The 111553-nt window shown below is 58.6% G+C and carries 111 protein-coding genes, 3 tRNA genes and 1 CRISPR repeat array (2 of these 115 running past the window's edge); of the genes, 53 read left to right on the top strand and 61 right to left on the bottom strand.

What is annotated here, in order from left to right; all coding sequences use genetic code 11:
* Positions 1 to 912, bottom strand: partial view of an SPFH domain-containing protein gene (locus CUJ86_RS06340; protein WP_130646713.1) — the 5' portion only. Its footprint begins 162 nt before the window's first position; only the first 912 of its 1074 coding nucleotides appear in the window; it begins with the start codon at positions 910 to 912; its stop codon lies off the left edge, out of view.
* Positions 913 to 1368: an NfeD family protein gene (locus CUJ86_RS06345; RefSeq protein ID WP_130646714.1), complete on the bottom strand. Its 456-nt coding sequence runs from the start codon at positions 1366 to 1368 to the stop codon at positions 913 to 915.
* A gap of 461 nt (positions 1369 to 1829) precedes the next feature.
* Between CUJ86_RS06345 and CUJ86_RS06350 the strand changes: the two genes are divergently transcribed.
* On the top strand, positions 1830 to 2537 hold the full coding sequence (locus tag CUJ86_RS06350; protein WP_130646715.1) for a tetratricopeptide repeat protein: 708 nt from the start codon (positions 1830 to 1832) through the stop codon (positions 2535 to 2537).
* Here CUJ86_RS06350 and CUJ86_RS06355 read toward each other — a convergent pair.
* The 6 genes from CUJ86_RS06355 to CUJ86_RS06380 all read right to left on the bottom strand — a co-directional run bounded on the left by CUJ86_RS06355 (position 2527) and on the right by CUJ86_RS06380 (position 6093).
* Positions 2527 to 3384 carry a damage-control phosphatase ARMT1 family protein gene (locus CUJ86_RS06355; RefSeq protein WP_130646716.1) on the bottom strand — a complete coding sequence of 286 codons (858 nt, stop codon included), beginning with the start codon at positions 3382 to 3384 and terminating at the stop codon, positions 2527 to 2529. The two genes, CUJ86_RS06350 and CUJ86_RS06355, sit on opposite strands and share 11 nt — an antisense overlap.
* 22 nt (positions 3385 to 3406) lie before the next feature.
* A tRNA-Pro gene (locus CUJ86_RS06360) sits at positions 3407 to 3481 on the bottom strand.
* 139 nt (positions 3482 to 3620) lie between these two features.
* Positions 3621 to 3755 (bottom strand): hypothetical protein, encoded by a 135-nt coding sequence (locus CUJ86_RS12265; protein ID WP_268878238.1) that lies wholly within the window; start codon positions 3753 to 3755, stop codon positions 3621 to 3623.
* A gap of 72 nt (positions 3756 to 3827) precedes the next feature.
* Entirely contained in the window at positions 3828 to 4613 is a 786-nt protein-coding gene (minD, locus tag CUJ86_RS06370; RefSeq protein WP_130646718.1) for a cell division ATPase MinD, read from the bottom strand.
* Between the two features lie 46 nt (positions 4614 to 4659).
* A complete protein-coding gene (locus CUJ86_RS06375; protein WP_130646719.1) occupies positions 4660 to 5253 on the bottom strand; it encodes a hypothetical protein in 594 nt (197 codons plus the stop codon).
* Between the two features lie 15 nt (positions 5254 to 5268).
* Positions 5269 to 6093, bottom strand: coding sequence for a hypothetical protein (locus tag CUJ86_RS06380; RefSeq protein WP_130646720.1), 825 nt, complete (start codon positions 6091 to 6093; stop codon positions 5269 to 5271).
* 549 nt (positions 6094 to 6642) lie between these two features.
* Here CUJ86_RS06380 and CUJ86_RS06385 point away from each other — a divergent pair.
* On the top strand, positions 6643 to 7017 hold the full coding sequence (locus tag CUJ86_RS06385) for a roadblock/LC7 domain-containing protein (protein ID WP_130646721.1): 375 nt from the start codon (positions 6643 to 6645) through the stop codon (positions 7015 to 7017).
* A gap of 1 nt (position 7018) precedes the next feature.
* Complete coding sequence (locus CUJ86_RS06390; protein WP_130646722.1) at positions 7019 to 7648, top strand: response regulator; 630 nt, start codon at positions 7019 to 7021, stop codon at positions 7646 to 7648.
* 28 nt (positions 7649 to 7676) lie between these two features.
* Here CUJ86_RS06390 and CUJ86_RS06395 read toward each other — a convergent pair whose 3' ends face one another.
* Positions 7677 to 8102 (bottom strand): phosphate-starvation-inducible PsiE family protein, encoded by a 426-nt coding sequence (locus CUJ86_RS06395; protein WP_130646723.1) that lies wholly within the window; start codon positions 8100 to 8102, stop codon positions 7677 to 7679.
* Between the two features lie 136 nt (positions 8103 to 8238).
* Between CUJ86_RS06395 and CUJ86_RS06400 the strand changes: the two genes are divergently transcribed.
* From CUJ86_RS06400 to CUJ86_RS06445, 10 genes are all read left to right on the top strand, one after another.
* A tRNA-Lys gene (locus tag CUJ86_RS06400) sits at positions 8239 to 8312 on the top strand.
* A 75-nt stretch (positions 8313 to 8387) separates the two neighbouring features.
* A complete protein-coding gene (locus CUJ86_RS06405; RefSeq protein WP_130646724.1) occupies positions 8388 to 8639 on the top strand; it encodes a DNA-directed RNA polymerase subunit H in 252 nt (83 codons plus the stop codon).
* Between the two features lie 8 nt (positions 8640 to 8647).
* Complete coding sequence (locus tag CUJ86_RS06410; RefSeq protein ID WP_130646725.1) at positions 8648 to 10219, top strand: DNA-directed RNA polymerase subunit B''; 1572 nt, start codon at positions 8648 to 8650, stop codon at positions 10217 to 10219.
* Entirely contained in the window at positions 10216 to 12030 is a 1815-nt protein-coding gene (rpoB, locus tag CUJ86_RS06415; protein ID WP_130646726.1) for a DNA-directed RNA polymerase subunit B, read from the top strand. The genes CUJ86_RS06410 and rpoB overlap by 4 nt, the downstream gene beginning before the upstream one ends.
* A 14-nt stretch (positions 12031 to 12044) precedes the next feature.
* Positions 12045 to 14684 carry a DNA-directed RNA polymerase subunit A' gene (locus tag CUJ86_RS06420; protein WP_130646727.1) on the top strand — a complete coding sequence of 880 codons (2640 nt, stop codon included), beginning with the start codon at positions 12045 to 12047 and terminating at the stop codon, positions 14682 to 14684.
* Positions 14685 to 14695: 11 nt separating this feature from the next.
* Positions 14696 to 15853 carry a DNA-directed RNA polymerase subunit A'' gene (gene rpoA2 / locus CUJ86_RS06425; RefSeq protein WP_449405506.1) on the top strand — a complete coding sequence of 386 codons (1158 nt, stop codon included), beginning with the start codon at positions 14696 to 14698 and terminating at the stop codon, positions 15851 to 15853.
* Position 15854: 1 nt separating this feature from the next.
* On the top strand, positions 15855 to 16145 hold the full coding sequence (locus CUJ86_RS06430) for a 50S ribosomal protein L30e (protein WP_130646729.1): 291 nt from the start codon (positions 15855 to 15857) through the stop codon (positions 16143 to 16145).
* A complete protein-coding gene (locus CUJ86_RS06435; RefSeq protein ID WP_130646730.1) occupies positions 16146 to 16598 on the top strand; it encodes a NusA-like transcription termination signal-binding factor in 453 nt (150 codons plus the stop codon).
* 189 nt (positions 16599 to 16787) lie between these two features.
* A complete protein-coding gene (locus tag CUJ86_RS06440) occupies positions 16788 to 16958 on the top strand; it encodes a hypothetical protein (RefSeq protein ID WP_207231386.1) in 171 nt (56 codons plus the stop codon).
* Positions 16959 to 17003: 45 nt separating this feature from the next.
* Positions 17004 to 17513: a DUF6141 family protein gene (locus tag CUJ86_RS06445; RefSeq protein WP_130646731.1), complete on the top strand. Its 510-nt coding sequence runs from the start codon at positions 17004 to 17006 to the stop codon at positions 17511 to 17513.
* Between the two features lie 17 nt (positions 17514 to 17530).
* On the opposite strand, the gene CUJ86_RS06450 is transcribed toward CUJ86_RS06445, so the two are convergent.
* Genes CUJ86_RS06450 through CUJ86_RS06460 form a run of 3 tightly spaced genes read right to left on the bottom strand, consistent with a single transcriptional unit; the run spans position 17531 to position 19288 of the window.
* The gene (locus tag CUJ86_RS06450; RefSeq protein ID WP_130646732.1) at positions 17531 to 18466 is read right to left on the bottom strand and encodes a DUF475 domain-containing protein; all 936 of its coding nucleotides are present in this window, start codon (positions 18464 to 18466) and stop codon (positions 17531 to 17533) included.
* Positions 18467 to 18520: 54 nt separating this feature from the next.
* Positions 18521 to 18790, bottom strand: coding sequence for a hypothetical protein (locus tag CUJ86_RS06455; protein WP_130646733.1), 270 nt, complete (start codon positions 18788 to 18790; stop codon positions 18521 to 18523).
* Between the two features lie 39 nt (positions 18791 to 18829).
* A complete protein-coding gene (locus CUJ86_RS06460; RefSeq protein WP_130646734.1) occupies positions 18830 to 19288 on the bottom strand; it encodes a pyridoxamine 5'-phosphate oxidase family protein in 459 nt (152 codons plus the stop codon).
* Between the two features lie 175 nt (positions 19289 to 19463).
* Between CUJ86_RS06460 and CUJ86_RS06465 the strand changes: the two genes are divergently transcribed.
* Positions 19464 to 19883: an HNH endonuclease gene (locus CUJ86_RS06465; protein WP_130646735.1), complete on the top strand. Its 420-nt coding sequence runs from the start codon at positions 19464 to 19466 to the stop codon at positions 19881 to 19883.
* Here CUJ86_RS06465 and CUJ86_RS06470 read toward each other — a convergent pair.
* From CUJ86_RS06470 to CUJ86_RS06480, 3 genes are all read right to left on the bottom strand, one after another.
* The gene (locus CUJ86_RS06470; RefSeq protein ID WP_130646736.1) at positions 19868 to 20725 is read right to left on the bottom strand and encodes an ATP-binding protein; all 858 of its coding nucleotides are present in this window, start codon (positions 20723 to 20725) and stop codon (positions 19868 to 19870) included. The genes CUJ86_RS06465 and CUJ86_RS06470 overlap by 16 nt on opposite strands.
* A gap of 1 nt (position 20726) precedes the next feature.
* Positions 20727 to 22682 carry an anaerobic carbon-monoxide dehydrogenase catalytic subunit gene (gene cooS, locus CUJ86_RS06475; RefSeq protein WP_130646737.1) on the bottom strand — a complete coding sequence of 652 codons (1956 nt, stop codon included), beginning with the start codon at positions 22680 to 22682 and terminating at the stop codon, positions 20727 to 20729.
* Positions 22683 to 22761: 79 nt separating this feature from the next.
* Positions 22762 to 23940 (bottom strand): aminotransferase-like domain-containing protein, encoded by a 1179-nt coding sequence (locus CUJ86_RS06480; RefSeq protein WP_130646852.1) that lies wholly within the window; start codon positions 23938 to 23940, stop codon positions 22762 to 22764.
* Positions 23941 to 24026: 86 nt separating this feature from the next.
* Between CUJ86_RS06480 and CUJ86_RS06485 the strand changes: the two genes are divergently transcribed.
* From CUJ86_RS06485 to CUJ86_RS06510, 6 genes are all read left to right on the top strand, one after another.
* Positions 24027 to 24383: a protease inhibitor I42 family protein gene (locus CUJ86_RS06485; protein ID WP_130646738.1), complete on the top strand. Its 357-nt coding sequence runs from the start codon at positions 24027 to 24029 to the stop codon at positions 24381 to 24383.
* Positions 24384 to 24455: 72 nt separating this feature from the next.
* Positions 24456 to 24674, top strand: a complete 219-nt coding sequence (locus CUJ86_RS06490; RefSeq protein WP_130646739.1) for a hypothetical protein — start codon at positions 24456 to 24458, stop codon at positions 24672 to 24674.
* Between the two features lie 95 nt (positions 24675 to 24769).
* Positions 24770 to 25801 (top strand): phosphatase PAP2 family protein, encoded by a 1032-nt coding sequence (locus CUJ86_RS06495; RefSeq protein WP_130646740.1) that lies wholly within the window; start codon positions 24770 to 24772, stop codon positions 25799 to 25801.
* 81 nt (positions 25802 to 25882) lie between these two features.
* Positions 25883 to 26650, top strand: a complete 768-nt coding sequence (locus tag CUJ86_RS06500) for a hypothetical protein (protein WP_130646741.1) — start codon at positions 25883 to 25885, stop codon at positions 26648 to 26650.
* A complete protein-coding gene (locus tag CUJ86_RS06505) occupies positions 26647 to 29820 on the top strand; it encodes a tubulin-like doman-containing protein (protein ID WP_130646742.1) in 3174 nt (1057 codons plus the stop codon). Before CUJ86_RS06500 ends, CUJ86_RS06505 begins: the two co-directional genes overlap by 4 nt.
* The gene (locus CUJ86_RS06510; RefSeq protein ID WP_130646743.1) at positions 29817 to 31235 is read left to right on the top strand and encodes a hypothetical protein; all 1419 of its coding nucleotides are present in this window, start codon (positions 29817 to 29819) and stop codon (positions 31233 to 31235) included. The genes CUJ86_RS06505 and CUJ86_RS06510 overlap by 4 nt, the downstream gene beginning before the upstream one ends.
* Before the next feature lie 106 nt (positions 31236 to 31341).
* On the opposite strand, the gene CUJ86_RS06515 is transcribed toward CUJ86_RS06510, so the two are convergent.
* The 4 genes from CUJ86_RS06515 to CUJ86_RS06530 all read right to left on the bottom strand — a co-directional run bounded on the left by CUJ86_RS06515 (position 31342) and on the right by CUJ86_RS06530 (position 37128).
* Positions 31342 to 32124, bottom strand: a complete 783-nt coding sequence (locus CUJ86_RS06515; protein WP_130646744.1) for an ATP-binding response regulator — start codon at positions 32122 to 32124, stop codon at positions 31342 to 31344.
* 101 nt (positions 32125 to 32225) lie between these two features.
* Positions 32226 to 33251, bottom strand: a complete 1026-nt coding sequence (locus CUJ86_RS06520) for a DUF1786 domain-containing protein (protein ID WP_130646745.1) — start codon at positions 33249 to 33251, stop codon at positions 32226 to 32228.
* The gene (gene nrdD / locus CUJ86_RS06525) at positions 33248 to 36805 is read right to left on the bottom strand and encodes an anaerobic ribonucleoside-triphosphate reductase (protein WP_235855605.1); all 3558 of its coding nucleotides are present in this window, start codon (positions 36803 to 36805) and stop codon (positions 33248 to 33250) included. Before nrdD ends, CUJ86_RS06520 begins: the two co-directional genes overlap by 4 nt.
* A 53-nt stretch (positions 36806 to 36858) precedes the next feature.
* Positions 36859 to 37128: a glutaredoxin family protein gene (locus CUJ86_RS06530; protein WP_130646747.1), complete on the bottom strand. Its 270-nt coding sequence runs from the start codon at positions 37126 to 37128 to the stop codon at positions 36859 to 36861.
* A gap of 168 nt (positions 37129 to 37296) precedes the next feature.
* On the opposite strand from CUJ86_RS06530, the gene thpR reads away from it, so the two are divergent.
* From thpR to CUJ86_RS06550, 4 genes are all read left to right on the top strand, one after another.
* A complete protein-coding gene (gene thpR, locus CUJ86_RS06535) occupies positions 37297 to 37845 on the top strand; it encodes an RNA 2',3'-cyclic phosphodiesterase (protein WP_130646748.1) in 549 nt (182 codons plus the stop codon).
* Entirely contained in the window at positions 37835 to 39205 is a 1371-nt protein-coding gene (gene cca / locus CUJ86_RS06540) for a CCA tRNA nucleotidyltransferase (RefSeq protein WP_130646749.1), read from the top strand. Before thpR ends, cca begins: the two co-directional genes overlap by 11 nt.
* Positions 39206 to 39753: 548 nt before the next feature.
* Entirely contained in the window at positions 39754 to 42465 is a 2712-nt protein-coding gene (locus CUJ86_RS06545) for a PAS domain S-box protein (protein WP_130646750.1), read from the top strand.
* Entirely contained in the window at positions 42419 to 42856 is a 438-nt protein-coding gene (locus CUJ86_RS06550) for a response regulator (RefSeq protein WP_235855596.1), read from the top strand. Before CUJ86_RS06545 ends, CUJ86_RS06550 begins: the two co-directional genes overlap by 47 nt.
* A 109-nt stretch (positions 42857 to 42965) precedes the next feature.
* Here the strand turns inward: CUJ86_RS06550 and CUJ86_RS06555 are convergent, their stop codons facing one another.
* The 7 genes from CUJ86_RS06555 to CUJ86_RS06585 all read right to left on the bottom strand — a co-directional run bounded on the left by CUJ86_RS06555 (position 42966) and on the right by CUJ86_RS06585 (position 50195).
* A complete protein-coding gene (locus CUJ86_RS06555; protein WP_165394801.1) occupies positions 42966 to 43652 on the bottom strand; it encodes a type 1 glutamine amidotransferase in 687 nt (228 codons plus the stop codon).
* A gap of 265 nt (positions 43653 to 43917) precedes the next feature.
* Positions 43918 to 44256, bottom strand: a complete 339-nt coding sequence (locus CUJ86_RS06560; RefSeq protein WP_130646753.1) for a P-II family nitrogen regulator — start codon at positions 44254 to 44256, stop codon at positions 43918 to 43920.
* Positions 44257 to 45615: an ammonium transporter gene (locus tag CUJ86_RS06565; protein ID WP_130646754.1), complete on the bottom strand. Its 1359-nt coding sequence runs from the start codon at positions 45613 to 45615 to the stop codon at positions 44257 to 44259. It abuts the gene before it with no gap.
* 252 nt (positions 45616 to 45867) lie between these two features.
* Positions 45868 to 46887, bottom strand: a complete 1020-nt coding sequence (locus CUJ86_RS06570) for a Coenzyme F420 hydrogenase/dehydrogenase, beta subunit C-terminal domain (protein WP_130646755.1) — start codon at positions 46885 to 46887, stop codon at positions 45868 to 45870.
* Between the two features lie 6 nt (positions 46888 to 46893).
* Complete coding sequence (locus tag CUJ86_RS06575) at positions 46894 to 47631, bottom strand: GltB/FmdC/FwdC-like GXGXG domain-containing protein (RefSeq protein WP_130646756.1); 738 nt, start codon at positions 47629 to 47631, stop codon at positions 46894 to 46896.
* Between the two features lie 2 nt (positions 47632 to 47633).
* Complete coding sequence (locus CUJ86_RS06580) at positions 47634 to 49145, bottom strand: glutamate synthase-related protein (RefSeq protein WP_130646757.1); 1512 nt, start codon at positions 49143 to 49145, stop codon at positions 47634 to 47636.
* Positions 49146 to 50195, bottom strand: a complete 1050-nt coding sequence (locus CUJ86_RS06585) for a class II glutamine amidotransferase (protein WP_130646758.1) — start codon at positions 50193 to 50195, stop codon at positions 49146 to 49148.
* Positions 50196 to 50297: 102 nt separating this feature from the next.
* Between CUJ86_RS06585 and CUJ86_RS06590 the strand changes: the two genes are divergently transcribed.
* The 5 genes from CUJ86_RS06590 to CUJ86_RS06610 all read left to right on the top strand — a co-directional run bounded on the left by CUJ86_RS06590 (position 50298) and on the right by CUJ86_RS06610 (position 54848).
* A complete protein-coding gene (locus CUJ86_RS06590) occupies positions 50298 to 51626 on the top strand; it encodes a glutamine synthetase family protein (protein ID WP_130646759.1) in 1329 nt (442 codons plus the stop codon).
* 123 nt (positions 51627 to 51749) lie between these two features.
* Complete coding sequence (locus tag CUJ86_RS06595; RefSeq protein ID WP_130646760.1) at positions 51750 to 52946, top strand: ammonium transporter; 1197 nt, start codon at positions 51750 to 51752, stop codon at positions 52944 to 52946.
* A 56-nt stretch (positions 52947 to 53002) separates the two neighbouring features.
* On the top strand, positions 53003 to 53305 hold the full coding sequence (locus CUJ86_RS06600) for a hypothetical protein (RefSeq protein ID WP_165394802.1): 303 nt from the start codon (positions 53003 to 53005) through the stop codon (positions 53303 to 53305).
* A gap of 2 nt (positions 53306 to 53307) precedes the next feature.
* Positions 53308 to 54504 carry an ammonium transporter gene (locus tag CUJ86_RS06605; protein WP_130646762.1) on the top strand — a complete coding sequence of 399 codons (1197 nt, stop codon included), beginning with the start codon at positions 53308 to 53310 and terminating at the stop codon, positions 54502 to 54504.
* Positions 54505 to 54518: 14 nt separating this feature from the next.
* Complete coding sequence (locus tag CUJ86_RS06610) at positions 54519 to 54848, top strand: P-II family nitrogen regulator (protein WP_235855597.1); 330 nt, start codon at positions 54519 to 54521, stop codon at positions 54846 to 54848.
* Positions 54849 to 54999: 151 nt separating this feature from the next.
* Here CUJ86_RS06610 and CUJ86_RS06615 read toward each other — a convergent pair whose 3' ends face one another.
* From CUJ86_RS06615 to CUJ86_RS06630, 4 genes are all read right to left on the bottom strand, one after another.
* Positions 55000 to 55743 carry a hypothetical protein gene (locus CUJ86_RS06615; RefSeq protein WP_130646764.1) on the bottom strand — a complete coding sequence of 248 codons (744 nt, stop codon included), beginning with the start codon at positions 55741 to 55743 and terminating at the stop codon, positions 55000 to 55002.
* A 98-nt stretch (positions 55744 to 55841) separates the two neighbouring features.
* Positions 55842 to 57431: an FMN-binding glutamate synthase family protein gene (locus tag CUJ86_RS06620; protein ID WP_130646765.1), complete on the bottom strand. Its 1590-nt coding sequence runs from the start codon at positions 57429 to 57431 to the stop codon at positions 55842 to 55844.
* Positions 57432 to 57614: 183 nt separating this feature from the next.
* Entirely contained in the window at positions 57615 to 57932 is a 318-nt protein-coding gene (locus CUJ86_RS06625; RefSeq protein ID WP_130646766.1) for a hypothetical protein, read from the bottom strand.
* Positions 57933 to 58811 carry an Mrp/NBP35 family ATP-binding protein gene (locus CUJ86_RS06630; protein ID WP_130646767.1) on the bottom strand — a complete coding sequence of 293 codons (879 nt, stop codon included), beginning with the start codon at positions 58809 to 58811 and terminating at the stop codon, positions 57933 to 57935.
* A gap of 170 nt (positions 58812 to 58981) precedes the next feature.
* Between CUJ86_RS06630 and CUJ86_RS06635 the strand changes: the two genes are divergently transcribed.
* On the top strand, positions 58982 to 60808 hold the full coding sequence (locus CUJ86_RS06635) for an aldehyde ferredoxin oxidoreductase family protein (protein WP_130646768.1): 1827 nt from the start codon (positions 58982 to 58984) through the stop codon (positions 60806 to 60808).
* 16 nt (positions 60809 to 60824) lie between these two features.
* On the opposite strand, the gene tsaA is transcribed toward CUJ86_RS06635, so the two are convergent.
* Genes tsaA through CUJ86_RS06655 form a run of 4 tightly spaced genes read right to left on the bottom strand, consistent with a single transcriptional unit; the run spans position 60825 to position 62498 of the window.
* Positions 60825 to 61277, bottom strand: coding sequence for a tRNA (N6-threonylcarbamoyladenosine(37)-N6)-methyltransferase TrmO (gene tsaA / locus CUJ86_RS06640; RefSeq protein WP_130646769.1), 453 nt, complete (start codon positions 61275 to 61277; stop codon positions 60825 to 60827).
* Positions 61277 to 61822, bottom strand: coding sequence for a CRISPR-associated protein Cas4 (gene cas4, locus CUJ86_RS06645; protein WP_165394803.1), 546 nt, complete (start codon positions 61820 to 61822; stop codon positions 61277 to 61279). Before cas4 (CUJ86_RS06645) ends, tsaA begins: the two co-directional genes overlap by 1 nt.
* A complete protein-coding gene (locus CUJ86_RS06650) occupies positions 61819 to 62079 on the bottom strand; it encodes a hypothetical protein (protein ID WP_130646771.1) in 261 nt (86 codons plus the stop codon). The genes cas4 (CUJ86_RS06645) and CUJ86_RS06650 overlap by 4 nt, the downstream gene beginning before the upstream one ends.
* Complete coding sequence (locus CUJ86_RS06655) at positions 62076 to 62498, bottom strand: ribonuclease HI family protein (RefSeq protein WP_130646772.1); 423 nt, start codon at positions 62496 to 62498, stop codon at positions 62076 to 62078. Before CUJ86_RS06655 ends, CUJ86_RS06650 begins: the two co-directional genes overlap by 4 nt.
* A gap of 85 nt (positions 62499 to 62583) precedes the next feature.
* Between CUJ86_RS06655 and CUJ86_RS06660 the strand changes: the two genes are divergently transcribed.
* Positions 62584 to 63072, top strand: coding sequence for a YbhB/YbcL family Raf kinase inhibitor-like protein (locus tag CUJ86_RS06660; protein WP_130646773.1), 489 nt, complete (start codon positions 62584 to 62586; stop codon positions 63070 to 63072).
* A gap of 13 nt (positions 63073 to 63085) precedes the next feature.
* On the opposite strand, the gene CUJ86_RS06665 is transcribed toward CUJ86_RS06660, so the two are convergent.
* A complete protein-coding gene (locus tag CUJ86_RS06665; protein WP_130646774.1) occupies positions 63086 to 63508 on the bottom strand; it encodes a CBS domain-containing protein in 423 nt (140 codons plus the stop codon).
* Between the two features lie 70 nt (positions 63509 to 63578).
* On the opposite strand from CUJ86_RS06665, the gene CUJ86_RS06670 reads away from it, so the two are divergent.
* The 3 genes from CUJ86_RS06670 to CUJ86_RS06680 all read left to right on the top strand — a co-directional run bounded on the left by CUJ86_RS06670 (position 63579) and on the right by CUJ86_RS06680 (position 66385).
* Positions 63579 to 64436 carry a Clp1/GlmU family protein gene (locus CUJ86_RS06670; RefSeq protein ID WP_130646775.1) on the top strand — a complete coding sequence of 286 codons (858 nt, stop codon included), beginning with the start codon at positions 63579 to 63581 and terminating at the stop codon, positions 64434 to 64436.
* Between the two features lie 6 nt (positions 64437 to 64442).
* Positions 64443 to 64799 (top strand): STAS domain-containing protein, encoded by a 357-nt coding sequence (locus CUJ86_RS06675; RefSeq protein ID WP_130646776.1) that lies wholly within the window; start codon positions 64443 to 64445, stop codon positions 64797 to 64799.
* 83 nt (positions 64800 to 64882) lie between these two features.
* Complete coding sequence (locus CUJ86_RS06680; RefSeq protein ID WP_130646777.1) at positions 64883 to 66385, top strand: MFS transporter; 1503 nt, start codon at positions 64883 to 64885, stop codon at positions 66383 to 66385.
* 112 nt (positions 66386 to 66497) lie between these two features.
* Here CUJ86_RS06680 and CUJ86_RS06685 read toward each other — a convergent pair whose 3' ends face one another.
* From CUJ86_RS06685 to CUJ86_RS06695, 3 genes are all read right to left on the bottom strand, one after another.
* On the bottom strand, positions 66498 to 67946 hold the full coding sequence (locus CUJ86_RS06685; RefSeq protein ID WP_165394804.1) for a GAF domain-containing sensor histidine kinase: 1449 nt from the start codon (positions 67944 to 67946) through the stop codon (positions 66498 to 66500).
* A 144-nt stretch (positions 67947 to 68090) separates the two neighbouring features.
* Positions 68091 to 69332 (bottom strand): DNA methyltransferase, encoded by a 1242-nt coding sequence (locus CUJ86_RS06690; RefSeq protein WP_235855599.1) that lies wholly within the window; start codon positions 69330 to 69332, stop codon positions 68091 to 68093.
* An 18-nt stretch (positions 69333 to 69350) separates the two neighbouring features.
* Positions 69351 to 70466: a TIGR04084 family radical SAM/SPASM domain-containing protein gene (locus CUJ86_RS06695; RefSeq protein ID WP_130646779.1), complete on the bottom strand. Its 1116-nt coding sequence runs from the start codon at positions 70464 to 70466 to the stop codon at positions 69351 to 69353.
* A 234-nt stretch (positions 70467 to 70700) separates the two neighbouring features.
* Here CUJ86_RS06695 and kamA point away from each other — a divergent pair, with 234 nt between their 5' ends.
* Genes kamA through CUJ86_RS06715 form a run of 4 tightly spaced genes read left to right on the top strand, consistent with a single transcriptional unit; the run spans position 70701 to position 73808 of the window.
* Positions 70701 to 72014: a lysine 2,3-aminomutase gene (gene kamA, locus CUJ86_RS06700; protein ID WP_130646780.1), complete on the top strand. Its 1314-nt coding sequence runs from the start codon at positions 70701 to 70703 to the stop codon at positions 72012 to 72014.
* Positions 72007 to 72831, top strand: coding sequence for a putative beta-lysine N-acetyltransferase (gene ablB, locus CUJ86_RS06705; protein ID WP_130646781.1), 825 nt, complete (start codon positions 72007 to 72009; stop codon positions 72829 to 72831). The genes kamA and ablB overlap by 8 nt, the downstream gene beginning before the upstream one ends.
* Positions 72832 to 72873: 42 nt before the next feature.
* Positions 72874 to 73035, top strand: coding sequence for a rubredoxin (locus CUJ86_RS06710; protein WP_130646782.1), 162 nt, complete (start codon positions 72874 to 72876; stop codon positions 73033 to 73035).
* Complete coding sequence (locus tag CUJ86_RS06715; protein WP_130646783.1) at positions 73032 to 73808, top strand: hypothetical protein; 777 nt, start codon at positions 73032 to 73034, stop codon at positions 73806 to 73808. Before CUJ86_RS06710 ends, CUJ86_RS06715 begins: the two co-directional genes overlap by 4 nt.
* On the opposite strand, the gene CUJ86_RS06720 is transcribed toward CUJ86_RS06715, so the two are convergent.
* Together CUJ86_RS06720 and CUJ86_RS06725 are read right to left on the bottom strand one after the other, a co-directional pair.
* Positions 73775 to 74332 carry a flavodoxin family protein gene (locus tag CUJ86_RS06720; protein WP_165394805.1) on the bottom strand — a complete coding sequence of 186 codons (558 nt, stop codon included), beginning with the start codon at positions 74330 to 74332 and terminating at the stop codon, positions 73775 to 73777. The two genes, CUJ86_RS06715 and CUJ86_RS06720, sit on opposite strands and share 34 nt — an antisense overlap.
* Positions 74333 to 74392: 60 nt before the next feature.
* Positions 74393 to 74998 (bottom strand): protease inhibitor I42 family protein, encoded by a 606-nt coding sequence (locus tag CUJ86_RS06725; protein ID WP_235855600.1) that lies wholly within the window; start codon positions 74996 to 74998, stop codon positions 74393 to 74395.
* Between the two features lie 222 nt (positions 74999 to 75220).
* Here CUJ86_RS06725 and CUJ86_RS06730 point away from each other — a divergent pair, with 222 nt between their 5' ends.
* The gene (locus tag CUJ86_RS06730; RefSeq protein ID WP_130646786.1) at positions 75221 to 75682 is read left to right on the top strand and encodes a response regulator; all 462 of its coding nucleotides are present in this window, start codon (positions 75221 to 75223) and stop codon (positions 75680 to 75682) included.
* 13 nt (positions 75683 to 75695) lie between these two features.
* Here the strand turns inward: CUJ86_RS06730 and CUJ86_RS06735 are convergent, their stop codons facing one another.
* Positions 75696 to 76358 carry a phosphoribosyltransferase gene (locus tag CUJ86_RS06735; RefSeq protein ID WP_130646787.1) on the bottom strand — a complete coding sequence of 221 codons (663 nt, stop codon included), beginning with the start codon at positions 76356 to 76358 and terminating at the stop codon, positions 75696 to 75698.
* On the opposite strand from CUJ86_RS06735, the gene CUJ86_RS11825 reads away from it, so the two are divergent.
* Positions 76339 to 76500, top strand: a complete 162-nt coding sequence (locus CUJ86_RS11825) for a hypothetical protein (protein ID WP_165394806.1) — start codon at positions 76339 to 76341, stop codon at positions 76498 to 76500. The genes CUJ86_RS06735 and CUJ86_RS11825 overlap by 20 nt on opposite strands.
* A 138-nt stretch (positions 76501 to 76638) precedes the next feature.
* On the opposite strand, the gene CUJ86_RS06740 is transcribed toward CUJ86_RS11825, so the two are convergent.
* From CUJ86_RS06740 to CUJ86_RS06750, 3 genes are all read right to left on the bottom strand, one after another.
* A complete protein-coding gene (locus CUJ86_RS06740; RefSeq protein ID WP_130646788.1) occupies positions 76639 to 77196 on the bottom strand; it encodes a HEAT repeat domain-containing protein in 558 nt (185 codons plus the stop codon).
* Positions 77197 to 77294: 98 nt separating this feature from the next.
* Positions 77295 to 78848 carry a PAS domain-containing protein gene (locus CUJ86_RS06745; protein ID WP_130646789.1) on the bottom strand — a complete coding sequence of 518 codons (1554 nt, stop codon included), beginning with the start codon at positions 78846 to 78848 and terminating at the stop codon, positions 77295 to 77297.
* Positions 78849 to 78959: 111 nt separating this feature from the next.
* The gene (locus CUJ86_RS06750; RefSeq protein ID WP_130646790.1) at positions 78960 to 80516 is read right to left on the bottom strand and encodes a PAS domain-containing protein; all 1557 of its coding nucleotides are present in this window, start codon (positions 80514 to 80516) and stop codon (positions 78960 to 78962) included.
* A gap of 237 nt (positions 80517 to 80753) precedes the next feature.
* On the opposite strand from CUJ86_RS06750, the gene CUJ86_RS06755 reads away from it, so the two are divergent.
* Together CUJ86_RS06755 and CUJ86_RS06760 are read left to right on the top strand one after the other, a co-directional pair.
* A complete protein-coding gene (locus tag CUJ86_RS06755; RefSeq protein ID WP_130646791.1) occupies positions 80754 to 82196 on the top strand; it encodes a DHA2 family efflux MFS transporter permease subunit in 1443 nt (480 codons plus the stop codon).
* A gap of 106 nt (positions 82197 to 82302) precedes the next feature.
* Positions 82303 to 83265 (top strand): ion transporter, encoded by a 963-nt coding sequence (locus CUJ86_RS06760; RefSeq protein WP_130646792.1) that lies wholly within the window; start codon positions 82303 to 82305, stop codon positions 83263 to 83265.
* A 153-nt stretch (positions 83266 to 83418) separates the two neighbouring features.
* On the opposite strand, the gene CUJ86_RS06765 is transcribed toward CUJ86_RS06760, so the two are convergent.
* Positions 83419 to 83490 (bottom strand) — tRNA-Thr (locus CUJ86_RS06765).
* Between the two features lie 48 nt (positions 83491 to 83538).
* The gene (locus tag CUJ86_RS06770) at positions 83539 to 83832 is read right to left on the bottom strand and encodes a DUF3467 domain-containing protein (RefSeq protein ID WP_130646793.1); all 294 of its coding nucleotides are present in this window, start codon (positions 83830 to 83832) and stop codon (positions 83539 to 83541) included.
* Positions 83833 to 83872: 40 nt separating this feature from the next.
* Between CUJ86_RS06770 and CUJ86_RS06775 the strand changes: the two genes are divergently transcribed.
* Positions 83873 to 84547: a CRISPR-associated protein Cas4 gene (locus CUJ86_RS06775; protein ID WP_130646794.1), complete on the top strand. Its 675-nt coding sequence runs from the start codon at positions 83873 to 83875 to the stop codon at positions 84545 to 84547.
* On the opposite strand, the gene CUJ86_RS06780 is transcribed toward CUJ86_RS06775, so the two are convergent.
* From CUJ86_RS06780 to CUJ86_RS06790, 3 genes are read right to left on the bottom strand one after another with little or no spacing between them, the layout of a single operon-like run.
* Positions 84533 to 85465 (bottom strand): DNA polymerase subunit beta, encoded by a 933-nt coding sequence (locus tag CUJ86_RS06780; RefSeq protein ID WP_130646795.1) that lies wholly within the window; start codon positions 85463 to 85465, stop codon positions 84533 to 84535. The genes CUJ86_RS06775 and CUJ86_RS06780 overlap by 15 nt on opposite strands.
* Before the next feature lie 2 nt (positions 85466 to 85467).
* Positions 85468 to 86043 (bottom strand): L-threonylcarbamoyladenylate synthase, encoded by a 576-nt coding sequence (locus CUJ86_RS06785; RefSeq protein WP_130646796.1) that lies wholly within the window; start codon positions 86041 to 86043, stop codon positions 85468 to 85470.
* A complete protein-coding gene (locus CUJ86_RS06790) occupies positions 86043 to 86744 on the bottom strand; it encodes a DUF5612 domain-containing protein (protein WP_130646797.1) in 702 nt (233 codons plus the stop codon). The genes CUJ86_RS06785 and CUJ86_RS06790 overlap by 1 nt, the downstream gene beginning before the upstream one ends.
* Before the next feature lie 175 nt (positions 86745 to 86919).
* Here CUJ86_RS06790 and CUJ86_RS06795 point away from each other — a divergent pair, with 175 nt between their 5' ends.
* The gene (locus CUJ86_RS06795) at positions 86920 to 87120 is read left to right on the top strand and encodes a hypothetical protein (protein WP_130646798.1); all 201 of its coding nucleotides are present in this window, start codon (positions 86920 to 86922) and stop codon (positions 87118 to 87120) included.
* A gap of 34 nt (positions 87121 to 87154) precedes the next feature.
* Here the strand turns inward: CUJ86_RS06795 and CUJ86_RS06800 are convergent, their stop codons facing one another.
* The 4 genes from CUJ86_RS06800 to CUJ86_RS06815 all read right to left on the bottom strand — a co-directional run bounded on the left by CUJ86_RS06800 (position 87155) and on the right by CUJ86_RS06815 (position 91453).
* Complete coding sequence (locus CUJ86_RS06800; protein ID WP_130646799.1) at positions 87155 to 88672, bottom strand: PEGA domain-containing protein; 1518 nt, start codon at positions 88670 to 88672, stop codon at positions 87155 to 87157.
* 102 nt (positions 88673 to 88774) lie between these two features.
* Positions 88775 to 89590 (bottom strand): pyrroline-5-carboxylate reductase family protein, encoded by an 816-nt coding sequence (locus CUJ86_RS06805; RefSeq protein ID WP_165394807.1) that lies wholly within the window; start codon positions 89588 to 89590, stop codon positions 88775 to 88777.
* Positions 89591 to 89612: 22 nt separating this feature from the next.
* Positions 89613 to 90257 (bottom strand): TetR/AcrR family transcriptional regulator, encoded by a 645-nt coding sequence (locus CUJ86_RS06810; RefSeq protein ID WP_130646801.1) that lies wholly within the window; start codon positions 90255 to 90257, stop codon positions 89613 to 89615.
* Positions 90254 to 91453: an aldo/keto reductase gene (locus CUJ86_RS06815; protein WP_130646802.1), complete on the bottom strand. Its 1200-nt coding sequence runs from the start codon at positions 91451 to 91453 to the stop codon at positions 90254 to 90256. Before CUJ86_RS06815 ends, CUJ86_RS06810 begins: the two co-directional genes overlap by 4 nt.
* Before the next feature lie 1091 nt (positions 91454 to 92544).
* On the opposite strand from CUJ86_RS06815, the gene CUJ86_RS06820 reads away from it, so the two are divergent.
* Both CUJ86_RS06820 and CUJ86_RS11830 read left to right on the top strand, forming a co-directional pair.
* Positions 92545 to 93729, top strand: coding sequence for a tyrosine-type recombinase/integrase (locus CUJ86_RS06820; protein WP_165394808.1), 1185 nt, complete (start codon positions 92545 to 92547; stop codon positions 93727 to 93729).
* A 91-nt stretch (positions 93730 to 93820) separates the two neighbouring features.
* Positions 93821 to 93973, top strand: coding sequence for a hypothetical protein (locus CUJ86_RS11830; protein WP_165394809.1), 153 nt, complete (start codon positions 93821 to 93823; stop codon positions 93971 to 93973).
* Between the two features lie 310 nt (positions 93974 to 94283).
* Here the strand turns inward: CUJ86_RS11830 and CUJ86_RS06825 are convergent, their stop codons facing one another.
* Positions 94284 to 95123: an HFX_2341 family transcriptional regulator domain-containing protein gene (locus CUJ86_RS06825; protein ID WP_130646804.1), complete on the bottom strand. Its 840-nt coding sequence runs from the start codon at positions 95121 to 95123 to the stop codon at positions 94284 to 94286.
* A 299-nt stretch (positions 95124 to 95422) separates the two neighbouring features.
* Here CUJ86_RS06825 and CUJ86_RS06830 point away from each other — a divergent pair, with 299 nt between their 5' ends.
* From CUJ86_RS06830 to CUJ86_RS06860, 7 genes are all read left to right on the top strand, one after another.
* Positions 95423 to 95668, top strand: coding sequence for a hypothetical protein (locus tag CUJ86_RS06830; protein ID WP_165394810.1), 246 nt, complete (start codon positions 95423 to 95425; stop codon positions 95666 to 95668).
* A complete protein-coding gene (locus CUJ86_RS06835; protein WP_130646806.1) occupies positions 95669 to 96376 on the top strand; it encodes a hypothetical protein in 708 nt (235 codons plus the stop codon).
* Positions 96377 to 96439: 63 nt separating this feature from the next.
* Complete coding sequence (gene yaaA, locus CUJ86_RS06840) at positions 96440 to 97147, top strand: peroxide stress protein YaaA (protein ID WP_165394811.1); 708 nt, start codon at positions 96440 to 96442, stop codon at positions 97145 to 97147.
* A 337-nt stretch (positions 97148 to 97484) separates the two neighbouring features.
* Positions 97485 to 97796: a hypothetical protein gene (locus CUJ86_RS06845; RefSeq protein ID WP_130646808.1), complete on the top strand. Its 312-nt coding sequence runs from the start codon at positions 97485 to 97487 to the stop codon at positions 97794 to 97796.
* Entirely contained in the window at positions 97793 to 98137 is a 345-nt protein-coding gene (locus CUJ86_RS06850; protein ID WP_130646809.1) for a hypothetical protein, read from the top strand. Before CUJ86_RS06845 ends, CUJ86_RS06850 begins: the two co-directional genes overlap by 4 nt.
* Positions 98134 to 100917 (top strand): hypothetical protein, encoded by a 2784-nt coding sequence (locus CUJ86_RS06855; RefSeq protein ID WP_130646810.1) that lies wholly within the window; start codon positions 98134 to 98136, stop codon positions 100915 to 100917. The genes CUJ86_RS06850 and CUJ86_RS06855 overlap by 4 nt, the downstream gene beginning before the upstream one ends.
* Positions 100914 to 101156 carry a hypothetical protein gene (locus CUJ86_RS06860; RefSeq protein WP_130646811.1) on the top strand — a complete coding sequence of 81 codons (243 nt, stop codon included), beginning with the start codon at positions 100914 to 100916 and terminating at the stop codon, positions 101154 to 101156. Before CUJ86_RS06855 ends, CUJ86_RS06860 begins: the two co-directional genes overlap by 4 nt.
* A gap of 387 nt (positions 101157 to 101543) precedes the next feature.
* Positions 101544 to 104223: direct repeats of the CRISPR family, unit length 30 nt; unit sequence GTTTGAATTCCTCATAGGCAATCTCTGAAC.
* A gap of 344 nt (positions 104224 to 104567) precedes the next feature.
* Here the strand turns inward: CUJ86_RS06860 and cas2 are convergent.
* The 7 genes in view from cas2 to CUJ86_RS06895 are tightly spaced (at most 17 nt apart) and all read right to left on the bottom strand, a layout consistent with a single transcriptional unit that may run on beyond the window.
* Positions 104568 to 104831: a CRISPR-associated endonuclease Cas2 gene (gene cas2, locus CUJ86_RS06865; RefSeq protein ID WP_130646812.1), complete on the bottom strand. Its 264-nt coding sequence runs from the start codon at positions 104829 to 104831 to the stop codon at positions 104568 to 104570.
* Positions 104832 to 104848: 17 nt separating this feature from the next.
* Positions 104849 to 105835, bottom strand: coding sequence for a type I-B CRISPR-associated endonuclease Cas1b (gene cas1b / locus CUJ86_RS06870; RefSeq protein WP_130646813.1), 987 nt, complete (start codon positions 105833 to 105835; stop codon positions 104849 to 104851).
* Positions 105832 to 106341 carry a CRISPR-associated protein Cas4 gene (cas4, locus tag CUJ86_RS06875; RefSeq protein WP_130646814.1) on the bottom strand — a complete coding sequence of 170 codons (510 nt, stop codon included), beginning with the start codon at positions 106339 to 106341 and terminating at the stop codon, positions 105832 to 105834. The genes cas1b and cas4 (CUJ86_RS06875) overlap by 4 nt, the downstream gene beginning before the upstream one ends.
* The gene (gene cas3, locus CUJ86_RS06880; protein ID WP_165394812.1) at positions 106335 to 108533 is read right to left on the bottom strand and encodes a CRISPR-associated helicase Cas3'; all 2199 of its coding nucleotides are present in this window, start codon (positions 108531 to 108533) and stop codon (positions 106335 to 106337) included. The genes cas4 (CUJ86_RS06875) and cas3 overlap by 7 nt, the downstream gene beginning before the upstream one ends.
* Entirely contained in the window at positions 108496 to 109176 is a 681-nt protein-coding gene (gene cas5b, locus CUJ86_RS06885) for a type I-B CRISPR-associated protein Cas5b (RefSeq protein ID WP_130646816.1), read from the bottom strand. The genes cas3 and cas5b overlap by 38 nt, the downstream gene beginning before the upstream one ends.
* A 3-nt stretch (positions 109177 to 109179) precedes the next feature.
* Entirely contained in the window at positions 109180 to 110160 is a 981-nt protein-coding gene (gene cas7b, locus CUJ86_RS06890; protein WP_130646817.1) for a type I-B CRISPR-associated protein Cas7/Csh2, read from the bottom strand.
* Positions 110123 to 111553, bottom strand: the 3' portion of a protein-coding gene (locus tag CUJ86_RS06895; protein ID WP_130646818.1) for a TIGR02556 family CRISPR-associated protein. 270 nt of this gene lie beyond the right edge of the window; the window shows 1431 of its 1701 coding nt (coding positions 271–1701); the start codon falls outside the window, past its right edge; the stop codon is at positions 110123 to 110125. Before CUJ86_RS06895 ends, cas7b begins: the two co-directional genes overlap by 38 nt.

Below are 111553 nucleotides of genomic sequence, written 5' to 3' on the forward strand. Positions count from 1 at the left end.
GGCCATCTCTTCTGTCATCCCCAGGAAACGGGCGCTCTGTTTCACCAGGCTGGTGATCTCGAACGGGAAGATGATCTTTGTCGCCTGTCCGTCGGCCATCGCCCGCAACGCATCCAGGGAGAGGACCGTGATCGCCTTTTTGTCGAGCGGCTGTGATCCAAGAGAGAGGATCCGCAGCCCCTGCGCCTCGCCCTGCGCCTGCAAAATCCGGGAAAGCCGTTCGCCCTCGGCGCGGAGAACCTTGCTCTGCCGTTCACCTTCCGCTTCGAGGATGATACTCTGCCGGTTCCCCTCGGCGCGAAGGATTGCCGAACGCTTGTCGCCCTCGGCACGGAGGATCGCCGCACGCCGCTCACGTTCGGCCGCCGTCTGTTCGGTCATCGCCTGTTTGACCGCCCCGACCGGATCGACCTCCTTGATCTCCACCCGCTCGACCTTCACACCCCACTGATCGGTCTCACGGTCCAGGATATCCCGCAGGCGGGTGTTGATCAACTCCCGGTTGTAGAGCACCTCGTCGAGCTCCATGTCGCCGATGATCCCTCGGAGACTTGTCTGGGCGAGGGCGACCGTCGCCATCCGGTAATTCGAGACCTCAAAAAACGCCTTCTCCGGATCGACCACGCGCGTATAGACAATGGCATCAACATTGGTCGGCGAATTGTCCTTCGTGATCACCTCCTGCGAGGGCACATCCATCACCGTCGTCCTGAGATCGAGCTTTTCGACGATCGTGATCAGGGGAATGACCCAGCGAAAACCGGGGTTCAATCGTCCAACATATTTTCCCAGACGGATCTGAAGCCCCTGCTCATAGGGCTGAACGATCACGACCCCTCTCGACATGATATAGATGATGACCAGGATCAGAAAGATCGTGATCAGGTTGTTGAGGATTTCTGCCAGAACCATTTATTTCACCTCACGGACGACCACATGCACCCCTTCCGAGTGCACAACCGAGACCTTCGAACCTGCCGGGATAGCCTCCCCCTCTGAACGGGCGGACCATTCAACACCATCGATCAGCACCTTGCCGCTGATGCTCTCGGCATCGACATCTCGTATCACCCTCCCCTCTCGACCCGCCACCGAATCACGACTGATGGTCGTTGGTTTCTCATCAGGGGTGATGCGGGAGTAGAGCCAGACGGTGACGGCCGCCGCTGCAAGGGCCGCTCCGACACCGGCAACGACCCCGAGGGCCGATCCGAAGACATCAAATCCCATCACAAAGAGGACACCCAGGATGATCATCACCGTTCCAGGAACGGCGATAAAAAAACCGGGGTTTGTTGCCTCGATCAGGAGAAAGACCGCACCAAGGACGATCAGAATCCAGCCGATGGAAATGCCCAGCAACTCCATGAGTGATGATGCGGCAGGTGGGCATATAAAATTGTCTCGTACGTCTGATGAAGAGAGAAGAGCAGATTTGCAAACAATTTTCCGATTGCCATGATGGAGAGGATCAGGATGACCATGCACCCAGCGCCAGGGAGTGCCGGCATGGGGGTGACAGCAGCACCAAACTCAGCGACACCTCTGGCAGCATTCCTTTCCGTTGGTCTTTTCTGGAATACTAAAATCATGTAACAGTCTGGATTCAACGGTGAAAACGTGCGGGTAAAACAGCAGCAGGGATGATCCCTCATCTACTCCCCGAACAGCCAACCGATGAGAATATTGGCATATGTTGCTCAACTCCAAAATTTAGAGAGAAATCCACATCAAAATCTATATATGTCGCATAACAAATAATCGAAACATACAAAAATATTAAATATAAAATACAACATTAGTTGTTATTATCAGACTATCGTGATCCAATGTTCGATGTCCCCCGTCAGAAGAGGTATGCACTTGGCTGGTACAATGAAGGGATCACCCACCTGTCCATGCAGGAATATGAAGAAGCGCTCTCATTCTTCGACCGTGCACTTCGTGCAGTCCCTGATCACCCCGACTTTCTCATCGGAAAAGGCGAGGTGCTGCTGGCGGTGGGGAAGTATCAGGAGGCATACCCACTGTTCCTCCATGCGGCGACAATCGAACCGGATAACCTTCGGGCGCTGATACTGCTCGGCAACGCCCTTGTCAAACTTGAGATGTTCGAACCGGCAGACGAAGCCTTTCTGGCGGCACTCACCATCAACCGGTATGACGGAGAGGCCTGGCTTGGACATGGCATCGCCAGTTTTCACCTGCACCGGACCGATGAAGCCAGAGAGGCATTTGAAAAAGCGCTGAAAATGAAGCCCGGTCAGCCCGAGCTGCTCTATTATTGCGCACGAACCGCCCGAACGGACAACGCGGCCATCGAATACCTGATCCGCGGCTGCCGCCTTGACCCGAACAATATCGATCTCCTCACCGAGATGTCGGAGCGACTTATCAAACTCGGCAGATATCGGGAGGCCGCTCTTTTCTGTTCTCGGGCCGAACAGCAATCGCCCGGGAATCCCCGTATCGAAGCGATCATCAGCCGGTGCATGGAGGCGATGATGACACAGGAAGGAGAGGCGGTCACTCCCTGAGAAGGGCAACAGCCGATCCCTTCGGGACACCGGTCATCTCTGCGATTGTCTCACACTTCACCGCCATCAGATGGACGACCGGCAGAATATCATTGTAATCGGTGAGTGATTCATAGTTCGCCATCCCCTTGGCGATGACCAGTGTGCACCGTTCGAGCGCATCGGCCAGGTCTTCGGGGATCAGGTCCAGATTCACCCCCAGTTCCCGCTCACCCCGGGTGGTCGTAGTCAGGCGATCGGCCACCGCATCAAGACCGAGGGCGAGGGCATCCGCGATCGTGGCGTCATTCAGTATCGGTGCGCCACGCACCACAAACGTCACGTCACTCCCCATAGACTTCAGATAGCGGATCAGGAGACGGTCGAACACGATCTCCCCGCAGTTATCGGCAATATAGACCACCCGCCTGCAGAGAGGGAGGACACGGTCGGTATCGTCGATCGCAAGCCCCTGCCTCCGTCCGGCAGAGAAAAACGAGAGGTAATCGCGCGTGACATGATGGGAGGCAACACCATAGTCAAAGGTGTTCCCCAGCACCGCCGCCAGAACATGATCATGAAAAGTCAGGAGCTCCGGGCCGATCGCATCCGCCGCCACCAGTGCCTCGGCGTTGTCCCGCTCCTTGAGGCGCAGGTATGGGTCATCGCATCCGATCAGGTCATAGGCACAGCGGTGAACGGCGCTCGCCAGCACCGGTGCCGGCACCCGCTGCTGCTGCCCGCCCTCAAGAACAGATTCAGCGGCCTTTCGGATCTCCATGATCCGGACCGGGTCATCCAGAATAAGACCCGCTTCATATTCCACCCGTGAGAGGAGGCACTCCCTGCACCGAGGCTGAAATTGCATAAAAAACACCTTTGAAAAAGAATGGGGTCACCGCGATTCGAACGCGGGTCAGAAGACCCCCAGTCTCCTAGGATGGTCCAGGCTACCCTATGACCCCATGCGACTCTATACATTTCGACGTCGCCATATATGTACCCTTCCGTCGGGAGGAGCGTTATCCGACCAAATGAGGGGACAGAAAACAGGTGCGTTCATGGGGGCGCAGAACGCCCCCGATGGAAAATGGAGAGGTGTGATCAGATCCTGAGCTGCTTGAACTTCTCTACATTCTTGGTCAGCGCTTCCAGTTCACTGTCGGTGATGCGCATCCTGCTTCCCAGAACGTCCACTTCCTTGAGGAGCTGCTGGATTCGCACATACATGATGTACATGATGAAGAGCTGCAGGACTATAACAATTCCAAGAATTATGAGGAGAATTCCTCCCATGCCAAATGCTTCCATTTACCGTTTCCCCCTGAAGAGAGTTTTGGCCAGGCGTTCGATGAAGCCTTCACGTTCTGAGGCGGCGTCTTCCTGATAGTCACACCCGGCGATCTCAGCCGCAATTTTTTTGATCGCACGCGAGGCACCCGATGTGGGGTGTTTAATCACAACCGGTGTTTTATACGCAGCTGATTCACGAACAAAAGTGTCCTCAGGGATGGTGCCAAGGCAGGCAACACCCAGAGAACGCTCAATTTTCTGTTCGACGAAGTCAAGATTGTCCTTTCCGGTACGGTTGATGATTGCATACTGGACGTGTCCCCCCACCAGTTCCGTCAGGATTTTTGTTTTCAGCGCATCGACGATGGAGGAAAGTTCCGGGTTCACGACCAGTATCACCTCATCGGCCACCGCGAGGGGCACCACACCGTCCCTGCTGATCCCTGCCGGCGCATCAATCAGCAGATAATCACACCGATCGACCAGTTCGTGCATCACCTCCCGCAGGCGGTCAGGGTTTGCATCCTGGAACCCCTGCAGGGAGATGCCGCTCGGCACCACCTTCAGTCCGGCCGGACCGTCATAGATGGCCTCATCGATGGAGGCCTTTCCGGCAAGCACCTCATGGAGGGTCACCGGGGCGTTCTCCAGCCCGAGGAGGATCCCGATATTTGCCATTCCTACATCTGCATCCAGGATAAACGTCTCCTTCCCGAGCTGCGCAAGGGCGGTGCCGAGATTAACCGTAACGGTCGTTTTCCCGGTGCCGCCTTTTCCAGATGCAATTGTATATGCTCTGATCATCTCATACCTCGCCAGTTGGTTCTCATTTCCACTCCTCTATCTGCCGTTACAACCACTGCTTCAGAATGGATACGACATCGTCCTCCATCCCCTGAACCCAGTTTTCAGGGATATTGTGTTTTGTTCTGATGATCCCGACCATATCGGAACCCTTATGCCGGATGCCAAAGAGCATCACCTGAGGGTCATCGGGGAGATTCCCGCTGGCGAACACATGGCTGTAGCGCGCGGCGTCGTCGGTTGCATCTTCCTCCGATGAAGCGACCAGGAGACCGTCATCGGTCGCAACCGTGAAGGCATCAAGGTAATACTTCTCACACAGGGCATTCATGCTCTCCAGGATGTTGGAGCGCCCCGTGATCAGTTCGATCTTCTTCGGGGGCTTATCCAGCTCCACCTGCCGTGTCCGTTCGATATGTTTGAACAGCCTGAACATATCCACCGGCGCCTGTGCAGGACCACCGATCATCGACCGCAGCTGGGCGGCCTGTTGTCGTTCCTGACCTTCTTTCCGGATTGCATCGAGCTGCTCCCTGATCCTGATCAGGTACAGCATGCATCCGGCGACACCCACACCTATCAGCGCAAGGATGACCACACCGATCTCACCGAGCGCTACGAGCATTGCTCCATCTTCCATCGTCTGATCACACTCCTACTCTTTCTCCTCATCGACAAGATGACCAAGTTCGAGGCGGTCCAGGATTGAGATATAACCGGCCTTCAGATCTCTGGCCATCTCGAGTGCATCGATTGAATCGAGGGCGGCGAGGTGTTTTAGAGTCGGATCGATTCCTTCACTCCGAACCCCCACCCTCTCCTGTATTCTCTCAATTTCTGGCTTTGGCGCCGGTTTTGGTCGGAATGTCGCCGATCGTGTGAGGGAATGCCGCGCCATACCGGCATTCTCCCTGACCGCCGTACCGGACCGAACCGGAGGTTCGGGCACCGTCCCCCTGACCGAACCCCCCTTTATCGGACCTTCGATCAGGAACCGCTGATTGAACTCACATGCCAGGTTGATCTGTGCGGCGGTGAGCGAGTAGATGCTGACACCGAATCCACCGGAAAGGTGTTGTGCATCCTGCAATGCATCAGAACCACACAATCCTGCTGATTCAGCAAGGATACAGATTCCGCCTGAAAAAACCAGAGAGAATGTCCCTGATTCTCCTGAAAATATGCCATAGCCCGTAAAACCTTCACTGGCAAACTCCTCAAGAACTTCCCGGACAAACACTCCTTTTTTCATTTCGCTGAAGGATCCGCGGGGGACCTGGAGGCGGGAGACACCAACTGATCTCCCGGTCCTGCCAGAACCCTTATCTGATCGGCGCCCCGGCGTACTGCGTTCCTGCTGGACGGCCGGAGGCGAAATCCGTGCATGCGCATTGAATTCAATCGCCAGCCCGATCTGCTGGGACGTGAGTCGATATACCCCGACTTCAACCGACGTATTTCCGATTTTCTGGATTTCCATTAATGCTTTGTCTCCTTTGAGACCATTGCACTCTGCGAGGACGCAAGCACCTTCGGAAAAGACCAGTATCACCATATCACCCCCATATCCCGCCTGCAGGTAACCGGAAAAACCGGTTTCCGTGGACTCGGCGAGGAGGGAGGACAGAGGAGTATCTCGCCGGATAGAAGAGAAGGTACCTCTCGGAATATCCATTAATATGGTGTAGTGATTGTAGATATTATAACTCTATGTTTATCATCGAAAAACGAATGACATATATATGATCATTCAGGAGTAGTAGAATCAACATTAAAGGATACCCATTCGGCATTATCAGGAGAACAGACCCCCCATGCCAAATACCAGAAGATACATGAGAATATAACAATGAGAGGCATCAATAATCCAGAAATAATGGAGGTCGGACTATTTTTCCAGTAAAAACGGTCAATTTTTCAGGCCAGGATCCAGGCAGGGCAAGACCAACGCATATTGGGTATCATGCCCCATTTGAGCAGAAAGAAAAACCAAAAAGAATTATATGAACAAGCATAAGGTACACTGGGCATGTCAGAACATCAGGGATTAAAGGAGAGGATCAATCGATTCATCCAGCAGATAATGGATGTCAGAGGCATTACCGCCTGCGTTCTTGCCTCACGCGACGGCATCCTGATGGGCAAGGCATTCGCACAGGGAGTATCAGTTCCCTCGTTTGCCGCCATGAGTGCAACCATGCTCGCATCTGCAGAAGCAGCAGCCAGCATATCACATATCCAGCCCCCGGACATGATCCTGGTCAGAAGTCCCGACGCCATGCTGCTCGTGATGAGCGCAGGCGAACGCACCCTCCTGACGGCCGTCCTGGATGCGCAGACGGAGGCAGACGCCACCTATGCAGCCCTCCTCCCCATTACGGCCGAGATTGCGGAGGTGCTCTGAGATGTACACAGTCCTCGTTGTCGATGACAGCCCCTTTATCGTTGACGTATTTGTAACGATGCTCGAACGCGGGGGCTATCAGGCGATTGCAGCCTATAGCGGCGAAGAGGGGCTGGAAGTACTCAAGACCGTCGTTCCTGATCTCATCCTGCTCGACATTATGATGGAACCGATGGACGGTTGGGAGACACTCGAGAACATCAAAATCAACCCAAGAACACGCGACATCCCCGTCCTGATGCTGACAGCAAAACAGCTGACACCAGACGAAGCGGAAGGTTACGGATCCTATATCGAGGACTATATTCTCAAACCGATCACCCACCGCGAACTCTATGACGCCATTGAACGGGTGCTGAAACGTCGGGAGACGATCATCAGAGATGTTGAACGGGCAAAAGAGGCAGGCCTCGATAAAAATCTGGTCGACGAATATGCACGCCTTGCCAAGGGAGTGGACGTCAACAACAGGCTGCTCCGTATTCTTGAGACGACCTACAATATCAATGATTCCCGGGCAAGCGAGAAGATCTCGCTCGCCATACGGAATATGGAGAACAGCATCAGGTTCCAGCAGAGTCGCCTTGCACAGATAAAAGAAGATATTGAAGGCCTTCAGAAAAGCCAGTAAAACGGCACTCAAGGCCGCCTTCGATCCTTCACCTCTCTTTTCCTACAAGATACACGGCAGCAGTAAGCACGGCAATCACGGCCACGGTCCCCATCACATCGATGATGTCAGTGGGTTCGAGCCCATAGATGAGCACCTTCCTGACCATCGCCGTCATTCCCGCAATCAGTATCGGACGCACCTGAAGACGGCTTGTCCTGAAATAGGCGATCACCGTCTCAAGAATCTCGATAATGATGATCGTGACGAGCAGGGCATGAAGAACCTGAAGAACATTGTCTGTCAGGGTTCGGCCCACCAGGACATCCAGAAACTGGAGCAGAACATCATATAATGAGACAACGGCGAGCAGGACGAGCACGACTGCAATGCACAGATAAATTATATTGTTGACGCGGACGATGGCGTCGATCGCCCAGCGCATCTGGGGAATATTGTCGTCAGGCCCATCCATTATCGATTAATCAGAAGCGGAGCAGTTAAATCTTATCATGACCCATAGGAGAGTATCCCAGGCGATTCCGGAGGACCGAATGGTCCCGATAACTTTATATCCCCAAACGACATTGTAATAGTGCTGTCTGGACGATGGGCCCATAGCTCAGTTAGGTAGAGCGCCTGGCTTTTAACCAGGTGGTCGGGGGTTCAAATCCCTCTAGGCCCGCTGCCATGGCACAGTCTGTGGTTTTTATGTGGTGATACATCTGAATTTGACTCTTTCTCGTCTGGGGGACTAAGGATGAGCACCAGATTTAATGTTCTGGAACATGTAATGGTGCCGGATCATCAGAACATGAGCGAAGAGGAGATCGCCGAACTCCTCAAACGCTTTGCGATTACACTCGACCAGCTACCCCGCATCTACAGCGACGATCCCTCCACCAAGGCGATCGGTGCAACGATCGGGGATGTCATCAGGATTACACGGAAAAGTCAGACGGCAGGGGTTGCCGAGTCCTATCGGTATGTCGTCAAGAGACCGAAAAAATAACGGGGCGGATGAATCTGTTGGACAGAAGTATATTATCGAGGGCGTACTTCTCAGGGGAACACGTCGCCCGCCACCAGCTCGACTCATATAACTATTTTCTTCAGCACAACCTGCAGAAGGTCGTGGATGAACAGCGTATCATCGAGACCGACATCGAACACAGGGGTAGAAACAGCGAACCGGTATGGGTGGAACTTGGCACGATCAGGATCCTGAAACCGATGGTGAGGGAGGCCGACGGATCGCAGAGTCTTCTGCATCCGGCCGAAGCGCGCCTGCGCAACCTCACCTATGCAGCACCGATCGAACTTGACATGACCCTGGTGCAGGGCGACGTGCGCGGGGAACCGTTCACGACGACCGTGGGGCAACTTCCCATCATGGTCGGATCGGTCGCCTGCAACCTCTATGGCCTCTCGGACGACGAGCGGGTCGAACAGGGGGAGGATCCGCTGGACCCGGGCGGCTATTTTATCGTAAACGGATCCGAGCGGGTGCTGATGACACTCGAGGACCTGGCGTCGAACAAGATCATGACCGAGTTCACCGAGCGCTACAATGAGCGGATCTATGTGGCGAAGGTCTTCTCCCAGTTCAGAGGCTATCGTGCCCTGGTGGTTGTTGAGAAGAACAAGAAGAACCTTCTCGAGGTGTCATTCCCCTCGGTTGCAGGCCATCTGCGTTTTGTTGACCTGATGAGGGCACTCGGCCTCGGGAGCGACCGCGAGATCGTCGAGGCAGTCTCGACCGACGAGGAGATCCTCACTTATATGATGCAGAACCTCGAGGAGTCGGAGTGCGACTCGGTGGAGAGCGGCATCATGTATGTCGGCAAAAAACTCGCCCCGAACCAGACCCGCGAGTACCAGCGGCGCAGGGCGGAGTTTGTGCTCGACTCATATCTCCTGCCTCACCTCAACTACCTGATGCCCGAGAAGCTCAAGGAAGATGACCCGAACTATGAGGAGATTGTCACCGGCGTTCGCCTTGCAAAGGCCCATTTCCTGGGCAGAATGGCCGAGGCATGTTTCGACCTCGTGCTCGGGCGCCGCAAGATCGACGACAAGGACCATTACTCAAATAAACGGCTGAAGCTGGCCGGAGACCTGATGGAGGACCTCTTCAGGATCTCCCTGAACCGCCTCACCCGCGACATCAAATACCAGCTCGAACGGGCAAGCATGCGGCACCGCGATCTCTCCATTTCGACCGCGGTCAGGGCGGACGTCCTCACCGAACGTCTCCTCCACCCCCTTGCCACTGGCAACTGGGTGGGTGGACGGACCGGTGTTTCGCAGCTGATGGACCGGACAGACCGGATGAGCGTGCTCTCCCATCTGCGCCGCGTCATCTCGCCGCTCTCCCGGTCACAGCCCCACTTCGAGGCCCGTGACCTGCATCCGACCCAGTGGGGCAGGATCTGCCCGTCCGAGACCCCTGAAGGTCCAAACTGTGGTCTGGTGAAGAATTTTGCCCAGATGGTGGAGATCTCGAAAGGCTATGACAATACAGAGGAGGTCAAGACCATCTTCTACAACCTCGGCGTGGAGCCGCTGACCCTCGGAGGGGACAGACCATGAAGAAATCACGTGTATTTCTGGACGGTTCGCTGATCGGACTCGTCGAGAACCCGGTCGAACTCGTGGAAAAGGCGCGGGCAATGCGCCGGCATGGCGCAATCTCAAACGAGGTGAACATTGCCTATGAGGAGTTCAACGGCGACGTGGTGATCAACACCGACCGCGGCCGTGCCCGGCGCCCGTTGATCGTCTTGAAGGACGGAAAACCCCTGATCACAAACGAAGATCTCGCCGATCTCGCCAGTTCAGAGGCCACGTTCGGGGATATCATCCACCGCGGCCTGATCGAGTTTGTCGATGCCGAGGAGGAGGAGAACCTCTTCATTGCCATCACCGAGGATGCGGTCACCCCCGACCACACCCATCTCGAGATCGATCCCTCCCTGATCCTGGGCATCGGGGCGGCGCACGTGCCCTTCCCGGAACACAACGCATCGCCGCGTGTCACGATGGGCGCTGGCATGGTCAAACAGGCGCTCGGTTTCGCCGCCTCCAATATGAAGCTCCGCCCGGACACCCGTGCCAACCTCCTCCACTACTGCCAGAAGCCGATGGTCTATACGCAGGCATCCGACCTGATCGGATCCGATGACCGTCCGGCAGGGCAGAACTTCACCGTGGCCATTCTCTCCTACGAGGGCTACAACATTGAGGACGCCCTCATCTTCAACAAGGCCTCGATCGAGCGCGGTCTCGGCCGATCCCATTTCTTCAGGACCTATGAGGGAGAAGAACGGCGTTACCCCGGTGGACAGGTGGACCGCATCCAGATACCGGACGAGGAGGTCTCAGGGGCCCATGGCGCCGAGTACTACCAGAACCTCGATGACGACGGCGTGATCAATCCCGAGACCGTGGTGCGCGAGAAGGACGTCCTGATCGGAAAGACCTCACCTCCGCGTTTCCTTGAGGAACCGAGCGGCGAATTGATCGCCGTCGAAAAAAGGCGCGACACCTCGGTGACGATGCGCTCCAACGAGCACGGCATCGTGGATACGGTGATCATCACCGAGGGAGAGAACTCCTCCAGACTCGTCAAGGTACGGACCCGCGACCTGCGTGTACCAGAGGTGGGAGACAAGTTCGCATCCCGTCACGGTCAGAAGGGTGTCGTCGGCTGGATCGTCCCGCAGGAGAACATGCCCTTCAACGAGATGGGGATCGCACCCGACCTCGTCATCAACCCGCACGCTGTCCCGAGTCGGATGACCATCGGGCACATGCTCGAGATGATCGGGGGCAAGGTGGGCGCACTCGAAGGGCGCCGGATCGACGCCACCCCCTTCAGGGGAGAGAAGGAGGAGGAGATGCGCGAGTCGCTGAAGGCGCTCGGCTTCGCCCATACCGGCCGCGAAGTGATGTACGACGGTTATACCGGCAAGCAGTTCCATGCGGATATCTACATCGGCGTGATCTACTACCAGAAGCTCTACCACATGGTCTCATCGAAGATGCACGCCCGTTCCCGCGGCCCCATCCAGGTGCTCACCAGGCAACCGACCGAGGGTCGTGCCCGTGAGGGTGGTCTGCGGTTCGGTGAGATGGAGCGCGATGTCATGATCGGTCACGGTGCGGCGATGGCCCTCAAGGAACGTCTCCTCGACGAGTCCGACAAGGTCCAGCAGTTTGTTTGCGCCCGTTGCGGCATGGTTGCAATGCTCGACAAGAAGCGCAATGTCACCCGGTGCCTCAACTGCGGTTCTGAAACCGACATCTACTCGGTCGAGATGAGTTATGCATTCAAACTCCTTCTCGATGAGATGAAGAGCATGGGGATTGCACCGCGCCTGCGGCTTGAGGATATGGTATAAGGGGGGAACAGGATATGACAAGCCCAAAAAGAATTGGAAGGATCGAGTTCGGCCTCCTCTCGCCCAAGGAAATCCGCGAGATGAGCGTCAGGAAGATCATCTGGGCCGACACCTATGACGACGACGGTTACCCCTACTCACAGGGATTGATGGACCTCCATCTCGGTGTGATCGATCCCGGCATGCGCTGCAAGACCTGCGTCCAGAAGGCAAGTGACTGTCCGGGCCATTTCGGCCATATCGAACTCGCCAAACCGGTGATTCATGTCGGCTATACCCGCCTGATCAGGAAACTGCTCCGTGTCACCTGCCGCAGCTGCGGCAGACTGCTCCTCTCGCCCGAGGAGATCTCAAAGATCGTCGGGCCCGATGAGGAGAGCAGCGATCTGGTCACGGAGAAGGACATCAAGAAGGAGCGCGAGTGCCCGTACTGCGGCGAGCAGCAGTTGAAGGTGAACTTCGAGAAGCCCACCACCTTCTCCGAGGTGATCGTGGAGGAGAACGGCAAGAAGGGTGAGCACAAACTCACTCCTGCCGACATCCGCGCCCGCCTCGAACGGATCCCGAACGACGACCTCAGACTCCTCGGGATCAACCCGGATGTGGCGCGGCCAGAGTGGACGATCCTGACCGTCCTCCCGGTTCCGCCGGTGACGATGCGTCCGTCAATCATCCTGGAGAACGGACAGCGTTCAGAGGACGACCTGACCCACAAACTCGTGGACATCATCAGGATCAACCAGCGCTTCAAGGAGAACCAGGACGCAGGCGCCCCGCAGCTGATCATCGAGGACCTCTGGGAACTGCTCCAGTACCATGTCACCACCTACCTGGACAACGAGGTGGCGGGGTGCCCGCCGGCACGCCACCGCTCGGGTCGCCCCCTCAAGACCCTCTCCCAGCGGCTGAAAGGGAAGGACGGCCGGTTCAGGGGATCTCTTTCCGGAAAGCGTGTGAATTTCTCCGCCCGTACGGTTATCTCGCCCGATCCATTCCTGGATGTGAATGAGGTCGGCGTGCCGCTGGCAATCGCAAACGAGATGTCGGTGCCGGTGCGGGTGACGACCCATAACATGGATGTGGCCCGGTCCTTTGTCAGAAACGGCCCGAACAGGGAGCAACTCCAGGACCCGCCAGGCGCGAACTACGTGATCCGGGCGGACGGACGCCGTATCCGCATATCCGATGAGAACCGCGAGGAGGTCGCCGACCAGATCGAGCACGGCTGGACGGTGGAACGGCAGCTCCGCGACGGGGACATCGTCCTCTTCAACCGTCAGCCCTCCCTGCACCGGATGTCGATCATGGCCCACCACATCAAGATCATGGGTGGGAAGACCTTCCGCCTGAATCCGGCTGTCTGCCCGCCATATAACGCCGACTTCGACGGGGACGAGATGAACCTGCACGTCCCGCAGACCGAAGAGGCGATGGCCGAGGCCGAGATCCTGGTGAACGTTCAGGAGAACATCCGCTCGCCGCGTTTCGGCGGCCCGATCATCGGCGGCATACATGATCACATCTCCGGGATCTTCCTCCTGACCCACGAGCTCCGCTGGTTCACGAAGGACGATGCCCTCTACCTCCTCAAGCATGCGGACGTCCGCCACCTCCCCGAACCCGGCAGGATCGAGGGCGGTGTGCCCTACTGGAGCAATAAACAGGTCTTTTCCGCCATTCTTCCTGACCGGATCAACATGGTCTTCCGCGCCTCCTCCTGCCAGCACTGCGAGACCTGCAAGAAGGGGGAATGTGACCGCGACGCCTATGTCCAGATGCGCGACGGCGAACTGCTCACCGGCACCATCGACAAGAAGGCAATCGGTGCCTTCGACGGCGAGATCGTGAACCGGATCATCCGCCAGTACTCACAGAAGCGGGCGGCGCAGTTCATCAACGACGTCACCCGCCTCTCGATCCGCTCGATCATGTATGACGGTTTCTCGTTCGGTATCGACGACGAGGACCTCAGCAAGACCGAATACGGTATGATCGACGAGGTGCTCGACAACGCCGAGCGCGATGTCCGCCGCCGGATCCAGATCTATGAAGAAGGGCAGCTCGAACCGATGCCCGGCCGTACCGAGGAGGAGACGCTGGAGATGCAGATCATGCAGGTGCTCGGCAAGGCCCGTGACCGCACCGGTGAGATCGCCTCCCGCCACCTCGGTCTCTCAAACTCTGCCGTGGTAATGGCGGTCTCTGGTGCTCGTGGCTCGATCCTGAACCTGACCCAGATGGCCGGTTGTGTCGGTCAGCAGTCGGTGCGTGGCGAGCGGATTGTGCGTGGCTACGACCAGCGCACCCTGCCGCACTTCAAGCGGCAGGACCGCGGTGCCGACGCCCACGGCTTTGTGCGGTCTTCCTACAAGCGGGGGCTTAACCCGACCGAGTTCTTCTTCCACGCCATCGGCGGTCGTGAAGGTCTTGTGGATACGGCGGTTCGTACCTCGCAGTCTGGTTACCTGCAGCGGCGGATGATCAACGCCCTCCAGGACCTGAAGGTGGAATACGACCGTTCAGTTCGAACGACCGGCGGTCGGATGCTCCAGTTCATCTATGGTGAGGACGGCACCGACCCGACAAAGAGCAGTTATGGCGAACCGGTGGACGTGAAAAGTGTCGTTGAAAATGTTTTGAAGGAGGAGGTCTGATGGACGAATCAATGCTGGCCGCGATCCATGCGACCGACCTCCCTGAGGCGACCAAGAACGAGCTGATAAACAGCCTTGAGAGCAGAGAGGTCTCGGACGAGCAGTTCTCCCTGATCATGAACGGGGTGCAGGAAGAGTACAGACGTACACGGATCGAACCCTGCGAGGCATGCGGTATTGTTGCCGCCCAGTCGCTGGGTGAACCGGGCACGCAGATGACGATGCGTACCTTCCATTATGCCGGTGTGGCCGAGATCAACGTCACCCTCGGTCTGCCCCGTCTGATCGAGATCATGGACGCCCGCAAGGAACCATCCACACCGACGATGACGATCCATCTCGAGCCCGAGTACAGCAGTGACCGCGACCGCGCCCGTGAGGTCTCATGGCAGATCGAGGCGGCCCCCCTCCACGAGTTCGGGGATATCGTCACCGACATGGCGAACATGCAGGTGGTGATGCACCTGAAGAAAGAGGTCTGCGACAAGCGGAAGATCCCGATGGCCGAGATCATGGAGCGTGCACCCCAGAAGATCCGTGAAAAACGTCATTACAGGGATTTCGAATCGGATTCCGATGAACACACCGGAAACCTCATCTTCACCCCCAAGAACGAAACCTACCAGAACCTCTTCCAGCTGGCGGATCATGTCCGGAATGTCATTGTTCAGGGGATCGACGACATCGAGCGGGTGGTCGTCCGGAAAGAGGGTGGAGAGTATATACTTTATACTGAAGGCTCCAACCTAAAGGACGTGTTCGAGGTCGAAGGTGTCGACACCACCCGTACCCGCACCAACAATATCAATGAGATATCTCAGATCCTCGGGATCGAAGCCGCCAGAAACGCCATCATCGATGAGATGAAGAGCACCCTCGGCGAGCAGGGTATCTCGGTCGATGTCCGGCACATCATGCTCATTGCGGATATGATGTGTATGGACGGCGAGGTCAAGCAGATCGGCCGGCACGGTATTGCAGGCGAAAAAGAGAGTGTGCTCTCCCGTGCCGCCTTTGAGGTGACGGTAAACCACCTCCTCGACGCGGCGGTCGCAAATGAAACCGATATTCTCAACGGCGTGACGGAAAACGTCATTGTCGGCCAGCCGATTCAACTCGGCACCGGGGATATCAGGCTGATCGCCAAACCCATAAACCAGGAGAATTGATATGGACTTTAACGAGTCTTTGAGAAGAGCCATAAAAACCGGAAAGGTCTTCCTTGGACAGAATTCAACCGAAGAATGTGTCAATGCCGGAAAGGCCCAGCTTGTTGTAATTGCACAGAACTGCCCCGCAGCATTCAAAGAGGTGCTGCTCGCACGGGAAGATGTTTCATCCTATGTCTTTGACGGTTCAGGCATGCAGCTCGGAAAGGCATGCGGTCGCCCGCATGTCGTGAGTGCGCTTGCCATCGTCGAACCGGGCGAGTCGGACATTCTCAGCATCAAGAGGGCCTAAATGGCAGAGATAACGTTAACCGAAGACTGCATGCGGCTGATCTCCCAGTTCGAGAACATGACCGGTGCCGGGAGCCGGGACTGTATCGTCGACGAGCGGAACGACCGTATCATCTTCGTGATCAATCCTGGTGACATGGGCCTTGCAATCGGGAAGAAGGGTGTGACAATCAAGAAGGCATCAGACACCTTCGGCAAGCGTATCGAGGTTGTCGAATATTCATCCGATGCCGAGCAGTTTCTGAAGAACTGTTTCCTTCCGGCGCAGGTCACCTCGATCTCGTTCTCGACAGACGGAGACGGCGAGAAGATCGCCCATGTCGACGTCAGGGCAGAGGATCGCGGGCTTGCTATCGGCAAGGAAGGAAAGAACATTTTTAAGGCAAAGAGGCTCGCATCCAGGCAGCATGACATCTCCGATGTCCAGCTCGTCCAGGATGACGAGGACTTCTGAATCCTTTTTTAGCGACGTTATTTACACCGATGGACCACCATCGGGCACATGGGACTCTCAGCACCGTTTCCGAACTGCACCGTACCCACCGGCAGTCTCGAATACGGAGGCGCTGATCCGGAAGGCGGAAACGATTTTTCACGACCTCGGCGTGGAAACCGAAGTTGTAAGGGTGAACGATTACCGGCAATGAGGACGGAGCGCATAGGGTGGCGGCACCCACCCGGGAGCACGATACCGCCGAACGCCGACTGCTACCGGGTCGGGGATGCGGGTCCGGGACCGGGTTATATCGAGGCAGGAGGCGAGGAGAGTGAGCAGACAGGGAAGTCTCCGGGCCGGCACCCGAATGCATTTTAAAAGGAAAGGGGAACTGATGAAGATGTGTTCAGGAGAGTACGTGCCATGAACGAGGTGTTTTACCGAGAAGTCCAGCATTTCCGGCAGGTCTGGGTCTGGGCGATCCTGCTGGTGATCACCGCCATCTCATGGTGGATGGCAGTGCAACAGTTGATCCTGGGCAGGGCGTTCGGCCCCAACCCGGCGCCGGACTGGGCGGCAACCCTGATATTCATCGTCTTCGGTATACTCTTCCCACTCTTTTTCATCGTGCTCACCCTCACCCTTGAAGTGCGGACCGACGGTTTATATTACCGTTTTTTCCCGCTTCACCTCTCTTTCCGCCGGATTGGCTGGGAGGAGACGGAGGAATACAGGCCGATCACCTACTCGCCGTTGCGGGAGTACGGCGGATGGGGGATCCGCCGGGGGCGGCACGGGTGGGCGTACACCACCGGCGGAAACCGGGGCGTCCTCTTCAGGCTGTCAGATGGCAGATGCCTTCTTTTCGGTTCGGACGATGCGGACGCCCTTGCCGCAGCGGTCCGGTCGGCATCCGGGAAACGGCGCGGATAGCAGCCCACCGCTCCCCTTCATGCCGAGCGCCGCTGTCCCATATACCGGGAGAAGCGGAAGGATTTCCAGAGGAAATATCCGACGACGGCAAAGGTGATCACCGGCGAAAGCCATGAGGGGATGTGAACGCCGAAGGAGTCCAGGAGCATGATCATCCCCAGGCAGAGGATGGAGTACATCGCCCCGTTCTTCAGGTAGACATATTTCCTGATCTCTTCGATATTCCTGATCGTCAGTTCGCGGACGACGACGGCGCCGAGTCCGTTGCCCAGAATGATCAGCGGCACCGAGAGCGTGAAGGCGAAGGCGCCGAGCACCCCGTCGATGGAGAAGGTGGCGTCGATCACCTCAAGGTAAAAGATCTTGCTGATGTCGGAGAGGTGCCGGGTCTTGAGCTGCTGTTCCTTTGCATCGGCGTTCATCCTGAATCCCTGAACGATGAAAAACGCCGTCGAACCCATCACCGCCCCGAATGCCATGAGGGGACGCATGCCGAGGGCAAACCAGACAATTGTAGCGAGGACGATCGAGACCGCCGCATAGAACCAGACGCCCTTTCCGGCAAAATAGTGCTCACCCCGCAGCCCGAAGTGTTTGGGTTCAAGAAAGAGCCAGTGGAGAAAGAGAAAGATGAGAAAAGTCCCGCCACCGATGAGCAGCACGGGAGCGGAATCTTCGATCGCCGCCGAGACCGCGGGGTCGTCTGAGAAGGTGGCGGTGAGCGCCCCCACCGGCCCGAGGACGGGGGTGGTCGCCCAGACGATCAACCACGGCAGGACGCCTCGAACAACAAAGACCGCAAAAAGAAGGCCCCAGAGCAGGAACCAGCGCCTTGCACGCTCCCCCATCGTCCCGAGCACCTCGGCGTTGATGATGGCGTTGTCGATGGAGCTGATCGTCTCGAAGAGGCAGAGACCGGCGACCGTGAGGAGCAGGGCGGCGAACCCGGACATGGCGATGGGGAGATGGGGCGAGGGAGCGGATAAAGATAGGGGGAGGCATGCCCCTCACCCCTCCGCCGCACCAGGACGCCCCATAAGGATCAGGGCGATGAACGTCGAAACCAGCGCCCATACGCCATTTTTCACCAGACCGACGGGATCGGACGGACCCGGAGCGGCATACAGGGCTGCCGCAAGCGCACTGTCCCACCACTCGCCCCCCATACCGACGGCTGCAGCGCCGAGCGGTGTGATCAGGATGCCAAACACCGTATAGATGATGAAAAATTCGATGAAGAACACCCACACCTGACACAGCCACCCGGAGAGATCCATGACCACTCAGGGCCGATCCTCATAGTAAAAAGTGCTTCGTCAGCCCACTCGCTTCCCGGTCATGCCGATGATCCTGATTCTGAAAACGCAGACCATGGCGAGGACCTCTTCTGTGAAAGCATGGCCTCCCCGTCCAGAGTACTTCGCCATGATCAGGTTCAGCGCCCGTGCCTTTTCCGCGGAATCATCGATCATCTCGGCCGTCCCTGTACCGCACACGCTATGGTAACGCATCCCCCAGCCACACGGTGTCTCAGCAGGGAGGAGTTCTGCACCGACGACCGCACTAAAACCGACCACAGGGTTTTCTCTGAGGATCTCCACCTTCCTGCCTTCAAGGGCCGAATGGATATATATGGCCCCACAGTGATGGGCAAAGTTCAGAGGTACGGCATAGGGTCCGTCATCGCCACAGAGGGCGAATGTGGCATAAACCGCCTCATTCAGGGCCATTTCCAGTTCAGCCTGATCTGTAATCTCCCTGTCAGCCCGTCGCATAAAATCAAGGTGATGAGTAGCCGTTAAGGAAGAAATACATGCTGGTCCCAGGGCATTCGACAGCGCAGGAGAACAATCAGGCCCACATCGGTCGAGAACTGCGGTTGAAGGAGACCTTAATACCAATCCTTATACAGGCGCAGGTCAAACGCCGCTGTACATTACCTGCCGAACCATGACGACCTCCATCCAGATCTGCCTCTCCTCATTCGACCCATCCGGACCGCCCCTCTGCAGGGAGCGTCCTGCCCTCAACGGGTATATCGGCCTCTGCATCCACTGCCCCCATGCCGACCGGGGAGGGGGGAGGCTGAGGTGCAGGCGCTATTCCCGCCGGATCACGGTGCGGGAGAAATACGCCCTCCCGGCATGGAAACGCCTGCGGCGGGAGATCGTTGATCGGGACGGGGGACAGTGCGTCGTCTGCGGCAAGGGAGATCACCTCCATGTGCACCATATCGACGGCGACCCCTCCCACGACGACCCGGGGAATCTTGTCAGCCTCTGCGAGCACTGCCATGCCCGCGCCCACCTGGAGATTCGGAGGGGCGGCGAGGAGCGGGTGAGACGCTTTCTCCATCATTCACAGCGGTGATCCCTGAGGCGCACCGAGAGATCCCGGACACCCCGGAGGAATGCGGAATCACCCCCGAGCAATGAAGAAACATCGGGTTCGGTCAGGCGGACGGAATCGTCATACGGGAGCCAGACGACCGATGTGAAGCACACGGCAGAACCGATCAACCGTTCCGCCCGTTCACGCTCGATGTTGTCCCTCACCCGGTTCACGACGAGGTGAACCGCAGGGATCCCCAGACCGTCTGCCAGTTCTGCCGCATGCCGGGCGACGGATATGGCGTTATACGAGGGATCGGCGACCACGACCGCATCGGAAAAGCCGTGGGCGAGCGCCCGTCCGAAATGCTCCACACCGGCCTGCGTATCGAGGAGGACGGCATCGCCGTCTCCGAGGGCGATCGAGCGGACCAGTCCTCCAAGAAGGGCGTTTTCCGGGCAGAGGCACCCGCTCCCGGCGCGGCCCACCGTACCCATCACCAGCAGGGTGAGGCGGTCAGAGAACCGGATCCCGAACCGATCGACGGCGTCATCGACGTCGGGGTTGAGGGTGAGCATGCCCCCCCACCCGCCCGGCCGCGCCCCGACCTTCTCCTCGATGTATGAGGCGTTTTCGGACAGCGGCACAATTACATCGGATTCAGGACAGCCAAGCGCATACGCAAGATTCTCCTGGGGGTCGGCGTCCACGGCAAGCACTCTCTCCCCTGCTCGGGCAAGAAGATGGGCAAGGAGGGCGGTGATCGTCGTCTTGCCCACGCCTCCCTTGCCGGTGATCACAACCCTCAGCCCCCCGTCGACTGTCCCCCGCACATCCTTCAGGGCATCTGCGGCCTTCCGGATCTCCTGTTTTCCTGCCATATCAGATCCCGAGCCCGCTCCGTTTCTCCTTGATATGCGCCTCGATGAGGTCCGCCGCCCGCACCGGATCGGGCTCAACGGCAAAGGTCGCATGGACAAGACCGTCCAGTCCCCGGGTGAGCAGGTCGACGACCGCAGGGCTGCCGGTGATCTTTGGCATCACGCCAAGCACCGTATAGACACCGGACGCTACAAAATACGAGGCGATGGAGACCGCTTTCTGGGAATACCACTCAGGCGCCGCCCCGGCGATCGGGAGACGGTGGATGCCGACGCCGATCTCCCGGGCCAGTCCCGCGGCCAGTACCAGAATACGGGAGCAATCCACGCAGGAGCCCATATGGAGGACGGGCGGGATGCCAAATGCCCTGCAGACGTTAGCAAGCCCGGGCGCTGCCATGTCTGCCGCCTCCGGCCGTAACAGTCCCGCCTTCCCGGCGGCGATGGCGGCGCACCCGGTCTCCGCCACCAGGATGCCGCGCCGGATCAACTCTCGTGTCAGGGTGACATGCCCCTCGTCATGGCGCACCTTCGGGTTGTTGCAGCCGACGACCCCGGCGACGCCCAGCACCGATCCTTCTGCGATGGCATCGACGAGAGGGCTAAATCCACCGAAGTGTCGTCCGATCGCCTCCACCGAAAACCCGGTCATCGCCTCAACAGGTTGTCCGGGGATGAGCACGCGGGCGGGGTCGCGCTCCGGGAAGGCCTCGATGCCGAGTCTGACGATCTCCCGGGCCGTCTCCAGCGCCGACTCCGGGTAGAACGGGAAATAGAGGGACCCCGGCACACGGGACTTCGGGCTTGTGGAAACGATCCGGGTATGATAACAGCTTGCCGTGCGGGGCAGGGAGGGGAAGATGCACTGGTAATCGATGATCATCACCTCCAGTGCGCCCGTTGCGATGATCAATTCCTGGTTGAGATGGTTGCCCGCCTGCGGAATCCCTTTCCGCATCAGGAGTTCGTTGCCGGTGCAGCAGAGACCGACCAGGTTGATCCCGTCGGCCCCGGCTTCCCGGGCCAGATCGAGCATTTCCGGCTCTCCCGCTGCCCGGACGACCATCTCCGAGAGCACTGGATTGTGCCCGTGCAGGGCGATGTTCACCCGGTCGTCCTTCAATACGGCGAGGTTGACATGGGAGGTGTTCAGATCGGGTGTCCCGAACAGGATGTCCGAGGTGTCGGTCGCCATCAGGGAACCCCCCCAGCCGTCGCCGAGGGAGGTCCGGAGACCGTGGACCAGAATATTTGCATAATCCGCACCAACACCCATCTGGACGCGGTGCATCGCCTCCACGATCTCACGGTCCACGCTCCTCGGCATGATCCCGGCCTCGTCCCAGACCTGGCGAGTGGCGTCGGGTGCACGGCGCGTGAAACAGATCTCGTTCTTGATCGTCCCGTATTCCTCGAGCATGGCAAGGGACACGTCGGCAGCAACTGAGAGATCGTCCCGGCCAGCGCCATCGATTCCGTACTCGCCTGCGATCCGCCGGAGTTTTCCGGGGTCACTGATCATATAGCCGGCGGCTTCACCGGTGGCCGTTTTATGGAGCGTCTCCACGATCTCGCGGCCGTGGTCGGAGTGCGCCGCCGCACCGGTAGCGATCATATCCAGCAGGTTGCGCGCCACAATCAGGTCGGCATCGGCACCGCAGACACCCCGGAGACGATTGTGTTCAGGTATGATCCGGCACGGCCCCATGGCACAGCGGTTGCATGACACGCCGGATGCACAGAACCGGCACGGCGGTTGCTGCTGTTCAAAGCGATCCCAGACCGTCTCTATCCCCTCCTCCAGGGATAGTTTCAGGAGCGGTTTTGCCGTCTCATCGATCGTCCGCTCTTCGGCCTTCGCCTCAATCACTGCCGGGTTCATCAGCGACAATTTCGCCCGTTCAAGGGCAGTGCAGGCTATCCGCTCCCGGATATAGGTCCCTTTCTTCTGCTCCATGGATCCTGTCCCCCCTTCAGGATGAGTCCATGACCTCCACAGGCAATAAAGAGCGCGCCTCAATGAACAGAGGGGAGAATTAGAGCAGAGACCTGACCACGCGGGCCAGGCGCTCCATCCCCTCCCTGATGGACGTGGTGTCCGCATTCGAGAAGTTCAGCCTGACGGCATTCCCCCCGCCGCCGTCCGCATGGAAGGGGGCATCGGGAAGCACCGCCACACCCTGCCGGACGCCTTCCCTGAAGACCGCCATCGATCCGACACCGTCAGGGAGGAAGAGCATCATGAACATCCCCCCCTCCGGCGAGGTGCGGCCGACGCCCGGCGGAAAGATGTCGTCGATGAGGTCGCACATCAGGCGACAGCGTTCTCCGTAAATCCCGGCGACACGGCGGACATGGGCGTCGAGATCGGCCGTCGAGAGATAGCGGTGGAGGATCATCTGGCAGAGCAGGTTGGAGTGGAGGTCGGCCGCCCCCTTTGCCACATTGAACTGCCGGAGCACGGGTTCGGGAGCGCAGATCCAGCCAATGCGCATGCCGGGAGCGACGATCTTCGAGAACGAACCGGAGAGCATGGTGCCGTCCGGGAGGTAGCGCTTCACCGGGGGACGGGGGCGCCCGTCGAAGAAGAGGTCGCCGAAGGCATCGTCCTCATAAAAAACCGTCCCGCTTCCGTCCAGGATCTCCGCAATCTCACGCCTCCGTTCGTCGGAGTAGGTGGCGCCCGAGGGGTTCTGGGAGTTCGGGATCCCGTAGAAGAACTTCGGGGCGCGCTCCCTGATGAGGGAGGCGAACGCCGCCGGGTCAGGCCCCCCTTCGATGAGGGGGACGGTGCAGATCTCGGGTTGATACAGGGAAAAGGCCTCGATCGCACCCAGATAGCCGGGACGCTCCATGCCGACGACGTCGCCGGGGTTGAGAAAGATCTTGGCGGTCAGATCAAGGCACTGCTGCGAACCGTTCACGATCTGGATCTCATCAGGGTCCACCTGAATGCCGAGACGGCGCCGATATCTCGCGGCGATGAACTCCCTCAGCGGGAGGTGTCCATCTGTCGTCGAGTACTGCAGGGCGGCCCGCCCCTCCTCCTCCAGCACCTCCCGGGCGGCACGGGCGATGCCGTCGAGATCGATGAGGGAGGCGTCCGGCAGTCCGCCGGCAAAGGAGATGATCCCGGGCAGATTTGAAACCCGGAACAGTTCTCCAATAAAGGATTCAGGCACCGAGAACATTCTGTCTGCAAAACGGTATTTCATCGGATCTTTACCGGGCGCGAACATCATCTCCATATCGGTGTGAGTGGCAAAAAGGGCTTTGAAGGGGGAAAAGCATATGCCCCCGCATGAAGGCATGGATCTGTCTGTTCCTGATGGCAGCGGCGATCACCGCCGGATGCACCGGGGCGCCGGAGAGCGTGACGGTCGGAGTGGAGGAGAACGGCACAGAGGTCGCCGTCGCACTGGGCGGTCAGGTGACGATCCGCCTCCCCGAAGATCCCTCGACCGGCGATGAGTGGCAGACCGATCTCTCGGACGGACTGGTGGTCGTGGACGAACGGCGCACACCGGGGTGGCGGGAGTGGACGGTTGAGGCGTTTGAACCAGGCACCCACCGGTTTTCGGCATATCTGACCGGGCGGTTCGACCCCCCATCGTCCGCCGAAGAATGGTATACCATCAGCCTGCGTTTTGTCGGATAGGGAGGGATCCGGAAACACGGGCATGCGGGAGCAAAGCACCCTTTTTTTCTCCCGGCACCAAATATCGATCATATGGTCAAGCGTCCGGGAAAAGAGATGACAGTCCTCTTCGTCGCCGTGATCGCCGGTCTGGGTGCGAACCGGTTCATCCGATCGGTCTGGCCGGATACGGTTGTTGTGGTGATCGTGACCGCATCCGTGATCGTGGCGACCGATCTCCTCCTCACCGCCATCCTGAAACAGATGGGATGGTGGGGCGCAAGGGAGGGGGATGGGGGCGGCCCGCCATAACCCGGACCTGATGGAACACCGGAGAGGTGCGGCCCCGCTACCCCGATCGAGAACGGGAACGGCTATCAGCCAATCCCCCCAAACCATCGGATCAGATGGACACCCTCCAGACTGAGATCGGTGCCGTGCTGTTTGTGCAGGCGCACCTGATCTGGCTGACACCGCTCATGGACCTTTTCACCTTCACCGGCATGCCGCTCTTCTTTTTCATCGCCCTGCCGACGATCTGGTGGTGCGTCAGCCCGCGCCTCGGGCTCCGTCTCGGTGTTCTGATCGCCCTCTCGGGCGGGCTGAATGGCACGCTCAAACTCCTCTTCCATACGCCGAGGCCCTACTGGGTGAGCACGGAGGTGCGCACCCTCACCACCCATCCGACCTTCTCGATGCCCTCAGGCCATGCCCAGAGTGCCGTCTGTTTCTGGGGCTATATCGCCGCCCGGGTAAAACGCCACTGGTTTTCCGCCGTAGCAGTCCTGATCATCCTGTTCACCGGTTTTTCCCGCGTTCTGGCCGGCGTCCATTTCCCTTCAGACGTCATCGCGGGCTGGACGATCGGTGCCGTAGTCCTCATCGCATTCATCACACTCGAACGCCGCTACTCGGGCGCCATTGCAGCGCTCCATCCGGCGGTCCAGACCGGGTGCGCCATCGGGGCCTCCCTCCTCATCCTCGTCCCGGCGCTGGCCCTCTCCACATACGGCGCACCCCTCCCGCCGGAATGGATCGAGACGGCGACCACCGGCTCTGGCCTTCCGGCAGAGGTCGTCATCAACCCCTACAATCTCTCTGTCGTCATCTCACTTGCCGGGATCCTCCCGGGAATCGGGGCGGGGGCGGCATGGGAACGAGGCAGATTCTCTGCCGGGGGGAGCATCAGGAGGCGACTGGCGCGACTCGCCGTCGGGATGCCCGCAGGCATCCTGATCTGGGTCTGCACCGCTCCTCTCACCACATCCAGCCACGGAACGCTCGGACTCGCCGCCACCTATCTCCAGGCGGCGATCATGGGGTTCTGGATGGCGGGGGCGGCGCCGCGCCTCTTTTCGGTGCTCGGCATCGATGGAGCGGGGGGCAGGCAGGAAAGAGGCCATTGTGCGGATGGGTTTGAGGGGATCAGAGAACAATGACAGACGGGATGGGCCATTCACGGCACACAATATATCCAACAATATAGAAATTATTTTATTTATGAGATCCCTCTCTGGGGTATGGTCCGGACCGAGAGGAATATACGGAAGACCGCAGTGGCGGGGAGTTCAGCCGGCGCCCTGTACAGATTGCTGATCCTGTGCATCGTGCTCGTCTGCCTGCCCGCAGGTGCGGCGGCGCTGCAGGTCGAAATCGATGGGGACGTCCCTGAAGAAGTGGTTGAGGGCGAACTCATCGACTTTACCATCACGCTCTCCGGGATCCCGCCGGCAGCAGATATGCTCCATCTCGACACCGACCTGCTCCGATTCGGCGACGTCCCGCTCTTTGTACCCGCAGAGGGGGGGAACGCCACCAATACAACGCCCCTCAATCTCCCCGTCCCTCCGGGCAGCGGTCCGATGAGTGTTCGCCTTCAGGGTCAGGTGCCGGCGGTCACAGAGATCACGCAGTGCGGGGCGGTCGTGCTCACGACCTTCGACCCGAAACGGAGCGGTTATACCTATTATCGGGTCCGGTTCACCGATGACGACGGCAACACCCTGACCGAGAGCGACACCCGCCTCTTCTCGATCAGGGTCGAGACCATCGATACATTCAGGGACAAACTGAACAGGATCGACGATCCCTTCATGCGGTCCTATCTCCAGGAGATCTTTGAGAAGGGGCTGGTGAATGAGGCAAACACCCTCGCCAACTATGAACTCGGGCGGGAAGATGGGATCCCGATCATCTGGGCGGCGGCCGGCATTGTGGTGACGGCGATCGCAGCACTGATCGCGGGGATCTGGATCGGCGGACGGGAGATCGGGGGTGGCGAAGAATGAATGGTGAACGGCGGTCAGGGGCATCACTCCAGCTCCCCCTGGACCTGACGATCTGCGGGCTTGGCGGGTGCGGGAAAAAAATGGTCGGCGAAATCTGCAGAATGGAGTGGTTCCTACAGCACTATTCCGCCGCCAGCAGGCATCTGCGAATCTATACGATGGACACCGATGCCAACGAGCGATTCCAGGACGAAAAACAGCGCGACGAAGTGCTTGAACGTGTCGAAACACTCGGGGGACGGGGAAACGTCGAATATGACGCCCTCTATCTCCCCAACCTGGCGAATATCAGTCAGGTCTCGGACCTTGCCGGGGCGGAGATCGCTGAGAAGATCAAGGGGGCCAAGGCCGAACCGGGAGCAACCGTCTGGTGGCTGAACGATCCGTCCGAAGAGGGACTGCGTTTCGACGAACTCCGGACGATTGATCCCTTCATTATCGACGATTTCGGGGGTGGGGTCCACCGGCGACGGGCGATCTCCAAGGCCATCCTGTACAAGGTGATCAACGAAGGGCAGGCGAGCGGTTTTCCGATGTTCTCCACGATGGGAACGACTGCCATCGTCGTCGGTCTCGGCGGCGGGACAGGGTCGGGGATGTTCATCGATCTCGCCCGGTATATCAGAGGTCAGCGCGGGGAAACAGCCCAGATATGGCTATTTGTCGTCCTCCCGACCACGATGGAGGGGGAGAAGGAGCAGCTGAACGCCGCCGTCGCCCTGACCGAACTCGAGTATCTCAACCAGAACGAGCGTCTCTTCAACTACATCGTGCTCACCTCACTGGGCCCCACCGGCTATAAGAAGGGCGAGGAGGCGCGTGTGGAGGTGCACGAGTTCGATGCGGTCTTCCCCTCCATATTCACCAACGTCCTCCACCTCGAAAAGGGCGACATCAACATCGGTGACGCAAAAAAACCCTTCACATCGTTCATGTGTGCGGATGCGCACGTGATCACCTACCCGGTCGAGGAGCTCAGGAGTCTGAAGGGCAGCTACGAGCGGATCATCGGGGCGATGGAGGAGATGACCGCACACAGAAAACGGCTGAACGGCGCTGTCGGCGACCTGATGGATGAGATCGGACTGAAGCGGGAGGCACCGCCAACACGGAGCGAGTTCGATTACATAAAAAAGGAGTATGCCACCGTCGAAAAGGTCTGGAAAAATGAGATAGGCGGTTTGCTCCAGTACCAGACCACCGTCGCCGTCGAGTTCTTCATCGAGAACAATATTCCTGCCGAACTCAGACCCGATGCCGTCAGGACCTTTGACGACCTCGCCGATTTCATCGCAAAGGTGGCGACCTTCTCGCAGGCGGTGAAGGAAGAGGAGTTGAAGGACGAGATCGACCGGAAACTCTTCAGGCTCCTGCCCGAGACCTTCCACGCCCTCGAAACAACGGCCAGGATCATGAAACGGATTGCAGCGGTCGAGGACGAGGCCCTTCACACCGCACTCATGGAGACGCTGAAGGGGAGGGAGGAGATGGCCCCGTTCATCAGGGACATCGCCGCCGCCAGAAAGGAGGTGACGGAGGAGATCCGAACGCTGGAGGGTGCCCTTCAGGACAGGCGGGCGGAGACGGAAAAATTACAGGAACAACGCAATCGGATCGGCGAGAAGGCGGATCAGGTGCTTGCCGGCACAGACGTGATGCTCGACCAGTACGTCACCCTGAAGGAAAAGGCACACACCGCCGAATCGGCAGAACCGGAGATTCAGCAGGCGATCAATACCGCTATCGTAGACCTCAGGGAAAAACGGGTCAGAGGGGGCGACCGGAACACCTGGCTCGCCGCCGCCGGGGTGCCAGATATCCAGCGCGAAATTTCGGCGCTCTCCCACGAGATCGACGAGGACCTCGACGGCCTGAACGAACTCGTCGAGACGATCGCCCTCTTTTCCTTTTATGATATGCGCATCCGGCGGATCGATGCCGGCGGTATCGGGTCGAAGATTGTGGGGATCATCAACAAACGACCGGCACGGGAACGGAAAAAATTCGAAGCGCTCAAACGCGAGAGCGAGGAGTCGATCAAGGCAAATGCCCGCTACTGGAACCTCGTCATCAATGCGCCCTTCGAACTGGAGATGCCCGGAGATTTCCTGAGCCGCAGCCTGCACAGACGGGCGGAGGATATCAGGAGACGGATCCTCGACGAGGTGTTCGGCACCGTCGATGCCGGGGACGCCGGGGAACTGGCGACCATCTTCGAGGAGGCGGAACGGGGCCGGATCCGAAATACACTGAGGGAGCGGCTGATCGACGCCCTGCTCGGGCAGGAGGAGTATGCAGAGCGGTATGCAGCAGTGGAGAAGGAATCCGGCGACCTTGCTGCACGGCTGAAGGAGCGCTCCTCCTACAAAAACGCCCTGGAGAGGACCGAGGACGTGGCGGACGAGACCTTCCCCTCCCGCAGGGAGAGCAACCGGAACGCCCGGATCTTCCTGGCGACTCTTGTCGAGATCTCCGAACACGGCAAATCACGCGGCAAAACAACCAAAGGACTGTATACCACACGTTTTGGCGAGATCAATCCGCGGATCCTCTCCCTTCTCCACGAGGGATCATCGCTTCGGGACCTGGACTGGGACGAGAACGGGCAGCGAGAACTCGATAAACTTCTCTCAGAGGTCGCAACCGCCTACAAGCACCTCCTTGACAACTACAAGCTCGGCATCCATAACCTGCTGATCCCGATCACCGCCACCGAGCGCTGGAACTTCGGCAAGGTCGGTCTGGTGATCGCCTCGCCCTCCGAGTATCTCTCCCGGGCCATCACCAGCTCCCGGGTCGGCGACGAGATGAGACGGGATATCAACGACACCCTGGCCCTGCGGAACATCAATGATTCCCGTCTGGTCACCCATCAATATGCCCGACCATGGGAGATCACCCTGACGTTCGTTGCCGCCGCGGGGTTCCTGGACAACATATCCCCCCTCATCGCAGGCGGCGGATACTGGGAGATCTATGAGAGAAACCGGGACAACATCCTCCATCATGTCATCAGGATGCATGACGGCGAATACATCACCAGAACCAGACTGATGGACCTCAGGGAAGCCGGACAACTCTCCAACCGCGAGAAAAAGGGAGAAAATGTATCTGAATCGGTGCTCGGCCTCTACACTGTCAGGGGGATCAGGGAGGCACTGCAGAGATGAGGGTGAGGGACCGGGAGCGTCTGGCCCTTGAAGGGGGAATCGCAGCCACCGGTCTCGCCCTCTCGATCGCCCTGCTGCTGGTGGTGCCGGATGCAGTGTCCGGACCCCTGCATCCATTCCTCTCCTACCCGATCGGCTTTTTCATCGGATTTCTGGTCCCGGGCGTCTGCGGACTCATGATAGAAGGGCAGGCGAGAAAACACGGGACGAACCTGCTTGCCCTTATCACGCCCATCGCCGCCGTCTATCTCATCCGTTCAGCTGATCCGGCTATTCCAGCCGTTGCCGCAGGGATCCTTGCAGCACTGACCGCAACAGCTCTCACCCTCGTCCAGAACCGCTTTGATACCCTGGCTGAATCAATCCGCCTGATGTTCATGCTGCTCTTCGCAACATGTGCCATCTCCACCATTCTGCTGATCCTGTCCAGTCCCCCCCTCCTGGTGGCGGGCGGGTGCGCCCTCCTCTTCATTATGGCGCTGTTTGTACGCAGGATGGGACCACAGATCCGCCCCTCCGAGATCTTCATGATCGGTCCGACGGGTTCGGGCAAGACGCTGCTCATGGTCGCCCTCTACACCTATATTGTGGGCGAATACGCCGGGACCAGACGGAGCGTGATCCTCAGCGGAGAGGGGCAGGAGGAGACGATGCGGATAGAGCACCTCATCTCAGGTCTCGAGAGCGGACACCTGCCACCCCCCACCCGGGGCACCGACCTTGCGATATATCGGTTTTCCGGAAAAAAATACGGGGTCATCCCGGTAGAGACAGGCATCGTCGATTATGCGGGATCTCATGCCGCCTCGATCGATGATTCCGCCGGCTTTGCTGCCGCCGTCGAGACCATCGCAGGGGGAATCGGGACCGAACCGGCAGAGATCATCGCCCATATCGGTGGGTTCGACTATATGAAACAGCTGAAAGAACGGCACGCATCAGATATTGCCGGGATCATGGACGCTGTCGTCACCGCCTGCATCTTCCGGAGGGCAGAGACCGCAACCAGAATCCTGTTTCTCATCGACGGTGATGATATCGTGCACTTCCATACCACCGGGAGGCAGCGACTGACATCCCTCTTCGGATACTATACACAGGTGATGGACCTCCTGGGCAGTGAGCGGGCGTACGGTTTCGTCGTCACAAAGGCCGACAGGATTCGCAATATACGTGATATCGAAGAGCGATCGGATGAAGCGCTCCGGATCGAACAGGAAATCTATGAGATACTCCTGCCGATCAGCACCTTCCACGAGATCCATAACCGTGCCCTCACCATCCCGATCCATTTCTATGCGGTCAGCGTGAACGCCATGCTTGAGCCCGAGGATCAGGAGAGGGAGGAGGGAGAGACAGGGTTCCGGCAGGTCTATCCCTGGGGCATCGGGGAGGTGGCGAGGTTCGGGATCTGAGACGCAAAAAGAGGAGGGCGCTCAGGGAGCAAAAGCAGGAGGAGCAGCAGAATAAACCTTTTCCGGCCGGATTAGAGGCTGTTTCCACACACCCGGAACGGTATATTTACATCATCATCCGGCCGAGAATCTCCTCAAGGCCGACGATATAACCGATGCCCCGGTCCTGCCGGTCCTTGATCTGCGACACCGTCAACCGGGCATTTTTGGTCTTGCCGCTTCTTGAGGTGACGGTGACGGTATAGGTCTGTTTGAGCATGGCGGCGGTCAGGAGGTCCTGGAGGAGTGTCGCCTTCCCGAACCGCACCGGCGACTGCCGGTCCTTCATCGTCAGGACGTGCACGATATTGACCAGAAAGGCCTTTGCGTACGACGCACCGGTGATCCGCTCGGCATAGGGGTTCATGAAGATGATCGTCCCCGTCTCATTGATCAGGATATAGGCGTCATCGCTTGCCATCTTATCCAGCACTTTCCGACGATTTTTACTCATTTCAGGATTATTCATCAGAAAAGCGTTGTAAGCAACCTCGATTGTGGCGCAGATCCCCTCCTTGGTGAAGGGTTTTGTGACGTAGCCGAACGGTTCCGCACTCTTTGCCCGTTCAAGAACCTCCATATCGATGTTCCCGGTCAGGAAGACGACCGGCGTATTGAAACTGTGATAGATGTAATTTGCACCGTCGATACCGTCGAACTTCGTTCCGAGATTGATATCCATCAGCACGAGATCAGGGGCATACTGAACCACATGCTTGAAGGCATCCTGAACATTCGATTCGCATCCGCTCACCTCATATCCCATCCGCGTGAGCATGGTCTTCGTGAGGGTCGAGAGGATGGCATCATCCTCGACTATCAGAATAACGGGTTTTTCCTGGGGATTCATGGTTCAGGACACCGGATATAGCAGTAGCTGAGTATTTTCGCACCATACTATATAAGATAATTGAAACAGGCGTTACCACAAACCCGTTATTCCAATTTCTGTCATCCGTCCCTTCTTTTTTTCCAGATTTCCACTAGTCCAAAACTCCCGGTAAGCATCATGTCTCCATATGCAGCCGCCTGCCATGCATCAGGGAGGAGACGACGCCGGTTCGGTCCGGTGACGGCAACCGGCGTCTGTCCAACCGCTTCATACATGGCGGCGCCGTGCCCACCGTCATCGAAGACCTCCCGGTTCGTGAGCGTTCCCTCCTGAAGACGGCGGATGAGCCCCTTCAGTGTCGGTGTATCGAGTGCGGCGGTGTGGTGCTCAAACATCCCGCAGACGCAGGTGCCACGGAGGGTGAAACAGAGGGTGTGACCGTTGCCGGCATTCACAATGGTAATGCCGCCTCCTGCCCGTTCTGCAACCCAGGGATCCAGGAGGGCGCCGATCGCCGCCGCCGGACCGGTGTCGGTGACGAGCGCTCCGGGGGCGCCGGAGAGCACTGCCTGCATCCTGGTCATCGAGGGATGGGGGGGGTCGGGGGCGAGGGCATAGAGGTCCCGGTCTCCGGACTCGAGGAGATCCCTGAAGACTTCGAAGCGGTGGAGGCGGTTGGAGACCTTCGGCGAGTATCCATGGTCCTGCACCGCCACCGCCACCTGTTCAGGATAGGTGACGCCGAACAGTGAGAGGGCCGTCCGGATCTCCTCCTCCATATAGTCGCCGGTCCGCACCCGCATCGCACCTGCAGCCGGTTCGTCCGTGACCCTGACGCCCATCCTCTGCACCCGTTCAGGATCGTCGTGGATGGTCGGTGCGGCCTCAGGAGACGCCGTCACCGAAAGACCGGCACCGATCGCCGCCATCACCGCAGAGACGCTTCCACCGCCGCCCATGCACGTCCCCTCCAGGTGGACGGGCCGACCGACCTGTGCGGCGCTCCGGATCGCATTCCCGACGATGACGGTCGGGGAGGGGAGGACGAGCCTGAAGGAGTTTTCTGCCGGGATATCGGGATCATAGATCAGGATGTCCTGTGTTCCCCTCCCGACGTCCACGGCAAGAATGCGGCGGTCGCTCATGTCCGTACACCGGCCGGGGTGTCGGTCTCCAGATGGCCGGGCACCTTGCGGCCGCCCCGATAGTCCTTGAAGCGCCTGAGGGAGACCGTGAGGTCTCGGGTGAAGGCGAAGTAGCCAATCTGGGTCTTTCTGCAGAGGTTCATCGCCATGTCATAGAGCCCCCTGGGATCGGGTCTGGCTTCGCCGAGCCAGATATGGAAGATGTTGCCACCATCGACGATCGGGAAGAAGACATGCTCGATCTCCATCCGCTTTGTGAGGGGGACGTCGGCGCCCGGCGCCACATGGGTGCCGTTGGTGTAATACACCGGCAGATCCCGGGTGGTGCCGCAGTCGGCGACTGCTGTCTCGACATCGCCCTTCATCACGCTGAGGGCCGCATCCCTGAAGCGCTCGTCGATCATGTCGGCGACAGAGAAACGCTGACCGGTCGTCTCGGCCGGTGTGCGCGCCAGCGCGATCGTCATGCCGGTGCGGGCGCTGATATCACGGGCATACAGCTCCAGCTCGGTCATCGCCCGCACCGCCAGCCTGAACGAATCTTTTGATTCGTGGAGCTGACTGCCGGTATGGTGCTGGACCATCTCATTGACGCCGACCACACCGATCGTGTAGACGAGGCCCTCGAGGTCGACCGCCACCTCACCCCGCTCCCCGGTGTTGGGATCCTTCGGGCGCTGCATGGCAAAGGGCATCCGCCCATTGGTGCGGATCGTCTCCATCCAGCGCCGCTTGATCGTGAACACCTCGACGGCCACATCCATCAATGCCTTCAACTCAGCAAACAGGCGCTGGTCGTCACCTTCAGCCCTGAACGACGCCCTCGGACAGTTGATCGAGACCACCTGCCACGAACCCATCGAGAAATGCCTGCCGTCCCTGAAATAGAGTTTGTCCTCAAACTCCGAGTCCTTGTCGAAGGTTGCGGAAAATTGATACGCACAGCATTGATAGCACGAAATCCCGTTCCCTGCCCCCCGATAGGGCGGGAGCTGGTTGTCGTAGTAGGGGGTGCCGAACTTGGAGGCGAGCTCAAAGGTGAGGAGGTAAAGGTCCTGGTAGGTGGGGAGGTCGGGGTGCTGGCGGTTGAACTCCTCGTCCTCGTCCATGAAGTCGGGTTCGATGGATATCTCGGGTTTCGGGAAGGAGAAGGGTTTGCCCCAGGCGTCGCCCTCGAGCATCACCTCCATCATTGCCCGGAAGAGCAGGCGGACCTCCCGTTCGAACTCCCCGTAGGTCCGTTTCGGTGCCTGCGTCCCGTCCCAGACCTTCCCCTTGTAGACACAGGGCTTGTCCCGCCAGAGGCTCGGGACGCCGGGAGAGAGCTGCACCGAGGAGAAGACCAGCTGACCGCCACGCGCCACCATCATCTGGGTCATCTCATAGACGAACATCTGCATCAGCTGCCTGATCTCCTCATACGCCATCCCCTCAAAGAAGGGGGCAATGAAGGTGAGGAAGTTGTAATATCCCTGCCCGCCGGCGAAGTTGGTCTGGGCGCTTCCGAGGGCCTTGACCGCATGGAGGACCGCAACCTCTGGACGCTTTGCCGGTCCGGCCACGCTCGCCTTCGTGCCGTTGCCGTCCGGCATCAGGCCGTAGTAAAAGAAGTAACGGAGGTCCCAATCTTGACAGTTATGCACGAGAAGCCCATCGGAGGCGAAAAATGTATGACTTTCCTCTGAACCGTCCCCCTCAAGAAAGAGATCATAGACCCATTCACCGGAAGGAACCGCCTCATCGACGGTAACGACCTCCTCTCCCCGGTGTGCACGCCCCATCGGTTGTACAGCGGCACAGAACCGATCGAGGTGATCCTGCCGCTCATCCAGGAAGCGTGCAATTCGGGCAAAGGTCCTGATGTTTGCAGAACCATTGAACTGGATGCGGTAGAGTGTCGTGCGAGCATCATCCGAATAGAGATCGAGAATATGCGACCGGATCCCGAACGAAGAGAGCAGGAGGGAGATTTCCTGCCTGAGGGCGGGCGAGGCGGTGGTGTAATTGACAATACAATCAGATTTCTCCGGTCTGTAATACACAGAACCGTCGCCGGTGAAGAGTGCCGACAGGAACTCTCTCTGGAGGGCATCGTCAAGGTGCCAGACAATCCAGGGGAGGCGCTTGTTTTCAGCTCCCTCCGGTACGGCAAAGACATATCTGAAGAGGAGCCAGCCCAGTTTCCCGCCGAAATAGACCTGCATCGCACGGTTGTGCTCAACACGGGCGCCATAGATCTCGGTCACATCAGGTGTGCCGCCGGAGAGGGTCGCATAGCCTCCGAGCGCCGTTCCGACATCGTTGATGATCGCCCCCGACTGATGATTCTCGGTGATGGCGAGGTTGTAGGTGCTGCCAGGGACAACATCATAGTTCCCTTCCGATACAAAGAATCCGAGAAGACGGCAGAGGGCAGGGGTCACCGGCATGACAGCAGGGAGTTCGTGCTCGCTGCCGGCGACGCCGATCCTGAGATCTCCATACTCCTCAATACCATAGTGTTCGGAAAAGGCCCTGAAGAGCGTGAGAGGCATGCTCCCGCGGGTGAACCAGTCCTTTTTATGTGCGACGCCGAGGGCACGGGATATGCCGGCAAAACTTCCCTCCATCTCCGAGATCCGCTCGAACAACGGGCGAGCGCCCCGAACCCAGACCGTATCCAGGAGGTCTGCAGGCACCGATCGGGAGAATTCCCGGATCAGGTCGATCGAGGAGACCGACGGCCCCCGGATCTGTTGATCTCTATCCGTCCCGTAGAGCACGTCACCCGCACCGATATCGGCGGCCTTTTTGATCTGCATCGCCCCATCGACCAGGACCGGGATCCGGTGCTCGCCGGTAACACGAATGCTCTTTCCGGTGGCGGTACGGATACAGAGCATCTCACCCTCCGCAACAGGACGCCGGGTGACCTTGCATACCCGCCGATATCCGCCCGGGGTGAGGGCCTCAAGAGCGTCCGGGCGATATTCCTCCCCCTCAAGAGGCAGTTCGTCAAGTCGGATTGTCCGATGACGCCCTGAATGACGGAAAGGAACGATTGTGCCGCCGTCCAGACAGAACGGGCGTGAACCAAAGTATTCGAGGTCATGGATATGGAGGTCGCCCGCCAGGTGGCGGTCTGCGAGGTCGGGCGGGAGCTGGAGGAGGTACTGCTCCTTGCTGATCTTGTCGGCCTTCTTTTTATGGGAGGTCTCGGCGTTCTCCTGGAGGTTGGCGTTGTCGTGGGCCTCAAAACCCCGACCCACATCAATGAGGTGGGCGTCAAAGACAGGGGTGCCGACGCGTGTGCAGACATTCCTGTACTCGACCATCCCGCGCTCAAGGAAGGTCATGTTCACGATCTCACGGATGAGCGGACCGGAGAGGGAGCGCAGACCCAGTTTCAGGATCCGCTCCTCCACGGTCCTGGCGATCTCCTCGGACTCCTCGCGGCTGGCACCGGAATACCCATAGAACTCCTCAACAAGACGGGTCTCCTTCTCGATCTGGGCGACGATCTTGGAGCGGTCCCACTCAAAGATATGCCCCTCCGATGAACGAACCTTCGGCATCGGGGGGAGAAAAACGCCGTCGAGGGTCGCCTGTTTGCTATGCCGCTCCACCCTTACTCACCCGCGGCGATGCCGTCGACAACCTCGCCGCGCACGCGGCCGTCCTCAAACAGATCCGCAGAGGTATAGAAATCGTCGCCCCAACGCAGCACCGGCGCTTCGTTGACAAAGACACCATTCATCCGCATTTCAGTGAGGGATTCGGCGGAGGACATGTCAGCCTCCTCGTAACGATAGCCCTTCTCTTTCAGGTATTCCTTCAGGAGTTCGCAGTTCGGGCAGAACTCAAGCGTATATACGATAAAATGTGTCTGGTCGGCCATAGATTACTCTCCCGCAGATCCCGTGGTATGACGGGGATTCCGCCCGTAGGTATCGGGGTGATCCCATATGGATTGATCCCACAGAATGAATCAAATTTTTTCTGGGAATGAATCAAGGTTGTGATCCGTCGATGAGGCTTTGTAGTTTGCTGCCGATACTGTGCTGCTATGGTGCGGGCCTTTGTCGCAATAGACCTCTCCGATGCTGTGAAGACCGAACTCGGGCGGATGCAGGGGCACCTGAGACGGAGCGCTGCCCGTCTCTCCTATGTTGACCCGTCCCTCGCTCACATCACCCTTCTGTTTCTGGGAGAGGTAGAGGATTCACGGCTGGAAAGCGTGAAGGAAGCGCTTCTGGGCATTCAGGGGACGACCTATGACCTGGCGGTCACCGGCGTCGCCGGGAACAATCCGCGCCGCCCGCGGGTGATCTGGTGCACCGTCGAGGACGGGGGCGCCACCGCCCGTCTGGCAGACGCCGTCGAGGGGGCGCTCAGGCCCCTGGGGTTCAGGAGGGACCGTCGAGAGTTCACACCGCACATCACGCTTGCGCGGGTAAAGGAGTTTGATCCCTCCCTGCTGGAGGGGATCGCGGACCTGGCGGATGAAACGGCAGGTCTGTGCACTATCGACCGGATCGTCCTGAAACAGTCCACCCTCACCCCGAAGGGGCCGATATACCAGACACTGCTGGAGGTGCCCCTCGGTGCGCACTGATGCCGAAAAGGAGGCGCTCCAGCGGATCAGGCCCCTTACCGATGAGTACGACGAAATCCTGGGTGTGGCGGCGAGGATCAAGGAGGAGGTCAACAGTTCCGGGATTGCCGAGGCAATGCTGGTCGGATCGGTGGCGCGGGGGACCTGGGTGCGGGGCGACCGCGACCTCGACATCTTCATGCTCTTCGATCCGGCGCTGTCGAGAGAGGAACTGGAAGAGAAAGGGCTTGGACTCGCACGGCGGGTTGCAGACCGACTCGGGGATGAGTGGCGTGAGAAGTACGCCGAACACCCCTATATCAACGCCACGATCAATGGTCTCGACGTGGACCTCGTACCCTGCTACCGGGTGGCGAGCGGTGCCGAGATCAGGAGCGCCGTCGACCGCACGCCGTTTCACACCCGCTATATCAGGGAGCGGATCGCCCCCTTTGTCGACGACGTCCTGCTCTTCAAGCAGTTTGCCAAGGCGGGTGGGGTCTATGGGTCCGACCAGATGACCGAAGGGTTTGCAGGCTACCTCTGCGAACTCCTCATCCTCCACTACGGCGGTTTCACCCCTCTGATCAGGGCGGCGACGCACTGGAAGCCCGGTCTCCTCATCGACATCGAGGGGCACGCATCGCGTGCGTTTGACGAACCGATGGTCGTCGTCGACCCGGTGGATCCGAAACGGAACGTCGCCGCCTCGGTCTCCCTCGACCAGATGTTTGCATTCGTCGAGCTCTGCCGGGGTTATCTCGACGCACCATCAGGGGCGTTTTTCTTCCCGACCCGTGAAGAACCCCTCTCAGGAGCGGCGTTTGGAGAACACACCGGAGAGCGGGGGACACACCTCTATGCGGTCACCTTCGCCACGCCCCCCTTTATCCCCGATGTCGTCGTCCCCCAGCTGCGGCGGAGTCTGGAGGGCATCAGGGCGTTGCTCGAACGCTCCGGGTTTGTTGTGAACCGCGCCAGTGAGGCGATGGGGGAAGAGCGGTGCATCCTCCTCTTCGAACTCTTCTGCGACGAGATGCCGCACATCGTCAGGCACATCGGTCCTCCCCTCTGGAGCCGCGCCAATGCCGAGAAGTTCGCACGAAAATGGCGGGAGAGCGACTGTTTTGCCGGCCCCTATATTGAAAATGGGAGGTATGTCGTCGAGGTGGAACGCCGCTATACCCGTGCTGGAGACCTGCTCGCCTCGCCGCAGATGCTCGGTGTAGGACTCGGCAAGCATGTGAAGCGGGCGATGGAGCAGGAGTGGGTGGTGCTCAGAGGAGAGGAGTGCTGGAGCCCGGAATTTGCCGGATTCCTGACAACATTTCTCAGGAAGGAGTCACCCCTGACCCACCTGGTGCGGAGCGGACAGGCGTAGATTTTACTGCCATATCAACCAGGAAAAGGTACACAAAGGCCCCATTGGGCCACCACCTGCGCTCCCTCCCCGGAGGTCTCTGGGATCCTGATCCACCGATCTCGGATTGTTCAGGGTGAAACGACGACCTTCCCTTTTTCAGAGGTTCAGAGGTCATCCCGGAGATGGGCAATTACGTTGGATAAATCCCCAATTAACGGCATGAGATAGCAGTATTGCCCGATCGTGGGTGCCGCACACCGAATCCCGTGATGACGATCAACAGGGGAGTGTGCTCCAGGCGATGATCTCTGGCCTGGACGATTTTATAGCATAATTTACACCCATTTTCGAATGACACCTGAAAAGATATAATATGCATTTTATTTAATAAAATAAAAGATATCAATAATAGAAACCATTATATATCAAAATTAATATTTACACACAATGTGGGCATCTCGATACCGAACACCACAGAAACCACACAATAAAGCCTGAAATGCATTTCAGGCCAAAAAAAAGGCATCTAAAGGAAAAAAGCCAGATGTCCATACGCGAGGGATGAGATGATACCGGAAGAAGAGGTGAGGAGGGAAACGCAGGACCGGCGTATCTTTGATAGCCTGGCAACTCCGGCATGCATCTTCAACAGCATCACCCGCACGGTGGTCCAGGGCAACAAAATCTATTCAGCCCAATTCGGTCACCTGCTGAAAACAGTGGATGAACTCTTCTGGAAGAGCAGGGAGGAGTATGATGCATTTATCCACCAATTGCAGACAGATGGATCTGTCACGGACCACGAGACGGTCTGCGAATCCCGTGACCTTTTCATCTCTGCCTCACCGTTCTCCCGCACCGAGGTCCTCCTGACCATCTCAGATATTACCCAATGGAAAAAGAAAGAAAGAAACGCACGCATCCAGCGTGACCTCGGGATCGCTCTGGCCTCCTGCTCATCGATCAAAGACGCATTAAAACTCTGTTTTAATGCGGCAATTGCAGTGAGCGGCATGGAATGCGGAGGGATCTATCTTGTAGAAAAAGAAACGGGCGACTTTGTTCTCGCCCACTGGGACAACCTCTCAGAGCATTTTGTCAGAACAGTGTCCCGTATGCCCCATGATGCCAGTTACACACGCCTGATTCTGGACGGAAAGGCACTATATTCCTGTTTTAACGACATACAGGCATTTTTCAACCCTGCGGCGCGTCAGGAGGGGTTGTGTGCCATCGGACTGATACCACTCTGCCACCGCCGTCAGGTCATCGGTACCTTCAATATTTCCTCGCGGCACCTGAAAAAAATCCCTGAATCTGCCAGAAATAACCTTGAAATAATTGCATCCCTGGTCGGAAACGTGATCGCCCGCATCCAGGCGGAAGAGGAGATTGCAAAGAGCAAAGCGGACATGCAATCGTTTTTCGACTCGATCAGGGACTATATCTTTGTTCTGGATGAAGAAGGGGGGATACTGCATACAAATCAGGCAGTGCAGGAATGTCTCGGCTACACCGATGAAGAACTGCACACCATGAATGTCCTTGATGTGCATCCCCCCCGGAGGAGAGATGAGGCCCTCGCCATTGTTACCGAGATGCTTGACGGCAGAAGGGACGTATGCCCGATCCCCCTGCTAAAAAAGGACGGCGGACTGATACCTGTTGAAACCAGGGTCACTCCGGGTCGCTGGGACGGAAAAAAAGGGCTGTTTGGCCTCAGCAGGGACATTACAGAGAGAGAGAAGGCAAAGGAGCAGCTCAAAAGACACGATGATATTTTGCAGGCGGTCGGTCTGACTGCCCATAGTTTTTTGCAGAATGAACGATGGGACGAGGAGATTGACCGGGTGCTTGAGCGACTCGGGGAGGCAACAGGAGTCGATAGGATCCATATCTTCCAGAACCATGAAGCCGATGGCGGAGAACTCCTCTGCAGTCAGCGGTTCGAATGGTGTATCCCTGGTGTCGAATCCCGGATGGATAATACCACCCTCCAGAATATTCCCTATGAAAAAGCAGGCTTTTCACGCTGGATACAGGAGTTACAGAACGGCCGCGTTGTTGCAGGCAATATCGAGACATTCCCTGAAGAAGAGAGAGCGTTCCTCTGTTCGCAGGGGATCCGGTCTCTCGTCACCGTCCCCATCGTTTCAGATTCACACTGGTGGGGTTTTATCGGATTCGAGACATGCAGGGAGGAGCGGGTCTGGTCTCAGGCAGAGAACGATGCATTACGTGTGGCGGCAGACATCTTCGGCGCCGCCATCCATCAGACGATGATGAATGAGGTGTTCAAGCAACCGGTTGAACAGTCGCTCCTCGGCACCTATCTGATCTGTAACGGCACATTTGAATATGTCAACCCCCGGTTTGCGGAGATCTTTGGATATGAGGTTCACGAACTGGTCCACACAGAGAAAATCGAGAACCTCACGCATCCAGAAGACTGGTCCCTCGTTATTGAACAGATGCAGAAGAGACTGTCCGGGGAGGCGGAGTCCGCCCATTACGAATACCGGGCCCTCACAAAAGGGAATGAAATCATATATATCGAGGCATATGGCTCATCCATAGAATACAGGGGAAAACAGGCCATTGTCGGCAACATAATGGACATTACCGAGCGAAAACACTATGAAAACGAACTCAGGGATTCACTTCAGGAAAAAGTGGTGCTCCTCAATGAGATCCACCACAGGGTCAAGAACAACCTGCAGATCATATCGGCACTCCTCAGATTGCAGACCATGAACCTGAATGGCGATTCAGCCCTTCAGGGACTCATAGACTGCGACAATAGAATCTTAACAATGGCGCTCATCCATGAGAGCCTCTATAAATCTGAGAACTTTATGCGGATTGAATATAAGAGCCATGTCAATAGTTTAACCAATAATTTTGCCTCTTCGGATGACGGTTCCGGAGGGGTGTCATATGATCTGGACATTGGCGACATCATCCTTGACCTTGACACGGCGATCCCCTGCAGTCTGGTGATTACTGAATTCATGATACTATCCCAGAAGGATTCTGTCAGGGGGAAGGGGAAGCGAAGGATCGGCATCCGGATGAATAAGAGTCCGGATTCCCAGTATTCGCTGGTCCTCAGTGATGACAGACTGTGTCTGCCAGCAGATATCGACCCCGATTCATCAAAAAAATTCGGACTGAACCTGGTCCACAAACTCGTCACCGACCAGCTGAAAGGTACAATCGAGGTCCGCACGGGTGCTGGGACGCAATTCGAGATCCATTTCCCGGAAATCAGGGGTTAAGAGCATGAAGAGGAAAAAAATACTGATTGTTGAGGATGAAGCGCTCATCGCGATGCTGCTGGAAGACATCCTCACAGAATCCGGATATAACGTGGCGGGCCCGGTGAGCAACGGGATGGACGCCATCAGACTGGCGGGTGAAGAGGATCCGGATCTGATCCTGATGGATATTCGCATCGAAGGCGATCTCGACGGTGTTGAGACCACAATCAGGATTCGCGAACTCTACACCATTCCGGTGATCTTTGTGACCGCCCATTCAGATCCTGATACATATAAGAGGGCCATGAGGACCGAACCCTTCGGTTTCTTGCTCAAACCCTTCAATGCAAATGATCTGACATCAACGGTTGAGAGTGCGATCCAGAGACACCAGGAAACCCAGATATAACTCTGGTGGAGAGTTTCTCCGTGCGATTGGGATACCCCGGCATCTGCAGGAGAGCATGCCCCGCCATCAACGACAGGACGAAGTTTGTCATATAAAATGAGGTCAGGGCTCAGAGGCCGTTCAGAAAATTCCCGATGATCCGGCGTGAGAGGTGTTCGCATTCCTCGCTCCACCCCCCCGCATACTGGAGCACCGTCCCGGCGGGGAGGTCGGCGCGCCTGAGGTCGGCGGCATAGACCTCCACCCATTCCTCGAGCATCGCCATCGTCACCTCGGGATGGAACTGGAGCCCGAGAGCGTTCCCGAACCTGAATGCCTGATGTCGGCAGTGGCGCGAGGTGGCAAGGAGTCTTCCCCCCGGCGGCAGCGCAAAGGTGTCGAAATGCCATTCGATCGTCGGGATAGTCCGGGGCACCTCATGGAACAGGGGATCGTGTCTCCCCTCCCGGGTGAGGGTGACAGGAAACAGCCCGATCTCGGGGACTGCGTTCCTGGTGACCGGGGCCCCGAGCGCCTTTGCAAGGAGCTGTCCACCCAGGCAGAAACCCAGGTAATGGCCGCCACCCTCCACAAAGGTCCGGATCGCCCTGTCGAGGTCGGCGAGGTAGGGGTAGCGCTCCTCTTCATAGACGTTCATGGGACCGCCAAGAACGATCATCGCATCGCACTCGGCGGGGACCGGGTCCCCCAGGTCCATCCGTGCGACCGAGACCGTGCAGCCGCGCTCGCGGAGCAGACCGTCAAGGAGGGGTCCGGGCCCCTCGCACTCGATGTGCTGGATTATTGCAACATGCATCTTTATCACAGGCGTTGTGCCGCATCGGCGGCGTTCTGAGTTATGGAAAAAACATGCCCGGGGAGAGGCAGGACGAATGGAGGGATGTGGATACGAATAGGTTCCCCGGGCTCTATATGTGCTGTTTACCATTTCTGGTACGGTAGGAACGTGCAGCTCAGTTCAATGACCACCAGGTCTCCCTCTGGATCCTCCTTCTTTTAAATATCGATCTCGAAATCGATGGCACTCATGCGTCTGTTCAGAGAAAAAGGGTGACGATGGTTCAGAGGGCCGTATCACCCTCTTCACCGGTCCGCACCCGGATCGTCCGCTCCACCGGCACAACGAAGATCTTGCCGTCACCGATCTGACCGGTGCGGGCGGCCTCTGCAAGGGTCGAGATGACGGCATCGGCCTTCTCGTCCTCGACCACCATCTCGACCTTCGTCTTGGGGATGAGGTCAACCATGTACTCGGCGCCGCGCCACTGCTGCTTGATCCCGCGCTGCTGCCCCCGCCCCTTTACCTCGGTGACGGTCATCGAGACCATGCCGATCCCTTCAAGGGCGGCCTTGACGTCCTCGAACTTTGTCGTCCTGATGATTGCTTCGATCTTTTTCATTTACTCAGCCTCCATTGCCGGTTCGGTGACCACGAAGTTCGGGTAGGCGGACATGCCATGCTCGCCAATGTCGAGACCCTGTATTTCCTCGGCCTCCGAGACCCTGATGCCGATGGTCGCCTTCAGGATGCCGAAGAGGATCAGCCCCATGCCAAACGCCCATGCAAAATTCACCACGGTGGATAGCACCTGCACGACGAAGAAGTCTGCGCCGCCGTAGAGCAGACCGGCGACACCGCCATAGGTGCCGTCCGCAAACAGCCCGAGGGCGATCAGACCCCATGCACCGTTGATGCCGTGGACCGATATCGCACCCACCGGGTCATCGACCCGGAGCTTCCAGTCAAGGAACCAGACACCCGCCACCAGCAGGATGCCGCCGATGATCCCGATGAGCACCGCCGACTGGGGGTTCACCCAGGCGCATCCGGCCGTGATTGCCACAAGACCGGCGATCGCACCATTGCCCGCCATCGAGACATCGGGTTTGCCGTGCCAGAGCCAGGTCAGGATCATCGCCGTCACGAGCGCCGCTGCAGCGGCCAGCGTGGTGTTCGCGGCGATCACCGAAATCCTGAGGTCGTTGCCGACCAGGGTCGAACCGCAGTTGAAGCCGTACCAGCCAAACCAGAGGATGAACACACCCAGGACACCGAGCGTCACCGAGTGGCCGGGTATTGCGCGGGGCGTGCCGTCTTTGGCATACTTCCCGATGCGAGGACCGAGCAGGAGCGCACCTGCAAGGGCGACCCATCCGCCGAGTGCGTGAACAACGCCCGAACCCGCAAAGTCCAGCGCCCCCATGCCCGACAGCCATCCGCCGCCCCAGATCCAGTGACCGTAGATCGGGTAGATGATCGCCGTGATCGCTATGCTGGCGAGGATATAGGTCGAGAACTTGCACCGCTCGGCAACCGCCCCGGAAACGATCGTCGCTGCCGTAGCCGCAAATACCATCTGGAAGAACCATGACTCCACGGTGGTCACATCATAGGCGTCCCCCATCAGGAAGAACCCTGACCATCCCATGAGCCAGTCCATGCCCTGCATGGTGCCGTACATGATGGCAAAACCGATCGCCCAGTAGGAGAGTGCACCGATGGAGAAGTCCATCATGTTCTTCATCATGATATTGGCAGCGTTCTTGGCCCTCGTAAAGCCGGTCTCGACCATCGAGAAGCCAGCCTGCATGAACATCACAAGGAAGCCGCAAATCAGTACCCAGATAAAATCCAGGGCTGCTCCCGGGTTCTCCGCAATCGTCGCTTCCCCTGAGGGGTCCGCCGCCGCAACCGGTGCGACGACGAGAAGGATGACACAGAGCGCCAGGAGCGCCCACATACCATGCTGCCGTTTCATGAATCTTCACCTGCTCCTATCTGAGAGGAGTTGGAAAGATGTTTCCTTCCATCATTTAAAAATATTTTCATTTCCTGTCCCCCGACAGAGGAGATAGGGCACCCTATATAAAAAACGCGGTAACAGCATCACCTGCCGCATCAAAAAAAGAGCCAGAGCGCCCCACATCTCCCGAATACCGGGCACAGACAGATCAGGGGATACAGAATCAGAAAATCATACAAAAGAGAACATTATGGGGCTGAAAAAAAATTATCCGGATCGTTCAGCCTTTTTTTGTGCAAGCGCCTCGACCTTTGAAAGGTCAACCTCTCCGCCCGTCGCCAGCAGACCGGAGGAAAGGGCGCCCTCGACAAAGCCCCTGCCCACAGGCGTGCGGATGAGCAGCGTCGTATATCCCACCGGACTGCCGATGGCGCCTGCCGATATGTCGGCAGTCACCGCCGCAAAGTCCGTGCACCGCAGGCACCCGGCAGGGATGCACCCCTCAAGATCCCTGAGCGGAATGTCGGTGATCTCCCCGTCGGCCGCTGTCACCTCCAGTTTTCCCTTCACGTCGAGACGGGCGATCTCCCAGGGATCGATCCCGAGTTCGCCCCGGAGCTTACCCTCCACCAGTTTCTCATAATCAAAACTCTCCGTGCAGAATAGCCCGATAAGAAGGCGGACCGCCTTTCTGTACGGGGCGAGAAGGTCGAAATCGCTCGCCCGCATCCGGGCGACCGCATCTGCAGCACAGGGCACGGCGACGACGGCGACACGCCGGTACTTCCTGACGACAACCGCCTCTTTCAGGGCGGCGAGCATCGGCACCCACCAGTTGTAGCGGCTTCCGGCCTGCGCCACGAGGACCTCGCGATCCGTGATCACCGCTGAAGACGGTTTCTTTGTCCAGCGATCTTCAGAGACCGTGACCACGGCGTCGATGAGTCCGGCGTCGAGAGCATATGCCAGGATGGCCGTCACGGCGCCGCCGCTCTGTTTTCCGGGAATGGAAAAGGTCGCCTGTGCGGCAATCGCCGAGAGATACTCACCAAGGAGCGGCGACGACACCTCGCCACCCTCCACGCGCGGGCAGACCCGGTAGCAGGCGCCGCACAGAACACCATCGTTCTCCATCTTGCAGTAGCCCGAGGACGACGGGTGGTCCGGCGACCCCGGAGAAAAGGAGAGGGCGTCGGCCGGGCAGACCGCAATGCACGCCCCGCAACGGGCGCAGAGCCCCATATCCCAGACCTCGGATTTCAGATCCTTGTAACTTTTATCTGCCATCTCCACTCACTCCCAGACATATTTTCCGGCGAACGGTCTGGCGCTCGCCGGACCGATCCGCGTGTAGTCGGCCGCGATCAGCGGGGCCGGATCTTCACCGAAATACCGACAGAACTCCTCGATCAGGGGACGAATCCGCGCCCGGCGCTCCTCGTCAAGGGGCAGCACCTTCGCCCCGATGGCGAGACAACCGGGATCGACCTCGCCCCTGATATAGACCTCGCCGCCATGGATCCCGCTTGCGATCCCCCGCTCGACAAACGGCCCCGTGTCGCCCAGTCGGAGCAGGAGGACGATGCCACCGGCCATGTACTCGCCAAGATATGAGCGAGCACTCCCGCCGACGACAAGACAGGGGCGTTTCTCCTCGTATTCTTTCATGTGGATGCCGCCGCGGTAGCCGATGTCGTCCCTGACAAAGACCCGCCCACCGCGCATCGAGTGGGCGACGGCATCGCCGGCGCTGCCATGGATGATGATCGTGCCGCCGTCCATCGTATTGCCCGGCGCATGATCGGCATTGCCGTTGACAATCACCGTCGGGCCGCGCATGAACATCCCGAGGTCGCCGCCCGGCACGCCGTTGACCGTGATCCTCACCTCACCGCAGAGCCCGTCGGCGATGAAACGCTGACCAAGAACATTGTCGATGACGATCTCCGTCTCCCCGTCCCGGACCGCCGCCCTGACCTGCCGGTTCAGGGGCGTGTAGTGGAGACCGGTTGCATCTATCCGTAGAACCATCTTCAGGCCCCCACCGGTTTGACGTCCAGCACCTTCAGCATCCCCTCGTCGAGGAGGTAGCCGCGCAGTCGGTCGCGGTTGCCCCGCAGACTCTCGATCGCATTGATTCCGGCCGCCCCCATCAGCTCGGAGACCTCCATCGTCCATGCATGGATGAGGTTTGCGACATGCTCACCCTCCTTCTCGGGATCGAGGCGGGCGACAAGGTCAGGGCGCTGGGTGGCGATGCCCCAGGGACAGAGGCCGCGGTAGCAGTTGCCGCAGACCCGGCAACCCATCGCCACCAGCGCCGCCGTCCCGATATAGACGGCATCTGCCCCGAGTGCGATCGCCTTGGTGACATCGGCGGCATTTCTGATACCACCCGAGGCGACGACCGAGATCTCGTTCCTGACCCCCTGGTTCCGGAGTTTCTGGTCCACTGCAGAGATCGCCGCCTCGATCGGAATGCCCACATGATCACGGAAGACCTTCGGGGCGGCGCCGGTGCCGCCCCTGAAACCGTCCACGACGACGGCGTCGGCACTCGAACGCGCGATGCCGGCGGCAATGGCGGCGACATTATGGACAGCGGCGATCTTCACGAACACCGGCTTTTTCCATTCTGTCGCCTCCTTGAGAGAGCGGACGAGCTGGGCGAGGTCCTCGATCGAGTAGATGTCGTGGTGCGGCGCCGGGCTGATGGCGTCGCTGCCCATCGGGATCATGCGAGTACAGGAGACGTCGGCACAGACCTTTTCGCCCGGGAGATGGCCCCCGATGCCGGGTTTTGCCCCCTGCCCGATCTTGATCTCGATGGCCGCGCCGCGGTTCAGATAATCGACGTCCACCCCAAAACGACCAGAGGCCACCTGCACGATCATGTTGTCCTGATACGGGAAGATTGCCGGGTGCATCCCGCCCTCCCCGGTGCCCAGGAACGTCCCTGCCCCATGCGCCCCCTTTGCAAGCGCCAGCTGGGCGTTCAGCGAAATCGCCCCATAACTCATGTGCCCGATCATGATGGGAGTCTCCAGCATGAGGTTCGGGGTGAGCTCGGTCCGCAGGTCCACATCTCCATCAGGCGTTCGGGAAAACTCCAGTTTCGAGGGTTTTTTCCCGATGTAGGTCCGCAGCTCCATCGGCTCGCGCAGGGGATCGATCGAGGGGTTGGTGACCTGACAGGCGTCAAGCAGGAGGGAATCAAATATCGGCGGCAGGGGTTGCACATTCCCCATACCGGCAAGAATAATCTTGCCACTGCGTGCCTGGTTGTAGATCGCCTCACGCGCATCACGGGTCCAGAGGGGATGCGAACGGTAATCGCAGGGATACTCGGCAAGAGAGATGGCGTCACGCGGACACATGGCGATGCAGCGGTGGCAGGCCGTACAGTTGCGAGAATCGACGACGATTCTATCCCCTTCCCACCGGAACGTCCCGTACGGGCAGTTCTCCACGCACCGCCCACACTCCATGCACCGGTCACGGTCGATCGTGATCCGGTAGCGGAGGGGCACACTTCCAACAGCCATTTAGCGCACCCTCCCGATCACCGGTTCTCCGGCCCGCGGCATCCAGACACGGTCGAGTTCAGGCTCCATGCAGCGTATCGCTGCTTCCTCCGATGAGATATAGAGGCGATCCCCCTTTTCAGCGGCGATAAGCGGGCGGAGCTTGATGCGGTCGGAAAAGCCGCAGATCCCCTCGCTGTTTGCCACCACAATTGCAAACGGGCCGTTCATCATCGCCGATCCATAGGCGAGACGGATTGCCAGGTTCATTTCTTTCTCCTTCCGGGGCATCGCATCGATGTCATCCCAGAACGGCGGTGCAAGTGCCCGGACAGCCATTTCCTCATCGAGGCCATGTTTGCGGGCAAGCAGATCCACCAGATATGCGACAACCTCGGTATCCGTGAACATCGTGCACCGGTAGCCAAAACTCTCGATATAGCGGCGGTTCGTGCCGTAACTGGTGATCTCGCCATTATGGATCACACTCCAGTCCAGCAGGTTGAAGGGGTGCGCCCCGCCCCACCAGCCCTTCGTATTCGTCGGATAGCGATTGTGGGCGAGCCAGATATAGCCCTCATAATCCTGAATGCGATAGAAATCCGCCACGTCCTCGGGCCACCCGGCAGCCTTGAAGACCCCGATGTTCTTGCCTGACGAATAGACCAGAGCACCAGGAATGGAGGTGTTCACCTTCATCACCAGATAGGTGACGATATCCTCCTCCGGCGAGGGGGTGCCGCTCATCAGGGAGGCATCAGGCCTGAAGAAGTATCGCCACGGAGTATGGACCTTCTTCAGGTTCGGCCCCTCGAAGGTCGGGATCTCCTCGTCATGCTCGATTGTACCCCAGATTTTCAACAGATCGTCCACGAAAGACTTGGTCTCGACGATATTGTCAAAAAAAACATGGAGCGCGTAACAATCCGCAAACTCGGGGTAGACCCCATAGGCAGCGTAGCCGGCACCTTCACCACTGCCGCGTTCGTCCATCAGGGATAACGCCTTCTTGATCTTTGAGCCATCCATCCGGTTGCCGGCCCGGTCGACGACGCTGATAATTCCACACATGATATCTCCACTGCCGCCTGAAATGTCAGGAACTGGGCATGGTCCTGTAAAAAGATATGACCAGCAATCCTATATATTATTGGGTGGAAACATGTTTCCATTATGTCAGCCGACGCGGTTGCAGCAATGCTCGAACGACTGGAAGCAGACCGGATAAAATTCATCCGTCTGCAGTTCTCCGACCTTCAGGGCCAGCCAAAAAACGTGGCCATCCCGGCGATCCAGGCCGAGAAGGCACTGACTGACGGCATATCCTTCGACGGATCTTCAATTGAAGGTTTTGCACGAATCGAAGAGTCGGACATGGTCCTGAAGCCCGACATCTCGACCTACACCATCCTCCCCTGGAGGAAGGGCGAGTCCAATGTCGCACGCTTCATCTGCGACGTCTACCGCCCGAACGGCAAACCGTTCGAGGGCGACCCGCGCTACGTCCTCAAGAAGGTCTGTGCCGAGGCGGCGGAGATGGGCTACACCTTCAACACCGGACCAGAACTGGAGTTCTTCCTCTTCAAGATGATCGACGGGAGACCGAGCACCGAGTTCCAGGACGTCGGAGGCTACTTCGATCTCGCACCCACCGACCTCGCCGAGAACGTGCGCCGTGACATCGTCCTCGCCCTCACCGACATGGGCTTTGAGATCGAGGCATCCCACCACGAGGTGGCCGAGAGTCAGCACGAGATTGACTTCAAGTACGCCGACGCCCTCAAGACCGCGGACAATGTGGTCACCTTCAAGTTCGCAACCAAGACGATCGCCCTGATCAACGGCCTCCACGCCACCTTCATGGCAAAACCGATCTTCGGGATCAACGGGAGCGGTATGCACACCAACTGCTCCCTCTTCAAGGACGGGAAGAACGCCTTCTACGACCCCGAGGCACCCCTCCAGCTCTCCGAGACCGCCCTGAACTTCATCGGCGGCGTGCTGAAGCACGTGCGCGGGATCACGCGGATCGCCAACCCCACGATCAACTCCTACAAGCGGCTTGTCCCCGGATATGAGGCCCCCGTGTACATCTCATGGTCCGCATCCAACAGGACCGCCCTCTGCCGGGTGCCGGCACCCCGCGGCAACAGCACCCGCGTCGAACTCCGCAGCCCCGACCCGACCTGCAACCCCTACCTCACCTTTGCGGCGATCCTGGCCGCAGGCATGGATGGTGTGAAGAACGGGATTGCCCCGCCGCCGAGCGCAGACCGGAACATCTTCCACCTCAGCGATGAGGAGAGGAAGGCGGCCGGCATCGACACCCTCCCGGGCACCCTGATGGAGTCGAATGCAGCCCTGCTGGGCGATGAACTCCTCTGCTCCACCCTCGGAAGCCACGTCGTCGAGAACCTGGACCGCATCGCCATGATGGAATGGGATGCCTTCAGGACGATGATCCACCCCTGGGAAGTAGAGCAGTACCTCTCCAAATTCTAAATTTTTTTTACAACCCATCGTTTAAATAGTGGAGAAGGACATTTCCTTCCCCAATGGAGCGAACGCAATGCCCATAAGAACAATTCCGCCCACCAGAACAGGATGGCACAGGAGGACACACCCATGACCATCGATACGGGCGACACAGCATTTGTCTTCATCAGCACCGCACTGGTCATGCTGATGACCCCGGCCGTCGGACTCTTCTATGGCGGCCTCGTCAGACGCAAGAACATCATATCGATGATCGCACTCTCCTTCATCGCATTCTCCCTCGTCACCGTGCAATGGATGTTCATCGGATACACCCTCGTCTTCGGCACAGACATCGGAGGGCTGATCGGGGGTCTCGATCACCTTGCCCTCGCCGGCGTCGGCATGGACGGCGAGGGGATCCCGGACCTGCTGTTCATGGGATTCCAGCTCACGTTTGCAGGCGTGACCCTTGCAATCATCACATCCGGCGCCGCCGAACGGGTGAAGATCAGTTCGTTCATCCTCTTCGGACTGCTCTGGACGACCCTCGTCTATGACCCGATCGCGCACTGGGCATGGGGCGGCGGATGGGCCCAGACAATGGGCGTGCTCGACCTCGCCGGAGGAATGGCAGTCGAAATCTGCTCCGGGTTCGCCGCCCTCGCCCTTGCGATGGTGATCGGGAAGAGGACCGGATACGGCACATACTCGATGGAGCCGCACAACATCCCCCTCACCCTCATCGGCGGCGCACTCCTCTGGTTCGGGTGGTTCGGCTTCAATGCAGGCAGCGTCCTGGCAGCAGACGGGGCGGCGGCCAACGCCCTCATCACCACAAATGCGGCGGCGGCGGCAGGCGCCCTCGCCTGGTTGTTCGCCACCTGGTACCGCGGCAGGGCAAGTTCGGTCGGGATGGTCTCCGGCGCCATCGCAGGACTGGTGGCAATCACCCCTGCTGCAAGCTTTGTCGATCCGATGGGCGCCCTTGCCATCGGCGCCGTCGCCGGTCTGCTCTGCTACGGGGCGATGCTGCTGCGCATGAAAAAACGCCTCGATGAAAGCCTTGACGCCTGGGCAGTCCACGGCGTGGGCGGCGTCTGGGGCACCATCGCAACGGGAATTTTTGCCGTGGCAGCAGTCGGAGGCACCGCCGGACTCATCGGAGGAAATGCTTCCCAGGTACTCATCCAGTTTATCGCCACCATCGCCTCGATCGCCTACGCCTTCGGAGTCACCTATGCCCTCGCATGGATCATCGACCGCACCATCGGGCTGCGAGTGACCGAAGAGGAAGAATACGTCGGGCTGGACATATCGCAGCATGGAGAGTCCCTCCAGATGTAAAAAAACGCACATTTAAATATGGAGGAAAACAACTTCCTTCCATACGCGGTGTAACGATGACCGATCAAGTGCATAGAGCATATGGATGGGAGAGGTACCCCCGCTCCGGTACGCCGGACGGGGAGACCGTCACCCCATGGATAGACGAGACCGAATATCCCAACCTCAGCGCCATCGCAGTCTCCAAGCGATTCTGGGGTGAAGCCTGCCGTGCAGCGGCACTGTCCACTGCCCTCCGGGCACTGAACGGAGAGACGCAGGACACCAGGGCACTCAAGGAAGCAGCACACCGCTTCTGGGACGGGACACTGGTGCAGCAGACCGTAACAAACCACGCTGTTGCTGTGGAGGCGATCTGAAAATGGCAATCGACACCGGCGATACCGCCTTCATCCTCATCTGCACCGCCCTTGTCATGCTGATGACGCCCGGCGTGGGACTGTTCTACGGCGGTCTGGTCAGGCGCAAAAATATCATCTCCATGATCGCCCTGGCATTCATCGCCTTCTCGGTGGTCTCACTCCAGTGGATCCTCTTCGGCTACTCCCTCGCCTTTGGACACGACATCGGCGGAATCATCGGAGGTCTTGATTTCATCGGCCTCTCCGGTGTGGGCATGGACGGTGACGGCATCCCCGACCTGCTGTTCATGGTGTTCCAGCTCGTCTTTGCCGGATTGACACTGGCCATCGTCACCTCCGGTGCGGCCGAACGGGTGAAAGTGAGCTCTTTCATCATATTCGGGCTGCTCTGGACGACACTGGTCTACGATCCCCTCGCCCACTGGGCATGGGGCGGCGGATGGGCCGCATCGCTCGGCGCCCTCGACTTTGCCGGCGGCACTGTCGTCCACATATCCTCGGGCTTTGCAGCGCTTGCGCTGGCACTCGTGATCGGTCGGCGGGTGGGATTCGGCACCTACTCGATGGACCCGCATAACATCCCCCTCACCCTCATCGGCGGCGCACTCCTCTGGTTCGGGTGGTTCGGGTTCAACGCCGGTTCGGCACTCGCCGCCGACGGGCTTGCGGCAAGCGCCTTCGTGGTCACGAACACCTCGGCAGCCGCCGGCGCCCTCGCATGGCTTGTCGCCTCATGGTTCCGCGGCCGACCGAGCTCGCTCGGAATGATCTCCGGAGCCATCGCCGGACTGGTCGCCATCACACCGGCCGCCGGTTTCGTCGACCCGCTCTCGGCGATCGTCATCGGCGCCATCGGCGGACTGATCTGCTACGGGGCGATGCTCTTCAGGCTCCACAGAGGACTCGACGAGAGCCTGGACGCATGGGCAGTACACGGCATGGGCGGCCTCTGGGGAGCAATCGCCACCGGCATCTTTGCAGTGGCGGCAGTTGGAGGCGTTGATGGCCTCATCTATGGGAATGTCAACCAGTTCCTGATACAGGTCCTGGATGCAGGCGTATCGGTCATCTACGCCTTCAGCGTTACCTATGCACTCGCATGGATCGTCGACAAAACCATCGGACTGCGGGTGACGGAAGAAGAGGAATATGTCGGTCTCGACATATCACAGCACGGCGAGTCCACACAGGCTTGAGAGGAAGACGCATGATGAAGATGATCATCGCGGTGATCCGCCCGGAAAAATTCGGACAGGTGGAGGCGGCCCTGGCAGAGAAAGGTTTCCATGCCATGACCGTCTCGGAGGTGCGGGGCAGGGGAGAACAGAAAGGGATCTCCCTCCAGTCCCGCGGCGGTCCGGTGAAGGTCGATCTCCTCCCCAAGATCAGGATCGAGATGGCGGTGTCGGCGACCTTTGCCGAGACCGTCGTCCAGATCATCAGGGAGGCGGCCCGGACCGGCAGGATAGGGGACGGAAAGGTGTTTGTCCTGCCCCTGGACATGGCTGCCAAGGTCAGGACCGAGGAGGTGAGCATCTAGATAGGAACAAAATTTCAGTCCAGTGTAATTGGGTACAGACCGTATGACGCCCGGTCTGTACATCTTTTTTTTGCTCGACCTCGATCCGATATTCGGTGTATGTGACAATGAATCTATCTTGTAACCGAATTTGCGGAAAAATGGGGGATTTTTACTCCAGCACAACCGGTGAGGCCGTCTGGTCGAAGGGGTTGGTCCGCATCGCAAGAGAGAAGAGATATGGATAGTTGTTTTTCAGGTATTTCATGTAATCGAGCCATGAGAGCACAAGCAGGCGATATGCACGGTTGATATCGCCGGAAAGATGTTTGTGATCGGTTTCCGGCGTTGCCGCCAGGTCCTCGCGCCGCTCCAGTTCATCGGTGAGGTGAAACACCGCCCTCAGCACCTCCGTAAAATGTTCGTGCTCGAGGAGCATCGGATTCTCAAGGAGCCTGAGCAGAAAATTGCGTTTTTTCATTAAGAAGTCCTTTAGAACGATGAGATCCTCAGCGTCAACCCCGACTTCTGCGGGATAGGTTGAAAGCCGCCGGCGCACCTCTGCAAAATCGGCGTCTGACCAGTCACCCCGCACAATCAGGTCGCCCCTGATCGAATCAAGGTGAGGATCACGGTCTGAGAGACGGATCAGAAGATGCGTCCCCACCTCCGCATAGAAGGTTCCGATCACCATATTCAGCTTCTCCAGCTTCTCCCGCTTAGCGCGCACCGAGAGGAGCTGGTTGAGGATGAGGGTGACGAGCAGGACGTTGATCGGGAGAAACCCGAGTGCATTGAAGATATAGTAATAGGTGTTCTCAGGATTGCCCAGCACCAGGAACTTCACCGCATAGACAACGACCGATACGGCAACCAGAAATATCCCGAGCCTCATTTCCCATGTAAGACGGCGCATACGCGTTTACCACCACAGAGGGATGGAAGGCAGGATAAAAAAAGGGCGTGGCCGAAGGGCCACTCCCGACGCGGTGTGCAGATATCTGATGGGCCCGTTCAGGCGTCGAGGATCTCCTCGGCGGCGTCGCGGAACGCATCCATGACGTACGGGATGCCGGAGACCTGCGCGGCCTCGGGCGTCAGGGACATCAGGTCGTCCCTGGAGACCGACGAGAGGCTGAAGTTCCTCGAACCGGCCATGATCTGCTGCATGCCGGTCTTGAACTTCTGCGAATAGGTGTAGAGGGCAATGGCGCCGAGCGGGATCTCTGACATGCGCTCGCCGTACTTCTCCTTGAGTTCCTCGTAGGAGACGAAGATCTCCTCGACGGAGGAACCGAACTTGGAGACAGTCTTCGGGAGTTCCCCGGCGTCAAGCCACTTCTGGATGTTCTTGCCGACCATGCCCGGGATCATCAGGGCGCGACCCATGCAGACGGCCTTGACGTAGGGCGCACCCATGGCGAGCACCTTGAATGCGTTTGCCTCATCGGCAATGCCGCCAGCGATGGCGATATCCGGAGTGCGGATGCCCCGCGCCTTCAGCCGCTCGCAGAACTCGTAGGTGAGTGCCTCGATGTAGAAGGTCGGAACGCCCCATTCCTCCATCATCGGCCACGGGCTCATGCCGGTGCCGCCCGGTGCGCCGTCGATGGTGAGCAGGTCGATCTTCGCCTCAGAGGAGTACTTGATCGCCATGGCAAGCTCCTTCATGGAGTAGGCGCCGGTCTTGAGGGTGACGCGCTTGAAGCCGATGTCGCGGAGACGGTCGACCTCCTCCAGGAAGCCCTCCTGGGTCACAAACCCGAGGCGGGAGTGGCGCTCGAACTCCTTGATCGCACCGGCCTTGAAGGCCTCCTGGACCGAGGGTACGGTCGGATCAGGCAGGACGATGTAGCCGCGCTTCTTCAGCTCGAGGGCGCGCTCAAGGGACTTCACCTTGATCTCGCCGCCGATGCACTTTGCACCCTGACCCCATTTCAGCTCGATGGTTTCCAGGTTGTGCTTGGAGGCGACGTACTCTGCGGTGCCGAGACGGGTGTCCTCGACGTTCATCTGGACAAGGATCTCGCCAAAGCCCTCGTGGAACTTCCTGTAGGTCTCAATACGCCGGTCCATCTCGGGAGACTTCGAGACCTTGCCGTTGTGGTCCCGCTCAAGCGCCGGGTCGATGCCGCAGACGTTCTCACCGCACACAAGGGTGATACCGGAGATGGCGGCGCCGACAGCAAAGTGCTCCCAGTTGGCGCGGGCGATCTCGGTCGAGCCCAGGGCCCCGGTGAAGATCGGGACACGCAACGGGACCTTGATATCCCAGCCGTACTCGGTCTCGGTGTCGACGGCCGAGAAAACGGCCGAATCCGGGCCAATCTCGGTGCCCTCGGGCAGGCCGCGGGCACCCACCGCATATCCCTGGATATTCAGGTGGGAGAAGTCGATCGGATAGTTCTTGTCGGCACCGGCGGTGATCTCACCGAAGGGGCCGGGATAGAGGACCTCGCGCCCGCGGAACGAGGAGAGCCAGATGTCACAATTGCCTTTACAGCCGTCAACACAGCGTGTGCAGAGGCCAGACATCGGGACAACGTTCCGGGAACGGTTGGAGGTCCCGACTGCTTCGTTTGCATTCGGTTGTCTAAGATTCATGTTTTCCCCCAGTGTAAAAGGGTGGTTTCAGATTCGTTTGACGCCTTGGCGAAAATTCGCCAAAGTAGATAGATTTAAAACAGGAGACTATTTATTTCCTTCCAAATTACCCGCATATAAACCTATTCCATGCGCTCGCGCGGCGCGACATCCAGAAAGAACGAACAAATACGGATAAAAGTGTTATTCCTGTCCCCCTGATGCCGATTCTCCACCTTCAAGCATCAGGGATCCAAAAATCATTTTTTCAAGAACACCGGCAACATATTTCATCCGTTGCGAGAGTTCCATATTCTCATAGCGGTGGACGTCGGCATAGATCTGGACCCGGATCAGTGAAAAACGCAGCCTATCGAGTTCGTCGTCACTCAGCGCGGCGGTTTCCTGATAGATCGGTTCGATCAGGTCGGGAAAAGAGGAGATATCTGAAATTGCCGCGGCAATCCGCTCATGGATGGGGAGGGGATCTCCGGTCCCCTGCAGCACCCGCCGGAGATCCATTCAACCCTCGACAAGTTTGACCAGGTTCTCCATCACGGTGTCGATCGCCTTCCAGGAGGGGGAATCCGCACGCAGGTTGATGAACGGTCTTCCTTCATCGCCCGCCTTGCGCACCTCGGGATCGATGGGGATTGCACCGAGGAACGGCACGCCAAGTTCCTGCGCCGCCTTCTCGCCGCCGCCCTTGCCGAAGATCTCGATCTCTTTCCCGCAGTCGGGACAGATCAGACCGCTCATATTCTCAATAACACCGAGGACCGGCAGATCGAGTTTTTCGACAAAATTCGCAGCCTTCTTGGAGTCCATCGTCGAGACCTCCTGCGGGGTGGTGACAATGACGGCACCCTCGATATTGGGTGCGAGCTGCACGATGGTGAGGGCCTCGTCACCGGTGCCGGGCGGGAGATCGACGACCAGGTAGTCCAGGGGGCCCCAGTTGACGTCCTCCAGGAACTGCTTGATCGCCGACATCTTCATCGGGCCGCGCCAGATCACCGGCGTGTCGGCGTCAGGGAGAAGGAACTCCATGGAGACAACAGAGAGGGTGCCGGTGACGCGGATGGGTTCGATCTTGTCGCCCATCACCATCAACTTCTGGCCCTCCGCACCGACCATCTTGGGCACATTCGGGCCGTGGATATCGAGGTCAAGGAGGCCGACGCTCTTGCCGGTCTTGGCAAGAGCGGACGCCAGGTTTACCGAGACAGTCGTCTTTCCGACACCGCCCTTGCCCGAAAGAACGAGGATCACATGCTCCACGTCGATCTTCGCCTTGGGCGGAAGCCCCTTCTGCGGGGAGTCGCATGCTTCCTTCTGGGCGCTCGAGCAGGTTGCGCAGTTGCCCGAACATTCTTCCTGCGTCTTTCCGTTTTCTGCCATGATAATCTTCCTGTCGGGTATATACCCAGGTATTCTATAGATATCTGTATGCAGGTCTGTTAAAGAGTAGTGGTCCGGGCAAACGGACGCTCCCGCACACCCCCCGGCCGTCGACGGTCAACCGGGTTACCTTTATCAGCTGAACTGCCGTCAGGGGGGGTGTGAGGACCATGAAAGGCTACGCAAACAGACTGCTCTATGTCGACCTGACAGGGGAGACGGTGCGTCCGGGCCCCTATCCCGACGACCTGAAACGAGACTACCTTGGCGGGAGGGGTCTTGGCGTCCGCCTCCTCTCCGAGATGATCGATGCCTCGACCGAACCGCTCGGTCCGGAGAACGTCCTGATCGTCGCCAGTGGACCGCTGAGCGGGAGCGGGGTGCCGCTCGGATCCAGATTCGACGTGATTACGAGATCACCGCTCAACGGGACGATCACCAGCGCCAACTCAGGTGGGTTCTTCGGGAAGGAACTCAAACGTGCGGGTGTTGATGGCATCATCATCAGCGGACGGGCGAAACGACCGACCTATCTCTGGATCCATAATGGCGAGACCGAACTGAGGGACGGATCCGCCCACTGGGGAAAACGGGTGAGCGAAACCGTGCAGGACATCGAGAACGAGACAATGGGACCCAAGACCGAGGTGTTCTGCATCGGCCCTGCGGGTGAGAACCTGAGCCCGATCGCATCGATCATGAACGAGACCTTCCGCTCGGCAGGACGGGGCGGCGTCGGGGCGGTGATGGGGTCCAAGAACCTCAAGGCGATCGCGGTCCGGGGGGAGGGGACCATCGAGGTGGCCGATCGAGAAGCCCTGGATGAGGTAAACGCAGCGGCGCGCGCAAAACTGCGGGAGAACCCGGTGACCGGCAAGGGGCTACCGACCTACGGAACGGCGGTGCTTGTCAACATCATCAACGAACACCACATCCTGCCGATAAAAAACTTCCAGAGCGCTCATGACCCCGAGGCCTCCACGGTATCAGGTGAGGAACTCGCCGACCGCTACCTCAAGTCAAAGAAGTGCTGCTACTCGTGCATGGTCTGCTGCGGGCGGCAGTCGGAGATCGATGGTGTCGAAGGGGACGGACCGGAGTATGAGACCGTCTGGGCGTTCGGCCCGAATCTCGGCTGCCACGACCTCGGTATGGCGATCAGGGCAAACAACCTCTGCAACGAACTGGGACTGGACACGATCTCTATCGGCGGGACGCTCGCCACCGCCATGGAGATGACCGAGCGCGGCTATGCTGATGCCGGGATCCGTTTCGGCGAGTGCGAAAAAGTCGAAGACCTCATCACCGCCATCGGTCTCAGGCAGGGGATCGGTGACGAACTCGCGGAGGGGAGTTATTCCTTTGCTGCACGCCACGGACATCCCGAAGTATCGATGACGGTAAAACGGCAGGAACTTCCGGCCTACGACCCCAGGGGGCTGCAGGGGCACGGACTTGCATACGCCACCTCGGTGCGTGGCGGCGATCATGTCTACGGCTACATGATCTCGCCGGAGGTGCTCGGGCTCCCCGAGGCGCTGGATCCCTTCACGAGCACAGGGAAGGCAGAGTGGACAAAGATTTTCCAGGACCTCACCGCCGCAATCGACGCATCCGGGATCTGCCTCTTCACCTCATTCGCCCTCACCGCAGAGGACTACGCCACCCTGATCCGGGGGGTCACCGGCATGGAGATCACCGCCGACGACCTGATGCGGATCGGGGAGCGGATCTGGAACCTCCAGAGGCTCTGGAACCTGCGGGCCGGATATACCAAGGCGGACGACACCCTGCCCCACCGCCTGCTCACCGAACCCCTGCGGGAGGGCGCACCCGCCGGACGGGTCTGGGAACGCGAACCGCTGCTCTCAGAATATTATGCAGTCCGGGGATGGGACGAAGACGGCGTGCCGACGGCGAAGAAACTCGCAGAACTGGGGATCAGTACGTTCGGTGCGGCGGTAACGAGCAAAACAGAGAGAGTGCCGGTCCGCTGAGACCGGATCACTCTTTTCAATCCCTGCCGACGGGGTGCGGCGACATCTGCCGCATCCAGTCCACTCCCGCCCCTTCGATGGCGTCCACCGCCGAGGAGTAGGGCTTGATGTCCAGGAGCGGCGAACCGTCCAGTGCATCCAGGCCGCGCACCCGCAACACTCCGTCCTCGATTGAAAGAAGATCGACCACCGAGAAGGCGATCGGGTTCGGGCGGTTCGGGGAGCGGGTCGAGAACACGCCCCGCGATCTGACCTCGCCCGGCGGCGTTGCGCTGAGCGCCGTCCGGTCGGCGCGGTCCTGCCAGTAGAGCACGATCAGATGGCTGCACCGTTCCACATCCGAGAGGCCCGCCCGGTATTCGGGAAACACCTCGATCTCGCTCTCCGTATCGACAAGACGCCCCTGTCGCGGGGCATCGCCGACCTGCCTGTACGGGGACCTGCAGACCCCGATTGCCACACATTCCATCACATATCACCTAAACAATACCTGCATTCATCGCTGTAGGCACAGTTCCGGCAGCGCACCGACGCATTATGGTTCCGGCGCACCGGCGTCCCTGCGCAGCACTCCCGCATCGCATCCACGGTGGAGAGCACCTGCCGCCTGAGATCCTCCGTGAAATCGATGCGGTGCTGCTCGCCGTCGCCATAGACCAGCACGCCATAGGGGACGCGGGTATGGTAGTGCTCCTCCACAAGCAGGCAGTATGCGGCAACCTGCAGGATATGGTTCCAGTAGGGCTTCTTCGCACGCCCGCTCTTCACTTCCACCGGGATATGGTCGCCGGTCATCTCGTCTCGCAGGATATAGTCGGGGCGCCCGGATATCCGGTATTTCTCCGAGAAGAGCACCTCTGCCGGGTGATCGAGATCGGTATAGAGGAGCTCGCCCTCAGGGATGCCGTACTGGTCGCGCACCTCCCTGATGGCGTAATGCCTCCGGATTGCAAAAATAAACACGCCAATTGACGCAAGAAGGAGGAGGAGCACCCCTTCGATGAGGTTGATCACTGCAACCACCACAGCAGCATGATCAGGGCAAGGGCAAGCATCCCATAGCCGAGAATCGTGAGCAACCAGAACGACTGGCGGTCCCGCTCAACCTGCGTGATGGTCTCGCCCATCTCGGCGTGCTTCTGGTTTCCCCTCTCGATAGACGGCGAGTAGGTGGAGCGACCGTTCCGTTCGAATTCCCATGAAACCGCACAATAGGCAAATTCTGCGATCTCGGATGCGGAGATCACCGGCAGATCCTCATCCTCCGTCATCCGCTCTGCCCCCGGTCCAGTTCGAGGTTGCAGAGTTCGTCCGCCCGCCGGATCCAGGGGTCGGTCCGCCGGACCGCCTCGAAGACGACGGAGGAGAAGTGGGCGGTGCACCTGAGCACCTCGGCATGGAGGTCTTTCAGGTGCTCCTTGTTCACGCGGTATACGCCGGTGAGCTGACGGACCACCAGTTCGCTGTCGGAGTAGAGGGTTACAGGACCGTCGGTGTACTCCTGTGCCGTCGTAAGGGCGGCAATGACGGCGCGATACTCGGCAACGTTGTTTGTCGTGACCCCGAGGTAGATGGACCGCTCACACAGCACCCTGTCACCCTGAACGATAATATAGGCGCAGGCAGCACGGCCCGGATTGCCGCGGGACGCCCCGTCAGTGTAGACCCTGAACCCATCCTCGCCGGTCATTGTTTTCCGCTGAAATAGTTGGGCGCAGCGGTTACATATGCGTATGGATACGAACACCGATATACCGGAAGAGCATGGTATCCCCATGGCAGAACAGACGGGACTGAAACGGATCGTCGTCCGCCTCGACTTCGTCGAGTTCCCGAAACGGCACACCTGCGACGGGGAGGGGGTCTCGCCGCGGCTGATCATCGAGGGGATGGAGGCGCCCTCCATTGCACTGATCGTCCACAACCCCTATGAGGAGGGTTGTTCGTTCTCCCCATGGTGTGCGTGGAACATCGAACCGCTCCGCTTCTCGGACGGCACCGCCGTGATCCCGGAGGGGATTGCGCCCGAACCCGAGGTGTCGTTCCCGGTGCGGATGGTGCAGGGCAGAAACGACTACGGCCGCATCGGCTATCAGGGACCGTGCCCGCCGGCAGGGGAGACGCACCGCTATTACTTCAGGATCTACGGGCTCGACGGCGACCTCCCGCTCCCGCCGGGTTCAGTGCAGCACGAACTGGTGGCGGCGATGCGCGGCCACGGACTGGAATATGGCGAGACGGTTGCAATGTATACGAGAACCTGAAAAAGGAGAGTGATTAAACGACCGGACTCCCCGATCGGATCACCGATGCGATGCCGTCCATCTCCTGTGCAAGCAGACGGATGACATCGTCCACGGTGATGATGCCGGAGAGTGCACCCGCACCGTCGGTGACCGGCACCCGCCGCACGCCCTTCGCCTTGATCTGCAGGAGCGCCTGGTAGAGCCCCGTTGTTCCGGGCAGCACCAGCAGTTCAGCAGACATCACCGCATGCACCGGTACGCTCTTCGGGTCCAGCCCCTCCGCCGTGACCCGGACGGTGATGTCCCGGTCGGTGATGATGCCCACCGGCTTTTTCTCTTCCACTACCACGACCGAACCAACATTCTGTTCTGCCATGATGCCTGCCACATCGAAGACCGGCGTTTCCGGCGGCACGGACACCACCGGCACCTGACAACATTCCATCAATGTCATCTCTCGTCCCCTCCCGCGCTGCACATGGACGGCCGAATATTTCAAGGTAGCCCATGACGATCTCTCTTCTATGGTCATCCCCGGGCCCGGATGGGAGGAGATCTGCGATATCGCCGAGGGCACCGTCTTTCTCCTGGGGGGGACGGGGGCCGGCAAGACCACCCTTGCCGGTTATATCAGGGGGCAGGTGGGCGACGGTGTCGCATGGATCGACGGCGATCCCGGTCAGTCGGCGGTCGGACCACCCGGCACCCTGGGCCTCACCCGCCCGGACGGCACCGTCTCCCTCAGGTTCACCGGGGCAACATCGCCCTCGATGGCGCCGCTCGCAACCCTTTCCGCCCTCAGGTGCCTGCTGGACGAGGGCAAAGGGGGAGGGGCATCGACAGTTCTGGTGGATTCGTGCGGATACATCTATGGCGAAGGGGGCGTGGAGTTCCAGCGCCGCTCGATCGAGGTGCTCGCACCGGACCAGATCATCGCCATCGGTTCAACGGCAGAACTCAATGCCATCCTCTCACCGTTCATGCGGCGTCCGGGGCTCCGCGTCCACCGACTGCCCGTCTCCCCCCATGCACGGCGGCGTTCACAGTCGGCACGGCGGCGCTACCGGCAGGAGCGCCTCCTCCGCTGGATGGAGGAGGCAGAGGTCCGTCGGTGGGGGGAGGAGATCATCAGGGCGGGGTTCTTCCCGGAGCGCCCCCGCGGCCACATCGCCGCGGTCTGCGATCCCGGTGGGCGGGTGCTGACGGCGGGCATCATCCTGGGGGTCGGGAGGGATATGGTGGTGCTTGCCGCGCCACCCCCATTCGCTGGAGAACCGGCCTATTTCGAGGCCGGACGGTTCAGACCGGGCACCGGTTGTCTTCCCTCTTCGCTTATGGCCTCCATTCCCCCATACCTATATCAGGACTCTCAGGAAAGGTGATGGGCAATGGACGGAGAGGAGATCCGGATTGAAGGGCGAAGGGAGGGGGCGACGACGGTGGTGTGTATCGGCGGGCGCCTCGACGCCCTTTCATCGACCGGGGCAGCCGAATTTCTCGAAGAGACCATCAGGGATGGCGCCCGGTGGATCGTCCTCGATCTTTCCCACCTCACCTATACGAGTTCCTCCGGGCTCCGTGCCATGCTCGGCGCCCTCAAAGAGATCAGGAAACATGGGGGCGATCTCAGGATCGCAGCCCCGATACCGTCTGTGCGGCAGGTCCTGGACATCGCAGGATTCGACCGGATCATCGTCATCACAGACACCGTTGAGGGGGCGATCAGGGCGAGTGAAAATCCCTGAATACACTCCATTACAGAGTAAACAAACACATTGATTCAACAAATCATAATGATTAATTAATTGATAGAATCCATATTTTTTACATGGTAAAAGTGGGAAATAACCCCTCATCCGATAGTTTCCTGTTATTAATCATCTCCATATCCCTTGCAACCTTCATGTCCTCCCTGGACGGCACGATTGTCAATATCGCCCTGCCGACGATCTCAGAATATTTTGACGTCTCCACAAGCGCCGTCAGCTGGGTCGCCACCGCATACCTGCTCGTCATGGCAGGATGCGTCCTGATATTCGGCAAAATTTCCGATTTCATTGGATTTAAACGGATTTTTCTCTCGGGATTTGTTGTTTTTACAGTCGGTTCGTTTGCCTGCGGCTTCCTGCCGGAAATGCTCGGTTCCTTTACCATGCTCGTGGGATCACGGGCGTTTCAGGGGATCGGCGGGGCAATGATCACCGCAATCGCACCGGCGATGGTGACCGCATTCATCCCGATGGAGCAGAAGGGAAAGGCGATGGGCATCATCATGACGGTGGCGGCGCTTGCGACGGCAATCGGTCCGACCGTCGGCGGTCTGCTGACCCAGTACATCTCCTGGCACTGGATCTTCTACATCAACGTACCGGTCGGCATCGTCGCCCTGATCCTGGGCCTCAGGGTGATCCCGGGGCATACCGCACCATCTGCACACCTCACGGGATTCGACAGAACAGGCGCCGCCTCGATCTTCATTGGACTCGCCACCCTGCTCTTCGCCGTCTCCGAGGGGGAGGTGCTCGGGTGGACGTCGCCGGCGGTTCTGGTCTCCGGGGCGGTGGCGGCACTCTCGCTCGCCCTCTTTGTGTGGCATGAGCTCCACACCGCCGACCCGCTCCTTGAACTCAGACTCTTCCAGAACAGAAACTTCCTGTTCACCAACCTGATCATCGTCCTGGTCTTCTTCAGCTTTGCCGGCATCAACTATCTCCTGCCCTTCTATCTGCAGTATGTCAAGGACTACGACACCTCGAGTGCGGGCATCATTTTAACCGCGCTCTCGTTTGCCATGATGATCTCCGGGCTCATTTCTGGAATGCTCTACAACCGAACCGGCGGACGGATCCTGTGTATCGTCGCATCAGTGATCATCACTGCCGGGTATTTCATGATGACGCACCTGCAGGCGGACACCACAACCGCATTTGTCGTGGCCGCACTGCTCGTGATCGGGTTTGGCCTCGGACTGATCGTCACCCCGGTCTCGAATATGATCATGAACTCGGTGGCAAAGAAATACCAGGGGATGGTCTCCAGCCTGACCAGTCTGGAGCGGTTTGCACCGATGACGATCGGCATCGCCATCTTCAACCTGATTTTCATCCAGGGGATCCTGATGATCGCACAGAACAGGAACATCACCACGCAGCCCCCTGCGGATGTCCAGCACCTTTTATGCGCAGGATTCGATATCGCCTTCTTTGGTGCGGTGATCATCGGTATCCTGGTGATCGTACTTGCCCTCCTGGCGCACCAGGAGGTCCATCCCGATTACCTCAATGAGAAGGGGGACGACGACGGCACTTTTGAGAGCGGCATGATGCTGTAATCTCTCTTTTTCATGGCGCACAGGAGTTTGAGACTCCTCCGTTCCCTCTCCCGCTCACCACCGATAACAGGGCGGACCGAATCGTCCACAAAAACAGATCCGGGATCCCGGATCAGGCGCCCTCTTTCAGCAGCACGACAAAGGCCGCACCCTCCTCAGGACGGCCAGCCACCCGGTCCTCCACCCTGATCTCGCCGCCATAGCGCCCGACAAGCATGGAGGCGATATAGAGGCCCATCCCCCGCCCCGGCACCGAGGGGTTGCTCCGGTAGAATCGGTCGAAGATCTTCGCCTTCGCATCGTCGGGGATCCCCGGACCATTGTCGGCGATCCGCACCGACACCAGACCGCCCTGGTTCAGGGCCGAGATCTCCACCGCCACATCGGCGCCGCCGAACTTGAGGCTGTTGCCGAGGAGGTTGACAAAGACCTGCCCGAGAAGTTCGTCGGCCAGGACGACTGCATCGCTCCCCGTCCAGGTGATCCAGGCACCGGCTGCCGACGCCAGCGCCGATTCTATCGCCGGGGCCAGAGGGACCGGCACAAGGGCATGCGTCGTCTCATCGCATGTCCGCAGAAGGCGTACTTCATCGATGATCGTGCAGCTCTGCCTGATGCTGTTCAGACAGCGGGTGGCATACTCCTCTGCCTCGCCCTCCAGGTCCTCCCGCAGGAGCTCCAGATATCCCATCGCCACATTGTTGGCGTTGTTGATGTCGTGGGCCATCACATCAAGATAGAACTCGGCACCCGCCTTTGCAGACGCAAGGTCCTCGATGAGTGCCGTCTTATGAATGATGCCCCCGGTCTCCTGCCCGATCGCCTCAAGCGTCTCCTTCTCAAGGGGTGTGAACTGATGGAAGTTGCTGCTGGCGATTGCCAGGGCCCCGATCACCCCGCCGCCAGGGATGACGACCGGCACAACGGCGCAGGAGTAGACGCCCAGTTCCCCCTCCTCGTGCTCGACGCTCAGATATGCCTCGCCATAGCAGGGCCTGCACCCCCCAAAGATTGAATCCCACCACTCTCCATGCTCTCCTCCGGAACAGAGGGTTTCCGCGAAATACAGACGGTAGAGGCCGAAATCGGCGCGGAGGGCGGCGCAGCCCCCGGTTCTATCGACCAGATAGATGGCCCCCGCATCAAAGTCCATCAGTTCGACGGTCTTCTGCACCACCGCCCCAAGGGTATCTGCAAGCGATGCCGGAGAGGTGCATGCCCGTATGATCCCATTGATCGTTCCAATCTGCCGGTTGATCCGTCCAATCAGTTCATCGGCGTCCTGCCGGCGGCTGATATCGATGAGGCTCACGACCAGGCTTCCGCCCCCCGTATCGGCCAGAGATGCCTGCATCTCATAGGTGCACGACCCCGCCGGGAGCAGACACCGCCCCCTGCCGCTGACCCATGCCCCTTTAAAGACGGACAGGATTCCTGGTCCGGCGAAGATACCCCCGCAGAAGTCTTCAAGGGGGGGTGCGCCCGGGTCCTCACCCCTGCAGAAGGTCTCCCTGAACATCCGGTTTGTGGCCGAAAGGCGTCCGTTTTGATCAAGAATCATCAACGGAACACCCATGGCATCCATTATCGTCTGTGTATCGTGGGGGGGCAATCGATCGACCTGAGAAATGATCGACCCCCCGGAAAATAAAATTGGTCCCATGGACACGGAGCTGGATCAATAGCGACCGGCGTCCCGCGCCGCCTACACATCTTTCCGGAAGAGCACGATCCTGTTGGTGTTGGTGCCGCGGGCATTGTTCGCCACGCCCCAGATGTTGGAGGTCTTGGTGAAGCACTGTCGGTTGAGCACGATCCCGGCCGGGATCAGCCCGCTCGCCGCACCCAGGGGGACCACATGCTCGTCAAGGGCGATGCTGCCGTTGCGCACCTCGCCGACCTCGAAGGCGATCCAGCCGCCCGGACGGGTGATCCGGTGGAGTTCACTGAACACCTCCTCCATCACCCTCTCCCATTCGCCGACCGTGCGGGCGGTGGTGATGCCGGCGGCGATGGCACCGGCATCGAGCCCGTTGAACCAGCAGCGCAGCCAGTTGTCCCGCGCATACTGGACGACATCCAGAAACGGCGGCGATGTGACGGTGAGGGCCACAGAACCGGAGGGGATGGACGGTGTCGAGGCGGCATCGCCGGTGAGGAAGAGGGCGCTCTTCCCCGCCTCCCGGAGCGAGCGACGCTCCGCCTCCGTGAGATCTTTCAGGAGAGCGCGGCTCTTTTTCAGGATCAGGGCATGGGTGTCGCGGTAGTCGGGGCACTGGTTCCGCTTTTGATTGATCCGCCGCTGGCTCTCGGGCGAGACCGCCTGGTTCGGCGGGAGGGTGTAGACCGAAAAAAAACCCTTTGAATGCCCGGTGAGGCGGGTGGTGGCCGTCATCCGGATCCAGCGGTCGACCGGATCTGCACTCTTGCCCCGCTCCATCAGGTAGCGGCGGAGGGCCACGATCTCGGCCTCGGTCCTCTCATGGTAGAACATCGAGAGATCGATCTCCGCCCGTTCACCCGTATCCCGGGGGATCGCCGAAAGTCGTGCCTCAACCTCATCGAGCGCCGGAGGCTCCAGCCTCGGGGCGGCGAGAATTGCCGAGAGGGGGTTTGCATCATTCGCCGCAACCCTGCGCCCGAGGAGAGCGCCCTCAACCGCCGTCGTCCCACGACCGCTGAAGGGATCGTAGACGAGATCGCCGGCCGATGTGAGGAGTCTGATGAAAAAACGGGGGAGTTGCGGCTTGAAACAGGCGCGGTACGACACCTCATGGATGGATGAGGCCTGGCGCTGCCGGGACGTCCAGAACTCGTTGATGTAGCGGGGGACGCTCTCCCCCCCGCAACGGACGCTCTCCACCTCGGTGCGCCCGCCATCCACCGCCACACACTGCCTGAGATAGCGGTCGAGGGTGCCGGACATCTGATATGATCTCTCCTCCATGCCTCTTCTCACCTCCGGTCAGGGGATGATCTCGGCTCCGTTATACCGTTCATATGCAAAGGCATCAGCACCGACAGTCCCCTCCCTGATCAGACGGCGCACCCGCGGGAGCACCTCCGTCAGCGCCTCATGGAGGTTCCTGACCGTTCCGCAGACTGCCGCCCGCCCCTCAGGGGGCCACGGACGCAGCACGTTTGAGTAGAGGCACCGCCCCCCGCAGAAGCCAAGCAGATCGCAGCTGGCACACTCACCGCCGATTGCAACAACAGGGAGGCGGTCCGGGCGTGCGGTGCGGATATCACCGAGATAATAGTCGTTCATGCCGACCATGCAGGGACAGGGGACGATCCGCCCGTCGGTCATGATCGTATAGCAGGCAGAGCCGCAGCCGCACCGCAGTGCACTCTCCGTCCCCTCCAGCAGGTCGGCCATACAGCCCAGGAAGGGATACCAGCGCTCCACCCTCCCGGTTTCCATCCGTTCAAGCCACTCTCCGACGAGACGGCGGATGCCGGGGTTGTAGCACTCCTCCGCCCAGCGGGCAAAGGAGCGGCGCGACCAGTCGCCCCAGAAGTTGGCATCGATCTGCCAGTGGACGGCGTCAAAGGGTCGGTCTGGGAGGTCGGCGCAATGGAGGACCGCACTATAGATATCGGTATTCTCGGTGATGGTCATCCTGGCGATCATCTCCGGGGCCGGAGCGGCGCGACGCATCCCCCGTACATTCTCCATCACCCGGCGGTAGACGCCGGCACCCCGATGGGCGTTGGTGAGCGCCTCCGGACCATCGATCGAGATGAACATGGCGGAAAAACGACCCGCATAGGAGGGGTCCAGGCGGTCGAGGAGGACGCCGTTTGTCTGGAGCATGAAGCGGCAGGCGGGAGCGTCATCGATGATCTCCTGGATCAGGGCGATCCTGAGCAGGGGCTCGCCCCCGTAGAAGGTGAGCACGGGCTCGGGATCCCGGCGGAGAAAACGGTAGAGGTCGGGGAGGTCATACGAGAGATCTGGCGGTATATCACTGTCGACCGCCACCTCTGTTTCTGGTATATCGTTCTCCTCGAAATCCTTTCCGCGGCAGTAGGTGCAGCAGAGATTGCAGTCGTCGGTGAGGATGAGATGATAATACATCCTCCCCAGAGGTTGTGCACGGACGGCGATAAATCCACCCCGACGAATGCAGGGGCAGAACCTCGCCATCTCATGGAAATACGGCCAGTTCACGGGATTTTTGAGAGGAGCACGCCGCAGCCCGAGACCAAAAAAAGCCCATGAAGAACCCGGTTCGCCAGAATTAATCGTATAATAAATTATCCGATTCACTATATCTATGGTCGCTAATAGAGCTCATAACGGAGGATTCAGATGATCAGCGATACAACCACGGAACAGGAAATCGCAGACCGTATCACCCCGGACAACGCCGTTGCGCGGTGGACCGACTGGCGGTGGCAGACCGGTCATGCGATCCGCGACATTACAACCTTCGAGCGGGCCCTCGGCATCACCTTCCCGCCGGATGAGCGTGAAGTCCTTGAGCAGACGGTGGAGCAGTTCCCGCTCTCCGTCACACCATACTATCTCTCACTTATCGATCGGGACGATTATCGAAACGATCCCATATTCATGCAGTGCTTCCCCTCCGTACAGGAGCTCGAGGTCGAACCCTATGATCTCTCCGACCCGCTGGCGGAGGACCGGGACCACCCGGCGCCCTGCATCACCCACCGCTACCCGGACCGCGTGCTCTTTCTGGTCTCGAACGTCTGCGCCATGTACTGCCGGCATTGCACCAGAAAGCGGCGGGTCGGCGATGTGGATTCGATCCCCTCAAAAGAGGAGATCGAGGCGGGTCTGGACTACATCAGGACCCATCCGGCGATCCGAGATGTCCTCCTCTCGGGCGGCGATCCCCTCATGCTCCCCGACGATCTCCTCGACCATATCCTCACCGAACTCGATGCGATCGACCACGTCGAGGTGGTGCGGATCGGCACCCGCATCCCGGTCGTGCTGCCCTACCGCATCACGCCCGGACTGGTGTCCATGCTCTCCCGCCATCAGCCGCTCTGGATCAATACCCATTTCAACCATCCGGCCGAGATCACCGCATCCTCCGAAGAAGCGCTCCGCCGTCTCGCCGATGCCGGGATACCGCTCGGCAACCAGACCGTCCTGCTCGCAAACGTCAACGATTGTCCCCGCCTGCAGCGCACCCTTGCCCACAAACTGGTGAAGAACCGCGTCCGACCCTATTACCTCTACCAGTGCGACCTCTCCGAAGGGCTCTCCCACTTCAGGACATCGGTGGCAAAGGGGGTGGAGATCATCGAGAACATGATCGGGCATACGAGCGGGTTCTGCGTTCCCACCTATGTGATCGATGCACCGGGCGGCGGCGGAAAGATACCGCTGACGCCAAACTACCTGATCTCGTGGTCAGACCACAAGGTGGTGCTCCGCAACTACGAGGGGGTGATCACCACCTATCAGGAACCCGCCAACTACCGCCCGATCTACTGTGAGGGGAACTGCCCGGACTGCACCCTCCAGCTCAGGGAGGAGAATGCCGAAGAGCCCGGACAGGTCGGGATCGCACGCCTCCTCTCAGATCTCGACGACACCTCCACGCTTGTCCCGGAGAACACCGAACGGATGGAGCGCCGCACGGATGCCTGACACCGTCACGAGGATCGGGGACTCGCTCCTCCAGCACGGTCCGGCGAACAGACGCGTCTACCTGATGCACCTGGCACAGGGCGACGAGGGGGAGATGCCCGCCCGACTCATCTCCCTTGCACAGGAGAAGGGCTATACCAAGGTGATCGCCCGCATCCCGGCAGGAGCATGCGATCCCTTCTATGCCGCCGGTTTCCATCTTGAAGCCGCCATCCCGGGACTCTACGGCGGGGAGGAGGACGGGTGTTTTGCCGCCCTCTTTCTCGATCCCGGACGGTCAACAGACCCCAAGGTCACCGTCGAGCGTTCCCTGCTCGGGAGCGGCGAGAGAGAGAGGAGCGTCGCCATACCGGAGGGGTGCCGGATCCGCGAGGCAGGACCGGCGGATGCGGATGCGGTGGCAGACCTGTATGCCGGCACCTTCGAAACCTATCCCTTCCCGATCGACGATCCGGCATATCTCAGGCGGGCGATGGCAGACCATGTCCGGTTTTTTGTTGCAGAGGCGGATGACGGGATCGTGGCCGCATCATCGGCCGAGATCGATCCCGAAGGCCGGAATGCGGAGATGACCGACCTTGCCGTCCGTCCGGCATGGCGGGGCCGCGGACTTTCGTCCGCGCTCCTGCAGAGGATGGAGAGAGCGGCACGGGACGAAGGGATCAGGACGGCCTACACCATTGCGCGGGCGGCATGGTATCCGGTCAACCGCCTGTTTGCCGGTGCGGGCTACCGTTATTCGGGCACGCTGATCAACAACACCCAGATCTGCGGGAGATGCGAGAGCATGCATGTCTGGCACCGCCGTCTGGACTGAGGGGCACAATCTATTTACCGTCATCCCTCCCCCTACCCCATCATGGACATGTACAAGTGCACAAAGTGCGGCTATATCTACAACCCATCCACCGGCGACCATACCCAGAACATCCCGCCAAACACGCCCTTTGAAAAACTGCCTGAAAATTGGGTCTGTCCCCGGTGCGGCGCCGGCAAGAGCGCATTTGTGAAGAAAGAATGACGAATACCGGCAGGGGCCGGACCGCCTTTGTCGACCTGGAGTTCGGTTACGCCTACGGGACGCACCGTTGTATCTCCATGCCAATCGAGGCGGGGGTCGTCGTCTATGACCATTCAGAGGACCGTCCCATATTTGGGGGATGGGAGTGCAGAGAGGACCTCGAGGTGGAGATCTGGCAGAACCGGACCGACGCCCTGGGCAGGCGGACGGGGGTGAGCACCCATGTGGCAAACCCCGGCAGGAGGAAGATCATGTCACCGTATGACCCGCGTCATAGACTGAAACGGGAGGGGTGGCGCCGGGCCCGGCGGTCGGCATCGGCACTCTTCGACGAACTCTCGGGCTTCATGGAGGATCTCTGCCGGCAGGAGAGGCCGACGGCGTTCTGTTTCTTTGCCCGCGGGCTGGAGTGCCGGGCACTGAAACAGGCGGGGTTCGATCTCTCGCCCTACCCGTGCTCAGACATCCAGCAGGACGTGGGGGCAACACTCGGACTCAAAGACCTGATCTCCCTTGACCGGGCCGCCTGTATGATCGGATTCGCCCATGAGGGGGCGGCGATCCGATCGCATCACCACCGGTATCCGGTGCCGCCCCGCTTCTCGCCCTATATCATGCCGCACCGTGCCGTGGGCGACGCCGCCAGGATCTTTCTCCTCCACCGCGAATACTCCTCAGACCGGGGGCGGTTCTGCCGCTCGGCCGAGGCCTATGCCGCCGCATGCGGAAATGGCGGGGATCACTCCGAGACCAGCCATCGCCCGAGTGCGTAGGCCCGGTCCATCATGGCACTGTCGTCCTCCACCTCGCCGGGCTCGAGAAGACCGGGAACAATGAGCGGCGCCGCCACCCTGAGGCCGAAAAACTCCATCGTCGCCGAGAGGTGGGCGGCCATCGGGGCATAGACATCCGGGTTCGCATCCCCCTGCGGCAGGATCAGGGCGGCTTTTTTTCCGGGAAGGATCCGCGATGAGAAGTCGGCATTGAGGAAGGCATACCAGCGGTCGATGAAACTCTTTGCCGTCCCTGTCGGCATCCCGAAGTAGATGGGTGTGCCCAGAATGATCCCGTCGCATTCCTGCACCAGCGGGTAGATATCGTCCATGCCGTCATTGAGCCTGCACTCCCCGGCCTTTTTGCAGTAGCCGCACCCCTGACAGTCACGGAAGGCCAGATCGTTCAGGTGGACCACGGTCCGTTTGGCACCTGCATCTACCGCCCCCTTCAGGGCATGGCCAACAAGGATATCGGTGTTGCCCCCTTTTCTCGGGCTTCCGACAAATCCCACAACCTTCATGGAGCAGTGCATGGCCCTTCTCCTATATGAAAGGGCAGGATAAAAGAGAGGATAGGGGAGTTATGCCCCGGCGACATTGAATGTGACCGAGAAGGCGGTGTCGGTGGCGGTGACGTTCTCCCACGGTCGATGATATACTGCCGAGAAGGTCTGAATACCGCTCCCGTCCGCACGGACCACCCAGGTACGGGTGCCCCCGACACCGACCATACCGGCGGGATGCTCGTCCACGGTGTAGGTGTCGCTCACGATGACAAGACCGTTGGAGACCGTTGCATTCCACTGATATCCGGTTGTCGGGTTCTCCTCAAGTTCGATCGTCACACTCTCCCCCTCCGTCAGGTCAACGGTCGTGCCGTCGGCACTCTCGTTCAGGGTAACCGCAGGTGCCCCGGCAGTCATGGCAGCACGGTAGGCCTCCCAGGCATCCATCTCGGTGCCGTTGGGGAAGATGCAGACGCCGTACTCGTTTCCGTCAGCGTCTTTCCGGATCTCGTAGTCATATCCCATTTCATCGCACCAGACGGCGGACGGATTCGCCATCCCGACCTCCGTTGTGCCGGCGGGTGTGTCGTCTGCCGTCCGGTCCCCTCCTGAGGTGCACCCTGCCCCGCAGAGGCAGGCGCAGAGGAGGAGGACCGCCGCTCCTGTGGCCAGTTGCTTCATGAAGGCGTACATCACACTCTGAAGAGATAAAAGATACTATAAGTTCGATTATTTTCGAATCAATTGCAATTCTGGAGATTTACTGATCTCATCCGATTGAAGAATCTTAAAAGACGTTAAACACATATTTGAAAGTCAATACTAAATAAAAATATATCTCAGCCCCTTTTTAAATCAAACAATACAGAAACAAATATATATTGACGACGAACATTAGAAGCCATGCCAATCCCCGGCACGGCGACACTACGGGTCCTCATGGTGGACGATGATGCAGACCTCCTCCGGACAATGAGCCTCTATCTTGAGAGCATGGACAACGTCTCGGTTTCAACGGTGCCTTCCCCGATCATGGCCCTCAGGAAACTGATGTCCGAACATTACGACGTCTGCGTCTCCGATTTCAATATGCCGGGCATGAACGGGATCTCATTTCTCGACGCCATCAGGAGAGACGGCAATCCCATACCCTTCCTGATGGTAACCGGGAGCGGCACCGATCGGCTTGAATCGCAGGCATTCGCCGCCGGGGTCGAGCGGGTCATCCGGAAGAACAGGGAAGGGGATCTCTTCTTCCGGGAACTGGTCGATGCCGTCAGAACCGCCGCGGAAGGTTCAGGACAGACGTCGACCGGCATTCCGGCCTGTTCGAAAACCTGCATTCGCAGCCCTATTTCCCCCTGATCGCCCTATCACGCTATTTTGATTTCGCACGCCGATATCCGGCAGGTTCCCGCACCGCCCCCCCCATCGCCACCAGATCGTCGAGCGCCTTCAGGATCTCTTCATCTTCCGCCCAGATACCGAACCGTCCTGCAAGGAGCGCCGCAATGGACGCCGTAACTGTCGGGACATCGGAGAGCACCCGCTCCACGAAGCCGACCAGATCCTCATGGAATGCCCAGGGGAAGATCACCCACTGCCAGGCATCGGCATACTCTGCATGATACCCGGGCTGGAGGTCTGATGTGCCCTTGTGGATGAGGACGGCAGTCCGCACCTCCCGGGGGTTGCGGGCCCGCAGATAGTCTGCCGCCAGACGGAGCGTTTCGCCGGTATCGGTGACGTCATCGACGATGAGCACGGATTGACCGGAGATCTCGGCGGCGAGGGGGTAGCGGATCACCGCCTCCTCATGCATCTGTGCGGCGATTCCCCAGTGCTCGATCTTGATGCCGGTCAGATTGCTGATCAGAAGGTCGTCGCAGACGATGCGGGCCGGGACATACCCGCCGCGCCCGATGGCAACGACGATGTCGGGCCTGAAGCCCGAGGCCCGGATATGGGCGGCGAGCAGATGGGAAAGCCTGACCGAACGCTCCCAGGAAACGGTGTCGCAGGTGAAGTGGTCGGGGATCATCGATAGAGGGTGGCGCCGCCGGGATATAAAAGAGGCGACGCCCGCGGACTACCTGGCATACCTGCGGGAGCGGGACTACCCGTTCGTCTCGTGCGGGCGGGAACGGGTGCACCAGCGGTATGTGGTGCGGAAGGGGGCATGATACCTACTCATGCTCTTGAAAGCCAGGGCGGAGCTGCGAGCGGCACGTCTTTTGACGCCAGAGTGATGCGGCCCGACACATGAATACAACCACAGGGCACGTCGATGCCTCCTCCCAAAAAAACAGAAATGGGTTTTTTCAGTTTCTGTGCACTTCTTCGAGGACGAACGCCCTGACGGTTTCGTCCGCCGCCGGGAGTGCCTCCTCCACCGCGGCAATGCCGGCAGGGTGCCCCATTTTCATGAGCGCCGCCGCCGCCAGGGCACGGCTGCTTTCGGTGCGTCCGGCCTTCATGGCGGTGATCAGGGGCTCCACGGCACGCGGGTCACCGATCCTGCCGAGTGCCCAGATCGCGGGGTTCGCCGCGGGATCCTTCCCGGCATTCACGACCTCGATCAGGGCTTCGGCGGCAGGTGTACCCACGCTGGCAAGTGCGATGGCGATCCTCCATCGGGCAGTCGTCGCCGTGTCGGTGAGGGCCTGCACCAGCGGTTCGACCGCCGGCATCCCGATCCTCCCCAGGGCTCCGGCCGCCTGGAGGCTTCTGTAGGTGTCCCCCTTCTGCAAAGTATCCATCAGGACAGTGATCTCTTCGCGTTCAGGCTGCTCTTCGACAACAGGCGCCTCAAACCGCCCCCTGGTGTAAAAAATCCGGCCGGGCTCGCCTTTCCTCTTCTCCAGCTCAACAACAGGCATTTCTTTTCACCTCCTGTGACATCCAGCCCTCTTGCCCGGTATTATCATCAAGGTTTACGAAATAGAGCCGCTGAACCCTGTTGCTTTGCATAGTTTTATTATTCCGGGGGAGAGGCGAGCTGTCGCCGCAGCTCAGCGATCTCATCGACCAGCATCTGGTATGCCCGGCGCTCTTCGGTGACGTCCTCATAGGTGACATAATGGGTGCCGTCGCAGAGCTCCACCGGACGAAAGAGGAACGCCTTCTCCCCACCGCTCTTGCACCGGACCGCGAAGGTCCGCGGCCTCATCTCCCCCCTGCCCACCTCCGCAAGGTCGGACTTCCAGGCGGCGATCGCCTCCTTCCGTGCATGGTCGTCAGGGAACGCCTTTTTGAACCACTCCCGTCCGGCGGGGATGTCTGAGAGGGTGTAGCCGAAGAGGTCGGTGAACCGCCGGTTGAGGAAGGTGTAGCGGCCGTCGGCGTCGATGAGGGCGGCGGCGGAGGGGGAGGAGTCGATCACCTCCCTGAACCGGTGCTCGCTCCGGCGGAGGCGTTCCTCGGTCTGACGCCGGGCGATGGCGATCGAGGCCTGGCGGATGAAGGACTCGAACGCCTTCCGGTCGTTGAGTTCCTCCTGAGGGGTGAAGAAAATACTGGCGATTCCAAAGACCTGGTCCTGCCAGACCAGGCCGATGCCGTACATTTTTCCGAGATTCAGTTCACGGACGACGATATCGCAGACGTCCCGAGGGAAAATGCCCGCACAGAGATCATAGAACGAGACCCCGTCCTCCCCGGGCTCCTGATTGAGGATGAACTCGCGCAGGGGAACAAATCGCTCCGGGGTGTAATTAAACGGAGCACTGGATAAGAGATCCGTAATCGGGAAGACCGTGCCAGGGAGGTCTCTTCCCACAATCCGTTTTGCATCCTCCCGAAAGCGACTGTCCTCCATCGCCCGGAGGATCATCTGGCGGTTGACCTCATCGAAGGAGTGCACGATGACACGGGCTTCGGGTACGAGTTCACGGATCCTGTCGGCGATATACCAGTAGATATCCGCCTCCGCCGGCAGGTCGACGAGCTCCATCGCCGTCCTCGCGAGAAACTCCATGTTCCGGACGTAGCGCTTCTGTTCGGTGATGTCCTCGAGCACCAGGGTGCACCCCTTCTCCCCGTCGTCGAAGGTGGTAGGGATCGCCTGCATCTGGTAGAAGAGGTCCGTCCCATTGCTCCGGTAGCGGAGGTCGGTGATCACCTGCTCACGCTCCAGACCCTCGACGACGGCGATCGCCTCCGGGGTGGAGACCACCGGGAGTGCTGCCTCCTCGAGGGTCAGCCCGAGCAGGTCGTCTTTCGAGCGCCTCAGGGCCTGCTGGCACCGGTCGTTCACCTGCACGATCCGCCCGGCGCTGTCCAGGATCAGGATCAGGTTCTTGGTGAAGCAGAGAAAGGCGGACATCGGAACGCGCTGGGCAAGCGAGTAGAGCTTGGCGTTCCCGACATTCCGCACGTCGACTTTGCCTGCGATCTGCATGATCTCCAGGTGCTTCGAGACCGAGTTTCTGGTCACCCCGATCCGTTTCGCCACCTCGGTGATGGTCATACCCTTCGGCCGGAACCGCAGGGCGCGAAGGATGCGGGTCGGGGTGTCGTCGTCTTCCGGCATACCCGACACAAGTATAATTCACACGATATACTTTTGCATCCACGGGTGTTCAGAGATTTACCTGATAAAGAGGAGATATTTTAGATGCGCCCTGCCACCACCATACTGTTTTCAGGGCGCCGGGCGGGCGACGAGCTGTCGCCGCAGCTCTGCGATCTCATCGACCAGCATCTGGTATGCCCGGCGCTCTTCGGTGACGTCCTCATAGGTGACATAATGGGTGCCGTCGCAGAGCTCCACCGGACGAAAGAGGATCGCCTTCTCCCCACCGCTCTTGCACCGGACCGCGAAGGTCCGCGGCCTCATCTCCCCCCTGCCCACCTCCGCAAGGTCGGACTTCCAGGCGGCGATCGCCTCCTTCCGTGCATGTTCGTCACGGAACGCCTTTTTGAACCACTCTCGTCCGGCGGGGATGTCGGAGAGGGTGTAGCCGAAGAGGTCGGTGAACTGCCGGTTGAGGAAGGTGTAGCGGCCGTCGGCGTCGATGAGGGCGGCGGCGGAGGGAGAAGAGTCGATCACCTCCCTGAACCGGTGCTCGCTCCGGCGGAGGCGTTCCTCGGTCTGACGCCGGGCGATGGCGATCGAGGCCTGGCGGATGAAGGACTCGAACGCCTTCCGGTCGTTGAGTTCCTCCTGAGGGGTGAAGAAAATACTGGCGATTCCAAAGACCTGGTCCTGCCAGACCAGGCCGATGCCGTACATTTTTCCGAGATTCAGCGTATGAACACCAATGTCACAGATTTCCTTTGGGATTACACCTGCACATATATCATAAAATGTTACCTGATTTTTCCCGGGTTTTTGATTAAGAAAAAACTCCCGAAGCGGAAAAAATGTTTCCGGCGTATAATGAAACGGTGCACTGAATAATAATTCTGTGATTGGAAAAACGGTGCCTACAAGGTCTTTTCCAGCGATTTTTTTTACATTTTCCCGGAAGGTATTATCCTTAATTGACCTGAGAATCATCTGCCGGTTGACTTCGTCAAAGGAAGTCACCATGACACGGGCTTCGGGTACGAGTTCATGGACCTGTTCGGCAATATACTCATAAATATCCGCCTCCGCCGGCAGGTCGACGAGCTCCATCGCCGTCCTCGCGAGAAACTCCATGTTCCGGACGTAGCGTTTCTGTTCGGTGATGTCCTCGAGCACCAGGGTGCACCCCTTCTCCCCGTCGTCAAAGGTGGTTGGGATCGCCTGCATCTGGTAGAAGAGGTCCGTCCCATTGCTCCGGTAGCGAAGGTCGGTGATCACCTGCTCACGCTCCAGACCCTCGACGACGGCGATCGCCTCCGGGGTGGAGACCACCGGGAGCGCTGCCTCCTCAAGGGTCAGACCGAGCAGGTCGTCTTTCGAGCGCCTCAGGGCCTGCTGGCACCGGTCGTTCACCTGCACGATCCGCCCGGCGCTGTCCAGGATCAGGATCAGGTTCTTGGTGAAGCAGAGAAAGGCGGACATCGGAACGCGCTGGGCAAGCGAGTAGAGCTTGGCGTTCCCGACATTCCGCACGTCGACTTTGCCTGCGATCTGCATGATCTCCAGGTGCTTCGAGACCGAGTTTCTGGTCACCCCGATCCGTTTCGCCACCTCGGTGATGGTCATACCCTTCGGCCGGAACCGCAGGGCGCGAAGGATGCGGGTCGGGGTGTCGTGCTCCTCCTCCATACTACGAGCACCAGCGGATTTAGAGAATATAAAGATTCAGGTCGCCGGGCGGAGAACCATCGCCGGCAACAGAACGGGGCGCAGTTGCTCAAACCTCTTCCTTCACCATAAAGTATTCGGAATCTCAGATCCAGGCAAAAGCCAGAACAACAGGAATGTACTGTGCCGGGGGACGTTCTGAATACACACTGGAGGCATTTCATACCGAATATATAGACCCTGCATCAAGGTACTATCATGGGCGGTGAAACCGGATCCCGGAAGATGTCCCCGAAGGAATTATCGATTGTTCTCGTCATCTCGCTCGGTTCGTTCATGGCAGGGCTGGATGCGACCATCGTCAATATCGCACTCCCTGCGATTGGTAAGGCATTCGATGTCTCGACCGTCGATGTATCATGGGTGCTGAACGCCTACCTGATCATCCTGGTCAGTCTGCTGCTCGCCTCGTCCCGCCTGGGAGACATCAGGGGCTACCGTCCGGTCTTCCTCGGAGGTTTCATCGTGTTTACGATCGGATCCGCCATCTGCGGACTCGCTCCGGGCCTTGACGCCCTGATCGGCGCCAGAATGCTCCAGGCGATCGGGGGTGCGACGATTGCGGCGCTCGGATCGGTGATGGTCACCTCCTACCTCGCGGCCTCGCTCAGGGGTCAGGCGCTCGGCATCGTGGCGATGTTCACGATGCTCGGTGCGGCGCTCGGACCGGTCATCGGCGGATTTCTGACGAGCGCCTTCTCCTGGCGGTTCATCTTCTACGTCAACATCCCGGTCGGCATCCTGGCGATTCTGCTCGGTCTGCACGCCATCCCGCGGCTCGCCCCCCCGGCACCGGACGCAAAACTCGATCTGCCCGGAGTCGTGCTCATATTCGTCGCCCTCGGCACCCTCATCTTCGGCCTGACCTCACTCCAGGGTGCGGCAAAAACCGGCGCCATAATAGCACTCATCGTTTCGGCGATCTTCTGGGCCGTCTTCATTCTCCGTGAGCGGAAGGTGGCCGAACCGCTCGTGAACATTGCCCTGTTTAAAAACCGGGCGTTTTCCCTTCAGAATTTCAATATCATGTTCATCCAGATGGGAATGGCCGGCGTGATGATCCTGATACCGTTTTACCTTGAGATGGTCAGGGACCTCTCGACCGACATTGCAGGAGCGGTGCTGCTCGCCCTGCCGATCGGGATGATCCTCACCTCCCCCATCGCCGGCAAAATGTCGGACGTGATCGGGACCAAAAAGCCGATCATCATTGGATTTGTCGTCAGTTCGCTGGCCCTCCTCCTCCTCTCGACGCTCGGGCCCGAATCGAGCATCGGTCATGTGTGCATCTACCTCTTCCTCCTCGGGGCAGGGAGCGGCGTGGCATATGCACCCCTGAACAGTGCGGTGATGGGAGAGTCGCCGGTGAAGGAGCGGGGCACCGCATCCGGTCTCATCAAGATGATGACAAACCTCGGATCCTCCCTGGGGGTGGCACTGGTGATGCTCGTCGCCGCCGCCGCACTCGGCCCGAAGCTCGCCGAGGTGGGGGCACACGCAATTCCTGCCGCAGAACTCTCCAGCGGATTCGATGCGGCATTTCTCTTCCTGATGGGGGTCGAGGTGCTCGGCATCATTCTGATGCTCCTGGTGAAGGAAAAGGAGGGCGTGTCCTCCGCCGAAGCAGGAGCGTTTGTCTGATCGAGCGCACCATGCCTTTGACCCTCAGGACGGTTGGTGCGTCCATGCCAGGAACATACGGGTCCTTCCGGGACGCAAAAGAGCAGGAGATACCGGCGGAGGCAGGATGAAGCCCGAAGAACCCACCCATAAAAGCGTCAAACATCGGATCCACGACATCCTCGAATCGCCGTTCTGGAAGAACAGAACAACGGCCGCGGTCCAGATCACTCTCGCCCTCGTGATCCTGGCAAACAGCGTCGCAGTCGTCATATTCACCATCCCCGGCATTCAGCCGACGACGCAGTCGGTCCTGAATGCGGCCATCACCTTCTGTCTTCTGGTATTCGCCGCAGAATACATTCTCCGCCTCTGGGCCTGCACCTCGGCGCCGACGTTCCGGGAGCGGACTGCCGAACGGTTACGGTTCGCTTCAGGCATCTACCAGATAATCGATCTCATCTCCATACTGCCGCTCTGTTTTCCGATATTCTTCCCCCAGGATTTCGCCCTCCTCCGGATATTCCGGCTGCTGTCGATCTTCAAACTCGGGCGGTATTCCCGCCGGTCCGCCTCGCTCGCCCAGTTGAAACGGGTTCTCCTCAGGAAACGGGAGATCTTCTCCCTGATGATCTTCTTCCTGGTCTTTGTCATCCTCTTCTCCTCGACGGTCATGTATGGCGTCGAACACGATGCCCAACCTGAGAAATTCTCCAGCATTCCCGCCGCCATGTGGTGGGCGATGATGACGGTGACGACGGTCGGATACGGCGACATCTACCCGGTAACCCCCATAGGCCAGACGATCGCCTCGTTCGTGACGATCCTCGGCGTCATGCTCCTCGCACTCCCCTCCGCCATCCTTGCGAGCGGTTTCATCGAGGAACACCAGAGAAAACGTGACGACGGAGGGAGCGAGCGACTCGATGCGGCGGTCACCCTGCTGGAGCGGATGGGGGCGCTGAAGGAAAAGGGGCATCTCACGTCCGGTGAATTTGCGGAGTATAAAGGGCTGATACAACGCCTCTGTCAGGAGGATGAGGGTGGAGGGGGGGAGGAGACAGCAGCCGAGACAACTGCCGGGAAGTGATGAACCGAGGGCGGCACACCGTGCTCGGTGCGGTTCTCCGATCCGCAGGAAATACCATGTAAGCGATCACAGCATATACACGCCTGCCATAACCCGGACCATCAGCGGATTTTTAAGGCCCTGTTTTGAAAAAGAACTGAACAAAATCGAGAGAGCCGCCGGAGGGATTTGAACCCTCGACCTGCTGATTACGAATCAGCCGCTATACCTCTAAGCCACGGCGGCGTACCCAATAATATCGACCTTACGGCTAAAAAAGATAGCGACGGCGGGTCAGGAATAGCCCCGCATCGTGACGTTCGTCTCGCCGGACTTCTCTGAGGGCGCCTGAATCGTCCCGAACTTCTCCTCGTAGTCCTTCATGCTCCGGGAAAGCACGGCGATGAGGTTCTTGGCGTGTCTGGGAGTGATGGAGACAATCGACTTCGCCCGCGCCTGGTTCGTCCCCGGGATCTCGTGGAGGAAGATGAACGTGAACTCATCCTCCTTGTATGCAACCTGGATGCGGTTGGCATAGACCGGGTCGAGACCCTGCGGAACGCTGACCGCGATTTCCTTCTGGCTCATACCATAAGGTATAAGCAGAGGGTGGATAAGGAGTTGTCCCATGGACGATTCCCCCGACCTGATCGGTGTCTCCGCCGTCTCCGCCGCCCACTTCTGCCCCCTTCGTCTCTATTATGACCGCCGGGAGGAGCACGAGGAACCACCGCGCTATGCCGTCTGCAAACAGGTCTCCTACCACCTTGGAGAGCCCTTCGACCCGACGGCGATCTGGCAGGAGATCCTGACCGTGCTGCCCCATGCCGGGAGCGAGGAGCACGAACTCTTCGAGCAGTGCATGGAGAATTGCAGGGACAGGGAATGGGTCCGCTTCTCCGATGCCGACGTGCCGGTCTCATCGCACACCCTCGGCATCCGCGGCGTCGTCGACAAGGCCGATCCGGCCCTGCCCGGTTTTGCGATCACCCGCTCGAGCGAGGCACCTAAGGCCGGCGTCCATGCCACCGACCGCCTGCGGATCGCCTGCTTCACCGCATGTGTCCAGGAAACCCTCGGGCTTGCGGTGGACGGGGGGTATGTAGAGTACGTCCCCTCGGGCGTCATCCGCTTCTGTACCCCCGGACCGCGCGACCGGCGGGCGATGCTCAGGGCAATCGCCGCCGCACAGTCGGTCGAAGCGGGAAAAATCCCGCAAAAACCCCTCAACCCCCGTTGCACCCGCTGCCCCTATCAGGAGAGGTGCAGTCCGGGACCGAAAAAACTCTCAGACCTGCTCTGACTCGAGCAGGCTTCTGGAAACAATATATTCGCCCTTCGCCTCTCTGGTCGTCCCGACGATGAGCCACTGCGTATCGCCGTGCTCCTCCAGCACGCCGGCGGCCTCGATCGTCTCCCCTGCCAGCGCCTGCCCGCAGTAGGTGTGGGTGAAGGAGATCACCCGCGAGACCGACTCGTGCTCCACCTCATAGACGGCCGGCGAATCGAAGGAATGCGAGGCATCGGTGACGACCGCCTCGATCCGGGCCCGCCCGATCTCCCGGCCCCGCCCTGCAGGCGCCGAGGCGAGGGCGTCATAGGAGCGCGTATAGAGGAGATCGAACCATGTGTCCCCGAACTCCCCCCGGTTCCACTTCCTCCCCTCATGGAGGACGAAGACATCAAAAGAGATCTCGGGGACCCGTTTCTCATACACCCGCCGCCACATCTCCTCGCTCATGCCGGGCAGTCTCCCCGCTCCGACAAGGCGGGCGAGCTGCGCCTGCGCCAAGAACCAGGCCGCGCCATAGACCACCAGGTCGATATCAGATGCCCCATTCTCAAGCCCGACAAGCCGAGAACCGGTGCAGCCCACCGATCCCGCCGGGAGATCGAAGTGGGAGAGGAGCGCCGCCACCCTCGGATCCCGTGAGGCGATCCAGTCGATCCGCTCCTCGGGTTTGTAGATCCTCAGGATATCGGCGATGGGCACGCGGTGGAGGCCATCGAGATACTCGGGTTTGTGTGCCCTGATATAGTCGTACGCCGGTTCGAAATCGAGCTTTGTGTAGCGCCGCCCCGCCGGGTCCACACGCTCACCGTCGGGGTCAGGGACATAGCGCAGCACGCACCCGGCCCGTTCGGTGTTGTCATAGGCGGAGACCGCATAGATCCGCCCCTCAATATCCTCTACAAAATCGCGTAACCTGATCGGCTTCATATTCACTCCGCAAGAAAGGCCCCGATCTCCTCGATCCCGGATCCCGGTCGGATCACCCTCCAGTGGAGAAGGTCGACGACCGTGCTCGGAATCCCGGGCAACTGCCCACCGTCGATGAGGAGATCATGGGAAACATGCACATCATTGGCAGAGACCGGATCGGGTCTGCCGTGGATATTCGCTGAGGTCGCCGTGATCGGGGCGTCGAGTTCCCGGATGATCGAGAGGGGCACCGGATGGTCGGGGAAGCGGATGCCGATCATGCCGGTGCCGCCGGTGAGGATTTCGGGGATGCAGGACTTCGCCCTGAGCACCACCGTCACCGGGCCCGGCAGAAAACGGTCGATGAAGGCATCGGCCCGCCGGTCGAGATGGGCGATCGCCGCCAGCATCTCCACATCAGAGACCGCCACCGAGATCGGCATCACACGGGGGCGCATCTTTACCTGATAGACCCGTTCGATTGCGTTTTCTGAGAAGGCGTCCGCTCCGAGTCCATAGATCGTATCGGTCGGATAGACCACCAGTCCGTCCTGCCTGAGCACTGCCACCGCACGCTGAATGATATCCTCGTCCATCAGAACTCCTGCCCCCTGACCCGGTTGATGTCGAATACCGCCCGTTTCGAAACATGCATCACCGCAAACACCCCCGCCTGAATGGGATCGGTGACGACCAGATCCACATGCTTCGTGACACTGCCGGCCATTTTCAGGGCGATGACCGGTATGCCTGCCGCCCGCACCCGCTCGACCGCCCCGGTGATCTGCCCCCCCATAATGGATCCGGCGAGCACCAGAATGCTGGCCCTCGGAAGACGGACGACGGCGTCGACCGCCTCTGCAAGCTCTTTCTCACCGACAAGCGGGAGGGTGTCCACCGAGATCCGTTCGCCGCGGATATTGTGGCGGTCCGCCTCGTTCACGGCACCCATCGCCACCTGCCCCACCTGGGCGCCGCCACCAAAGATGATCACTCTGGAGCCGAAGATTTTTGAGAAGGTGTCGTAGGTTGAGACGTGATGGATCGTCGGGAGACTGAGCAGATCTGCGATCATCTCTCCGACACCCCCCGCACACTCCACTTCGAAATAAAAGAGGGCCCGCCCGGCATCGGCACCGCTCGCCAGGATCGACTGCTGCACCGTCACCACATTCACAGAGTTCCCTGCCATGACCGTGGCGATGTCGCGCAGCACACCGGGCTGATTTTCGGCGATGATGCTGAGTGCATAGAGCTGGACGATAGTGAGCGTTTTGAGATCTTCGGTTTCTTCCATGGGCTGCGAGACAGCGGTCGACGGCTGCCGGCCCTGCCCTCCTCTGTAGCATGAAGATTGCGCACAGAACGACTTAAGGTGATTGGTGGGGGATACGGCCCGATAATACGGCTGGAGGAGTGAGGGGCGGGGGCATGGCGGCATGTTTAAACCGGACCCGGAGTAGTAGGGGGATATGTTCGGGATTGTCGATGCGGTCGAGCACATCGACGGTATTGAGGTGGTCTACCGGCGGGACGGCGAGGAGCGGAGGAGGGTCTTCAGTCAGGATGACCTGATCACCATGGGGATCAACCCCCTGGATCTGCTCCAGGCACCGGAGGGGTTTGCGATCGATCCGGAGAGGGGGGTCGTCACCGAGAAGATGCTCTCATAGGGGGAGCGGACAGTCGAAAAAAAGGATGTGGGGTTCACTCCCGCCGCATCAGCCGCACCAGGCCGAGACCGGCACAGAGCAGGGCGATACAGGGGATGATGGGGGCGGCGGCGGCCTCCGTCGTGGGGGGCACCGCCACCATCTGCGCCGAGACCGGGGTGGTCGCACCCTGGTTCACCGTGATCGTGGAGGTGTAGTCCTGATAACCGTCCAGGGTCAGTCTGATGGTGTAGTCGCCGTAGGCGAGGTTGGGGATCGTCAGCGGCGTGATGCCGTAGTTCTGGTTGTTCAGATAGATCGTCGCACCCGCCGGCGTGGACTCGATGGTCGCCGATCCGGTGCCGACACTGGTGAGCGTGGCGTCGACCGTCGTGGTCTGCCCGGCGGTGACCGAGACCGTCTTCGAGAAGTCCTCATAGCCGGCAAGGCTGATGACCACGGTGTGCTGGCCCGCGGCGATGTCGTTGACGACAAGGCGGTTGTTCTGCGGGGTCACGCCATAGGAGACCCCATCCACAGAAACGGACGCAGTGGCAGGTGTCGAGGCGATGGAGAGCGCACCGCTGGCAGGTTGCGGGATCTGATCCAGGGGTTCGTTCAGGTAGGTGACCTGACCGGTATAGATCCGCACCGTCCCCGACCACTCGGTGTAGCCGGGCAGGGTGAGCTCGACGGTGTGGGAGCCCTGCACCAGACCGCCGATCGTCTGCGGAGTGGTGCCGTGGTAATTGCCGTCGATATAGATATAGGCGCCCTGCGGACTCGATTTCGCCGAGAGCGTGCCATACTGCTCAACCGCCTGCAGGACGGCGTCGACATAGGTGATCTTTCCTGAGACCACCTCTTCGGTCGAGGTGTAGGTCTGATAACCCGGATAGTCGATGGCGATCTGGTAGGTTCCCGGGGCGAGATGGTTCACCTGGTGGGGGGTGGTGCCGTAAAAGGCGCCGTTGATCCTGATGTTCGCACCCTTCGGGGTGGAGGAGAACCCGATGCTGCCGGTGCTGGGGGTGACCGGGTTGAGGGTGAGATACACCGAGGCGTGGTGACCCGCGGGGGGAACGGCCGGGAGGGGTTCGCTCGCAGAGGAATACCCGCTCTTCTCGCCGGTCACCGTCCGCGGCGGCGTCCCGGTGGTCGCCCATTCGACGGTGAGGACGCCCTGCGCCGTCGTGCCCTGATAGGCGCCGTCGAAGTAGATGCTCACGCCGTCCACGTTGGTGTAGACGTCAAACCAGCTCTTCCCGCTTCCTTCGGCCGGCAGGGTCACCACCGCCTGTGATGTCGTCGTCGGCACTGCTGTGGCCAGGGTGGTGGGTGCAGCAGTGGTCGTCGGGGCGGCGGTGGTCGCCGTGGTGGTGGGTGCGACAGTGGTCGTCGGGACAGGTGTGGTCGCCGTGGTGGTGGGTGCAGCAGTGGTCGTCGGGACGGCGGTGGTCGCCGTGGTGGTGGGTACGGCAGTGGTCGTCGGGACGGCGGTGGTCGCTGTCGTTTCAGTCGTCGCCGCCAGTGCCGGCAGACAGAGCAGGGAGAGGATGAAAATCAGACTCATCCATCGAAGATGCAGTCGTAAACGCTCCATGATTACTCAGATACCCCGATGGGAAAAAAACCTGCCGAAACGAAAAAATGAGGGAGGGAGGAACACGGGTTCCTACCCGGTCCTGCCGATCCGCGCCTTCACCTCGGCATGGCGGGTGATGGTGGTCTGGAGGAGACGGTCGAAGAGAGGCGGAAGATCCTCCCCGATCATCTGCACCCCCGCCTCGGTGATCCCACCCGGCGTGGCGACGGCATCGATGATCTCTTCAAAGGTCTCCATCCCCCCATCAAGCAGGGCAGCGGTGCCGATGAAGGTCTCCCGAACGGCAGTCTCCGCCCGTTCCGGTGAGAGCATCCCTGTCCGAACGGCCGATGCCGCACATTCACGGAGGAAGGCGGCGAAGAATGCCGGTCCGCAGGAGGTCAGCGCCGTCATCACCTCGATCTCGTCCTCGCCGCACTCGACCGGGGTGCTGATCGCACCCAGGAGCGAGTGCAGAACCCGCATATCCGATTCATCCGCATTCGGACCGCGGACCACGAGTGTGACACCCTTCAGGGCGGCGGAGGTGATGCTCGGGATCACCCGCACCAGCCGCGCCCCGGTCCACCCGGCAAGGAGCGAGAGGGGGACGTCGCTGGCGATAGATACGAGCAGGGTATCGGCGTCCAGGCAATCTCCAACCTCTTCGAGGACCCCCCTGACGTCTGAAGGCCTGACACAGAGGAATACGACGTCCGCACCCCCTGCAACGGCCCGGTTGCTCCCGAGAGCGGTGATGCCGGTTTCCCGTGCGATTTCGAGCAGGGGTGCGGCGGACCTGCTGGATGCGATCACCTCCTCTGGCGACGCCGCTCCACCCGCGATCAGCGCCCTGATCAGCATCCTGCCCATACTGCCCGTTCCGATTACCCCGATTGTCGGCATGGTTCCCTGTAGGTGTCTGACATCATGGGGGTAAAACCCGATGGTTGGGGGCGTCGGGTCCAGGGTCCGGGCGGGTGCTTGCCCCCCCGATGCCATGCCAGAGCACGCCAAGGCCCGCATCGACGACCTCCTCCGTCGTCAATCCCGGGCACCCTGCACCGGCGACATCGATGATGGCCCCTGCGACCTGCAGCACAATGGCGGATGCGAGGGGGTGGGGAAGGTCGGCGACGATCCCCTGCTCGACCGCCCCGGCATAGACCTCGCCGATCCACACGAAGTCCATATAGGCCTGCTCCTTCACCTCCTCGCAGATGTTCGGGGAGTGGTAGAAGAGGTCGAGAAACGCCCGCTCCTCCGGGTGGGAGATCCCCCACAGGATAAACGTGCGCAGGATGGCGGTGATCCGTTTCCCGGCGGGAAGACCCTCGTCGTCGCCCGCACGCATCGCCTCCGCCATCTCCTTCTTAATGGAGAGGTAGAGTTCGTTGACGAGCGTCTCCTTGTCGCCGAAGTGGTGGAAGAGGAGGCCGGTGGATACCCCGGCCTCGCGGCTGATCTGCGCCGTCGGCGTGGCGTGGAACCCCTGCGTAACAAAGAGGTGGAGGGCCGCACGGAGGAGCTTCTCCCGGGCGGTCTCCCGGGGGGCGGAATCAGGCATCATCATTCTGTCTGCTGCCGGGTCACCATCATCTTTACGAGGGGCTTCATCAGCCTCGTCTGGAGGCCGTCGAGGTCCCGCGAGACCTTCTCCAGTTCGTCGGGTATAGCGATCCCCTGCGGGCAGGCCTTCATGCATTTCCCGCATTTCCGGCAGAGGGAGGCGTTCGAGGGGTTGTCATCGAAGCCGATCACCTGCATGATATAGAAGGCACGGATCATCATCCGGTTGCCCCCCATGTGATACTGGTTGTAGGAGGCGAAGCACTGCGGGATGTTCACCCCGAAGGGGCAGGGCATACAGTAGGCGCATCCGGTGCAGCCCACCCGGATCTTCGCCTTGTAGGTTGCCGCCACCCGCTCCACCACGGCGTGTTCGGCGTCCGTCATGGCACCGGGCAGTGCCTCCTCGCAGGTGGCGATGTTCTCGGTGATGTTCTCCTCGTCGTTCATGCCGGAGAGGACGACCGTCACCTCCGGGTGGTCCCAGACCCACCGCAACGCCCACGCCGCCGGACTCCGGGCGATGCCGGCATCATCATAGACCGCCTGCACTTCATCCGGGACGTTTCGTCCAAGCATGCCGCCGCGGAGGGGCTCCATGATCATCACGGCGAGGCCCTTCGAGGCGGCGTAGTGCAGCCCCTCGGTCCCTGCCTGGATCTCCTCGTCGAGGTAGTTGTACTGGATCTGGCAGAAGGTCCAGTCATAGGCGTCGACGATCTCCCGAAAGGTCTTCCTGTCGCCGTGAAAGGAGAAGCCGATGTTTCTGATCTTCCCCGCAGCCCGTGCATCTTCAAGGAAGGAGATGACGTCGAGATCCTGGAGTTTTTTCCAGGAACGCGCCTCCAGGGAGTGGAGGAGGTAGTAGTCGATGTGGTCGGTGCCGAGCCTCTTCAACTGGACATCGAGGATGCGGTCCATGTCCTGGCGGCCCTTCACGAGCCAGGGGGGGAGCTTGTCGGCGACGAACACCCGCTCTCGGTAGCCGTCTGCAAGGGCCTTTGCAAGGAGTTTCTCGCTCTCGCCATTGTGGTAGGGGTAGGCGGTGTCGATGTAGTTGACACCGCGGTCAATGGCGCCCCTGATCTGGCGGATGGCGCGCTCCTCGTCGATCCGGCCAAAACGCGTCGGGAGACGCATGGCACCAAAGCCGAGTGCCGAGAGGCGGTCGCCGTTTTTGGGTACGCTTCTATACTGCATGGGTATCACGTCAAGGGGGGTTCGGTCCAATAGTTCATGCCGATGCTGCTGCCCCATCCGGGCACGGAACATCGCATCAAATGATTCCTTGCTCATCCGGTCTTTCGCACCGATTGTTCCGTTCAATCGCCATCCCACCGGAGTGCGGCGGTCCGACATACTGACTGATTGCTCAGTCACGTGCGCATTCTGGTGCGCAATGATGGAATAAATATTTGTCGCTGCATCTCCCGCTCCGGCATACGCCACCTACCAGAAAAAAGAATGACAGATCCGCCCTGGCCTCGAAGGTCGTTTCGCTAAAGACGCAGTTCAGGAACCAGCAATAGGCATAAAAGAGGGCATCTTCTCTGATGAAGGCTTCACCGTCCCTTGATGAAAGAATCTACTGTAGCGGCGCAGAAAATGCCGTTTTCGTGCGCTATTCTTCCCAGGGAGGGGGCGGCGCCGGAGTTCATCGCCGCACTGCAGGCGATCTTCGCGGTCTTTCCAGGACCGTGCAGTGATCGGCACACTCTATTCGGTCGTACAGGAGAGAGAGGCACGATAGACCGGCGGTTTCACGATAGAAAAAGGTACAGACTGCCCCGGATTGACGGCAGATCCAGAGAATGAATGGAATTTTAATGGCATATCAGCCGCAGATTTGCGGGCATTCCCGCCCTTTCCCCTGCCCCCTCCATCCCATCCCGGCCGCGCACCCGGCGATTACCACCACGACCCCCCGGAGATCCCCGGAAAACAGGGGTGAGATCAGGATGGTTCGGCTCGGCCCTGCATTTCAGAGACGGAATGCCGGATTTCTGAACGGGGTCCGAAATGAAGAGATCCGGATCAGGGGAAATGGAAAAAGGGGCCATAATTGGCGAGATTGCGGGAGAACGGAGAGGGCAGACAGGACACGACAGGAGCAATGTCTTTTAAAAAAGGTCGGGATGCATCACCCCGAATATTGATGCGATAGCCGGGATTCTAGGAGAGAATGTAGGGAATCCATTACGTTTTTCATATATAAAGACCTACAACCAGACATGGAAAACGGCCGGTTTCACCCCACGTCAGAACAGTATGAACAGCAGACGGAAACCGCCATGGAACGGGCCCTATCCGACGGAACACTCACAGAAACCGAAGCGTCACACCTCCGGGAATTTGTGGCCGAAATCTCTGCGACCCGCCACATCTCCCCCAGCCGGCGCTACAAACTCACCTACTTCACGATCGTCTGCCGCCGGTTCATGAAACGCCCCTGGCACGACCTCACGATCGGCGACCTCTACGCCGGGGTGCAGGCCCTCACCACCGCCCGGAACGACGACGGCAGCCTCCGATACAAGCCCAACACACAGCTCGACCTCGTCTCCCACATCAAACGTTACGCCCTCTGGCTGATCGAGAACCACTACTCCGCCATGCCCGCTGAGAAGGTGCGGAAGATCCGCCCCCCCGCCCCGGACCGGATGACAACCACGGCCGCCGACCTCCTCACCGAAGAGGACATCCGCGCCATGATCGAGGCCGCAAAGACCGTCAAGGACCGGGCGTTCATCGCCGTGCTCTACGAGTCCGGGTGCCGGATCGGCGAACTCGCCCAGATGAAATGGAAGGACGTCCGCTTCGAGGAATGGTGCGCCTGGCTCAACACCGACGAAAAGACCGGCAAGCCCCGCCTCATCCCCCTGATCATGTCGCGGGAGTACCTGGCCCAGTGGCGCAACGACTACCCCCTCCCCATGAGCGGCGACGCCCTGATCTTCGTCACGAACAACACCTTCAAACCGATAAAATATGAATCGGTCATCAAACAACTCCGCCTGATCGCTAAACGCGGCGGCGTGCAGAAACATATCAGAGGGCACATCTTCCGGCACAGCCGGATCACCCACCTCATCCAGCAGGGCATGAGCGAGTCCATCGTGAAGCGGGTGGCATGGGGCGGGGAGTCGCGCATGATCGAACGCTACGCCCACCTCACCGATGCCGACACCGCAGCGGCAGCCGCAAAACTCGCCGGGATCACCCCCCCGAACACGAAGAAACGGTCAAAGGCGATGGACCCGATCCAGTGCCAGACCTGCGGCCGGATCAACGGCCCGACCGACGACTTCTGCCGGAAGTGCGGGAGTGCGATCAGCGAGAGGGCGAAAGCGAGCGTGGAGAGCCTCTCGGCCGACATGCGTCTTGTGATGGCGAATGAGCCCGGGATCGTCATCGAGGCGGCCCGCCGGATCCGCACGGAGGGGCCGGGCCGGGGCCAGGGGCAGAACCGTTCATAAGAAACGCTGAATACTGCCGGGGGCGAAGAGAGGGATATACAGCAGGAGAGAGGACTACGATGCACGTCATGAAATTGCCGGGGGGGAGGGGATGATCGCCGCCCAGGACCGGGGTGCCCCTGCCATCCCGCACCGCACCCTCACCCCGGACCTGCTCAACGCCCTCGACCCCTTCTACCGGGCGGTGGCCGAGGTGCTCATCGAGCGGGGGGAGTGGACGCTGGAGAGCGGCGGGCGGGAGTGAAGAAGAGATCTCGCGCCGGACCCCGGGGATAAGAGATGTCACTGAAATCGGTCAAAAAATGATTGGAATCCGGGGAAGACAGATAAAAAATTTATTTCTTTTTTCCACCGGACTTTGACGGGGCATGATTCGGGTTCATCTGATTTGACCGGTTATCTGCTGCTGCCTTATAACTTGGATTGTTCGGGTTCTTTGCATCTGCCCGTTGATTGCGTGCCATGATCGTCCTCCTTTGTCCATGTGTTCAATATGCCATACCTCACACCGCATTTTCAGATGCCGCATGCTACATTGTAACACCTCAGAAAATTCAGATCATCCCGTTGATACAGGCAACATATTTTCCAGATTCGGTAATGTATATAATATTATTTCTTCCAGAACGCTCCCTTCGAATGTATCCACTCCTCTCAAGCGGACCAAGGTATTTTTTTTCAAGTTTGATGGCCTGTGCTATTGATTCCTCACGTTTACTGACAGATTTATCACTGGAATCTTTTTTAAAGACCTCTTTTGATGCCGACGGGATGGCATCCACATGGATCTCGAAACCTTCGACCCCCTCTGTATGTAAGAATTCTCTGATCGACGTTGTTCGTAATCCCCTGTCTTCCTGATATAGTTTAATGAGAATTTTCTGGCAGACAGAATTTGGCAGGTCGAACTCAAAATTTTCAAACGCGAACGTATTTCCGCTCTCACAAATGCTGAGACCGTGTTCTTCAAAAGAGTGGTAATCCAGGGCATAGGTTTCTGCAGAAACATAATACACAGTTGCGCCATTGGCCATTCCAGCAAGGGCCGCCCCGATAGCAGTTTTTCTGCCGCAGGCCGAAACATTCAGGTGAACACTATTCCCATTTCCATGTTCCTCTTTTATAATGGCAGAGATGTGCCGCATCACTTCCAGGATATCAAAGAGTTCGACTTCTACCTGGACGGTTTCAATTTTTCTCTTCTCAAAAAACGTCCGGACTTTTCCGGTGAAGTAGATCTGTCGTTCCAGCATTACATCCGCATAATTGCCGGTGTTTTTCGTCACTGAAAGAATATAGACACGATCGACACTGTGTTTTTTGAAGGGTGCAACCGCCCGGTCATACTCATGGCCGAGGGGGAGGATGTGCACGATCTCCTGAAGGCCTGCCATAGAAGATGATCCAGTTGTAGATGTTAATAATGTTATAGATGTTATGGATATTATTCACATAAATATATACGACAATTCCAGATCCCTACTGTTTGTCCAAAGGATGAACAGACATGAGAACCAATTTACAGCCACTCAATGGCAAAAGGAAAGTGTTTCGTGCAACGGTTGGACAGCACGACGTATTCGAGACTGAATCGGGTATGCGAAGAAAGGTAGTGCTCACTGACCTCCGGGATTCAAGGAATCGGTATCTGGAGAACCATGTTTCTATCATCGACCCCGTCTCGGTGAGACTGTTGGCGTTCCTGGAAGAGGGTGACCTGATCCAGTTCACGGCCTTAGTCTACGAATATGTAAAAGGATACAAGGGGGAGGACCCCGAACTACGGATGAGTCGCCCCATCGGGATCGATTATGGTCTCTGGGATGTCCGTGACGCCATCAAGTTGAACATCAGCAAGGAAAGACCCCGTCCTCCGGTGTTCCCTTCCGTTGACGAACTGAAAAAGAACAAGAGGATCAATGCAGGAGTGTGTCTATAGATGCCAGACTCATGGACCCGCACCCTGCAGGCCTATTGCTATCAGGTTAATCTCAAGGAGTATCATAAGAGAGAGAATTTCCCGGGATACTTCAACCAGGAAATTTACGGTGACCGACGCAGCACGATGGCATTTGAGGACTATTTTAGGTCTCACTCTTCCATGATCGAGCCCTGGTATGAGGTTGTGTTATGGAAGATGTACAGCCAGAAATACGGCAACGGACAGGGGGATAGGATTATCAGGCAGATTCCCCGTTACAATGCTGAACATCCCGAAAACCTTCGTTCAGAAGTTGACCGGTTCAGGGAGTCGCTGGATCAAACCGCGTTTGAAAGTTTAGCCAGTATGCTGGGATATAAGGCGGCGTTTGCAATGGTTGCCACATTCACGGCGTTCATCGATCCTGAACAGTTCCCGATGGTGGATAGGCATGTGGCTGCATGGGTCAACAAACACTATGCCCGGTTCAATGCGGCAAACCCCAATGCACCTGAGTTGATTCCCTTTGCGTCTGGCAAGACCTGGGGTTCACCTAGCCTGACAATAGAGGATTTTTCGTCATATGTCCGATGGATCTTCTGGACCAGGTATGCAGTGGAGGTATTGTCTCGAAAGACAGGCGTCCACTGGAGGGCCCGGGATGTTGAAATGGCGGTTTTCACCGCAGGGAGGGGTCGTTTCACACTGAACCCCTTACGCCCCTAACATTTTTCGAAGGGATTGGTCAGCATGAGATGTAATCAGACCTTAAAAACAACGGAGAGTCAGATGTCGGGCGGAACCATTTGTTTCATACCATGTTGCAAGTCAAAAAATCCAGTAAAATCTTCGGCGCAGTCCTCAACCCTCTGGTATGAGAACGCATCTTTTGGTCAGATGCTTCTGAAAGGGAGGGATTCGATGAAAGCACGAATAGATATGGACGCCCCTCAGACAGAGGCGTTATCCCTGTATTCCGGGCACTTTTATCGCGTTCTGGACAAACAACGCATAACCGATAAAATTCAGAACGATAGCCTTCGTGTTTTCATTCTTTCCGCAGGTTATGGGATTGTGGAGGCACAGGAGTTCATTCAGGATTATGATGCGAAGATGGAAGGGTCGATTGCTCGCACATGGAAGAACGAAGGGCTTACAAAAATTATTGCTGAAACCCTCCTGAAATACCAGCCCGATAAGGTGTTTGGTTTTTTTGCAGGTGAGAAGAACTGGGCAGGGTCCATATCGAAATACCGATATTTTTATTCAGAAGGGGTGAAACAGGCACTATCTCAGGGATTGAAGGCTACTGAGGCGGGCTGTTTCTACCGGGCAGAAGGACAGAGTGCCGGACCAATACTCTCTGCACTCGGGTTGTGTTTTATGGAGGCAGTCTCCTCAGATTTCTCGGATGCTGTTATCAACAGCGTAAATGAGGGCGGCTTCAGACCTGATCGCTACCCATCGGTTCTGCTGAAATACGACCGGTTTGTATAATGGGGAATAATGCTCTCCTGAGGGTGACCAGCGGGAACCCACATTTTTCCATCTGAACCAGCGCCAGGAGGCGCGCGCAAAGCCCCTCCACCCCGGTTCCGCACCATTATACGCCCCGTTGAATATTTCCCGGCCATATCTTCCCGACCCCATCCGACCCCAACAGATCCCCCCGTCGGCCCGTTCACTTTCGGGATCCACCCGGTAAAGAAGCGATTAAATACGATGAATTGTCTCTTACAGAACGCTCGGCTCTCCTTTATACCTGCTCACGACCACCATTCAGTTGTGTGCGGCCCCCCTGGAACGGCATGGGGTCCACACAGGAGAACCGAGCATGAGACGAAACCATGCAGACGACCGACCCGGCACTGACCGGGGAGGAACCAGAAATGGAACCGACAGAACAGACCAAAACGGCAGCTCCCACGACACCGCGTGCGCCAACACTGGACCGGGGAAGACTGCCACCCTTGTATCGGCACGGCAGGAGATAAATCCCGCCGATCCGGTGCCGCTCTACCTGGTGCCGCCGGTGCTCGCCCGGGAGATCCGGCGACTCGGCGGGCAGATCACCGAGATGCACGTGATGCTGGGGGCCTCGCACCAGTATGCGATCACCCTTGTGACGCGGGGGGGAGCGGAATGAACGAGGAGATCGGCAGCCTCCGCCTGGGGGCGGGGGAGAACCTCCACATCCTGATCGGACGGGAGCGATTCCGGATCAACCGGGCCGACCTCCGGCCCCTGCTCGTCCACGGCCACGCCGTGCCGGTGACGACCACCCTGACCGAGGAGATGGAGGACGGCACCCTGATCACCGAGACCGAGATCGTCGGCCACGCCGGGCTGAACCTCTCGGGGAGGGCGGTGCGGATCTTCACGACCTCTGGGTGTTTCATCATCCCGCTGGTCTCGTTCCGCCGGGTGGCCCGGGGGGAGGCCGTCTCGGCGCCGCTCTTCCCCCTGGTGGCGGAGGGGTATCCATGATCGCCGCAGCCCTCGCGGCCCTGGTGCCGCCCGGGGATGTGGTGGAGGTGCGGGCCCTCTCGGACCGCTTCACCCACTCCGGCTACTTTGACGACCTCACGCGATGTGCGGAGGCGGTGGCGGCCCTGGACGCCGACCCGGACCTGAAGGGGATCTATATCACCCTGAACCGCGTGGACCCGGCCCTGCTCGCCCGGCGGGCGAACCGGGTGAAGATGCGGCTCTCCCGGAGCGACCCAACGACCTCTGACGCCGACATCCTCTCTCGCCGCTGGCTCCCGGTCGACCTCGACCCGGTGCGGCCGAGCGGGGTCTCCTCGACGGACGACGAGCACGAGGCGGCATTGCGCAAAGCGGACGAGATCGCCCTCTGGCTCAGCGACCGGGGCTTCCCCGCCCCCATCCGGGCCGACTCAGGGAACGGGGCGCACCTGCTCTATGCGGTGGACCTCGCAAACGACGACGGGGGGCTCGTGAAGGGGGTGCTCACCACCCTGGACGCGTTGTTCTCCGACGAGCACGTCACCGTAGACACCGCCAACTCGAACCCCGCCCGGATCTGGAAACTCTATGGGACGTGCTCCCGAAAGGGCGACCACACCCCGGAACGCCCGCACCGCCGGGCACGAATGCTCTCGGTGCCCGGGGAGGTGGAGACCGTCCCGGTTGATCTCCTGCGGTCGATCGCCGCCCTCCTCCCGACCGAGGCCCCGGCGCCGGCAAAGCAGTCCCCCTTCGACCTCGGGATGTGGCTCAGTGAGCACGGCATCGCCGTCCGGGGCACCCGCCCCTGGCAGGGGGGCACCCTCTATGTGCTGGAGGACTGCCCGTTCTCAGGCGCCCACCACGACGGCGCCTTTGCCATACAGTTCCCCTCGGGAGCGGTCCACGCCGGATGTCATCATGCCTCCTGCGGCGGCGGGGTGCAGCGCTGGCCCGAACTCCGGGACCGCTTTGAACCCCGGGAGAAGAGGGCGCAGAGGAGGAAGAGGGAGGAGGTGCCGCCACCTCCCCCGCCCCCTTCCCCGGCGCCGGAGGTCCGCGAGTGGGCGATGGAGATCCTCACCGCCGGCGACCCGCTCCGGTTCCTCCTGGACGCATTCAACCGGGAGCACGTCGGCGACCGCATCGTGGCCGAGTGCCTGGTGATGTCCCTGGCCTCGCAGTCGGTGGAGAACACAAACGGCCTCCATGTGTCCGTCTCCGGCACCTCGGGGAAGGGCAAGAGCCACGCCTGCACCACGATGCTCAAGCAGGTCCCTGAGGGCTATCGCATGGCCGGCAGCGTCTCCAACAAGGCGCTCTACTACCACGAGGAACTCCGGGCAGGCACGGTCTTCCTCTTCGATGACGTCAGCCTCTCCGACGACCTCCAGGAGGTCCTGAAGGCAGCAACGGCAAACTTCAGGCAGCGGATCGAGCACCGCACCGTCACCGCCGACCGCAAGCTGCAGGTCTGCCGGATACCGGACCGCTGCGTCTGGTGGCTGGCACGGGTCGAGGACCCGGGCGACGACCAGGTGATGAACCGCATGCTGACGGTCTGGATCGACGACTCCCTTGAGCAGGACGCCCGGGTGCTCGCCCACATGAAGGAGGCCGAGGCCAGGGAGGACGGTGGCGACGGCGAGGACGCAGACCTCCCCATCTGCCGGGCGGTCTGGGATATTCTCAAGGAGGAACGCCTCCATGTCTCCATTCCCTATGCCGGGCGCATCCAGTTCTCGGCCACGGCCAACCGCCGCAACCCTGGCATGCTCTTCGACCTGATCAAGGCCTGCGCCCTGCTCCACCGCTTCCAGCGGGAGGAGTACGACGGTGGCATCCGGGCGAATCGGCAGGACTTCGAGACCGCCGCCCGGATCTATGCGGCGATCAATGGCGAGTCCGGCGGGCAGGAGACGAAACTCACGAAGAACGAGGCGGCGGGGCTCGCCACGGTCGAGGCGATGGGGTGGGAGCAGTTCACGATCCGCATGCTGCAGTCGGCCCTGGGGCTTTCCTACCACCAGACCTACCGGATCCTCAACGGCTACACCAGCCGCGGCACCACCTACTCCGGCCTCCTGGAGAAGTGCCCGGCGGTGAGCTACTTCGACACCACGGTCACCGAGGACGGGCCCGGGCAGGTGGTCCGCCGGAGGGAGCACCTCTTCTCCTTCGATCCCGCGGTCTACCGCCGCTGGGCGCGGGGTGCGGCGGTGTGGATCGATGATGAGGGGGACGACGACCGGGACGATGGTCCCGGCCCCTCCGACTCTTGCAACGTTCCAGCAGGTTTACCGCAGGATTGCAGCACCGACTACAACGATCAGGAGGCGAGGAGAGACGTTGGATCTGACAGTACTAGTACAGATAGAGAGACGCGTCTCTCTCTTAGTACTAAAGTACAGCAGAACACACACACAGCCCCTGGCACCGGTGCGGGTGCGGGTGTGTGTGGGTGTGTGTGCGATCCCCGGAATGTTGGAAGGGACGGGACGATACCGACGGCATGTGGAGAAAATCACGATCAGCGACTAAATCTTCGTCTGCCGAGTTGTGACAGCCTCTGCAACCCGCTGAAAACCAATGCAAAGAGGGGGGCGGTGCCGCAAGAGTGCCTGCCGGGCGTGCTGGAGCACACCGAGTTTACGCGGGTCTCGAGCGATCTCGGGCGCTGCACCCTCTGCGGGGAGGGGCGGGCGGTGTTCGTTTCTGAGGACCGCCGGACGGTGCTCTGCGAGGGATGTTATGCCCGTCTCGTGCGGACCTGGAACATGCAGAAGGGGATCGCATGATCCCCCTCGACCCCCTCCAGACGCCAGCGGTGGTGCTCGGGATGATGGGGGCGGTGCTGGTGGCCGGGCAGAGTCCTGGCGTGCGGGCGTGTGGGTTTGGAGCGTGGGTGATCGGGAACCTGTTCTGGGTGGCGTATGGGGCGGTGACCGGGAACGTGTACGTGGTGGTGATGTTCGCGTTCTACTGGGTGACGGCGGTCGTGGGGGCGAGGAATGCGGGGAGGGGTGCTGCAGGGTGAGTGTTCAAGGAGGAGGGACCAGGTCGGGACCAAGATCAGGACGGGGTTGACCATTATCGAGAAGCCGACAAGAAACGAACAGCGGTACCGCCTCACGGCGCTGGGGCGCGCCCGGGAGGATGAAGGGGAAAGGCGGTGATGGGGGCAGCAACACCTGGCATTCTCATTTTAAGATGTCGTTGTTCTCTTGTGGAGTACTGGGGAGACGATGTTGTTTGAGTGGATTATACCTTTTGGCCGTTGGTCTAAAACAAGAGAATAGGAGTGGGTGAATGGATCAACCAGCGGCGGGAGTAGGATGGAAAGAATGATTCTGGGGTTTTTGGCAGGTTATAATCCTCACGTTCCGAGCAGATAGGAGAGGGAGATACCTCCAGATATGTTTCAAAAGGAATTCCTCATAGGCAATCTCTGAACCATAAAGGAGGGCGTGAATGAATCGGTGATAAAACTGAGTTTGAATTCCTCATAGGCAATCTCTGAACAGTAAATCCAGACGATGAGGAGGAGGGATCGGGCGAGTTTGAATTCCTCATAGGCAATCTCTGAACTGCCTGGGTGTGTCGGCGAGGCGCCGCCGGTGCGGGGTTTGAATTCCTCATAGGCAACCTCTGAACGCTCCTTTGTCCCGGCATATGTCCGGGCAGGAGTTAGGTTTGAATTCCTCATAGGCAATCTCTGAACTCCCGATGGCGACCGGCAACAACGGCTCGATCCACAGTTTGAATTCCTCATAGGCAATCTCTGAACCTTGGCAGCGATCTGGTGGTGGCCTCGGTCTGCACTCGTTTGAATTCCTCATAGGCAATCTCTGAACCATCGCCTCCTGCTCCGCCCCCGTACGGCAGGAATTGAGTTTGAATTCCTCATAGGCAATCTCTGAACTGTGGGAGAGATCGTCGCGATTGCAGGGGGGCTATACAGTTTGAATTCCTCATAGGCAATCTCTGAACATAAGGTGGTGGACCCAGCCCTCACCAAGAAACCTCAGTTTGAATTCCTCATAGGCAATCTCTGAACTCTGCATGTGCAGGGTCAGAATGGAGGACCATTGTGGGTTTGAATTCCTCATAGGCAATCTCTGAACCCGCCCTCTCCAACCCGACCGGCTTCTACCTGATCGAGTTTGAATTCCTCATAGGCAATCTCTGAACGATGGACCATATCCTGTTATCTGACCTTGGAATGTAGTTTGAATTCCTCATAGGCAATCTCTGAACTCTCCCGGCGTCCGGCGTCCTGATATTCCTGCTCTGTTTGAATTCCTCATAGGCAATCTCTGAACAGTCGTACGGATCTGGACGGAAGGGGCTATTCTCAGTTTGAATTCCTCATAGGCAATCTCTGAACGAATCTGCCGGCGGGTTGCTCGGTGCGATCATCATGGGTTTGAATTCCTCATAGGCAATCTCTGAACCAAATCCGAATTTCAAGCCAGAACTCTCGTCCTATGTTTGAATTCCTCATAGGCAATCTCTGAACCAGGTCGCAGGTCATGGTCTCCAGATACATTTCGGGTTTGAATTCCTCATAGGCAATCTCTGAACGTTATCGGGCGGGGCGATGAGTGGCGGCCTGGATAGTTTGAATTCCTCATAGGCAATCTCTGAACCCGCCGGAGCCCGAGCCCCACGGCGACTTTCATCAGTTTGAATTCCTCATAGGCAATCTCTGAACTGATCCCGAGAGTCCGTAATTTCTGCACGTTTTTCTGTTTGAATTCCTCATAGGCAATCTCTGAACGACCGCACCGCTCACCGCCGCCTACAGTCTCTCTGGTTTGAATTCCTCATAGGCAATCTCTGAACGTGTCCCTCGTGCCCTTCTCGGGCTCCCGGACAGCAGTTTGAATTCCTCATAGGCAATCTCTGAACGACCCGTGCCAAGGGGGTTTTGTTGGGCCCGGATATGTGTTTGAATTCCTCATAGGCAATCTCTGAACGAGGGCAACCTCTTTCCCTTCAGTTTCCAGATCGAAGTTTGAATTCCTCATAGGCAATCTCTGAACGTCTTCGGCGGCAAAAGCGGATCCACCTGGTATAAGTTTGAATTCCTCATAGGCAATCTCTGAACAGGAGCGGAATTCTGCATCCGCTGCGGATGCCCAAGTTTGAATTCCTCATAGGCAATCTCTGAACTCTGTCCAGATGTCGTAGAGCACGGCGGCGTTCCCGGGTTTGAATTCCTCATAGGCAATCTCTGAACAGCCATCTGGATCTTCTTGCCGGTGGCGGTCTTGGCATGTTTGAATTCCTCATAGGCAATCTCTGAACAGTGAAGGGAACCACCGTAACCTCTATCATTCCAGAGTTTGAATTCCTCATAGGCAATCTCTGAACAGGCTAACCGTGTAGGTCCCGGTGCTGCTGTAGGAGGTTTGAATTCCTCATAGGCAATCTCTGAACTTTCTCTCGACGATTATGATCTCACCGGAGACGATGTTTGAATTCCTCATAGGCAATCTCTGAACCGATCCAGACCTCGTCGTAGATCGACGGGTCGAGAGTTTGAATTCCTCATAGGCAATCTCTGAACCAGGCAACCGCACGCAGTCCTTCACCTTCACGGTCTAGTTTGAATTCCTCATAGGCAATCTCTGAACCTGGCAATGTATCGGCAGTCCTCCCGGCCGCGGGAGAGTTTGAATTCCTCATAGGCAATCTCTGAACCTTCTCCTGCCGAAACGGCGAACAGGAAGACGAGAGTTTGAATTCCTCATAGGCAATCTCTGAACAACAAACCCGATTGAGATGGCATAATCGGTTGTGAGTTTGAATTCCTCATAGGCAATCTCTGAACAGCCATATGCGGCGCCAGATGCCCTCATCCGTGCCGAGTTTGAATTCCTCATAGGCAATCTCTGAACGCAGGTCTGCGACGACGTCGCGGTCGAGTTTCTCGGGTTTGAATTCCTCATAGGCAATCTCTGAACGGTGATCCGCGTGGACGCCTGCGAGGCTCAGATCGAGAGTTTGAATTCCTCATAGGCAATCTCTGAACCGTCAATGTGGACCATCTACGAGTATCTATATTTTTAGTTTGAATTCCTCATAGGCAATCTCTGAACCCGCATCGAGGGAGTTCCAAATATATTATCAAGTCACATGAAGAAATAAAGCAAGCGAAAAAGTTTGGTATTTTCATAAGCATCATCATGTTTACTATGGTCGCAGATTGGAATGACAATTTCTGAAATATTTCCGTATTTTTTTAACATTTGTCGCCATGAACCACAGTAAATGAAATAATGGCCAAATATAACATTATTATGTCAAATATCACAAGAACAATTGCAGATCCTGAGATCAAACTAATCTAAGCACAGCTTGGTTTTATATGTCAATGCAGAACCAGAAGATCCCCGTTCCGTGCTACGATGACAGCATTAAAATGAGCATTCGCAACAGATTTTTAAATGATATTGCTCACTGAACCTCGTTCAATACCCCATGTCACCCTCTTTGTGTAACGAGAGTTCTCAAAAGTATAAACGATCACTGAATCATTGTTTTCTTCAAGAACCGCCATTAACTCTCCTTTAAGACTCCGCAATCGCGCCTCCGTAATTTCACCTTCGAAGACTGAATTTTGAACCCAAATGAGATATTTTCGACATATTTTCAATGCCTTTGCCACACGTCCCTCTTGAACATCGTATACAAGGATTGCAAACATCAGTTAAACTCCTACATTCACCACTGGCTTATGAACGGCTCATACTCTGTATCGCCAATAAGGTGCTTTTCAATCTTGTACAACTCCATTCGAATGACCTTTCGGTAACTCACCTTCCCTACTCGACGATGGTGGAAAGTAGCGTCAAGATGTTCGTCATACCGTTGAACAAATAGCCGTTTTGCCTTCTCCGTCATTAATAATCCTTGTGCCGATTCTTCAAAGTCTTCTGGAACGATCTCTTTATTCTGGATCACACTGAAAATCGTCCGGTCAACAATTATCGGCTTGAATATCTCCGATACATCAAGATTAAGAGTGAATCTCCGGAAATTTGTCGCATGAAGATATCCAATCCGGGGATCGAGATGTGTCTTATAAATCTCAGTCAGCAGAGTAGAATACATCAACATATTGCCAAAGCTAATGAGTGAGTTGAGTGGAGTCTTCGGCGGTCGGCGACTCCGACCTGAGTAAGAGAACCCTTTCCGAGAGAGGATCGGATCAAACGATGAATAATACGCATCGCGGATGTTCCCCTCAATGCCCATCAACCCCTCAATCGTTTTCGTTTTCGGGATCCCCTCAGCGAAGCCTTTTACATTCTCAATGATCGTCTGAAGTTCATCATGGGACTTCCGGCAATATCCTATTACATGAAGGATATTGCGGGCGGCACCGGTCACAAACCCCTTCGCAAGATTGATGCGGCGAGCGGGATCAATATAGCATTCAACCTGCTTTACAATGAGATGACCTGAATTTAAGTGTTCACGAGGATAGTAGGTACCTGTGTAATATCCATAATGATTGAAGAAGTGGATTGCAATCCCATATTTAGTCAGGAATTCGAGGAGCCGTTTGTTCAGTGTGACCTCCGAAAAAACAAATAAATCACGAATATTCTCAATTGGAAGATGCTTCTTCTCCTCTCCTGTGTCGAGGACAAGGGTATTGTCCTTACGGATTAGCGTCCCGTTGGTAAAGATGTAGATCGTCTTCATGCAAAACAAAACTCCAGAAACGAACAGTGAGAGCAGTATGCAACCTTTTTAGCTGGAGGCGGCGTTTCTAGATGCACAAGCGTCTCAATATCTTCAATGATCGAACGAATTTCAGCCTCGTTCTCTGCGGTGAGATCAACGGGAAAACGCTTTCGTTCATCCGGAACAGCAATAAGCCCACGGGCAGTGATACCCTGTTCTTTAAGTCGATACAGATAATAGAGGACTTGAAAGAAAGCATGAGGGACCGATTTCGAACTCTTCTTCACCTCTCCAACAAGGACGTACTCCTCACCCCTCTGAATTAGATCAATTACCCCACCATCGATGGCAATCCGCCGCCTCTCTCTGGTGTATGTTGTTTCGTCTATCACACGGCCCATCTCAAGGTAGGGATGATCCTGGCTTGGTTCAATCCTTCTACTGAAAAGACACGCCTGCCGGGGGCAAGCGGTGTACGAATTTACCAGCGTCCCGGTGATACTGATCGGAGTGGGCATCACCATTGCACTCCCTCCTCACTTTGTGTTGATAGATGGAGGCCGAGATCTGGGCGGTAATATCGTTCAAGGTCTTCCCGCTTCACCACATATCTCCCGATGATCATTGGTGGAAGATAATCCGGATCGCCAAAGATGCGAAGGGAGAGGGAGTACGGCGCAAGGTTGCGGAGGGCCTTTCGACGCTGGGCGTTCCAGGCAAATCTATCTTCATCCTGTTTAGGGGGTTCGCTCTTTTTGACAGCCTCTTCGAACAACATTTCTGCTTTTTTATCGGAGAGAACCAGGAAAGGATAATCTCGACCTCTTTTTTCGATCAACCCGAAATCTGCAATACGGTTCCATTCAACCTGTGTAATGGCGCTGATCATTTCTCTGGACTCGGTATCGGCATTTTGCATCACGGCGGCGAAGTACGCCTGGAGGAATTCATGATACTCGATCTCAGAACACTGATCAGGCAGGAGCGTCACCGTTGCGTGGGTTAGTGTCTCTCCGTAGATCCGGGTCGAAAAGAGCTGTTTGTCACGTACGGGCACGACAAACACCTCACATGCCGTTTCCGATTCATAGTGTCGGTTGCACCGGCCCGCCGCCTGGATGATACTATCGAACGGCCCGATATCGCGGATCACGCGGTTCAAGGAGATATCAACGCCAGCCTCCACGACCTGCGTTGCGATGCAGAGTCGGCACTTTCCTTCTTTGATCATCTTAACCCGTTCACGCCGATGAGCCGGAAGGACGCGGGAGGATAGATAGACCGGATGGAGATCCTCCACGGCCATAAAGACGGTCTCGGCCTCCCGAACAGTATTGCAGATGACGAGCAACGAATCCTGGAGTTCGGCCTGCTCCCGGACAAATATCGCGAATTCCTGCAGATCCATCTCAGGCATCCGGTGTAGCCGCGTCCTGTTCAGTTGCGGCCGGATAACCTCCGCTACAGACCCGATCGCTTTCACTGACGGGACAATCGCCGGCAGTGTTGCTGTAGAGAAGATGATAGTTGCCCCGAGTGCCACGAGATGCTCAAGGGTATATCGGACCACACCCCAGTGACGGTATGGAATGCTTTGAACCTCATCGAGGATTATAATCGCGTTGCAGAGTCGATGAAAATACGGAACCCGTGAATTGGTAATGATCCCTTCAAGCAGAGAAACAAACGTCGTGACCACGATCGCGCTGTCCCACGTCTCGTATGCAAGGGAGGCTTCCTGTTCGTCCTCCTCCTCACCCACTACGATGGAGGCCAGGTGGTGGTAGGCACTGACGGCATCGCCAAAGATGGCGTCGGCTGTGTCATATGTCTGTTCAATGATATTGATGAAAGGAAGGGCATAGACGATCAACGGTCGGTCGTCCCTTTTTTCACGAACTCCAGCCGCAATACGGAGGTTCGCAAGGGTCTTCCCGATGCCGGTAGGTGCGGAGAGGGAATAGATGCCAGGGCCATCTATTGAGATTTTCCTGGCATCATCGTAGAAGAGGTCTCTGAGAGGTGCAAGCCTGCCTTCCCTCTTTAATCCGGCAACATAATCATCGATCGCCGACGAAGAGATCTCGATAGTCGGGGATTTTTTTTCATGCAGGACCACATCCTCCCGATCGCTTGCGACAAGCGCCGACATGAGCGTCTGCATACGGAAGTACAACCACTCTGAACTGATTCCCTCAAAAGCGTACGCGGCGACGAACCCTTCAAGTTCATCGAGCACGGCATCAAGTGAAAACCCTGAGAGGTCAATCCCGATACGTTCACTGACCTCTTCGATAAACGGCGGATGGATATGGCGCCATTGATCGGCGAGGATCTTCTTTGGCAGTGTCACCAGCGAGTCTGCTATCAGGTCAGAAAAGTACCCGTGGTGGTTTTTGACAATCGAATAGACAAGGTAGCGTTCTTCATCGGAGAGTCCGGCGATGCCAGTGCAGTAAAAAGCAATGAGTGCTGAAAGCGGCGAGTGCTGCTTCTCCTGAGGCGAGCGGATCGGGAGCTTGCGAATATATCGCTGGAACGCCGGAGATGCCTTTGCTATATCGTGGCAGAATGCCACGATTCGAACAATGGTGTCCTTTTCGTCGACCTTGGATCGCAGCCGATCATATACGCCATCGATGTGATCGATCAGGCGTCGATCCGGGTGCGAGAGGAGATCAGAGGTACTGAATGGTATGTCCGCCGACACTGACATACGCCTCATTTGTGGTCTTAATCGGCTGTGCATCCCTTCGGACTACATAGGTTGCATAGTCCCCCGGTGCCCTAGTTGCGTCAATAGACCGGGCCGCCCTTTCAGTAAGGTACGTTACACCGGGTTCGAGAGGGACCGTAGTCAGGTCACCATGGACGACACTCTCGACATTCTGACCTGCGCCTTCTTCAGCAAATTCACCAACGTATGAGAACGCGCCGATACATTCGGTAATCCCCATGTACGGCGTGAATACAGCCTCATGCCGTTGAAGTTGATGGGAGAGTTGCTCAAAATGCGGCCCTGAACCCTTTACAAAGATGCGGTAGCGCGGGTCCCGCAGGAACTCCATCACGATCTGTATGCGAGCTGCACGGCTCGAAGTGCTTGTGTAATTGATCGTCTCTCGCATACGCCGTATCGGGGCCCGAACAATCACCGCCATCTCCCATGTGCCGACCGATGCGCACAGCACGGCACGGTCACGTTTTTCGATACCCAGCATGCCACCAACCAGCCCGATCAAGGCGGGTCGGGGGGGAAAAGAGAAGGTGTTCGAGGTGGTTGTGGTGTAATGCTTCCGGAAATGGGCATAGGGCCCCCAGAGGTCAAAGACCAGCACCTTCTCCGGCGACATCGTCATTATTCAGGCCTCTGGGGTTTCATTCTTGGCGATGCCCGCATCCTTCTCTCCCTTTTCTTGCTCGGAGGAGAGATCGCTTTTCTTATCGATGAGTTCTTCAACGGTGATTTTCTCATTCTCCATTATTTCTACAAATTCGGCCGCTGATTGAATCCTTTTATCGTACCTGTATTCAATCCGCTCTATCTGGTCTTTCGCCCCGACGAGCGTGGCTGCCAGTCCATCGAAGTTCAACGTCAGTTCGGCAATGGAGCGGACATCCTCCTCGGGCATCGCGACGCTGATGGTGATCCCGGCGTCAAGTTCCCCGATGTGATAGTTGCCTTCCTTGTAGACTACGTTGAGGAGGAAGCGGGGGAGTTGTTCCATCTTCGAACGGGTGATCAGGTTCCGCGTACCGTTCCATATTCCGTCGAGGAGGGCGTCGCGGTCTTCGTCGGACATTCCTGTTGCCTTTGCGGCGTTCTGGTTAATAATGCCGTAAAATGCAATGAGACCGTACGGGATCATGTGGTCGTCCCGGAAACTCCGTTGTTTATCCTTTTCATCTGAGGCAAACGCCGCCGTCCCCTGCATATAGACCGGACGCGTCTTGTTAAGGGTGCGCCCAAACCGGAACTGGACCGGTCCGGTGAGAGAAGACTCCGACGTACCCCTTCCTTCCGCAGGGATCACGACACCGAAGAGACGGACATCGATGCATTTGCTTACCGCATCCTCGACACTCGTAATCTGAAGTTCTTCTGCTCGTTTTTTAGGGGTGACCGGGTCTCCGCTGACCCAGAGGATCTGGCCCTTGACATCCTGAAGATAGTCCCGAACCGTCCTCTTGAGGCGCACGTCCGTAACGATCGCTACCGACCGTTCCTCGTCGAAACGCGGCCGGTTTTCATCCATCGGATCGCCATTCGGGTTGCCCCACTTGATATCGTAGAGAAATATCAGTTCACTGCGGTTTTTGATCGTTTCCGTTTTCGTTTCCATTTGAATCCTCCTTTTTGAAATAATATGTTCGATACAGCCCCATCCCGAGGGTGAAGACAAAGTTCATCTCATCGATCGATGCCCTCCAGTCCCCGGCATTGAGGAATGCCTGCGAGGCCTTCTCGTGAAGGCTGGCGACGTCGTCATCATACTCCTGATACTGATGAAACTTGAGGACCAGTTCCGGCATGAGGCCGAGAAAATCCTTCTGCTCCATCCTGAGCCCGCGGAGTTTCTTCAGGAACGGCATGTTGCCGGATTCCTTCCGTCCTCTCTGGTGCTCCAGGAGGGCGCCGGTCATGACCCCCTCAAAAAACAGCGCCTTTTTCCATTCTTCGTTCAAAATACTCGTGTGTGATGGTTCCATAGCAGTTTCACCTCTGATAACTCCGATCAACATGAGGTAAAGGTACATCGCGCCAGATTTCCAGATTGACTGACGAAAATCATCCCAGGACTTGGATTCATACAGTTCACCTCGAAGACGTTGCATGGTGTAGCCGTGAAAAACTGAGGAGTCGATCCGGTCGCCTGTATAGACTGCACCGACCGCTTCCAGGAATGGCTTATACCCTTTGAATTTTTTCCCGGGCTTGCCAAAGAGCCAGAAGAGCGTCCCGATCCCAGGGGCGAATGTCCAAGTAAATGGTTTTTCCTCCTGAACCGCTGCTGCGGATCTGGCAAGCAGGGAGAGCCGCGTCGGTGACACTTCAGTCACCTGCAGGACAATTTTCTCCGCATTTTGAGACTTCTGAATAAACACAAAATCGTAATGCGCCTGCTGTTCGGCGAGGATGCGCTGGATAAGACGTTCGGCCTGGGCGAAATTTTTGAAAAACGCTAAATCTTTTTCTTCAACCGCACGGGCGAGGATGTTCTCGATCACTTTCTTTGCCCGTTCCTCCCCCACCTCGGGAATGATCCAAAGAGTAAGTTTTCCGGGAATTGAAAAACTGAGGGACTTTTCAATCACCTGTCGTCCCCGAGAGAGATCGGTGAAACACTCGGGGCAGAGGGAGTACGCCCTCCAGAGGTTCTTTTTAGACATATCCGGGACGAAACCAAGTTTATCGAGGGTAGCACATTTGAGAACTTTATCAATTTTTGGGTCTGGAGGGCAGCGTGCATTGCATATGCAGCAGACCGCAGAGGCATCCTTCTGATCGGAGGATCCCTCTATGTTTCTGAGGAACGTATCCCTAATGAATGGCACATCGTACGGGAACTTCCCATCCAGCCGTACGGTCAGGAGGGACATTTTCCGTTCCTCTTTTGGAGTGGCAAGCAGTTGTTCCGCAAGGGCATCTCGGGACCGAACAAGTGCTTGTTCGAGGGGAGTGCCTTCAAAAAACCGAATCAGTTTGTCCAGACGTTCTTCGTCATCCTCAACAAT

The sequence above is a fragment of the Methanofollis fontis genome (genome assembly GCF_004297185.1).
In the GTDB taxonomy this organism is placed as follows: domain Archaea; phylum Halobacteriota; class Methanomicrobia; order Methanomicrobiales; family Methanofollaceae; genus Methanofollis; species Methanofollis fontis.

What these genes read in the sequence shown, in the direction of transcription:
- CUJ86_RS06420 (WP_130646727.1), top strand. Translation starts at nt 12,045, where the DNA reads ATGACAAGCCCAAAAAGAATTGGAAGGATCGAGTTCGGCCTCCTCTCG.
- CUJ86_RS06670 (WP_130646775.1), top strand. Translation starts at nt 63,579, where the DNA reads ATGGTCATCCCCGGGCCCGGATGGGAGGAGATCTGCGATATCGCCGAG.
- CUJ86_RS06780 (WP_130646795.1), bottom strand. Translation starts at nt 85,465, where the DNA reads ATGAAGCCGATCAGGTTACGCGATTTTGTAGAGGATATTGAGGGGCGG.
- cas4 (WP_130646814.1), bottom strand. Translation starts at nt 106,341, where the DNA reads ATGGTGATGCCCACTCCGATCAGTATCACCGGGACGCTGGTAAATTCG.
- CUJ86_RS06395 (WP_130646723.1), bottom strand. Translation starts at nt 8,102, where the DNA reads ATGGATGGGCCTGACGACAATATTCCCCAGATGCGCTGGGCGATCGAC.
- CUJ86_RS06500 (WP_130646741.1), top strand. Translation starts at nt 25,883, where the DNA reads ATGGTCCGGACCGAGAGGAATATACGGAAGACCGCAGTGGCGGGGAGT.
- CUJ86_RS06660 (WP_130646773.1), top strand. Translation starts at nt 62,584, where the DNA reads ATGGCAGAACAGACGGGACTGAAACGGATCGTCGTCCGCCTCGACTTC.
- rpoA2 (WP_449405506.1), top strand. Translation starts at nt 14,696, where the DNA reads ATGCTGGCCGCGATCCATGCGACCGACCTCCCTGAGGCGACCAAGAAC.
- CUJ86_RS06755 (WP_130646791.1), top strand. Translation starts at nt 80,754, where the DNA reads ATGGGCGGTGAAACCGGATCCCGGAAGATGTCCCCGAAGGAATTATCG.
- CUJ86_RS12265 (WP_268878238.1), bottom strand. Translation starts at nt 3,755, where the DNA reads ATGTACATCATGTATGTGCGAATCCAGCAGCTCCTCAAGGAAGTGGAC.
- cas5b (WP_130646816.1), bottom strand. Translation starts at nt 109,176, where the DNA reads ATGACGATGTCGCCGGAGAAGGTGCTGGTCTTTGACCTCTGGGGGCCC.
- CUJ86_RS06735 (WP_130646787.1), bottom strand. Translation starts at nt 76,358, where the DNA reads ATGATCCCCGACCACTTCACCTGCGACACCGTTTCCTGGGAGCGTTCG.
- CUJ86_RS06375 (WP_130646719.1), bottom strand. Translation starts at nt 5,253, where the DNA reads ATGGAAGATGGAGCAATGCTCGTAGCGCTCGGTGAGATCGGTGTGGTC.
- cas2 (WP_130646812.1), bottom strand. Translation starts at nt 104,831, where the DNA reads ATGTTTGCAATCCTTGTATACGATGTTCAAGAGGGACGTGTGGCAAAG.
- CUJ86_RS06600 (WP_165394802.1), top strand. Translation starts at nt 53,003, where the DNA reads ATGACCGATCAAGTGCATAGAGCATATGGATGGGAGAGGTACCCCCGC.
- CUJ86_RS06390 (WP_130646722.1), top strand. Translation starts at nt 7,019, where the DNA reads ATGTACACAGTCCTCGTTGTCGATGACAGCCCCTTTATCGTTGACGTA.
- CUJ86_RS06460 (WP_130646734.1), bottom strand. Translation starts at nt 19,288, where the DNA reads ATGCGACGGGCTGACAGGGAGATTACAGATCAGGCTGAACTGGAAATG.
- CUJ86_RS06715 (WP_130646783.1), top strand. Translation starts at nt 73,032, where the DNA reads ATGACGAATACCGGCAGGGGCCGGACCGCCTTTGTCGACCTGGAGTTC.
- CUJ86_RS06725 (WP_235855600.1), bottom strand. Translation starts at nt 74,998, where the DNA reads ATGAAGCAACTGGCCACAGGAGCGGCGGTCCTCCTCCTCTGCGCCTGC.
- CUJ86_RS06555 (WP_165394801.1), bottom strand. Translation starts at nt 43,652, where the DNA reads ATGCATGTTGCAATAATCCAGCACATCGAGTGCGAGGGGCCCGGACCC.
- CUJ86_RS06745 (WP_130646789.1), bottom strand. Translation starts at nt 78,848, where the DNA reads ATGCCGGAAGACGACGACACCCCGACCCGCATCCTTCGCGCCCTGCGG.
- CUJ86_RS06445 (WP_130646731.1), top strand. Translation starts at nt 17,004, where the DNA reads ATGAACGAGGTGTTTTACCGAGAAGTCCAGCATTTCCGGCAGGTCTGG.
- CUJ86_RS06625 (WP_130646766.1), bottom strand. Translation starts at nt 57,932, where the DNA reads ATGGATCTCCGGCGGGTGCTGCAGGGGACCGGAGATCCCCTCCCCATC.
- CUJ86_RS06775 (WP_130646794.1), top strand. Translation starts at nt 83,873, where the DNA reads ATGGACGATTCCCCCGACCTGATCGGTGTCTCCGCCGTCTCCGCCGCC.
- CUJ86_RS06790 (WP_130646797.1), bottom strand. Translation starts at nt 86,744, where the DNA reads ATGGAAGAAACCGAAGATCTCAAAACGCTCACTATCGTCCAGCTCTAT.
- CUJ86_RS06560 (WP_130646753.1), bottom strand. Translation starts at nt 44,256, where the DNA reads ATGAAAAAGATCGAAGCAATCATCAGGACGACAAAGTTCGAGGACGTC.
- CUJ86_RS06650 (WP_130646771.1), bottom strand. Translation starts at nt 62,079, where the DNA reads ATGACGGAGGATGAGGATCTGCCGGTGATCTCCGCATCCGAGATCGCA.
- CUJ86_RS06850 (WP_130646809.1), top strand. Translation starts at nt 97,793, where the DNA reads ATGAACGAGGAGATCGGCAGCCTCCGCCTGGGGGCGGGGGAGAACCTC.
- CUJ86_RS06470 (WP_130646736.1), bottom strand. Translation starts at nt 20,725, where the DNA reads ATGGCAGGAAAACAGGAGATCCGGAAGGCCGCAGATGCCCTGAAGGAT.
- CUJ86_RS06455 (WP_130646733.1), bottom strand. Translation starts at nt 18,790, where the DNA reads ATGGATCTCTCCGGGTGGCTGTGTCAGGTGTGGGTGTTCTTCATCGAA.
- CUJ86_RS06635 (WP_130646768.1), top strand. Translation starts at nt 58,982, where the DNA reads ATGAAAGGCTACGCAAACAGACTGCTCTATGTCGACCTGACAGGGGAG.
- CUJ86_RS06710 (WP_130646782.1), top strand. Translation starts at nt 72,874, where the DNA reads ATGGACATGTACAAGTGCACAAAGTGCGGCTATATCTACAACCCATCC.
- CUJ86_RS06835 (WP_130646806.1), top strand. Translation starts at nt 95,669, where the DNA reads ATGCCAGACTCATGGACCCGCACCCTGCAGGCCTATTGCTATCAGGTT.
- CUJ86_RS06690 (WP_235855599.1), bottom strand. Translation starts at nt 69,332, where the DNA reads ATGGAGGAGAGATCATATCAGATGTCCGGCACCCTCGACCGCTATCTC.
- CUJ86_RS06585 (WP_130646758.1), bottom strand. Translation starts at nt 50,195, where the DNA reads ATGTGTGGAATTATCAGCGTCGTCGACCGGGCCGGCAACCGGATGGAT.
- thpR (WP_130646748.1), top strand. Translation starts at nt 37,297, where the DNA reads ATGGTGCGGGCCTTTGTCGCAATAGACCTCTCCGATGCTGTGAAGACC.
- CUJ86_RS06785 (WP_130646796.1), bottom strand. Translation starts at nt 86,043, where the DNA reads ATGGACGAGGATATCATTCAGCGTGCGGTGGCAGTGCTCAGGCAGGAC.
- CUJ86_RS06545 (WP_130646750.1), top strand. Translation starts at nt 39,754, where the DNA reads ATGATACCGGAAGAAGAGGTGAGGAGGGAAACGCAGGACCGGCGTATC.
- rpoB (WP_130646726.1), top strand. Translation starts at nt 10,216, where the DNA reads ATGAAGAAATCACGTGTATTTCTGGACGGTTCGCTGATCGGACTCGTC.
- CUJ86_RS06580 (WP_130646757.1), bottom strand. Translation starts at nt 49,145, where the DNA reads ATGGCTGTTGGAAGTGTGCCCCTCCGCTACCGGATCACGATCGACCGT.
- tsaA (WP_130646769.1), bottom strand. Translation starts at nt 61,277, where the DNA reads ATGGAATGTGTGGCAATCGGGGTCTGCAGGTCCCCGTACAGGCAGGTC.
- CUJ86_RS06505 (WP_130646742.1), top strand. Translation starts at nt 26,647, where the DNA reads ATGAATGGTGAACGGCGGTCAGGGGCATCACTCCAGCTCCCCCTGGAC.
- CUJ86_RS06610 (WP_235855597.1), top strand. Translation starts at nt 54,519, where the DNA reads ATGAAGATGATCATCGCGGTGATCCGCCCGGAAAAATTCGGACAGGTG.
- CUJ86_RS11830 (WP_165394809.1), top strand. Translation starts at nt 93,821, where the DNA reads ATGATCGCCGCCCAGGACCGGGGTGCCCCTGCCATCCCGCACCGCACC.
- CUJ86_RS06595 (WP_130646760.1), top strand. Translation starts at nt 51,750, where the DNA reads ATGACCATCGATACGGGCGACACAGCATTTGTCTTCATCAGCACCGCA.
- CUJ86_RS06605 (WP_130646762.1), top strand. Translation starts at nt 53,308, where the DNA reads ATGGCAATCGACACCGGCGATACCGCCTTCATCCTCATCTGCACCGCC.
- kamA (WP_130646780.1), top strand. Translation starts at nt 70,701, where the DNA reads ATGATCAGCGATACAACCACGGAACAGGAAATCGCAGACCGTATCACC.
- cas1b (WP_130646813.1), bottom strand. Translation starts at nt 105,835, where the DNA reads ATGAAGACGATCTACATCTTTACCAACGGGACGCTAATCCGTAAGGAC.
- CUJ86_RS06410 (WP_130646725.1), top strand. Translation starts at nt 8,648, where the DNA reads ATGAATCTGTTGGACAGAAGTATATTATCGAGGGCGTACTTCTCAGGG.
- CUJ86_RS06570 (WP_130646755.1), bottom strand. Translation starts at nt 46,887, where the DNA reads ATGGCAGATAAAAGTTACAAGGATCTGAAATCCGAGGTCTGGGATATG.
- CUJ86_RS06620 (WP_130646765.1), bottom strand. Translation starts at nt 57,431, where the DNA reads ATGAATCTTAGACAACCGAATGCAAACGAAGCAGTCGGGACCTCCAAC.
- CUJ86_RS06385 (WP_130646721.1), top strand. Translation starts at nt 6,643, where the DNA reads ATGTCAGAACATCAGGGATTAAAGGAGAGGATCAATCGATTCATCCAG.
- CUJ86_RS06815 (WP_130646802.1), bottom strand. Translation starts at nt 91,453, where the DNA reads ATGCAGTATAGAAGCGTACCCAAAAACGGCGACCGCCTCTCGGCACTC.
- CUJ86_RS06575 (WP_130646756.1), bottom strand. Translation starts at nt 47,631, where the DNA reads ATGGTTCTACGGATAGATGCAACCGGTCTCCACTACACGCCCCTGAAC.
- CUJ86_RS06350 (WP_130646715.1), top strand. Translation starts at nt 1,830, where the DNA reads ATGTTCGATGTCCCCCGTCAGAAGAGGTATGCACTTGGCTGGTACAAT.
- nrdD (WP_235855605.1), bottom strand. Translation starts at nt 36,805, where the DNA reads ATGCCGAAGGTTCGTTCATCGGAGGGGCATATCTTTGAGTGGGACCGC.
- CUJ86_RS06685 (WP_165394804.1), bottom strand. Translation starts at nt 67,946, where the DNA reads ATGATTCTTGATCAAAACGGACGCCTTTCGGCCACAAACCGGATGTTC.
- CUJ86_RS06665 (WP_130646774.1), bottom strand. Translation starts at nt 63,508, where the DNA reads ATGACATTGATGGAATGTTGTCAGGTGCCGGTGGTGTCCGTGCCGCCG.
- CUJ86_RS06795 (WP_130646798.1), top strand. Translation starts at nt 86,920, where the DNA reads ATGTTCGGGATTGTCGATGCGGTCGAGCACATCGACGGTATTGAGGTG.
- CUJ86_RS06860 (WP_130646811.1), top strand. Translation starts at nt 100,914, where the DNA reads ATGATCCCCCTCGACCCCCTCCAGACGCCAGCGGTGGTGCTCGGGATG.
- CUJ86_RS06740 (WP_130646788.1), bottom strand. Translation starts at nt 77,196, where the DNA reads ATGCCTGTTGTTGAGCTGGAGAAGAGGAAAGGCGAGCCCGGCCGGATT.
- CUJ86_RS06630 (WP_130646767.1), bottom strand. Translation starts at nt 58,811, where the DNA reads ATGGCAGAAAACGGAAAGACGCAGGAAGAATGTTCGGGCAACTGCGCA.
- CUJ86_RS06730 (WP_130646786.1), top strand. Translation starts at nt 75,221, where the DNA reads ATGCCAATCCCCGGCACGGCGACACTACGGGTCCTCATGGTGGACGAT.
- CUJ86_RS06565 (WP_130646754.1), bottom strand. Translation starts at nt 45,615, where the DNA reads ATGAAACGGCAGCATGGTATGTGGGCGCTCCTGGCGCTCTGTGTCATC.
- CUJ86_RS06615 (WP_130646764.1), bottom strand. Translation starts at nt 55,743, where the DNA reads ATGCGCCGTCTTACATGGGAAATGAGGCTCGGGATATTTCTGGTTGCC.
- CUJ86_RS06435 (WP_130646730.1), top strand. Translation starts at nt 16,146, where the DNA reads ATGGCAGAGATAACGTTAACCGAAGACTGCATGCGGCTGATCTCCCAG.
- cas7b (WP_130646817.1), bottom strand. Translation starts at nt 110,160, where the DNA reads ATGGAAACGAAAACGGAAACGATCAAAAACCGCAGTGAACTGATATTT.
- CUJ86_RS06695 (WP_130646779.1), bottom strand. Translation starts at nt 70,466, where the DNA reads ATGTATTATCATCTCATCCTCACCGACGACTGCAATCTCTGCTGCACC.
- CUJ86_RS06825 (WP_130646804.1), bottom strand. Translation starts at nt 95,123, where the DNA reads ATGGCAGGCCTTCAGGAGATCGTGCACATCCTCCCCCTCGGCCATGAG.
- CUJ86_RS06770 (WP_130646793.1), bottom strand. Translation starts at nt 83,832, where the DNA reads ATGAGCCAGAAGGAAATCGCGGTCAGCGTTCCGCAGGGTCTCGACCCG.
- CUJ86_RS06495 (WP_130646740.1), top strand. Translation starts at nt 24,770, where the DNA reads ATGGACACCCTCCAGACTGAGATCGGTGCCGTGCTGTTTGTGCAGGCG.
- ablB (WP_130646781.1), top strand. Translation starts at nt 72,007, where the DNA reads ATGCCTGACACCGTCACGAGGATCGGGGACTCGCTCCTCCAGCACGGT.
- CUJ86_RS06655 (WP_130646772.1), bottom strand. Translation starts at nt 62,498, where the DNA reads ATGACCGGCGAGGATGGGTTCAGGGTCTACACTGACGGGGCGTCCCGC.
- CUJ86_RS06820 (WP_165394808.1), top strand. Translation starts at nt 92,545, where the DNA reads ATGGAACGGGCCCTATCCGACGGAACACTCACAGAAACCGAAGCGTCA.
- CUJ86_RS06520 (WP_130646745.1), bottom strand. Translation starts at nt 33,251, where the DNA reads ATGAGCGACCGCCGCATTCTTGCCGTGGACGTCGGGAGGGGAACACAG.
- CUJ86_RS06800 (WP_130646799.1), bottom strand. Translation starts at nt 88,672, where the DNA reads ATGAGTCTGATTTTCATCCTCTCCCTGCTCTGTCTGCCGGCACTGGCG.
- CUJ86_RS06510 (WP_130646743.1), top strand. Translation starts at nt 29,817, where the DNA reads ATGAGGGTGAGGGACCGGGAGCGTCTGGCCCTTGAAGGGGGAATCGCA.
- CUJ86_RS06680 (WP_130646777.1), top strand. Translation starts at nt 64,883, where the DNA reads ATGGTAAAAGTGGGAAATAACCCCTCATCCGATAGTTTCCTGTTATTA.
- CUJ86_RS06345 (WP_130646714.1), bottom strand. Translation starts at nt 1,368, where the DNA reads ATGGAGTTGCTGGGCATTTCCATCGGCTGGATTCTGATCGTCCTTGGT.
- CUJ86_RS06440 (WP_207231386.1), top strand. Translation starts at nt 16,788, where the DNA reads ATGAGGACGGAGCGCATAGGGTGGCGGCACCCACCCGGGAGCACGATA.
- CUJ86_RS06355 (WP_130646716.1), bottom strand. Translation starts at nt 3,384, where the DNA reads ATGCAATTTCAGCCTCGGTGCAGGGAGTGCCTCCTCTCACGGGTGGAA.
- CUJ86_RS06805 (WP_165394807.1), bottom strand. Translation starts at nt 89,590, where the DNA reads ATGCCGACAATCGGGGTAATCGGAACGGGCAGTATGGGCAGGATGCTG.
- CUJ86_RS06675 (WP_130646776.1), top strand. Translation starts at nt 64,443, where the DNA reads ATGGACGGAGAGGAGATCCGGATTGAAGGGCGAAGGGAGGGGGCGACG.
- CUJ86_RS06490 (WP_130646739.1), top strand. Translation starts at nt 24,456, where the DNA reads ATGGTCAAGCGTCCGGGAAAAGAGATGACAGTCCTCTTCGTCGCCGTG.
- CUJ86_RS06845 (WP_130646808.1), top strand. Translation starts at nt 97,485, where the DNA reads ATGAGACGAAACCATGCAGACGACCGACCCGGCACTGACCGGGGAGGA.
- CUJ86_RS06380 (WP_130646720.1), bottom strand. Translation starts at nt 6,093, where the DNA reads ATGGAAATCCAGAAAATCGGAAATACGTCGGTTGAAGTCGGGGTATAT.
- CUJ86_RS06465 (WP_130646735.1), top strand. Translation starts at nt 19,464, where the DNA reads ATGACGACCTCCATCCAGATCTGCCTCTCCTCATTCGACCCATCCGGA.
- CUJ86_RS06480 (WP_130646852.1), bottom strand. Translation starts at nt 23,940, where the DNA reads ATGAAATACCGTTTTGCAGACAGAATGTTCTCGGTGCCTGAATCCTTT.
- minD (WP_130646718.1), bottom strand. Translation starts at nt 4,613, where the DNA reads ATGATCAGAGCATATACAATTGCATCTGGAAAAGGCGGCACCGGGAAA.
- CUJ86_RS06530 (WP_130646747.1), bottom strand. Translation starts at nt 37,128, where the DNA reads ATGGCCGACCAGACACATTTTATCGTATATACGCTTGAGTTCTGCCCG.
- CUJ86_RS06430 (WP_130646729.1), top strand. Translation starts at nt 15,855, where the DNA reads ATGGACTTTAACGAGTCTTTGAGAAGAGCCATAAAAACCGGAAAGGTC.
- CUJ86_RS06810 (WP_130646801.1), bottom strand. Translation starts at nt 90,257, where the DNA reads ATGATGATGCCTGATTCCGCCCCCCGGGAGACCGCCCGGGAGAAGCTC.
- CUJ86_RS06515 (WP_130646744.1), bottom strand. Translation starts at nt 32,124, where the DNA reads ATGAATCCCCAGGAAAAACCCGTTATTCTGATAGTCGAGGATGATGCC.
- CUJ86_RS06720 (WP_165394805.1), bottom strand. Translation starts at nt 74,332, where the DNA reads ATGAAGGTTGTGGGATTTGTCGGAAGCCCGAGAAAAGGGGGCAACACC.
- CUJ86_RS06405 (WP_130646724.1), top strand. Translation starts at nt 8,388, where the DNA reads ATGAGCACCAGATTTAATGTTCTGGAACATGTAATGGTGCCGGATCAT.
- CUJ86_RS06450 (WP_130646732.1), bottom strand. Translation starts at nt 18,466, where the DNA reads ATGTCCGGGTTCGCCGCCCTGCTCCTCACGGTCGCCGGTCTCTGCCTC.
- CUJ86_RS06590 (WP_130646759.1), top strand. Translation starts at nt 50,298, where the DNA reads ATGTCAGCCGACGCGGTTGCAGCAATGCTCGAACGACTGGAAGCAGAC.
- yaaA (WP_165394811.1), top strand. Translation starts at nt 96,440, where the DNA reads ATGTCGGGCGGAACCATTTGTTTCATACCATGTTGCAAGTCAAAAAAT.
- CUJ86_RS06855 (WP_130646810.1), top strand. Translation starts at nt 98,134, where the DNA reads ATGATCGCCGCAGCCCTCGCGGCCCTGGTGCCGCCCGGGGATGTGGTG.
- CUJ86_RS06760 (WP_130646792.1), top strand. Translation starts at nt 82,303, where the DNA reads ATGAAGCCCGAAGAACCCACCCATAAAAGCGTCAAACATCGGATCCAC.
- CUJ86_RS06750 (WP_130646790.1), bottom strand. Translation starts at nt 80,516, where the DNA reads ATGGAGGAGGAGCACGACACCCCGACCCGCATCCTTCGCGCCCTGCGG.
- cas3 (WP_165394812.1), bottom strand. Translation starts at nt 108,533, where the DNA reads ATGTCAGTGTCGGCGGACATACCATTCAGTACCTCTGATCTCCTCTCG.
- cooS (WP_130646737.1), bottom strand. Translation starts at nt 22,682, where the DNA reads ATGGAGCAGAAGAAAGGGACCTATATCCGGGAGCGGATAGCCTGCACT.
- CUJ86_RS06485 (WP_130646738.1), top strand. Translation starts at nt 24,027, where the DNA reads ATGAAGGCATGGATCTGTCTGTTCCTGATGGCAGCGGCGATCACCGCC.